Origin of the sequence: Prevotella sp. AGR2160 (genome assembly GCF_000424185.1) — a bacterium.
Lineage (GTDB): Bacteria > Bacteroidota > Bacteroidia > Bacteroidales > Bacteroidaceae > Prevotella.
The window spans coordinates 1-115343 of record NZ_AUJK01000005.1; the positions used below are offsets into that span (position 1 = coordinate 1).

Sequence of the window (115343 nt, forward strand, 5' to 3'; positions counted from 1 at the left end):
CTGATAAACGATCTCCGAGCAATCTTTCGTACGAAGTCTAGCACCAAGGAGACTGCGAAGAAAGCGCTTGAAGGATGGTACAAGAAGGTCACCAAGTCTACCCTTAGAGAGATTAAATCCGTAAAACAGTCTATCCAGCACTACGAGGACGAGATACTCAATTACTTTATCAACAGAGACACTAATGCTTCTGCAGAATCGCTCAACTCCAAGATGAAAGCCTTTAGGTCATGCCTGAAGGGAATAAGGGATATACCCTTCTTTTTCTATAGATGTATTACCGTCTTTGGTTAGGCAGCGGCATCCGCCCGCCACGGACAATCCCCCTTGGGCCCCTTTGTCTTGACAAGCTGACCGTCCGGCAGACGATGACCATCATGGAACTGCTTATAGAGAAAGTGCGCTCTGTGGGCGGAATGATATGCGTGAGCGCTGCCAACGGAAGAATCAAGTCTGTGGAAGATGATGGTGAATACTGGAAAATATCTTTCGAGCAGGACAATGAATTTGAAGTTCATGACTTGATCCGCTGTCAGACCTGGACGGGTAAGAATATCAAGAGCTACTGGGTGGAGGCGGCAGAGAGCGGTGCCGACTATGTGCGTGTCCTTAAAACTGAGTTTGAGGCTTCAGCGCCTGAAAATGGCGATGAATGCGTGCTGATGGGCAATACCCAGAATGCAAAACGGCAGAACCTCATCCTCATCTCTGCTACGGAAGACGGGCAACCCCGTGTGGACGTGATGGACGGCGTGAAAAACAAGAGCTTCGCCAACACGCTCAGGGCAAGACTCGGCAACCTTGACGGTATCAACGATGAAGCCTTCCCCACAGACAAGCAGCCTAAGGGCAACGGTTTATATTCAGACAACGCCTTTCTGAAAGGAACTTTTCTGCTGTCTACAGGAGAGGACGTAAAGACCAAGTTTGAGATAGAGGAGGGCAAGGTCGAGAGCGCGCTGGAAGGCATCAGGGATGACTTCACAACAGAAAAAGGGTTTCTGAGCAATGCAGCCTTTGCCCATGGCATGGATAAATGGGACACGAAGAATGAGGCAGTATTCTTCCTCGTTGGCAACCGTTGGGTGTGGGCCAACGGCAACGTGCTGTCGAAGAAAGGCGACTGCGCGAGTGTGGCCAAGGATGAGGGTCGGACCGTGGTTGTGATACGCAACAAATACATCAGCCAGAAGAAAGAGAACCTGCGCTCCATCCCCACCTTTACGGTGAACACCAACGGAGAGAAGCAGCCTGTGGCCGTTTACCTGAGCTTTTTCTACAAATGCCGCAAGGTCGGGAAACTGAGAGTGGAGTTTGAGAACGTGGACAAAACCGGTTTCGAGGACTTCAACTCCTTCTTGGTCGAAGAGGACCTCAGTACCACAGAGAGCTACAAGCAATACACCTGCAATGGTCTGTGGAACGGCACAGGCGACTTCAAGCTGAGCTTTACGGGCGAGATATGCCTTTATATGCTCGTGCTGAGTACGGACAAAGTGGAGAGCCTTGCGTACAAGTACCGCACGCTGCTGGAGCAGAGCGAGAAACTGGTGAAGATAGCGGCGCAGAACTTTGACAAGGACGGCAGGGTGCTGGAGGAGAGCGAGATTATCACTACGGCAAAATACAACGAGTTGACGAGCGAGCGGTTCAATGATGACGGAAGTCTGAAAAACGTGGCAGGCCTTGTTACTACGACGGACTGGGCTGCATGGCAGTCAACCTACACTACAGACATCAGTGGCCTGAAGACGCTGCTCGACCAGAAAATGGATGTTACAGCCTTTGCGGGAATGTTTGCCTCCGCGGTAGATAATGACGGCAATATCGTTAAGCAGTCCGATATAGCCGCATTCGTGACCAAGGACAAATACGGCAAGCTGGAGAGCGGTGTGCATGTTGGTGCCGACCAGATAAACTTGGAAGGCCTTGTCACGGCGAACAAGGGATTCAAGATATTAGAAGACGGCAGCATGGAGGCCGTTGGCGGAAAGTTCAGTGGCGAGATCAATGCCGTTAGCGGCAGATTCTCCGGGGCCATTGGTGCGCCTTACAAGACATTAAGTACAGGATCGACGGCATTTCCAAGTGTGAACACCGGCATGAATATCATGATAGCCGCTGCAGACAGAGCCACCGCAGGTATCATGCTCCCCATTTATGTGGAAATAGACGGTGTGGAGTGTGACCTGCTGAATGTAAGCAGTTCATATACCGACATTGTCATTCCCATAGACGTGTCATACGAAGATGACACCCAACCCCATATATTCTACAGAAACAAGAAAGTGACTCACGTTCAACTTGAGGGCAACTGCTGCCGATTGAGAATGAAGGCATTTAAAAAGCCCGGAACAGAATTTTGCTCCTGGACAATACTCAATACATCTGATTTCCAATTAGTACAGTCGGGATCAGGCAAAACATATTTCGCAAAATCAATAACAGAATAGACATGGCACTTACAAACGAAGAGAAACAGGAACTGCTGAACGCCATGAAGGCGGAGTCGCAGAGTGTTGACAACCTTGAGGTGGTGACAAGCCTCGACGGAGTGAAGAGCCTTCCCGCCGTGCGTGGCGAGGATCTGGTGGCGGCCCCCCTGAGCCTTTTAGGCAAGCCCGCACAAGATGCAGCGGCCATAGCCAACAGCGCAGCAGCCACGGCGTACGAGGCTGCGGGCAAGGCCAATGATGCTGCCGAAAAAGCCGAGACCTTTGGCGAACAGGCAGAGAAAGCCGCCGCCACTGCCACGGAAGCCGTCGGCAAGGCCAATGGGGCCGTAAGCGCTGCCAATACTGTGGCAGCCAATTATGAGCATTCTGCGAAGCTGGGCCTTGACGGTGCTACGGCACGGTTTGCAGCTGTTGACGAGACAACGGGCATCACCACGGAGCAGACGAGCCTGATAGCCTCTGCCATGGACCTGGTGGTATGGTCGGTGGAGAAGAAGACCTTCCTGCTGCGGTCGAAAGACAGGAAATACTACATCTCCTGGTCTGCCGACGGAAGCCGCTCGATGGACCTTTTCCTTGACGGTCAGACCGTGAAGCAGGACAAAGTGTATGCCTGCGGGGAGTCGCTCTACGTATATAGTGGCGGCGACTTGGTGGAGATCAGCGGTTCGGGTGGCGGCAACACCTACAACGTGACCACCGAGGCACCGCTTGCCACGGGCTACTATACACTGCAGACGGCCATAGCCTCCGTGGAGGCGAAACAACGTCGGAAAGGCCTGTGCGTGACCTACGAGACGGCCCAGGGCAAATGGGAGACCAAGCAGTTTGTGGGGACGAGCCTGGAGACCTGGGAGCAGCCCACTGCCTGGACGGACTTCGGCGGCGACAGCACGGTGAAGAGCGTAACGGTGAACGGCCAGCGTCAGACCCCTGACGCAGACGGCAACGTGAGCGTGAGCTTTGACAAAGTGGAGGTGGACGAGAGCCTTGATGCCAGCAGCACGAACCCTGTACAGAACAAGGCCGTGGCAGCAAAGCTCAATGAAGTGGAAGCATCGACGGTTTTTGGCATGACGGCGGAACTGAGCGACGATCAAAGCAGCGTACGGCTTACGCTTAACAACAAAAGCGGGGCGGAGATAGCCAACGTCGACATTCCCGCAGGCAGCGGAGGCGGGAGCGGGGAAAGCAGCGCGACAAAGATTGTGCTGGGCGCTGCCGTCGACCATACGACCCTGAAAGAAGGAGGTTCGGCCACCCTGAGCTATACTTACGACCATCAGAACGCGAGTGGAGACAGCACCGGCCAGAAAGCCAAAATAGAAATACTCATCAAGCGCGGCGCTACCACGACTTACGATGAGAGTACAGAGGACGTTTCCAAGGGAACCTATACTCTCGACTTGACAAAATATCTTCTGGTTGGAACGAGCGATATATACGTGATAGCCTCAACGGTCGACCCCACAACGGGCAAAAGCCAGCGCAAGCAGGCTTATGTGAGCGTGAAGGTGGTCACACTGTCATTGACGAGCTCGTATAATCCGGCAAGCGGTCTGCAGAAAGGCGGCTGGGAAGCAGGTGATACAGTGAGCATTCCCTATGCCGTAAGTGGCAGTGGCACAAAGACCGTGTTCCTGTATGTGGACGGGAACCAGCGTACTTCTGTGAGCGTGACGAGAAGCGGCACCACGAATGGAAGCTTTGATATTGCCATGAGCGGTCTTTCGTCCGGAAGGCACAATATCCAGATGGTGGCCGAAATGGATGCCGGTGACGGCGTTACGCTACGAAGTGAGAGCATCTATATCGACATACTCAAGTCAGGGGAAGAGAAACCTTTCATCGGCCTGATGCTTGTGAACGCGGACGGTCATATTCATACGGCAAGGGAATATGAGCAACCGGTGGCCAGTGTGGGACAATACGAGAACTGTTCACTGATCTTTGTCGCCTATGATCCGACAGTAACACCGGCGAGCATGACCATCAGTCAGAACGGCAAAACCGTGCAGACGATCAGTGTGCCAAGAACTGCTCAAAACTACGTGAACCGCTTTGTGTCCAAGGGTCGGCAAACTATGCTGTTTACTCTGGGTAGCGTGGAATATACGTTCTACGTAGATGTCGCAGGGAGCAGTATCGATATCAGCGAGGCTTCTTACGGGCTGTCGCTGAAATTGTCTCCATCGGGTAGAAGCAACGGTGAGAGTAATCCGGCCGTATGGGAATCGAATGGCGTTAAAACATCGTTTGAAGGCTTTGACTGGTCGAGTAACGGATGGACGGGAGAATCCCTGAAACTGACAAACGGAGCGAAGGCTGTCATTGGCTACGAGCTGTTCAAGGAGGATGCCGGAACGACGGGAAAGACCATTGAGATAGAGTTCATGGTCAGTAATATCGGTGACAGGAGCGCAGAGGTGATCAGCTGTATGAGTGATGGAAAAGGCCTCAGCGTGACCTCCATGGAAGCCAGCATCAAGACGGGCACCATCCTTCACTATATCAATGAGGATGGTGCCGACGCGAGCCGTGAGATCAAGATCGGAACAAAGTTCGCGCCCGGAGAGTGGCTGAAGGTGGCATTTGTCATAGGCAAGCGTACAGATGGAAGACTAATGGAACTGTACGTGAACGGGAACCGGGCAGGAGCTGACATCTATGACAGCGGGTATTATTTCCGCCAGGATAAGCCCGTGGGTATTACTATTGACAGTGCCGCGGCTGACCTGGAGGTGAAGAATATCCGTATCTATGACCGTGCACTCTCGGATGACGAGGAGCTGGACAACAGTATCGTTGACGCGACCAGTACCGAGGAGATGATGGCTGAGTATACGGATAATGACATCGTGGGTGATACCGGAAATGTGGATATTGACAAACTTCGCGCCAAAGGGAAAGGCGTGATGCGAATAGTGCGTGCAGGCGGTCTGGATGAGGTGAACGAGACCAACAATAAGAAGACCGACTTCCTTGCAGACATCTATTTCTACAGCCCATTCGGTAAGCAGTATGATTTTGTGCTGAAATCATGCTATATCCGTATTCAGGGAACCTCATCAACGAAATACCCCAGCAAGAATATCCGCATCTATCTGTCAAAGGGCGGACCAGAGCTCAGTCTGGAAGTGAATGGGCAGCCGGTGGAGTCGAAAAGTTATTCTATCCGCCCGGGAGGAATAGCCATGAATCTTCTGTGCTGCAAGAGTGACTATAGCGACTCTTCCATGAGTCTTAATACCGGAGGAGCCAAACTGTTCAATGATGTGATGAAGGAACTCGGTCTGTTGACACCACCTCAGAAGTATCAGTATGAAAAGGCTGGCAAGAATCTGAGCGGCGTGACGATCCGTACTGCCATAGACGGTTATCCAATAGATATATTCAGTTCGGAAACTGTAGACGGAGAGAGTGTGTATTATGGCCAGTACAACTTGAACAATGAGAAGTCGAAAAGTGGTAAGCTGTTTGGAATGGAAGGACTGGACGGTTTTACTCCATCCTGTCCGCTTACATTGGAAACTCTGAATAATGGTGAGAAAGTATGCTTGTTCCAAAGCAGCAGCGATGATGATCTTGTCGCCAATTTCGATGCTGGTCTGGAAACGAATGTTCCCGACGACGTGAAATGGGTAGGTCTTAACGAGGCGCAACAGACGGCTCTGAAACGACTGTTCTCCTGGATCCGGTCCTGCGTGCCTGAAGGAGCCACAGCGGATAATTTGTCATCTTTCGTAAGCCAAAAGTTCAAGGACGAAGTCGATCAGTACTTCGACCGGGATTTCTTGTGCACTTACTATATTGACACCGACTATGGCGCCAATGTTGACCAGCGTGCCAAAAATATGCTCCTGAGAACATGGGACGGCCTAAAGTGGTATATCACCTATTATGATGGTGATACGCGGCTGGGTAAGAGAAATGACTGTTTCCTGGCCTACGACTATACCATCGACCGGAATACTTATGACGCGGAGGCTTCGAAGTATGCATTTGAGGGAAGGGAAAGCTGGCTGTGGAACCTCGTCCTCGCCAACTTACAGACAGACCTCATACGCTGTGCTGCCAACTACAGAAACAAGATGACTCCTGAGCGGGTACTAAACATGCTTACGAAGGAGCAAATGGGCAACTGGAGTAACCGTGCCTATAATAAGAGCGGCTATCTGAAGTATATCCGTCCGGCTATGGTGGAAACGTACGGGAAGAAATGGCCGTTTATCTACGCCTTGCAGGGGAACAATAAGGCTTTCCTTACGTATTTCGTAAAGAACCGTTTCGCCCTTCTGGATGCCAAATATGGTACAAGCAGCTTCACTTCAGACAATATTGATCTGTATATGTCAAGAACGGCCGCTGACGCTGCGGACATCGTGAAGCTTAAAGCAGGAGAGGTCTACGCTTTCGGATATGGAACCAACAACAGCCCGAATATCGCGAATACGGGTATCGTAGAGGCCGGCAAGGAGGCTGAGCTTGACATAACTGGTGCGTACACGGTGAACGATCCCCTGCGAATCTACGGTGCCAGCCGTATACAGGTCCTTGATATGTCTGGTGCTGCAGACCACCTGAAGAATGGCTTCGATCTTGGTAAATGCGCATCTCTCCGGGAACTTAACATGCAGTCGTCTACGGGTGGAAGCACTGGCTGGTGGCTGAATATAGGAACCTGTCTGCAATTGAGAAAAGTCAATCTTCATGGCCAGCAGCAGGCTAAAACCGGTGGAAGCACTTCAACAGAGTTGGACTTCTCGGCACACACCAAACTCCAGAGTCTTGACGCGAGAGGCACTGAGATAAAGAGTGTTAGTTTTGCCAAGGGCGCCCCTTTGACGGAGGTGCTGTTGCCAGGAACGATAACAATGTTGAGACTGGAGTATCTTAGTCTGTTGACTATGGACGGTCTGAGCCTCGAAAGTTATGATAACGTTTCGACCCTAATTGTGGATGGATGCCCGAACATCAACTGGGAGACTTTGTTGGCTAAATGCTCAAACGTGAGTCGTCTGCGGGTGACGGGTATAGACATGGAGGATGACGGAACGTGGCTCTCCCGCTTCATGAAGATGGGCGGTATTGACGCTGAGGGTAACGCGACAGACACCTGTGCGCTTGTAGGTACTGTGCGCCTGACGAAATATATGGATGAGGATAAGTATGCGACTTTCGCTGCGCATTATCCAGAACTGAATATCCGACAGCCGGAATATACAATGATAGAGTTTGATGACTCTGTGGCCGATGATGCCAATATCACAAACCTTGATAACGGCACAGGATACAGTACGGGCACTACCTATCAGCCTAATGGACATATTCTGAAAATCCTTGGCAAACGACACAGAGTGCTCGCAAAGGTTACAAAAAAACCGACAACGACAAAAGTCAACATGGCTGGCCAGGACATCACGGTGAACAATCTGGATGGGGAAATGACCTATTGCCCTCTTGATGACGCCAACAGCTACCTCTATGCTGATGGAGGAGAGGCAAAACTCGATGGTTCTGAGGGAGACTGGATGATGTATGAGCCTTTCTTCTGGAGTAAGGGCATCAATGATTATCTCAACCAAAAGCATTATAGTTGCTACAGTAGTAATGACGAGAACCATAAGCCTGAATGTCCATCGGCCACTATACTGACACTGGACGATATTAAGGGGACAGATGGCGGATACACTCGTGGCTCAAAAATAATGAGCGGAAAAGAGACCATTGCCGATTCATTCACAACTGATAGCAATTATAGTGTTTGTCGGGTTAAGGTGAGTGGGTACAAGAGAGTTCGTTTTCCATCTGTACCTGGAACGAATTTTGTCGGCTCAATATTTGTAGATACAGACGGCAAAGTGGTTAGCTCTGTTGTTGTGCCTACCTTCAATAACAAATTTGAGGCAGGCATGTATGTGATCAGTGATATACCAACGGGAGCGGAAACACTGTATTTCTCTATTCTGAATACGGCAGAGTTCGATGAAGTAGTATTGAGCAATAGCAGCCGTATAGAGGATATGGAACCTGACTGGGTGCCGAATGATGAGCATCTATGTGCTGTGGTAGGATCTACAGCCGTGGGCAGCAGCTTGAAGGCTGTTATAAGCGGTGGCAGTACAGTTGCAAGTATGACTTGGACAGACTTTCACTATTACAGTGTCCAAAGAGGCATGCAACAGATTGACTTCCTGATGCATTCAAGAATAGCCAATCTCTTCTATGCCAAGTATGGCCGCAGAAATGCCCAGGAACAATGCGGTGCCGGTTCACATACCAACAACCGTACAACCGGAGGAACGGCAAGCCATGGCATGACTGACACTATAGGCTATGAGGAGGCTAAGAGCGTTAACGCGAATGTCACAAACAGTCTCATAGATAATCTCGTCCATCAATTTGCTTGGTATAGAAGCAAAGATGACTATGGTGGCATCTCTGTCACCCAGGTGAACAACATCTGTTGCATGGGCTACGAGGATATCTATGGTCATAAGTTTGACATGATGGATAATGTCGACATACCCAATACAAGCGGAAAGGGCGGCCGATGGCGTATCAGAATGCCGGACGGATCATTCCGCTGGGTTCAAGGACGACAAGCAGAAACGTGGATAACGGCTGTCGCTCATGGCAAATATATGGATATGGTGCCAATAGGCAGTGTAGTAGGTTCCTCCTCGACCTATTATTGTGATTATTTCTGGTATAACGGATCACAATCCCGTGTGGTTTATCGCGGCAACTACGTCGCGAATGCGCATGGCGGTGTGTCGGATGCGAATGCGAATAACGATGCTTCGTACTCGCACCCGTTTGTCGGGTCGCGGCTGGCCTTCCGCGGAAAAGTCGTCAAAGCGCAAAGCGTCGCGGCGTATAAAGCGATAGCCGCAGTAGCGTAAGCGAAAAAGCGTAAAGCGAGAATAGAAAAACGGCGTTGGAACAATAATCCAACGCCGTTCGCATATTACAGGAAACCGGCGAAGCCGGTCGATTTTTTTTTTGATTTTTTGAGAGGTATGACCAGAAGCAAAACAACATCAAAAAAAGAACATTTCGTTTTGTGGAAATATACGTTTCGTTTTGTTCCCCGATAACATTTCGTTTTGCGGATTATAACGGTACGGTTGGTATAGAACTCCTGTGCGGTGTTGCCGGCATCATCGGCAAACTTACCAATGAGATATTCGTAAGCCTGCCCCATCTCATCAGCAGGACAATGACGAAGGGAAAGATTGTATTTTGAGAAGTCCTCAATGAGCGAAGTGATGACATGGTCCGGCATCTTGTTTTTGTTTGTCCATCCGTCTTTCGGGCCGAAGATCCCCTCCAGGCCACCAACCATGCGATTGCTGACCTTTTGCGCAGGGTTAGCCTGTTCTATGTCTATGAAAGCCTGTACGAGAGCCTGACCAACATTCTCCGTCACCTTGCGAACGTCATTCCAATGAGCTCCATCAGGGATGATGATGGCAAGTTCTTTAGCTTGCTCTTTGGCATAATCCAAACCACCATCATGAACATAATCTTCAAATTGTTCATCATAGACGTCGCTAATGCGCTTGAAGAATAATAATGGGAAGATGTACTCCTTGTATCCGGCAGCATCGATCTGACCACGCAGATGGGTTGCTGCCTTCCACAGGAAGTTCTTCAGTTCTTCGATGCCGATGATCTCATCTGAACCTTGATATTTAGTAATATTCTTTTTGTCGTTCATTTGCTTCTTTGCTAAGTTGTGATAAGCTGACGGAATTCAGCCTCGCGTTGTTTCATCTCATTGTATGCATTCATAAATCGTGCCTTCACAACCTCATAAGGTTCCACTTCCTCTTCATGATACTTTACATATGCACTCGGAGAGAGATTGTAATCTTTGGCTCTGACATCGTCCAAAGTCACTACGGCACTGTAATCATCTTCACTCTTATAGTCCTTATAGAGTTGGAAGAGTCGGCTGACATCCTTAGGCTCCAAGACATTTTGAGCCCGTTTAGGTGTGAAGATGGTAGTGCCATCGACCATTAGAATTTTACAAGAATGGTCCTGAGGCATCACCCTACGGAGGATGAGGAAACATGGCGACAGACCTGTACCATAGAAGAGCTTCTCACCCAGAGTGACAACAGCCTCTACAAGTCCTGACTCTACCATATTCTTACGAATCTCTGCTTCCTTACCTTGACTACGGAAAAGAACACCTTGTGGCATGACAACAGCCAGTCGACCACTACCAGGCTTCATTGAGCGTACCATATGCTCGATCCAGGCATAGTCGGCGATTTCTCCAGGATTACCCCACATGTTTCTGCCATACTTATCGCTATCCCAAGCAGTGGATCCCCAATCTTTAAGTGAGAATGGAGGATTGGCAATCACGCAATCGAAGGTAGCGAGTTGTCCGCCCTGCAAAATTTTAGGGTCACGGAGGGTATCTCCTTGCATGATGTTGAAGTCGGCTGCACCATGGAGGAAAAGGTTCATCTTGGCAATGGCGGCATTCGTCACGTTCTTCTCCTGACCGAAGATGCTGCCACAACAGAGATCATCGTTATGCATATGATGAACGGCTTCGATAAGCATACCACCACTACCGCAAGCGGGATCGTAAACCGTCTCTCCGGGTTGAGGGTCGAGGATATTGACGAGCAGCTTTACCACTGAGCGTGGAGTATAGAACTCCCCCGCTTTCGCCTTACTGTCGTCGGCAAACTTTTTCAATAGGATCTCGTAGGCATCGCCCATGAGATCGGCAGGATAATCCTTGTTACCAAGTCGGCGCTTACTCATGTGCTCGATGAGGTCACGTATTTTACCATCGCTGAGAACGGACTTATCCGTCCACTTTTGTGCCGAGAAGATACTCAGCACACCATAGAGCGTGTCAGGATTGGCAAGTTCGATCTTTCGCATGGCACCAACGAGAGCAGCACCGAGATTTTCACTGCGCTTACGTATATCATCCCAATGACAGCCCTCGGGGATAACGAAGCGGTGCATCTCCGGCAGAGAGGCATAGTCTTCATCGCCGCCACTGTAGTCGAACGCAGCCTGAGTCTCCTCATCATAGACATCACTGATGCGCTTGTAGTACAGCAGTGGCGTGATGTAATCCTTGAAGTTGTCCTGTGAGACGGGTCCCCGGATGATATTGCATGCCTCAAAGATGAAGTTGTACAGCTCATGGGCATCGTGTGGCGTCGTCTGCTGCAGCTCCGTATCCGAGAAGAGGCCTGGTTCAGTATCTTGAGTCTTTCTTCTTGACATATTCTATTGTCTTTGTTTCAAAAAACTTTTTCATAATTCGAATTAGCTCAGAGAATCTTCATATCTACATATTTATCTCTGATTTTTTCCAGAACTTCAGCTTGTTCTACCATTTGATGTCGAAGATTTTCTATCTTCTCGACATTATTATCAAGAATGGAGATAATTTTGTTCTGGTTCTCAATAGAAGGAAGATCATATTCTATCCCTCCGAAACTTTTGATGTTTATCCTATTGATAACATCTCCTATCGTCAACCTCCTAACCTTGTCTTGAAACTTTTTGGAAGCGATCAACCGAAAGAGATATTTAGGATTACATTTGTCTCTGAGGACTTTTATCTTAATAAGATTCGATGACAAAATAAAAGGCTTGTCGGAATCCGGTACAATGGCACATTTGCCAATTGTGCCAACATTGCTGAATATAATATCTCCAGGCTCTATAAGACAATAATGACCCTCATTGAGACCTTCCTCAGTAACCTGTTTCAAATCCCTAACATTAATATTTGAATCGGAGATATTACTTACAGTTAGAATGTAAGCAACTCCATCCGAGGTAATGTGATCGGGCTTAACAGATTTTCCACTATTAAGTTCTGCTATGTCTTTTATCCTTGTTTTCTGAAAATTATATTTTCCTTCCTTATTAGTTGTCTGGTTATTAGCCAGTTCTCCCAAGATTCGGGGCATGACTTCATTGGTCAGATTACAAATAGTATCCTGACGCTCATCAAATTCATCCTTTAAGTCTGAGAACTTTTCCTCTTTTTCCGGCCGTAGGAAAAAGCTCTTAAAGTTGATAACATATTCCTTTCTCGTGTTAGCGAGATTTACATGTTCTCCTTTTGGAAGGTTCGGAATAATGTTGTGCTCGAGATATTTCTGAGAGTCGATATTTAGAGGAATTTGTTCTGTGTCTACAGTTTTCCCATCTTTCTCAATCTCTATCTCGTAATAGCCAAACTCATCATTACTGATAATTTTAGATATATTATTATCAGAAAATGACTTATAAGTCTTTAAGATAGAATCAATATTCTTATTACTTAGGATACGCCGATATCCTCCGATGGTCGTAAACAGAGTACTGCCATCAATCAATTGTATTTTACCTTTACGTTCAGCTGATTTGTTAAGATTAAATAGGCAAAGATAAAATGGTATAGACGTCCCCATCTGAATTCCAGCCGGTAATGATATGATTGTATCCACTATATCACTTTCTACGACATATCTGCGGAAATCTTTTATGCCAGCTGACATGTTGAAAAACAAGCCGCCAGTAGTCAGGGCTACCATTCTTCCTTTTTCTGGAACTAATTTGCTTAAGCCATTTTGTAAAAAGAAAATTGAGCCATCTACATTAGGTGCAATAAACTTAAAGCGAGAATCATCATAAAGACGTTCACCATAGTTTACACGGATTCCATAGGGAGAATTGCAAACAACAAAATCAAATGTTTCATTGGGAAAAGCATCTTGTAGAAGAGTATTTCCATTTACAATCTGAAAATTATCAGATGCTGACAGGAGATTTATAGCTTGAGCAATACTCCACGTTTGAGTGTTTATTTCTTGACCACAACAATAAGCATTAGCATGATAACCTTTTATCATACTATTCATTCTGTAGAGTAAACCACCATTGCCACAAGTTCCATCGTATATACTATAGTTCGAATTCGACTTAACAATACCATCGAGACATAATCTGCCCATTAGCAGACGTATAGAGTCAGTGAGTGAAAATTCCCCTGCCTTTCTACCCATTCCTGAGTAAAAGAGTTCCATAACATTGAACATCATATTTTCCATTTCCTCATCAGAAACGACTAATGGAGAAAGATCAACCTCACAAATCATCTCCATCATTTCATCAAGCGTATGTGCTGAGACAAGATAAGTGATTGCAGCCTCAAGGTCGAGGTTGGCTAGGACTCGCTTCACGTTTTCACTACAAGACATTACGTATGCTCTGAGCTCATTGCCATTACCCATTGCATATTTCGACAAGTCAGTCAGCGATTTCTCCGACACATTATAAACCTTGTAGGGCGCAACAACAGCCATCAGCTCATTCTCCAATCTTTCTGAAGAATAGACATTACGTACTTGCTGATATAACTTAACTATATTGCCACGCTTATTGCCTACTATACAGTCAACACGACGTAAAAGCATCATCGCTACGACAAAGTTCATTGTCATAGAAAGATCCATTGCACTTCTTGACGCGTTAGCGATGTCCCAGATCTTCTTTATGATAGGATTCAATTCTTTCATTTTTCTTTCAGTTTCTGATGTAAAAGTACAATAATAGAGTTCAGTCGTCCTTACCACTAACTATCTCTTCTATCAAACATAGCTAAAAGCCTATTCTTTTCTGGTTTTCCATCATTATATCGGAAGACTTTGACATCAGAATTCGCTATTCTTTCATTTTGTATGCAAGCTTCTTCATAGCTTTTGTTGAGCTGCATAAGCCTACGATCAGATAGTTGCATATTGCTGTCGCCACGGAATCGTAGATCATTGAAGATTGATTCTACAGAAATATCATTATCGTCATAACTTTCTGCAGTCATAGGCCAGAATAGCTTGAAACCTTTATCACATACTATGATGAAGTAATTGCTATAGACACCTCGCTTATGAGTAGACTCCGAATATATTATCTCCAGATTAAATTTATATGACCTGATTTGATGAACAAACTGCCATAATTCATCTGCCATCTTCTTTGCCTTAGAAACAGACTTACCTGTTAGAACAGCTATGTCAAAGACCTTATTGTAATCTGTTGGTAAAATGGCAGACAACATACTTTTGATGTTAGCATGTCCTATATTTCCATCTCTTTTTGTAGAATTGTCCATTAGATGCTCATCTGCAACCACAATGGCATTCATCGGAGGAAATACAAAGTCTTTAAACAGAGCATCCCATCCATCATTATTGTTTTTATCAATTATATCGTTTTTATCAAAAGCCTTCATGTACTGTATATCAAACATATTGTCATCTATTGAGTCTTCACTCTCAATAATTAAACCATACATTTTCTGAAGCTTAAGTGCATCTTCCTTCTTCCTGCTAATTATAAAGATAGACCGTGGATTGGTCCTGTCCAAATCAGCAAGTCCATATTTCTCAAGATCGTCAAAAGCCTCTGGACATGATTTTGGAATCGGCAGATCATTACTTTTTAAGAAAGCATTAAGATCGCCTTCCAAATCCTCAACTTTTTCATATATCTCATCCTGAGATAAATTCACATATAGATTACAGAGTTTACTTCCAAATATCTTATTCAAATTTGGGTACTTATCATCAAAAACAATAATGTAATTGAGAGCCTGCTCCGTAATATAAACATCGAGTTTGATACCATCTGTCATAGACTATTCCTCCTTCTTTCCAGTTTAGACAGCGTCAAAGCTAATCGACCTGCTTCATCATAGAAACCTTGACCGAACTTTCTGCCTTCAAAACGCCCAGTCAGAGAATATTGCATCTCATAGACAGGTTCTTCATCGTCGTCCTGAAAAAAAAATACCATAAACGGACAATTCGTATCAAGTATCTCCTCACTGGCATATTGACTCTCAGCAACCAAGACTTCACTTCTTCTGACAAGGTACTCAGAATGCGTCTCTATAAACATCTGAGGAGGGAAATCAGGATCAGCTAGTGATGCATCAAAAGATTTATTAAAATCTAAGAAGACATCCAGTAGCTTGCTCTGCCAATTTGGATGTAAATTCTGTTCTGGCTCCTCAAGGAATATCAGAGGTCCATAAGCATCCTTCAACCTCGATCTTCTCCAGATCGTAGCAAGCTTGAGCAGCAGAATAACAACCTGCACACTGCCCATACCCATAGAGGCTAATGGGTAAGTCTCGCCGTCTTTGTAAACATTGAATGTGTAAGCTTCTTCCTCAATATTATTTATCTTGAAAGAATCGGCAATATCAAACCCGGTTGTTTCACCGACTCCTTCTTTGCCCAGCCAACGCATGATGAAACTATACTCTGCATCTCCTTCGACAATACGCTCTTTATAGAATTCATGGATCGTCTGAGAAAGATAGTCAGAAGTATCTTTTGCAGAAAATACCATTTTCTGGCTAGCTGCATGAGCCGGCACATAGGCAATGTCGAAACCACGTATATCTTCATCAAGCCCATCAAGGAAAGTTTCGGAATAATCATCGAACCATTTCTTCAACAAGTCCTTATTGGCCTTTTGCTCAGAGTAAGCCTTAGAGCTCTTCTTTACGCCTGTTACTGGAGAGTCGGCATACTTTCTTAAGCTCTCCAGTAGATTTGCCACTAATGGTTGGTTAGCTCTGCTGATATGGAGAGTGAGAGGTACTCTGATCGAAAAATGATCAGCTGACCTATTCTTCTCTAACTTACTTAATTCCGACTGAAGAACAACGATCTCTTCCTGTCTCTTTGCCGCATTCTCAAGATTAGTCTCCAGTGTCTGCGCTGCCTTCGTTGCGGCGATTCTCATTTCCAAAGATTTTTTCTGCTCCGCTAATGACTTGGACGTACTGTCCTCTTCACTATCTGCATTAATAGTGATCTCACCTTTCTCAAAATTAAAGGTAATCTCTGTATTACAAACTTCTCCGCGTAATATCAGTTCGGAGATAAAAGAGCGATCGCCAATCTGGTTAACATGGATCTCATAAGATGTTCCATTTGATAAGAACTTAAAGACGATGCCTTCTTCTTTCTTCCCATACTTGCAGAAAGCTTTATCGAAACTGCCGATGTGAAGATCATGGAGATCAGAAGAGAAGTCGAAAGAAGGATGCATACCAGCAAAAATATTAGTCGGTGTGGTACTCTTCATATTCATCAGATTATCCAGCACCAGAATAATAGCCTTGGCAAGTGTTGACTTTCCAGCATTGTTTCCACCTACAAAGAGATTGATATCACTGAAGTTTAGCTCTGGGAGGTGCTTAAACTTTCTGAAGTTCTTAAGTTCTATATTGTCTATCATAATTTTCTGTTTAACGACTGCAAAATTACTATTAATCTGTGCAGAGGACGTTCACAGACAAATATTTCTGCAAATTTTCTTTGATTTTGTTCTCAATCTCCTGTCTATACCACTTTGGTGAGAGAACTTCCACGTCAGGGATGAAGGAGAAAATGACTTGATCCAACTCTTTGGTTGGTCGGACCCTTATGCTTATTGTGTATGAAGAGGCATCTACAACTTGTTGAGACTGGTGTATTGGTTTTGACAGCACATAGGGAAAACGGTGTTCTGTAAATCTCAACACAATCGTCTCCACCTTTACTTCATCGTTAGGGATGGTGACTCCGATCACATCATTGAAATAGGTATTGAAGTCGATGGACTCATTTTTATGAAAGGGCTTATCCGTGACAGAATAGTTCTGAATACGATCAAGCGCCAGTGTCACAACTGTCCCTGTTTCCTCACAATAGCCAAAGAGGAACCAACGGTTATGGTATTCCTTCGCATAGTAAGGGGATATCGTGTCATTGTATTCATTCCCAGAGTACGGGCGATAGGTGATAGAGAGAGTTGTATGATTAATTGTTGCATCAATGAGTGGCGAAAGATATTCCAATCCCTTCAACTGGCTGTTCTGCTCAAAAGAAACCAAGTTCTCGGAGTTAGGCTTGATGCCAAAACGATATTCCAGATTAGAGATTACTTCCTCCAACCAAGAGTTTGCTGGTAAACCACGATACCGACTGAGCATATCAATGGTTGAACGCAACTTATTGACGTCCTCAACAGACAATTCATTCTTAAAGATAGAAAAGTCTGGGTCAGTGTATCGATAGTAACATTTCTTTCCTTCGAGAGGATAGGCCTTGATTGGAGCATTATAAGATATGCGATCACGCATGTACTTAATGTCTTCACGAATCTGTCGCACACCTACTTCAAGACCGTACATATCCTCGAGCCTATCATTCACCTTGTCGATAAGCTCGTCGATCGTGTACTTATGATGGAAATCGCTGAAGCAGCGGTCAAGTACTTGATATCGTAGTTGTGCATTCTTATTCGTTGCCATTTTTTCAATGTCTTTGCTCTACAATGCTCAAAGGTAGAAACTTTTTTTGATATCAGCAAGCTAATTGCCAAAAATCATGACTTTTCTGTGCAGATTTTATTCACAGGAAAAATATACTTTGTATAGGTAATATTTTTGAAAGGCAAATTTCATACAGAAATATACATTGACTGTTTGAGGATTCTCTAAGTCCAACTAATAACTTCTTATACTTGATTGAATTCTATCTCTTATCTTGTCTCTTAATTCTTGAGGACCTATCACCTCGACATAGTCTCCCCAGGAGAGAATCTTCTGTTCAAGCTCAAAGTTAAGGACGACATCTAGTTCAACGGTAATGCTCTGTCCGTCCTCCGCTACCTTATGCTGACTGCTATGCCAGGGTCTGGTAGCGACATAAGGGTATTCATCCTTAGGGAACTTAAGCAGTACTTTTTCTGCTTGCTGTCCTTCCCGCTTTGTCACTCCCAGAACATCCTTAAAGTAATCGTCAAAGTTGATATCGGTGTCACGGAATGGCAAATGTGCAGGCTTGATCACGAGAATACGGTCAAGGGGATAGTTGCTCAGATTGGTGTAGTCACCCGTGCAACAGAAGAGGAACCAACGGTTGTTATACACCTTCACATAATATGGATGGACGATGAGTATCTGTGGCTCCTTCATCTTGAAACTCTGATAGCGTGGCTCCACAGTATACTTTTTGCGGATGGCATCAAAGAGCGGTGTGAAGTACTCCATACCTTTATTATATAGGGTACTCTCAAAGCCTACAGCAGCACGTGACTGCTTGGCATTGTTCATACAGAGGTTGAGACGGGCGCCGAGTTCTTCCATCCATTCGAACTGCTGCATGCCTTCAAAGCGGCGAAGGATACCGAGAGCATGACTGAGATGCTAGAAGTCATCCTCGGATAGATCCTGAGAGAAGACAGAGAAGTCAGGATCCTCATAATAATAGGTCATCTGCCGGCCACGCTTCTTACGAATGATGGTCGTGTGATACTCGTTCTCAATATTCAGCAGATCGTCCATAAGCGTCGTGCGAGACGTGATCTTTGGTTCACCACGAAGATCAAGCGCCTCATTGATGAATGCCGTAAGCTCATTTCCTGTATAGGCATGTCCGCTGCGCAGACACCGGTCGAGGACGCGCAGCCGTGTGGAATAGTTCTTTGTATTTGGCATAGTTCTTAATTTTTCTGCAAAGATAAGGCATTCACGTTCACCCTATACGGACGTGTCCAACTTTTTTTCATTTTCTCGAAAAATAATTGCATCTGTCCGTATAGGGCGAACACATGGGTTGTATCTTTGCGGCAGAAAACGATAAAGTAAAATTTAAAACTGTATCACAATGAAGAGATTTGTAATTTTCCTGGCAATGATTGCCACAGTATTCGTCTTCGCAGGCTGTAGCAGCAGTGATGGCGACGACAACAGTGGATTTTCCGACAGGTTCATGTTTGTCGGAGACTCTGTAAAGGTCGGAACACAAGTAAGTGTCGACAATAAGTTTGTCGGCTATGTCTCCAAGAATGGTTACCTCCATGCCTTCCATGTTGGTGAAACCACATATGGCACGAATGGCAATAAAGCCACATTGAAGGTCGAGGGTCATTATAATGCCTTCAATAACATCGTAACGGACTGGGGCATAAGTCCATCTACGCTGAAATCAAAGATTTCGACTACGCCTACAATAGACGAGGCTGCCAATGACGGGACTTATATGGTTGCCTATAAGAACCAAGGTTGTGCCAACATTATAAGCTATGGGTTTAAAAACAATAAACTCTATATAGTAATGGCCCTATCTAATCCAAGTGATGAAGACGAAATCCTCAACTATCTCAAGGAACGTTACGTTTTCCTTCCTGAAGAGGTCCAGTCTTATACATGGGGAGGTGCTGATGCACTGGATGAAGATAAAATAAAGACGTTGGTTTTACTAAAGTTAGATTCCAGTTTCAAATTAGACTATATGCTACAGACATACTTCGAATCCAAGGAGCTGTCATCAAAGAGTTCAAGCGCTAAGAGTATGAAGAATACTATGAGAAGGAGTGTCAGTGCAGTTCTCATGAAATAGCTATAGGGCCTATCAGTTATTATACTTATAGGAGCTGCCCCTCACGGGGCAGCTCTTTTTATATCTACTATCATATCAACTTCTTTATCTCCTTGATGAATTTTGGTGCGACGTCTTCTGACTCTACACAGAAAACAACATCACCGTCAAATTTTCCAGTAGTCATGTATTCCAATGTAGTTTGGACCGCTATGTTGACGGCCACTTCTGTCGGATAACCTTTATCAAGTCCCAAGCAAGTGAAACCAATGGAATCGAACTTGTTTTCCTGGGCAATCTTGAAAGCGGAACGATAACATGATTGAAGAAGCCTCTTTTCATTAGCCTTTCCTTCCTGCCACTCGGGATAAGAAGCTAACAACTGATAGTCATAAGGCTCACCGATTTCTTCGACAAGCCTCCAGGTTCCAGGTTTAATTGGGACTTCTGAATCAGCATCACCATTGATTACTATAGCGTCGGTCTTCAGATATCTGACATGACCGATGACTATCTGTATCTTGCCCTGATTATCCTTCAGAAACTCTTCTCTTTCAGGGAAGCCATCGTAGTTGATGAAGAAATTGACATATTCTTCATTCCGTACCTTCGCTACGATGTACTCCGGTCGGAGTGTTACCTTTCGTGCGTTTGAGTCGAAGCCAATAGGTTGATGCATCTTGGCTGTCCATACGGCGGAAAGGGAATGACCATGTACTGGCTCTGTCATCTTGGTCTGCAGGTCAGTGCGTGCAGTCTTGATGATGTCCTCATAATCAAAGCATTCTTTTTTCAGTGTGGTCGGTGACAACCTTATCTTAAAGTCCTTAGCAATCTGTAAGGCGGTATACGGCAACTGTAACAACAATATCTGTGTCGTTGCACCATAACGATAGTTGTCCAACACCATGAAATAAGTGTTCTGCCCGGCGATAGATTCCTCGAAAGGAACAACGGCTTCTCCTGCATCATCGTGCTCTTTCAAGTCTTCCGCACTGGCGATATGATGGGATGCGATGATGAAGCGGATCTTGTGGACCGGGCGCAGCAACTTATGTGTCAGTTCCATATCGGAGCCACACCGAACAATCTTCCCTACGCGATACATCTTTTCTACATCCACGGGTGCATCGGTATCACGATAGTAGAAGTCGAAGTCGTGCCAGGCATCAATCCAGTCCTTCAGTTTGTAGAAGAAGAGAAATCTGTCAAACTGCTTGACAGCGTGGGTAAAAGCAACTTTCGGCGTATTTTTGATTGCCTCGAATTGTTCCTGAGTAATATGGTGGTTGAACAGTTCCTTGGGGATATAGGGCTGATATTTATGGCTGGGACACTTATAGAAGATGAGCTTCTCTCCATTTGGGAAAAGGATATAACTCGCATAGTCATCTTCCGCATACCAACAATCCTTTGTCTTGGGATTATTCCAGTCGAGGAAATGATACTCCATCGGGAAGAGATATTCACCATTATCCTTGATGATGCCATAGTCATACATCGGCTGTCCGCCCTCTATGGTTACCTCTTTTCCCTCACTATCAAGGTGCTTTTTGCAGCATCGGGAAAGGCCATACTCGAAATGGAGCGGATAGTCAAAGGTATCTGTTGTGATGGGTGTACCATCAAACTTTGCAGCGGAATATTGATTAGGCGCATAGGCAACGGTATAGATGCCGTTTCTGAGGACCGAATCCATGCTCCAATACTCGTAGTCGTTGACACGTTTATAGTCTTTGTCGATGAATATCCACTTCATCTGATAGGTATAAGCCGGCGCAACACCATCGTGAAAGACTCTTATACTTTGAAATGGTGAGTGCTTCGTACCTACTGACTTCTTGAAATTTCCTTTCTCATCGATGATGCCATAGTCATTGTCTTTGGTGATCACACGATAGCCAAAGGAACGATGGGCTCCCATATCCTTATAGACATAACCGGTCAGGCAGTTGCCGTGTACATCGACGAGCCCCCAAAGTCCATCCTTGCGAGCTCTGGCCGTTCCCTTGTGGAATACGCCGAGATGGGTGATGCCAAGGGAATGAGGAATAACAGGTTTTCCCTTTAGGTCGACGGTGCCATAGACCTCTCCTTTCAAGACACGAATATACCCATCATCATCGTAGTCGAGGATCTTGTCATAGATGCGCGGGACGACAAGATTTCCATTGTCGTCCAGCAATCCATACTTCCCGTCTTGACAGACGATCTCGAAACCGGACCTGTTCATCAGTCGCCTCCTTTAATGAACGTCATTGGATAGATACCACACAACCGTCACCTCATCGGATGCGGAGAGATCTTCCGGAGTGATGTCTAAAGATTCCGGCGTGCTACATACAGCCTCGTCGGGTTCATGGAGTGTACGAGCCTGAGAATAGATATGCAGTTCTTGGTCGGAACTGTCAATGCTCTTGACGAGTCCGAGCTTACAGCCGCAAGCCTTAGCCATGATTTCTGCCTTCTCCTTGGCATCCTTCACGGCACGTTCCAGCATCTTGAGTTGAATGGGGCGTGGGTCCTTGACGGTATAGCCTAACTCGATCTCAGCCTGTTTGAGATGTTTGCCAATCAGTTTGATGATCGAGTTAAGCAGCACATTATCCATTCCCAGATCCATCTTCACGCGATGATCCAACTCATAGCCGATGAACTTCTCACCGATGAAGTTATGATACTTGTCATACTTCGATTCCGTCTTCTTGTTAATATCCAGTCGAACCGTCTTCGGCAGTTTGGTATCTAGCTTCACCTCATTCATAATCTTGCTCAGAGCCTCGGTATTCGCCTTCGCCTGGGCATAAGCCTCCTCGTAGTTGTCATGGACACTTACAAGTGACAGATAGACTCTCGTCACATCCGGCAGCACATGCACGCTTCCCTTACCGGTGACCGTAATCAGTTTTTCCTTTTCTTCCATAGCTTCTTCATTTTGACTTCTATCCTTTAAAAGAATGAAGTGGCTGAAAAATTAAGTTGGCCTTTTATGAATAGTGAGATTTACTCTGAATCACTACCATCACTTGTCCCTTCCACATGGAAAACGATGCTGTCAGAATCTAATCCTAAGTACTCCAGCAAATCATTCAGTAAATCCATCTTCGTAGATGTGGAGGTACTCAGATAGGCATATACGCCATCAAGCACGTTTGTACTACCAGAGAACTTCGTGTTCTCATTCTGCAAGGAAGTCTGAGAGTCATCATTGGCCATACGGATCAGCTCAAAATGATAGTCTTTGTCTAACATCTTGATGATATCCACAATGACAGACTTCCAACTGCTATGTGGACTGGCTTGGATACTGTTTCCGGTTACAGTGCCGTCAATAAAATCCTTTCCCGTGAATTCATTCTTGTCATCAGCTACAGTTAATTCTTCCAATGGTTTAACCTTGGGAGTATACGGGAGAGCAGGGCGCTTCCAGATGATATCGATAGCCTCGTCTTGAATGAGCTGTAGACGTTCCTGGAGTTGTTGCTCACCCCATTGTGTCTGTTTCTTGACAAACTCATTAATATGTAATGGTGAGTACAGGAAACCGATTCCTACACCATTTTGATCTTTCAGCTCTAACTTCTCTTGAAAGCTGTTGTTACTGTATGAACTGTTATAGCCCGTAAGTGTTAGATTAGCTATTGTATGTTCCCACTTCTCTTGAACTTGTGTAGCTTTATCCTTACCGCCAAGATCTGCGATCCATTTTGGATTCAGCTTTTGTGGCATGATATGCTCTATAGAGAGCGTTACTTTGCCTTCTCTGTCCGGCTGCATCTTTTCTATAACGGAAGTGTCACCCTCAGCGTTGGTACCAGCGTTGAGACGATAGAAGATGTATATCTTATTCTTTGCACGCATCTTATATATATTCTTGAATGAAAGGGCTTTCTTGAACTCTTCGTCATCAGGGAATTTACCTGAATCGTCAACACCTTTGCTGACAAGAATATATACTACGGCTTGATAAAAAGACACACCATCCTGTTGTGCTCTCTTCTTGGCAGAGCCGTATAGTGTGGCAAAGATCTTGTTAAGTGCATTGGTCGGTACCTCACAGATCAGACGTCTGAACAGGTAGGTCTCGATAAGACTGAGAACTTCCGCAACTTCAGTCTCAGATAGTTTTCCATTCTCATAGTCATCAAGAAGATTGAACTCAAATGGATGGATGACCGTCATCTCCAAAAGGGCTATGCGTTTAAGAATGCTGTTGAGCTTTTCACTCTTCGTTTTACCATTCTCCAATTCCCATAAATAAAGAGAATACTTCTTCATCTCTGCCAAGAGATCTTCAGTTGTTAATGAAGAGTTATGCCGATAGTCCTTAAACTTGAAATAGACATCACGCAAGGCGGGGATTCTTGCCGTCTTGGCGGTCATGTAGTCCCTTACAAAGAAGGTGACAGCATTGACAGAGTCCTTCTGATCGCCTGTGAAATTTGAATTTTTCTCTATGTCTATCCAATAGTTCTTATAGTATTCCTTCTGTTGGTTGACATTGAGATTCATCAACATGTAGTTTCGGATCTTGTCACCATCAGAGAGAGCCATACCTGTTGAGTTGAGTGATTCAAAGACCTGCTGAGGATTATCCTTAGATTCAAGTTCAATTCTGGCTACCATCAGTCGTCCGAGCGCGTCGTAAAAGTCTTTTGCCGTATAATCTGATGCCTTGAGCCAATCATAGAAGAGGTGGAAATTACAGGTAATATTCGAATCCTTTACGTAATTTTCTTCCTTCCCATCAATCAGCTTGGCATAAGCGACTCTATCTTTCTCAACATGCTCGATTCTTGGCAGCAATGATCCATCAGAAAGAGAGTGATAGCAATACTCATCTTGGATAGCCTTAGCAAGATAAGGGTTAGCCTCCTTCACATGATCCTCTATTAATTTATACAGAGCAATCCAAATGAGACTCACGGTCGTCAAACGCTGCTGACCGTCAATAACAAGGAAAGAGTTATTCTTGTCATACGAGATAACGACACTACCAAAGAAATGCTCGTTCTCGTTCTTGATGACACTACAGATATCATCAAATAATTGGCGGCATTGTTTGTTGCTCCAATTATAGTTCCTCTGGTAGACAGGAATGATGTATTTTGTCTCAGCCCCAGAGAACAAACTCGTCAGGTTCGATTTCTTAGCATCCATATTTTTGATTCGTGTTATAGTTAGTGAGCCTTTGTTTTCATAGGTTCAGCGCAAATTTAATAAAATATTTTTAATGAGCAAAATCTAAAGCAATAAAACTCCACTTTAGCGCCAATAATTGGAACCTCATCCCATGTGATTCCGACAAGATTCGAACTTGCAACCGTCCGCTCCGGAGGCGGATGCTCTATCCAATTGAGCTACGGAACCGTTGGTCAATGCAGAAAGTCAAACTTCTCAAGTTTCTTGATCGCTAAGGCATGGCGCTCTTTATAGGCGAGACGGTAGTATCGCTTAGCCTCGTCAATATTCTGCTCCACGCCCCAGCCTTGCTCATAGAACTCACCGACACGATAGTGAGCGTATGGCAGGCCACAGCTCTTATACAGTTCAAAGGCGCGCTTCAAGTCTTTCGGATAACCTTGACTTCCTTTGCGGAGAATGTCGGCAAGGTTACTCTTCGCCAGGTCATCGCCTTGGTCTACTGCACGCTCATACCAGTAGACTGCTTTGTTGATGTCTTTCTTGACTATGATGCCATTCTCGAAAATGGTACCGATGTTATTCTGTACATCCGGTTCCTGCAAGTCTGGGTCATAGGGATGATTCTTCAACAGGTTTAGCAGATATTCTACATACTCCTTGTCAAAGCCGGAATCCTCGTAGTTGTCGGTATACGAGAGATAGAAGGATCGGTAATCCTTAGGGATGCCTTTGAACTCATCTTTCTTTTCCGTAGGGCTATTGATCTATATTGTACATATTCAATCCTCTCTCCATTCTCTCACGAAGCTGATCGATGACGGACTGTGGGGAGAGAACCTGCAGACAGTCACACTTCGATATGAGGAAGTTGATGAAGTCGTGAGTGGGCTTCAATCGTACTTCCAGGTCGGCAAAGTCCTCGTCGTTATTCCATTGCATGAAGTGCTGACTGTGATGGAGCGGGACATCACGCAGTTCAAAGCGCTCATCACGGTAAGCTCTGAGCACGATGCGTTCTGTCGGCAACTCCTCATCGATGACAACACCATAGTAGTCGTCGAAGAAGGACTTGGGATCAAAATCCTTCATGATCTTGAAGGTATGCTGCTGCATCTCTATATCCTCAATGTTGTTCAGGCAATACAGCTCATACTTGTTGTCGTAGAGTCTACCGAGCACATACCATTTCTGATGGAAGAGTTTCAGACAGTATGGATCCATACCCGTCTTATAGCGTTGAGGAGAGCCGGAATTGCGGTAAGTGATCGTGATTCGATGACCAGACTTCATGGCTTTCGTCAGCTGTTCAAGAATATCCTCATCGACAGAGATCCGCTCTGCAATGATTCGATCTTGCAGTGCCAAGCTCTCACTGATGATGTTGCTCAGTGAGATTGTGGAGAGCATCCAGTTCTGCACTGTATCATCCTCCAACACCTCAGGGTTACCGATATAGTATCGGTAGCCATCTTTGCGGTCACACTCGATGTAGATGCCGAAGATCTCTTCAATGGCATCCTTGTGCCGATTGAAGGTCGTGCGTACAATATCGACACCACCACTCATTTCCGTATCCAACCAGCGCTCATTCAACTCTGCGAGTGAGATCTTCCTGGCGCGATAGATGGTGTTGACGAGCCATATATATTCTTTGAACAGTTCGGGTATTTTCATCTTCTTTTCCTTTTATGTTTGCAAAGATACGAACATCTTGTTCCATATCGTGGTACAAGTGAAAATTTTATTAGCCCTTCACCTCGTAAAAGTTGTCCTTTTAATACGTACCGATATTAAAAGGACAAATTCATTCTTTCTTAATGCTTAGATTTCTTCCGTCTCTCTATCGTTGGTGTATTCAACAGGGCCTTACGATCATCATAGATGGAACGATAATAATCTATGAGGGTCTGGAGAGAGTTGGCACGGTCAGATGTTTGACGATATTCGACAGAACCCTTCTTCTCGGCTTTCTCCAAGGCATCAAGTTTGGAACGAAAGAGTCTCAAAGTGTTTTCGGCAATTGTGATCTGTCCTTGCAAAGCTTTGAGTGCTGTCTGTAATGCTTCATTAACCATACAACTTAGATGATTACCGCCGTACCGCTTACCGCAACCATGAGCATAGAACTGTTTTGACCGACGGTCTCATAGTCGATGTCAATTCCAACAATGGCGTTGGCGCCCAATTGACTGGCGCGGTCCTGCATCTCACTGAGGGCTGTGTCTTTTGCCTCACGCAATACTTTTTCGTAGCTGCCTGAACGGCCTCCAAAGAAATCCCGCAACCCTGCCGCGAAATCCCGCAGGGCGTTGGCGCCGATGATCGTTTCACCTGTGACGATGCCTTTATATTCAAGAATTGGATGACCTTCAATGGTCGGTGTTGTGGATAGTATCATAACTTTTCCGTTTTATGTGTTGGTTTGATGCCCACAAATTTAATTATTTCTTTTGACAATTCCGTATCTTCCGATAGATTTTTGTATCGTTGTCGAAAAATAAAGTGATTGAGAGTTTCTCCTCACTCACGTATCTTCCTATAACCTTCCATCGCTTGATGCGTCAGCTGATGGAGTTCTGAGAGTATAGGATACTTGTGGTAAGGAACTATCTTCACCGATACCGATGCATGCCTTGGGATAAGTTCACGACAACGGCTGATTAAGTCTGAGTTGGCAGTCTCAGATGTTGGCTCCCTGTTGTAGTTCTGAAGATAGGCTACGTTGGTCATGAAGACGATATCAGACGATTCTGGTAAAGTCTCCATGGCATGGATCATGGCAGTAAGCAGCATGCGGAACTCGGTGGTATGGTCGTCTGTACAGATGAAACTGTCGATAACCTTACCGCCAAGTTCAGCGTGATAGGCACCGCTACTTACCCGCTCTTTATGGGCATAGTCGCAGCTGGCACCTAACCAAACGTAATATGTATCAAGCTTGAAGTTCATCGTTGGTAATTTCTCACTTGTTGTAGTTGACCCAGTTGACGTCGTCTTCATTCCATTTGTCTTTCGGATGGCCTTCCGTCTTGGGGTAACCAATGACGATTGTGCAGAACGGAATGAGATGCCGGGGAATGTCGAACAGGCGGGTGATGGCAAGTGGTGCCTTGGCGGCCATGGCAGCATTGGGTGTGACTGTCTTGATAGCTTCGAGTTTCTGGCGGTTAGTGACGACGTAGAAGTACCACGGACGACGGTCTACGGCCGAGGGTGCTGCCATGCCTGCCTTGAGCAGGGTCATGATCTTCTCCTTCTCCACGGGTCTGTCCTCGTAGGTTCTCACGCTGGTGCGTGTTATGATGTTTTCTATTACTTCGTTTGTATTCATAATCTTACTTTTATTTTATTAACCAACTTTCTCCATCAAGTGAGAAGGCGGGATGCCATACTCTTTCTTGAAAGCGGTGGAGAAATGGCTCAGGTTCTTGAATCCTGTCTTGAGATAGACCTCACTGGCACTCTCGCCCGTCTCTTCCATAAACTCCCCGATATCCACCTTCCACTGGTCCACGAAATCGAAGAGCACGGGCGTAAGTTCGGGCTTGAGCTGCAAGAGAACGTAGACTGCCTCACGGAGCTTGCTCTCCATGAGTTCCTTGGACGGATACGTGTCTGCCTGGAAATAGTCTGCCAGACTGAGGAAGAGGCCCTTCAGAAACGGGTGGCCGTTCAGTCGGAACACATTCTGACGTGTGATCCGCTTGCCTCCCGAGGCCGGTACAGCGATGTGATTCTCTTTTCTGAACCGTTTCAGGAAGTCGGTATTGAGGTGCAGGAAGAGTGCTTCGAAGGGCTCTCCGTTGGCACTGGGATGCTTCTCCTTGCTCACTTTGTGGTTACGGCGTAGAAAGGCGGCGTCGCCACGGCGGAAATGGACCTTGCGCCCCTCGGGAAGCAACACGTCCATCTCTCCGCTGAGCACATACACGAGTGTGTGCTCGGCAACCATCTTCTCGCAGATCTTGTCCCTGCCGACGTGACACAGATAAAAGGTGTTCATGTAGCTGTGCTCACAGATGTCCTGATTCAGTTCCATCATATCATTTATCTTTTTCGCTTGCAAAGTTAAGAAAAAATCTGAGTTGGGCGTTTCTCTCAGACGTCTTTTTATGTTTTGTTGAAAAGTCATATCCCATTTTTGCCAAGAAGACTTTTGAGCAAAGTCCGTTTAGCCGTTTGACATAACCATGGAGATGCGTATTCTCCGTAACTTTGCACCCGGAAATCAGATTAAACGTTACAACAAATATTCATTTAAAGAAAGGAAAATAATTATGCTGAATGAAATCAACTGGCCGGAGAAATATCTTCCCGGCACAACGGACAACTTCGCAAGCAATGAGGTCATCGTAAAGGGCCTTCGTGCCGCCGACGTCTGGCCCTATCTCACTCACGCCACCGTATGGGAGAAGTATTATTCCAACTCTTCCGATGCCCGCTACAAAGAGGATGGCAAGCACATCAACAGTTTCACCAATAAGGAGGAGAATATCATCGGTGATACCGATATCCTTCCGTTCATGTTGGAGACAGAATTGCGCAGTCATGGTGCTATCTATGAGCAGTCTAATCCCTGGCAGGTATATCCTTGTACTGTGGATGCCTCTGGTACCAAACATAGGCGTATGAGCATATCGGTAGAACCTTCAACTTGTGGTTAATGGCATACTCGTTAGCTGCTTCGACAAGCAACGTACCGATGCCCATGCCTTTCTTGAAAGCATGGGTGTGGTCAATGGCCATTACCTGTCCCTTGAAGGTGAAGTTCAATTGGCCGACTTGTTCCTCACCGTCATAGGCAAGGACTTGGCCATTCGTGTTGTCTGCTACGATCTTCGTTTCCATAAGCATCATATTTTTGGCCAAATTTACGAAAAGATTTTCGGACAAGAAAGTTCTAGCAAAGTTTATTGATCTTGATTCTCTTCTAATTTTACGTCATACAGAACGTCCTGCGTCTTGAAGATCGGAATAGTTTCATCTACTTCCGTATTCTCCGGCTTATATTTTGAGGTAGCAGAGGTATAACTTCCAGATCATCCGGCACATAGGCCTTTATGTCCGGATACAGTGAAGCAATGGTTTCTGTACTGACCGGAATGTTTCCGAATTGCTCTATCTTTGTGATCACGTTGCAAAGATAGTAAAATTTTGAACAGCAAACTAATATTATTATGTTTTTCTGTTCAAAAAATTGCGTCTTCCCTTGAAAATGCGGCATTAATTTTGTAAATTTGCCGCAGATTATGCGGCATTTCAAGAACACTTATGTCGCAATACTTAATGGGATATAGTATGTATATACACGAAAGAAAGGACTGGACGGATTTCAGATGGGATGCTAACAAAGTATCCTTGCCCTTGGAGCATGTCTCCCGGAGGCTCGGTATACTGTACGGCAGACTGGCGAACCTTGGGTTAGACAGTAAACTTAAGACAATGGCGGAGAGCTTGACATATGAGGTCGTTTATTCATCGGAAATAGAAGGTGTCCGCCTGAATGCCGACCAGGTCCGTTCTTCCATCGCCAGGAAACTGGGCATAGAAAATGTCAGATATACCGCTCCATCCCATTATGTGGACGGGGTAGTAAATGTTATGCTCGATGCTGTTGAGCACTATGACCGGCCGATTACAAAGGAGCTGATCTGCGGTTGGCAGAGCGCATTCTTTCCTGCAGGTTTCAGTGAGGGTACATCCATTGAGACGGGGAAATACCGCACCCATGAGGAGAATATTGTATCCGGCATGTTCGGCAGGGAGAAAGTTCACTATGTTGCACCTTCACCCGACCGTGTGGAAGGTGAAATGGAAAAATTCATCACATGGTTTAATTCCGAGCAACCTGTATCATGCCTGATCCGTTCGGCTATTGCCCATTTCTGGTTCGTTTCCATTCATCCCTTTGAGGACGGCAACGGCCGTATGGCGCGAATCCTGTCAGACATGATGTTGGCCCGTGGTGATCAGAACAGGTTCCGTTATTACAGTGTTTCTATGGCCATCAATAAGGACAAGAACCATTACTATGACATACTCGAGAAAACGCAGCATGGCGACGGAGACCTTACGGAATGGATTCTTTGGTACCTGAAGACCATCGATGCAGCACTGGACTTTTCGGAGAACAATGTCAATATGGTACTGAACAAGAGCATCTTTTGGCAACGGAACTCAAAGAAGGCATTGAATCAACGTCAATCACAAACCCTGAATATGTTCCTTGACGGCTATGAGTCGAAGATAACTACGAAGACGTGGGCAGCATTAAACAAATGCTCAAAGGATACAGCCCTTCGAGACCTACAGGACTTGCTTGACAAAGATGTTGTCCGGGAAGACTTTCCCGGTGCCAAGCGCCCAAGTTATTCTTTGGTTTACACCGACGCTCCTATCATATCTATGTTCAAGGATGTTTCCGTCAGTAATGAAGAGGGAAAATATGATCTGAAGGCCCTATTTCGAAATACCTCGGTTGTTCATCTCCGAATTCAGTCATTGGATGCGGACAGGTACCAGCGAGGCGATCTGCCTTTGGAGAATCTGTTGGAGAAATATTGTTCCTATTTAGCTGTGGAGACGCTGTAGTAACTTACCGAATTCCACAGATTGTCAAACTCTTGTTCGGTAATCATCTGGATGTTAAGCCATGACACACCGAGGCAACAGTTCCAAATCCAGGGCTCTCTCGATTTTAGACAGTATTTTGAAAGTCAAGTTCTCCTGTCCCTTCAGAATGTTGCCATCATATCCGAATGGCAGGTATCTGGTAACGAAGTCACTGCCGACAAGTGCCGTGAGCATCTTTGAGAAATGCCGTTGCCGCCACCGCCGTCAACGAGCAGGGTCGTGTCCTGAGTGTGGAGTGTAAAACAAGTGTTATAGCAGTGAGTCGTCACTGCTTCCCCTGTTCCAAGCATGGTGATTCTTTCACGATTCATCTCAGTCTATTTGTATTTGGTGAAGTTTCTCCATCACCATCCGAGTCACCTCTTGTGGCTTCACGCCCCACCTTGGAGCGATGAGCAACCGGGAGGGGCTCTCGCTGACGAAACGTTCGAGGGCTATGTCAGGACGAAGGCGAGGGAGATAGTCTACAAGAAGGTCGACATATTCTTCTAATGTGAATGTGTGGAAGGGCTGCTGCTCATACTCACGAGCCATTGCCGTCCCCTGGATGATCTGTAGCTGATGGAGCTTCAGCACGTCGATAGGAAGGGATGAAACGAGTTCTGCCTGACGCAGCATCTCCCCGCGACTCTCACCGGGCAGTCCAAGGATGATATGGGCACAGGTATAAATGCCTCTTCGATGGGTTCCCTCAATGGCTTTTCGGCTGCACGCAAAATCATGACCACGGTTGATACGACGTAAGGTTTCGTCATTACAACTCTCTACACCGTATTCCACCAGAACGAAAGTACGATGGGATAGTTCTTCCAGATAGTTCAGGATCTCATCATTGACACAGTCGGGACGGGTGCCGATGACGATACCGACGACATTATCCACGCTCAGCGCCTCCTCATAGAGCGCCTTCAGTCTGGGCAGTGGCGCGTAAGTATTGGAATAAGCCTGGAAGTAAGCAAGGTATTTCATGCCGGGCTTCTTCCTGTTGAAAAAGTGCTTGCCGTCTTCAAGCTGCTCAGTGATGCTTTTTCTCCGGTCACAATAGGATGTGTTGAACGCCTCATTGTTGCAGAAGGTGCAGCCACCCGCTGACAGTCTCCCGTCCCGGTTAGGGCAAGAGAAGCCCGCGTCGAGGGCAAGTTTCTGCACCCGGCATCCCGTCTTTTGTCTTATCCATATTCCGAAATCAAGCATAGAAGTCGCTTTCAAGTTAGAAAGTAAGCATCTCTCTTCTAATCTTTAAGTTTTACGTCGATCTGCAACCCGAGTGTATCGAGTACAGAAAGGAGCTTATCCAATGTAGGGTTTCCGGTCCCACGCTCGATAGCAACCAGTGTGTTTGTCCCAATACCGGCAAGCTCCGAGAGGGTAAGCTGGTTGACCTTCAACTCCTGTCTCCGCTTCTTGATAATTTCACCTATTTCCTTCGAATTCACTCTCCATCATCATCTCATGAAACAGCCTTGCCACATGCTGGGGCGGACAGTGGAAAGCGCCACACCCCCAGGCCCCGAGAACCACCCATCGACATCTCTACCAATGCGGGATTCTGCGGATTGCCTATCATGGGCTGGCTCTATATAACCAGTCTTTCTTCTCTGTCCTTTGCTACTTACATTCAAACATGCTCAGGACTTTTCCACCTTTGTTTTTTTCTATCTTGTCGTAGAGTGGGTTTATCACACTAAAGTACAAGCTGCGTGCTGATTCGTGATTGTCCTCCAAAGATTCACTGGAACCTTCATGGTTACCAGGCATGTCTTTACAGATAATGCTATTATCTACTGAATGCAATTCCAGCCATGCATGGTCTCTTCCTTCTGTCGACATATGATATTCAAGAACGAAATGCGCCATAGAACGTAATGGCACTACTTTCCAGAAACCATCAATGGTAATTTGCTTTACCAATTCCTGGACTCCGGCTTGCTCATATGGCTCCAGTCCTTCATCATTGACATATACACAATTGCCTTTGGCAAGCAGATTGCCATGATAGTTGGAAAGGTCAAGTGCTTTTGGCTTTTTCAGGTCCATATCTTCAGTTGAATCCGCATTCTGCTCGAAGTCACCATTAGCATCGAAAATCTTGACTTTCTTCAATCCGTTGATAAAGTCCATTATGGAGGCATATTCGCATGCATATTGATTCTTTTCGAAATCTATCGCGGCCTGATAATCGTATAACTTCTCTTTTACTGACCGCTTCTCTGCGTTATGACTACTTGCATAATCGTCGTAGACTTTCTGCAAGCTATTGAGGCGTTGCTGATGGATAACATTGGTTGGTCCATTATCTTTAGCCTCTCCGGAAATGCGTTGATTGTCAGTCCAGAAGTCAGAGAACGTATAGCGGAACTTGTTGTTCAAAAATTCTACTGTACACTTAAATGTAATACGACTTGCATCCCGTAAGCCGGAAACAACAGGACTGCCCCAAATTTCAACTGCCCAATATGTCTTGTTTATTGGGTAAACGATCTTCGCTACCAACTTCTGACTATTGTCAACCTCATAGGTCACATCAAGATTGTGTTGGCCTTTCTGGTCATTGATATAGTCCTTTACACTTTGGCGGATTTGAGCCGCATCTGCATTCAGATTAATGATTTCTGAATACACGATTTCTCCTTTGGCGTTCTCTTTAAAGAGCAACGGCCGTTTCTCACCATTGATATTGAAAGCAGTGGCGTTATAATTCTGGGCAATTCCTGAGATGCTAGCCAGACCAATGATTAGTACGAATAGTAGTCTTTTCACCATATCTTTGTCGTTTTATGGCAAAGTTAAGAAATATATACGATTTTTGCAAGGAAAATCAGAAAAAAGGCTAATTATTTTTCAGTATATAATGCTACAACTATAGCCAATGAAAATGGACAGATTTTAGAAAAGAATAAATATTTATGAGGAATTCGTAAAGTTTACATATTTAACCTAAAAAAATTCTATACAATCTGCCACTCACTAAATCCATTTCAGCTACTTGAGTGGCAACAGTTCCAAATCCAAGGCTTTCTGAATCTTGAAAAGGATGTCGATTGTCAGATTCTCATGTCCTTTAAAGATTTTTGAAACATGTTGCTGCTAATATCATGGTCCGTTCGGAAGTAATAACGATCATCCTGTCTCCATATAGAATAAGGAGACAGGCTATTGATAGTATTCAGATTGAGAATTTTCATCCGAATACTTTTTTATTTTCAACTTTGGCTTTTGCAATCCGATCAGACATTTCATTTAGTTCTTTCTCAGCCTGCTTTTGCCATTCTGCCTTACGAGCCTTCGCCTTCCTGAAAATTTCAAGGAATTCATCTCGTGTATAATTCGTTAGTGTTACCATAATCCATTATTTTTCCGCAAATATACAACATTATTTTTATACCTACAAGTTTTACATGAAAAAAATAATAAGGTGAAGCAAGGTGCAATTAAGTCCAATAAAGTTTGGGAGTTTGAACCTGATTTCGTATCTTTGCAAACGGATGATGAGGGTCATTTAACAGATCTTCGGAAATTCAAAGAGATCTTTCTTTTATAATTTCGTACATCTTCAGAACACGAATTTGACCCTGTTTGGGCCATTGGCAATCCTATTCAAAAGCGTGGGATTGCCGACGAAGAATTTAGGGGCTTCTGATATTTTTGTGGGTTGGCTCCATCAATATTCATCAATAATAACATCAATTCATTGGCGCTACGAGTGGCGATGATAATCATCTATGGATGGCTCTGCCATCGCGTTAATTTTCATCAATATTCGCCACACGGGAATGCCGTACCGGCATCGGGCCGCCATAAAGAATGGCTGTGTGCTGCACATAAGGCGCATAGATAGCTAACAGTTCGGATGCATCATCTACGGAAGCATCTGTAATGATTATCTTTGACATTTGCTTCATGACGTTTTACCACCTATAGTTTCAACTCTCCCTGTCCACCTGCTATTTTCCACAGATAAAGGCTTGCCACAGACCCGTAAGGGGAATAGCGCTTGCGGTAGCGCTCGAAACGTTCTTTTGTCATCTCTTTGTGATGATACAGGCGCTTCATCCCACGGATAATGGCGAGATCCTTATAACTAACGATATTGGGCCGCTGCATGGAGAAGATCATCAGCATCTCAGCAGTCCACGTTCCTATACCATCCAACTTGGACAGTTCCGTGCAAACCTCCTCGTCAGTCATCTCGCTCAGCTTCTCAATATTGAATTCGCCTGTCAAGATCTTATGCGCTGTCGATTTGATATATCCGGCTTTCTTGAATGTCATGCCATATTTTTGCAAGTCCTCTAAAGCCATGGCGTCTATAGTTTGTGGCGTGATGGCACCGATACCTTCATTCATCCTTTTCCATATCGTCTCATGCGCTTTCGTAGAGATTTGCTGGCCGATAATGGAATGAACTAAGGCTGCGAAGAGGTTGGGGATAACTCTGCGATAGATGTGGCCTGTCTGGTCAATGACAGCCCCCAGTCGCTTGTCACGCGACTTGAGGTAGTCTATTTCTTTTTGTCCGTATTCGAAGAAACTATCCATTCTGAATCAATGAATATTTGCGATATGTTATTCTGAACCGTTTGCTTCTCTTGCCGCCTCCCATCCGAGGATAGCCGTTTTGCGAACGATGCCCCAATGATAATTGCCAAAGTCGCCCGTTGACCGGATGACACGATGGCAGGGGATAAGCAGTGCCACGGGATTGTCGGCCACAGCACTCCCCACAGCCCGACATGCCTTCGGATTGTTGATGTGCGTAGCTATATCTCCATAGGTAGTCATTCCACCCGCAGGTATTTTCAATAAGGTCTCCCACACCTTCAATTGAAACTCTGTGCCTTTCAGATGCAGCTTGATCTCACCGATACGGCTCCAGTCTTGCGTGAAGACAGACAGGGCTTTCTGCTGGATGCGGTCTACGGTCTGCCGGAATCGGGCATTCGGGAACTTCCGCTGCAGCGCGCTGAAGGCCTCCATGCGGTCATCGGCGAACTCCATGCTGCAGATACCTTTGGCAGTCGTGGCAATGAGGATATCACCGAACGGCGTGGAGGCGAAACTGTAGTTGAAGAACAGGTTCTCGCCGCCATTCTTGTATTCTCCCGGTGTCATACCTTCAATGGAGATAAAGAGATCATGGAGGCGACCCGTTCCGGAAATCCCTACTTCCATGGCCGTGTCGAAGAGCGAGGCATGCGTCTCACGCAGAATACGCTTAGCATACTCGACATTGAGAAACTGCAGGAAATGCTTCGGGGTGATGCCTGCCCATTCCTTGAATATGCGCTGGAAATGATACGGGCTCATGTTCACCGCCGCAGCCACATCACCCAAGCTAGGCTGCTCCTTGCGGTTGTCGCGCAGGAAGCGGATAGCTTTGGCGATCCGTTCATAATTCAGTTCACTTTGTGACCCCTTCATCTGCATTTTATTTTTTGATGTTGCAAAGTTACGGTTTTCTATGGATACGGACAACCCGAAAATTGCTTTTTTTGTACTAAATAAAACAGATATCTTGATACCTAAGGAGCAAATTTATAAGGGCCACTGGATAAAACAAGTGGGCGTGATACCTCCATGTTTTATCCGGTGCCCCGACTTGTTGTGGCCACACACCCACAATAGATACTTATCCTACCAAGGCTTGGTATCATTGATACCAAACGTTGGTACGGACCGTACCAAGGCTTGGTACGATCATTTAAATATTGCTATTCCAGATCATAAACATCTTTGTAGTGGTCAAACTGCAGGTTCTCCGTGTAACCATAGCGGCGGAAGAGGTTGATGATCCATTGCTGCTGCTCGGGCGTGAGGAGCTTTTCGCCATTACGGTAACGGTAGTAGGTGCCGTGACCGCCGAGATAATCCTTGATGCTGTCGCGGAGGTATTTCTCGTCTTTGCTCTTGACATTTTCAAAAAGGGTATCGAAGCCATAGGCGGCATGGATCTTTCCTGCAGCCTTGAAATAAGGACATTTGGGATTCTTCAGTACAGTGGGATATACGGCAGAACCGAAAGTCTTGTCATTGGGGATAAGTCGGGTGGTAATATGCCGTAGACACTGCTCGGCATGAGGACATTCCGGCAAGAAGCAGAAAGTCCACGAGGGCGGGAGCATGTCGAAGGTTAGGTCGTTATCGTTTTCCATCATGCGACGTTATAAAATTTATTCATCAAGCTGTTCGTTGGTTGCAAAAGTACTAAAAATATTTGAAATATAAGAAATATACGATTAAAAGGTGAATACGTCCTTTCTTTATTAATAATTCTTAATTAACTTGTGCCTCTGCTGGGAAGTGCTTATATTTGTATCGTCAAGAACGTTTTTTATCAATGATATGATCAGAAATATATGGTTTGATATGGGCGGTGTCATTTTCGACCAGAATACGGAAGAGGCTTTCCGCCGCTTCCGTGAGGCGGGTATAGACACCGACTATTATATGGGTGCTTACGGGCAGCGCGATTTCTTCATGGATCTTGAATCGGGAAAGATCAGCGCTGAGGAGTTCTGTTCAAGGATGTCGGAGGCCGTTGGCAGGAAGGTTTCTTATGAAGAGGCGGCACATTGCTGGCTCGGCTTCTTCGATGGCGTCAGTGAGCGAAAGCTGACGGCGCTCGACGCACTGAGGAAGCACTACCATCTCGGTCTTCTGAGCAATACCAACCCGTTCATGATGGCGTTCACGCGCAGTGATCATTTTTCCGGGAGCGGCAGGCCGATCACCGACTTCTTCGACTCCTTCTTCTGCAGCTATGAGATGAAGTGCTGCAAACCCGACGCGGAGATCTATCAGCGGGCGCTGGCTGCCGACCACATCAGTCCCGGGGAGACGCTTTTTGTGGATGACAGCAAGAAGAACACGGATGCGGCCGCCAAGCTCGGTATCAACGTGTTACAGGTGTCTACGAACGAGGACTGGACCGTCCGTTTGCCGAAACTATTGGCCGCTTCAAAATAAGTCACGCTGCCCCCCATTGTCCATTCTCCATTGTCCATTCTCCGTTCTCCATTATGCGCCGCATCACCAGTTGTCCGTGCGGAAGGGGAAGAGGGGCAGCCCACTGTTGCCTCCGAGGTTTCCGATTTGGAAGTTGCGGAAGCAATAGCGTACGGCAACGGGCTTCGGGACCTCGGGACTGACGACATAGATGGTCTCATTGCGCGGATCATGACCCGGCACCCAAAAATGTCCCGCCGTGGCCCGATGGAACACCTTGTCGGCTCCGGCGACCTCAAAACCTTCGATATCCTGATAGCGGGAGATGCCGCCGTAAGTATCCTTCAGTCGGATAAAACAGGTATCGCCCTGAATGAACATCGTGTCGAAGCGCGGACTCTCCGCCTGAAGACCTTCCTGGTGGTAGGTCTTCTCCAGCGCGAGCCATCCGAGGCGGTCACCGACAGGCTTCTTGTTACAGGGATGGATCTGCCCCTGTTCCCAGGGATAGACGCAGTCGTTGGTACAGACGAGGCCACTGTTGGGGATGATATCGGCCGCCCGCATCTGCTGTTCCTCGAGAAGGGCCCGTTGGGTGCCCCGGGGGTCGCCGTTATCGGCATAGGGGGCGAGCTGTACGAAATAGAACGGGATATTGCCTTCCCCGAAGTCCCGCCGCCACTGACTGACGAGCAGGGCGAGCCGGTCGGAATATTCGTTGCCGGGAGCGCCGACATTGGAACAGCCCTGGTAGAAGAGGATGCCCTTGACGGTATAGTTGAGGATGGGATGGAACGTGCCATTGCCCCAGAGCAAAGGGTAATCGTAATCGTATGGGAACTTCCGCGTCATCACCATGGAGTCGAGCGGCTCTCGGGTCGCTCTCTCCAGATTAGCCTGGTCGAGCCAGCTCTCCACCCTCGTGCCGCCTTTGTTGGCGAGGATGAGTCCCACGGGGATATTCAGGACCGACCGCAGCTGACGGGCGAAGAAATAGCCTACGGCGGAACAGTCGCCGACATGGGCCACATCGGCGCTACGCCACCGGCACGGCGCGTCATCGAGGGGCTTGCTGCTCATCACCGACGGGATCTTCAGGAAGCGGATGCCGTCATAGCGTGAGGCTTCGGACACTACCTCGTTATAGTCTTTCAGCGGACAGTTGCCGAAACCTTTCACGGGAAACTCCATATTGCTCTGTCCGGCACATACCCATACTTCTCCGATGAGGACATCACGGAGCGTCACCTCCGGGCCCTTGCCTTCCGTGACCGTGATGGTCCGGGGCGTAAAGGAGGCGGCAGGGGTAACGAGGCGGACCTCCCACCGTCCGTCGCCCGACACTTTTGCCCTGACCGGCTTACCGCCGTCCCATGAGGCGGTGACGGTCACCGTAGCACCGGGGGTAGCCTGGCCCCACAGACGGGCGGAAGACTGTTGCTGCAACACCATACCATCGCTGAGCACATGGGGCAGGCGTACGGCAGCACGTGCGGCGCCCATCAGAATCAGGGCGAATAACAATAAGGATAGTTTCTTCATGATCATATCGTTTTTGGGGGGTATACGGCTCAAAGCCTATTTACGGAGAGTTTCTGCAGGCGATTTCTTGTAGCCATACTCGATCAGCAATTCGTCAGTGAGATAGATATCGCTCATGGTCTGCATATCAGCTATACCTTCATCCATGAGCATAAAGGTCTTTGAATCATACGCCTTATCAAGAGCCTCTTCCAACGTGATATGAGCCTCCTTGGCAAAAGCCTTTACGATCCGGCCAAATTTCATCTGAAGTAAAGTGCGGTTTGTTTCCATAAGTCAACTGAGCCTAACAGAGTTTATAAAGTGGAGATGAGCATCTAATAACTGCTGGTTAGTTATACAAATCTGATTATTTGGCTTCTTATATATCATCCGGTTTGTCGACAATAACTTTCGAAGCGTGATAGAGTGTGATCATGAGATAAGCCCTTTCTTCTTCATTAAGAGCACAAGATCATCTGTAATGTATTGCTTAGAGAAAGTATGCAACACATCATAACAAGGAACTATATAATCGTTGATGATTCCCGACTGCCGCAATTTATGATAGACATCTCTTGCGTTCATCTTTAGCCGGTCGGCAACATTTGCAACACAGAATATTGTGAAATCTAAAGTGTTCGAGTCCATAACTATCGTTTTTTTGTTGCAAATATAATGAAAGTTTTTCAATATCAATAATAGAATCCCATTTTTTGTTGGATTGACATTGTTTTGTCGGCGCATCGGATATTCAATGTGGGAATGGCTCCATCAATGTTCATCAATTTTAGTAAATGACTAAGCCGAGGAGGCCACAGACGAGCATGACGAGGATCGGGTTGGCCTTCTTGTAACGGGTGGCGAGGAAAGCGGCGACAAAGATGAGGATGCTGATAATGAACTTCGGAAGATCGGTGGCCGGGGATCCGAAGTTGTCCTTGTTCATCAACAACAGGGCGGCAGCGGCGATGAGTCCGATGATGGCGGGGCGCAGGGGCGTGAAGATATCCTGCACGAACGGCGCGTCCTTATGCCGGATGAGATAGCGGCTGATGGCGATCATCAGGATAAACGGCAGCCACATGATCGACAGCGAGGCCATCACCGATGCCAGGCAGGCGGCCCACACCGGATAACCGGCATTGATGACGGCGGTATAGCCGCAATAGGTGGCGGCATTGATGCCGATAGGGCCCGGCGTCGACTGGCTGATGGCCACGATATCCGTAAACTCGGCATTGCTGAGCCAGTGATAATGGGTGACGACCTCACCATAGATCAACGACAACATGGCATAGCCTCCTCCGAAGTTGAAGATGCCGATCTTGCTGAATACATAAAATAACTGGAGAAATATCATCGCTTTACTTTTTTACTTCTTTACTTTTTTACTTCTCATGATTTTCCCGTAGAAGAATCCCGCCGTACCGGCGATGATGATGACCCATACGGGGTTGACCTTCAACAGCCATATCAGGAGGCAGCTCACCACGACGATCCAGGCATTCTTCCAACTGATATTGGCCGTCTTCGCCATTTTGAAACAAGGAGAGGCGATGAGGGCCACGACGGCGGGACGCACACCCTCGAAGAACTTCTCCACCCAGGGATTGTCCTTGTAATTGCGGAAGAACATCGCGATGATGAGGATGGCGATGATGGAGGGGACGGCGATGCCCAGGGCTCCGACGATACCGCCCCACACGCCCTTCATCTTATATCCGATATGACTCGCCATGTCGATGGAGAATATGCCCGGTGTCGTCTGCGCTACGACCATGATATCCATGAACTCCTGTTTGCCCAACCAATGGTTCTTGTTGACAAACTCCTCTTCCATGATCGGGATCATCGCGTAGCCTCCGCCCAGGGTGAAGGCTCCGATCTTATTGCAGGTAAGGAAAAATTTTAATAACATATCCTTTTCTTTTTTATCGGATGCAAAGGTCGGAAGAATATCCCACGTAAAAGAAAATATCGGATTAAAAATCTTTAATCCCTGCGGATTGAGCGATCATATTCCGGACACCGGATCATTTATGTGGGCAAAATGTTTTATCCGGTGGTCCAAGGCATGGCAAGAATAAATTTTGTGATCTTGTAATTTCAGGAGAATTATCGGTATATATCGGAAGGACTCTTGGCTGTTTCAAAATAAGTTCCTAATTTCACCGCCGGAAACGAAAGTGATACCTGTGGTGCCATGGTGCGCTTCATCCAGGAGCATGGCGCCACAGAGGTGCTGTGCGGCGGACTCGGCGCCGGCGCTGTCAACATGCTCAAGACGGTAGGCATTGAGCTTCATGCCGGTGCTCCCGCCATCGCCGTCGATGATGTTGTCAAGCATGTTGCTCCCGGTCTGAGCCCGCTGTTCCAGGCAGACCCCGAGATCCGAATCTTCGAAGTAGCCGACAAGTAAGGTTATTGAACGCCCTAATGAAAAGAGGACAGCGCCCGTAGGAGCTGTCCTCTTCTAGATTATTTACTGTAAATTTTTCTGTTCTGTCCGTCAGAATAGTTGATGATATTGATCCCTCGCTTCTGTAAATCATTGAAGCGTTTGCCATCAACACCATATACAGCCTTTACGCGATGTTTACCCTCTCCGGTGTCAACAGATGAGATGCCATCCGTCAATGAAGCCGCAGCAGCCTTGCTCAGTCCGCCAAACTCGTTGACAGATTGTACCTTGTAGTTTCCACTGCCAGGAATTTGACAGGAAGTAGATGTCGTGATATCAACCACCTTACCATCCTTGGAGACCACATAACAGATGGCGAAGTCAACAGGCTGCCATGAAAGCGTACCCTTACTGATGGTTACCACGGGGGCCGCGCATGGCTCACAGGTCAGTTCCGGATTCCAGGCATCATCCTGGCCGCACACATTCTTCACCGTGTACTGCGCTGCCTGTCCGGCAGTAAGGACGGCGGTCTCACTGTGACCATAGACCTTGTTTCCGTCAGCATCGGTATAGTAATACTCCGTGCGCCGCTGTGAGAGATCGACGGGATTGCCGTCTTTGTCCATCGTGTTATATTCAGCCCAAAGAGCAGGCAGGCCACCCATTGTCTCATACCAGCCGGTTGCCGGAATCGTGACCAATGCCTTGGTGTTGATAAAGAGAGTCTTCGGATACTCATGCCACGGACGTCCGAGCCACACACTGGTCTGCGAGGGTTCACCAGGCGCCGTAATGACATTGTTGAGGAACACATAGCCCCACTTGGCATTCTTCCCATGATTCGGCGCGACGATATAACCGCCGGTCTTACGGACGATATTGACCGTATCGTTAGTGATCATCACGTCACCCTTGCCGTAGAAGAAGTCAACGGCACCTTCTATCCAACTGTTCGTGATGAAAGCTCTGTGACTGTCGCTGCCACCTGTATACCATGTGTCCTGATAGGACCGGAGTTTCATATTGTTCATGATGAGCTTGTCACCATTGGAGCAGAGGGCGAGCGCCTGTGGACCGTCGTTCTGCTCAACGCCGTAGCTGTTCTGCAGGTCAACCCCCTCTATATAAACATGATCAGCCTCAATATCCATTGTCGCGCCGTCATTGATACCATAGGGATCACCGCTTCCTGACTTGCGGTTGTCACTGATCGTCACGAGATCCTTGTCCTGTCCGATGATATGAAGATAAGGCTTGTTGGCGGGAATCATGACATGACCGGTATAATCACCTCTCTTGACAAAGATCAGCCAAGGGGTCGTGCGGCCCTCGGGAGCGGCGGCGATGGCCTCCTGGAGTGTCAGATAGTCGCCCGTTCCGTCCTGTGCCACAACAGCGTCATAGAGACGGGACTCTGGCTGCGTGCGCTGCATCGTGGTAAAGGTGATCTGCGTGCCGTCGAACGGGTTTCCGTTACGGTCGGTGATTGCGCCCTGAGGAAGAGAGAACGTGTAGTTCGTATCATATTTCAGCGGACCATACTTATAGATAGCGGTCTTACCACTGATGATCGGTTGCAGCGTCTCTCCACCGAGGGTGGCATCACCTGCGCCAGCCTTGATCTTCTCGTCGAAATTCAGGATGATAGATCCTGTAGCGCTGACGTCAGTGGCGTTGTTCTCCGGGTTGGAGCTGACCAAGACCGGAGCGGAAGCATCAGCAGAAGCATTATTCTCGCCAAGCACGTAGACCTCTCCGAGCGTCAAGCCGTCATTGGCGTATGCCACACCGACCTTCCCGCTCTCTGTATCGGGATACCACCGCACATAGACGCGGTCCTGATGACTGAACGCATCGGGCAGCGTGATATCCTGAACGTCTGTCCAGTTACGCTCCGGCATATCGAACGTCCCCACGGTGGTATAGTTCTCCCCATCGGTAGAAGCCTGTTCGTAGTAGCGGGCATAAGAATTATAGTTGTTGCCCAGCAGACTGCTTACCGTCACATGCTGATAATTCTTCGTAGAGAAACTGATCTCAAAGAAATATTTGTCATCGATATTCCGCCAACAGGACGCGCCGTATCTGCCTTTCTCCTGTCCGTTCTCATGGCCACGCGGGAGCCAGCTTGAGGTCGTACCGGCATCGTTATGGAGGGAGAGGAGACCGGCATTCTCCGTGTCGGACTTGAAGTCGGCGGCACGCTCCGATTTCGGCGTATCCTCGTAGAAATCCCAACCCACGATATAATCGGCAGCACTGTAGTTGGCCGTGACCTGCTTGTCACCATCCATCTTGATGGTTCGCTCGGGATTGGTGGTGTTGTCGTCCCAGGAGATGAACGTCAGGATTTTATTGTTGGTAGCCGTAAGCTTCACCTCTGTTCCATTCTCATACTGATGGACGCCATCCACCACATGTCCTTCAGGTTCCACCGTCACCATATGGACAAGGGCACCGTCGGTCGTATGGAGGTTGAGAGCGTATACGGTGGCCTTCTGATAAACGGCCTTCAGATCCATACTATGGTCTATCGTGAACGTATACGGATTTCGCTCCGAGACATAATTACCGTCGGCATCCTCCCATCCGAGGAAATGGTAGCCGAAATTCTCGGTCGTCGACAACGTCACCTCCGTACCTTCATCAAAGACGGAGCCATTGGGACTGACCGTCACGGTGCCGGCTTCCGGCGTGGGATTACTGACATGGAGCGTATATGACTTTACCTCGACGGCCTCACCGGAGAAATTACCCGTGAGCACGACATCACGGATACCATGCTGCTTGCTGTTGGCCAGTTTCTTCACGTAGATCTTCACCGTCACAGGCTCACCGACCGACACAAGGTCGGAGATATCGAAAGAATAGTCGCTGAAATGTGCCGTTGTCTTGTCGTTGCTGCGGTTCGGCGTGATATTCGTGGCCAACGTCACCTGCTTGTCTCCTACGGCTGCGACGACATCATACTGTCCACCACTGGTGCCGAACTTCGAAGCTTTGAAAGCGAACTTCGTAGGTACGAAGGTGAAGCCTTTTTTCGGTGTCAGCGTGAAGGTGATGGCATCAGCCTCCTGGTCGTCAGCCACGGAATTGGTCTTAGGCTGGAAAGCATAATAGGGAGTACCATCCACACTCTTGTCCATCGGCGTGAGATCACTGCCTACTGTCATGGAAGCTACCGATACCAGTCCCTGAGCCGACATCGTGGCATTCATATCACTCTCGCCAATGGTGCCTAACGGCCATGTCGCCGTAACATTATCCTGGGCCTTCGCCGCATCGATCTTGATAATAGAGCCACTGACAGGAACGGTCACGGTCTGTGAGCCTTGTGTAGCCGTAATGGTCCCGCTGATAGCCGTCTGGCTGTCATCGGTGATGTCATACTTTACATAGAAGGTATTGACGACCATAGCGGCATCATAATGGAGCTTGACCGATGAGGCCCATGTCGTGTTGTCCGTACTCAGCAGCATACCACCGGTAGCCGTGAGCGTGATGTCGCCGTTCTCAGGACTGAGTTCGAAACCCTTGATGGTAGCCTGTTTGGAGAGCGTCTGTCCCTTGAAGCCACTGCCAAGGGAGAGCTCTGTAGGCGTGACGGCGAGTTCACTGCGGAGGTTGACATGGTCGGCCAGGATGCCCTGGGCTTTCATCTGCCGGGCACAGAGGCGGGCAACGAGCATAGCGCCGGTCTCGTTGAGATGGGTGCTGCCCTGACCGTCGAAGAACAGGGTGTTACATTTGGCATCGCCGTATTTCTCATACAACTCCTTCGTGAGGGTCGTGAGGTCGATAAACTGTACGCCCATGGAGTCGGCAATCAGCTTCATCTGATAAGGATAATCCATGGAGTGATCATCGGCAGCCACACGCTGACCGGTCACCGGCCCGTTGGCCGTAAGTTTGGAGAAGCTGTCGCCAAGATCGTGCTGTCCCGCACGCCGGATGACATTGCCGTCGAAATATTTCCGGCAGATCGGACTGACGAGGACTGGCGTGCAACCGGCGGCGCGTGTCTCATTGATAAACTTAATGAGATACTGCTTGTAGGCCCCGGTAGGCACGGTGCCCGTAGTCGGTGTCGCGTCAGCATTGGCCTGATCACCGATCCTGGTGTAGTAAGCCTTCAGCTCCACACCATCCATGCCCTGGCTCTTCTCATCGTTGTGGGCAAACTGGATGAGGACATAATCGCCGGCAGACAGTTGCTTTTTCACACTGGGCCATAGGTTCTCCCCCTCATAGAAACTGCGGGTGGAAGCTCCTCCCTTGCCGCGGTTATTGACCGTTACACCATCGAGAAACTGCTGCAGATACTGTCCCCAGCCCCGCGTGACGGTGGAGTTGGGGTCGTACTGCGCCATGGTAGAGTCACCGATGGTGTGTACTTTAATGGCTTGGACAGCGATGACTCCGATCATGAGCATCGCTGCCAAGGTAGATAAGAATTTGTGTTTCATTTGTTTTGGTTTAATAGCGTTTCATGCCGCAAAAGTAGTCAAAAGCCACTAAACCTAAGGGGTAAAAAACACTCATATCATGGGTAAGAAAATATCAATCGGATATTTCTACCCCTTTTTCGCCCTGATTTTGCACCTTATTTCTATACTGACTGGGAGAAACGCCCACAGACTGCCGGAAGACGCGTGAGAAATATTTCGGATCGGAGAAGCCACAGGCGAAAGAGATCGCTGACACCGTCTCCGCCGTGTTGCCCAACATCGCACAGGCATGCTTGAGACGTGCCTCCTTGAGAAACTCTCCGGGAGTAAGTCCCACGAGCAATTTCATCTTACGGTTTAAGCCGGACACCGACACGGCGGCCTCAGCAGCCATGTCGGCGAGGTCAGCATCAGAGTCGGCGATATGTCGTTCCACATAGTTCATCACTCTGTCCATAAAGGCCTTATCAGCAGAAGACAACGCAGGAACGGAGACAACAGCTTCTGCCGGCTGTTCCTTCTCAGCAGTCACAGCCCCACTGGTTTTCTCTACCAGCGTGAGGTAAGCCGTCAGCGTCTCCTGCTGACTCTTCTTGATCTGCCGGATATAGTTTCTTACCCAGAGAATGGAAGCGACCAGTCCCAGAAGCAGCACTAATAATAATAGGTGGAACCACACCGTCTCCGTAAATACGGGTACGACCTCCACCGATAATGTTCTGATACGCGGGCTCCAGGTCCCCTCAGCATTCGTACAGCGCAGTTGTAACACGAACTTTCCCGGGGAGAGACGGGGAAGGGCCACCTGATTACTCGTCCCGAGGTAATGCCACGCCGAATCTCCCTCCATGCGATAAGCATACTGGATATCTTCCGGGCCACGATAGTCCAGGGCCGCAAAAGTGAGGACCAGGCTCCGCTCATCGCTCTGCAAACGGAGGTGCCGGATTGTATTGACGGCATAGCGAACGGGCTTATCGCCTACCGTCAGGGAAGTCAGCACAAGATCGGGCACATAGGTATCAGGCGCCAACACCTTTTCCGGCATGAAGACAGCGCCGTCGAGAAGTCCGATCATCCAGTCGCCATTGGCCTTTCGGAGTGGCGTCGCCTCGGAGAAATGCAGTTTCTCATGGAAGAACTGCGAGCCGAAGTTCCGACACTCCCCTGTCTTGGGGTTGAGCAGCATCAGACGGCTGCCGCTCACGGCAAGGATCTGCCGGCCCATCACCGCCAAAGCCTGGATGGCATCACTGCCCAGTCCACAGGTGGTATTGAAATGCCGGAAAGCAAGATGGCTGTTCAGTAAGTCAGTGGAGAGGATCTCATCGATGCCTCCGCTCTCCGTAGCGATAAAGTAATGGCCGTCCAAACGCACCATACTCATACAGGCACTCGCCGCAAGACTCGCTGCACGCCCCGGCTCGCGCTTGTTGACATATACTTTTCCGGGATTCTTCGTGCTCATGGTCACAAGGCCTTCCGTTGATGTTGCCATCAGCAGGTCATGGGGCAAGAGATAGATGCGGCGCACCCTGTTCTCTACACCAACCCGGAAGAAACGCAGACGGCCGTGGCTCAGACAGACGATGCCATGGCCCATAGTGGCCAGCCACAGCCGGCCATAACGGTCTTCCTTGATATCATAGACACGGAGGTCCGCCGTTCCTTTCACCCGTTCCACCAGAAACCGGTCCTTGTGCCACCGTAGTCTGTAGAGTCCGCCGGGCTTACACCCTAAGAACATATCGCCATGCGACGACTGACAGATGGAATAAACCGGTGCGGCAAAAGGAACTGCCGACCTGCTCAGCGTGCCGGCAGCGGAGAGGAAGAGCGGCGATGCCGGGTCCTTCGTATACAGGCGCACGCCCCGATCCTCTTTTGACGTCATCCAGTAACGACCGTCATGATCACGGAAGAAGCACTTCCCTTCTGCCGGCTGAGCGAAAGCACATCGGTCGACACGCTGGGCTACCGACCTGTCCAGAAGGAGCCGTCCTTGGTCAATGGTCCATACCAATCCCTGCCGGTCACGCAGTACAAACGTCAGTATTCCCTGCTGATGCCTACTGACGCCATTGCCATGTCCGTGTCTTCGCTGAAGTCGTCCGGCCTCTGCCCTGCTGACGTTCATGAAAGTTCCCGTCTTCAAAGAGAAATGATACCAATCATGGTCGGTCTTACAATTCAGGATGTCGGGATGATCATCATTGATGGCAATATTACGGATCCGGTCGGTGCTCATGCCGCTCTTGTCGCCCGGCCTCGTCTTGAAGGTCACGAACTCCCGGCCATCAAAACGGTTGAGCCCATTCCATGTCGAGAGCCAGATAAAACCATACTGATCCTGTAATATCTGCGTGATATGATCGCTGGATATCCCTTCGTCTTCCCCGTAAACGACCCGCTCCATACCGGGAGCGGCGGAAAGGGGCTGAAGACTAAACACGGTCAGCAGAGCAAGTAGCCAACACTTCATAACTGATTGCTTTTAGATAAAAATGATTGAAGCTCCAATACTTCACCAGCCTTCGTCGGAATGTCATAAAGATAGGAAGGAGGCAACACTGTGGCCGGAATCTTATGCGGATCCTTGACAATAGGATCCGGCATGTCGTAGGGTTGCATCAGAGGATTGGTATTCCGACCAACAGCCTCTTTCGGTAACGAGCCATCAGCGAATATCAACGGAGAAGCCGTGCGCAGACGGAGATTGCCACCTAGGGTCGATCTTATTCGCAGACTCGTCACCTTCCCCTCTTTCCAAGACAGTAGCTCTACGACGAAGCCACCCCGAGAGCGCAGGCCCTTCACGCAGCCCCCGGCCCTCCATGCTGACGGCAGAGCCGGCAGGAGATGCAAAAAACCGGCATGCGACTGCACCAGCATCTCAGCAATGGCTGCCGTGGCACCAAAGTTGCCATCGATCTGAAAAGGCGGGTGGGCGTCAAACATATTGGCATAGGAGCCACCATCGGAGGAACGGATGGTTACGTTTGGATTGAGGAGTACCAGTTGGTTCTTCAAGATCTTCAGCGCATGATCACCATCCAACATCCGCGCCCACAGGGCTTCTTTCCATCCCATGGACCATCCACGGGCTCCATCGCCACGCCCGACGAGACTCTTGTGTACGGCTTGAAAGATGGTAGCATTCGTATACGGCGACACCTGACTTCCCGGGAAAGCGCCCCACAGATGGGAGAGATGCCTATGCGGCGTGGTCTCATAATCCCAGTCTTCTTGCCATTCCTGCACCTGTCCGTATCGCCCTATCCTATAGGGGGTCAGCCTTCCTTTCAGAAGGGCCAACGAGTCGGCAAAGGGATCATCGCCAAGGATGCGGGCTGCTGTCGCGGTGTTCTTGAGCAGATCGTAGACCATCTCGTTATCCATGGCGACACCTCCGAAGACAGCGACATTCTTCGCCTTGCCGGAAGCTGTCATATACTTGAGATTCCCCGGATGATTCTCAGGAGAAGTGCTGGGACAGACCACCAGATAGTGGGTATGGGGATCTTCGACGAGGAAATCCTGATAGAACTGCGACGCCTTCTTCATCACAGGATAGACATCTGACAGATATTTCTTGTCTCCGGAGAAGAGATAGCGTTCCCACAGATGGGAACAGAGCCATGCGTTGCTAGTAGGCCATACGCCGCAGGTGTTATTATCCACGGCTCCTGTCGTACGCCAGATGTCGGTATTGTGATGCACCGTCCATCCCCGTGCGCCATACATTCTTCTGGCGGTCTCGGCACCGGTCATACTGACGTCCTTTATCATATGGATGAATGGCTCATGACACTCCGCGAGATTGGTAACCTCGGCAGGCCAGTAGTTCATCTCGACATTGATATTCGTCGTGTATTTGGAGTCCCATGCTGGATATTGACGGGCATCAGGATTCCACAGTCCCTGCAGATTCGCCGGCTGCGTGCCCGGCTGTGAGGAGGAGATGAGCAGATAACGGCCAAACTGGAAATAGGTGGCCGCTAGCTGCGGATCACTGACCGTATGAAACTCCCGGATACGTGTCTCCGTGTCCTTACACTCCTGCAGGGCATTGTCGCCGAGAGAGAGGTCTACCCGGTTAAACTGTTGACGGTAGATCTTCTCATGGTCAGCAAGCGCAGAGGCATAATCCTTCCTACGGGACTCATAGTCATGCAGGAAAGCCAGGGCTGTGGCACAAGCATCACCACTGACGTCGTCATAGTGTTTGAAGTTGGTAGCTTGTGAGATGATGATCGTAGCATAGCTGGCCCCTTTCACCGTCAATGTCGGTGCGTTATCCGCTTCACATGTGAGGCCTCTGTCCTCTACATGGGTCGTTGTATGGGCTATCACGCCATCACAGTCAACGATACGGATATATGTACACAGATTCAACAGATTATCAACATGTTCGCTTTGTACCGTGGCAGGGCCAAGAGTTGCCTTGATGGTACGGTCGTCATAGAACATGTTCGACTTGAGCTGATTGACTTTCGTCTTGTTACACCCCGAATAGCAAAGGCTGAATTGCAACTTCCCTCTCTTACTGGCTTCGAGACGGACTATGGTTACATCATCGGCAAACGAGGTGAAGACAGTTCGGCTGTAACTGGTCTTACCGACATTATAGTTGACATGACTCGTTGCGGTATTCATGTCAAGCAGATGAAGATACTTGTTGTATTTCCGATGGGGGAAACTGATGAGCAACACACCGGCGCCACGATAGGTAGCACCATTACTCGCCGGTGAGGTCCAATTGCGGACAATCAGGTCCTGTACGGACGCGTACCTGCCCGCAAAGATACTGTCACGCACCTGTCCCAACACCTTCAGGGCATTACCGTTATAGTTCTGGTTGGGTCCCTGGTTCCAGTAAGTATCCTCGTTCAACTGCAGCGTGTCACATTCGACACCGCCGGAGTGCATCACGCCGAGTCGCCCGTTGCCCAACGGAAGGGCTTCCTCCCAATAAGCTGCGGGGCGGCTATACCAGAGCACGTTTTTGTTTCCTTTGAGACGATAAGGATTTTCGTCCGCTGATAACCGATCAAGAGGCAAGGCAGAGAGCAAGAGCGTAAAGGCAAAGGTAAGAATGATGGTTGTCTTTTTGTTCATTGAGTCAGTTTGTTTAGATACCCCACCGTCTGTTTCGTGGGGCTATAGTTTGTTTCGATGACAAAAGTACAAAAACTTTTCCATTTTCTTCCAGGATTCACGATATTTTTTGCCTATTCCATACACATGGAATGGCATCGGAACCTCCATACGCATCGTTTCCGAGCCCTATAGCCGCGACTTCCGCCCCCTTCGTAGAGACATGATTCATCATGTTCCGCAAAACGGGTATTTTTTTCTCCTTTCTTGATAGTTTCCATCTCAGCGAAAATGCGTAACTTTGCCCTCGGAAACGCAAAACAGAGAAAACTAAGATGAAAAAGATCGACGTAACACAGACGGCGGGACGGACAGCCCTTGGCAACTTCGCTCCCGCCTTCGCACACCTCAATGATGACGTGCTCTTCGGAGAAGTATGGAATCGTAATGACCTGCTCAGTCTCCATGACCGCAGCATGCTCACGGTGACGGCCCTCGTGAGCATGGGCATCACCGACAGTTCCCTGAAATACCACCTCGCTACGGCCAAGCAGAACGGGGTGACGAAGACGGAGATTGCCGAACTGCTCACGCATATCGCCTTCTATGTAGGCTGGCCGAAAGCCTGGGGCGCCTTCAACCTCGCCAAAGAGGTATGGAACGGCGATACGGAGGCTACGCCGATGAGCCGGGAAGCCTACCAGCAGACGCTGATGTTCCCCATTGGGGAGCCGAATGTCGCCTATGCGAAATATTTCAAGGGACAGAGTTACCTCGCTGCGGTCTCCGACCGGCAGGTCGTGATCCACAACGTCACGTTTGAACCCGGCTGTCGTAACAACTGGCATATCCATCACGCCACGAAGGGCGGTGGTCAGCTGCTCCTCTGTGTCGGCGGCGAGGGCTGGTATCAGGAATGGGGCAAGCCGGCGCGCAGACTCCTGCCCGGCGATGTGGTCAACATCCCCGCAGAGGTGAAGCACTGGCATGGTGCCGCCGCCGACAGTTGGTTCTCCCATCTCGCCATCGGCGTCGCCGGTGAAAATACGAGCAACGAATGGCTCGAGCCCGTAAGTGAGGAGGATTACAAACGCCTCGATGCTCCGAATGAGTCAGGGAAATAATCATCGTCCCTACTAGCGGGACATGATCAATCATGTCCCTACATTATTTCACGGCGGGAACGACACAGAGGAAAGTGGCATCCTCGTCCGACTTGTTGGCGAAGGCATGGGAATGGCCTTCGGGACAATAATGAACCTGTCCGGCATGGCAGACTTCCTCCTGACCGTCATAGGTGAACGTGAGCGTACCACTGACGACATAGATCACCTCACACGTTCCCTCGTGCTTGTGGTATCCGGCATAGTCACCGGGCTTCAGCGTGGCCATGTTGATACGCACGTGTCCGTCATAATAGTTACGGGATTCCATCGGGCCCTTGCCGCCCTTGAAGCCATCAGCGATGATGGGCTCAATCTTCTTGTGATCAATAATCATAATGTTTTACTATTTAATTTACAGGAGCGGAACATGATGAATCATGTCCCTACTTTTACTTTTTTACTTCTTTACTTTTTTACCTCTCAATGGGCGGAACATGATCAATCATGTCCCTACCTCCGTTCTTTGAAAAAGCGCTGCATGAGATTCCGGCACTCCGCTTCAAGAACACCTTTCGTAACGGTGGCTTTCGGATGGAGGGCATGGGGCGCGAAACGACTGAAACCGCGCTTCTCATCACTCGCGCCATAGACGATACGGGAGAGCTGCGCCCACCCGATGGCACCGGCACACATCACACAGGGCTCAACGGTGACATAGAGCGTGCAGCCCTGGAGGTATTTCCCGCCAAGGGCATTCTCAGCGGCCGTGATGACCTGCATCTCGGCATGGGCCGTGACATCATGGAGCGTCTCCGTGAGGTTATGGGCCCGGGCAATGATCCGGTCCTGACAGACAATGACGGCACCGACGGGAATCTCCCCGTCGTCATAAGCGGCCACAGCCTCCTTCAAGGCCATACGCATATAATGCTCGTCCTTCTGTTGTTGCGTCTCTTTTTCTTCCATACTGCAAATTTACGGGTTTTCTTTTGATTTTTCAACCGATTTTTCTTATTTTTGCAAAAATAATAGACTAAGAAAATGGCAGAACACAATGAAGAAGGTATCTGGGGCGAGGAAGTCGCACAGGGAGAACTGGAGCGGCAGGGCTATCTCATCCTTGAGAGGGACTGGCGCAACAAACACCGAGACATCGATATCATCGCCTTGGAGAACGAGACGATGACGCTATGTTTCGTGGAGGTGAAGACCCGGTCTGACGATACCATCCAGAGTCCCGAGGAGGCTGTGGACTGCAAGAAGATCCGTAATCTCGCCTATGCCGCCAATGCCTATCTGCGTTACTGTTCCATCCGATATAAGGCCATCCGTTTCGACATCATCGCCGTCGTCGGCAAGCGACCGCAGGTGAAGCGCATCGACCTTATCAAGAATGCCTTCAACCCCATGCTCGTGCTGTAGGGACATGATTTATCATGTTCCGCGATGTTGGGACATGATTTATCATGTTCCGCGATGTTGGGACATGATTTATCATGCTCCGCCCATATAATGAAACTATAACGATATCATCAATGAGAAAATATACGATCAAACGGAAACGACTCAACGAGACCGATTCCACAAACAACTACCTCAACGCCCACCTCGCCGACTTCGAAGGAACGGACATCGCCGTCGTGGAGACAGAATTTCAGAGTGCCGGCCGCGGACAGGGCACGAATACCTGGGAGAGTGAGAAAGGGGAGAACCTCCTCTTCTCCATCCTCTGCCATCCCGTCGGCGTCCCTGTACGTGAGCAGTTCATCGTCAGTATGGCAACGGCGCTCACCCTCCGTGACGTCCTCACCCAATACACGGACGGTATTTCCATCAAATGGCCGAATGATATCTATTACCACGACCAGAAGATCAGCGGTACACTCATCGAGACCCACATCCGCAAAGGACAGATCAGCGACTGCATCCTCGGCATCGGCATTGATGTCAACCAGAAAGCCTTCCATAGTGACGCCCCCAATCCCGTCTCCCTCTATCAGATCCTCGGAAGGGAGGTGAACCGTGAGGAAATTCTCCTGCAGATCATCGATAAGCTGCAGCATTACCTCACGATGATCGAAGAAAACCGTTACCAGGAGATCATCGATCTCTATATGTCCTATCTCTACCGCGGTACGGGCTTCTGGCCCTTCCGCGACAGCAACGGCGACTTTGAGGCCGCTATCGTGGAGGTGGAAGACGACGGGCATCTCGTCCTCCGCGACCGCAGCGACCGCTTCCGCTCCTACCTGTTCAAAGAGGTGCAGTTCATGCTGTAGGGACATGATTCATCATGTTCCGCCGTCTAACTGAAAAATTATTCTCAAAAAAATAACAACAACAATGGCAAGATTTAAGCGTATTCTGCTCAAGCTCTCCGGCGAGAGCCTCATGGGCAAACAAGGATTCGGCATTGACCCGGAACGTCTCTCCGACTATGCCAAACAGATTAAAGAGGTACACGACATGGGCGTCCAGATCGGTATCGTCATCGGTGGCGGCAACATCTTCCGCGGACTCAGTGGTTCCCAGAAAGGCTTCGACCGCGTTAAGGGTGACCAGATGGGCATGTGCGCCACCGTCATCAACTCCCTCGCCCTGAGCAGTGCCCTCGGCGCTATCGGCGTAAAGACGAAGGTGATGACCGCCATCCGCATGGAACCGATCGGCGAGTTCTATAATAAATGGAAAGCCATTGAGGCCCTCGAAGCCGGATATATCTGCATCTTCTCCGCCGGTACGGGTAATCCTTACTTCACTACGGACACGGGCTCTTCCCTCCGCGGCATCGAGATCGAGGCCGACGTCATGCTGAAAGGCACGCGCGTAGATGGTGTCTACACGGCCGACCCCGAGAAAGATCCTACGGCTACGAAGTTCTCCGAGATCACCTACGACGAGATCTACAACAAGGGGCTGAAAGTGATGGATCTCACGGCCACGACGATGTGCAAGGAGAATGGTCTGCCCATCTATGTCTTCAATATGGATCAATACGGCAACCTCAAGAAGGTCATGGACGGCGAGAACATCGGCACGCTTGTAAAGGCATAAAATGAAAAACGAGGACGGCAGCGTCTCATGACCTGCCGTCCTCGAAAAGACATAAAAAAAAGACTCACAAATCAATGTAAGTCTCTTCGCTTGGTTGGGATACCCGGATTCGAACCAGGAATGACAGGACCAGAATCTGTAGTGTTACCATTACACCATATCCCAATGTTTCTTGCAACCCCTATTGCTTGATTGCGAGTGCAAAGGTACGACTTTTTTTGAAACCTCCAAAACTTTTTCCTACTTTTTTTCATAAAAACTCAAAAAAAATTCCTCAACCCTTTGTCAGTACCAATAAAAAGGGGTAAATTTGCAGTCGCAATATAAAAGACTAAATGGAAGAAACAAAACAACTGGTGGAGACCATCACCGATGGAATCCAGGATAAGAAAGGGCAGGACATCGTCATCGCTGACCTGCAGAAGATCGACGGCGCCATCGCCAAATATTTCGTGATCTGTCAGGGACAGTCACCGACACAGGTAGAAGCCATCGCTGAGTCTATCGGCGACAAGGTACGGGAGCATCTCCACGAGAAACCCGTCAATGTCGCAGGCCTCGGCACGGATCAATGGATCGCCATTGATTTCGTTGACGTCATGGTACATGTCTTCCTCCCGGAAGTACGCAAGTTCTATGACCTGGAGAATCTGTGGGAGGATGCCCAACTGACGAAGATCCCGAACATCGCCTAACCAACCAAGCAAGTATGAACAATCTCAATACAGAAAATTCTGAAAAGCCGCAGGGTCCGAAGCGGCCCCGCTTCAACTTCACCTGGCTTTACATCACTGTCCTGGTGGTGGCCATCTGGCTCTTCCTCTCCGGTAATGCCAACAGCATGGCCGGATCGGCAGCGCAGGATGCCACTTATACCAAGTTCAAGGAATATGTAGAAAAGGGTTATGCCGACCGTGTCGTTGTCAACAAGGACAAGGGCTCGCTGCAGATGTATGTCAAGCCGGAATGTATCCGCCTCGTCTTCTTCAAGTCCGCCAAGGAGGTGGGCCCGAACCCGTATGTCGATGTCGACTACGGTTCTCTGGACGAACTAGACAAGTATCTCACCGCAGAACAGCAGAAAGGCAAGATCAAAGACTTCAGTTATGAGAACGGGAAATCGAGTGATATCCTCTATTGGATTGGCAACCTCGCTCCTCTCGCCTTCTTCATCCTGATGTTCTGGTGGCTCGGCCGCGGTTTCAAAGGCGGCTCGGGCGGCGTCGGCGGTGTCTTCAATGTCGGCAAGTCGAAGGCAAAGATGTATGAGAAAGGAAACGACCTCGGCATCACCTTCAAGGATGTCGCCGGACAGGAAGGCGCCAAGCAGGAGGTGCAGGAGATCGTCGACTTCCTGAAGAACCCGAAGAAATATACGGACCTCGGTGGTAAGATTCCCAAGGGCGCCCTGCTCATCGGTCCCCCGGGAACGGGAAAGACGCTGCTGGCGAAGGCTGTCGCCGGAGAGGCCGGCGTGCCCTTCTTCTCCATGAGTGGTTCCGACTTCGTCGAGATGTTCGTCGGTGTCGGTGCCTCCCGTGTCCGTGACCTCTTCCGCCAGGCCAAGGCGAAAGCGCCGTGTATCATCTTCATCGATGAGATCGATGCCGTCGGACGTGCCCGTTCGAAGAACCCCGCCATGGGCGGTAATGACGAGCGGGAGAACACTCTCAACGCCCTGTTGACGGAGATGGACGGCTTCGGCACGAACTCCGGCGTCATCATCCTCGCCGCTACCAACCGCGTGGATATGCTCGACTCTGCACTGCTCCGTGCCGGACGATTCGACCGACAGATTCATGTCGATCTCCCCGACCTCACCGAGCGCAAGCAGATCTTCCAGGTACATCTCAAGCCCGTGAAGACGAATGATACTGTCGATGTCGACCTGCTGGCCCGTCAGACGCCGGGCTTCTCGGGTGCCGATATCGCCAATGTATGTAATGAGGCCGCGTTGATCGCTGCCCGTCATAACGAGGAGTCGGTAGGCCGTCAGGACTTCCTTGATGCCGTCGACCGTATCGTTGGTGGTCTGGAGAAGAAGACGAAGGTGATGACGGCCGACGAGAAGCGGACCATCGCCCTTCATGAGGCCGGTCACGCCACCATCAGCTGGTTCTGCCGTTATGCCAACCCGCTCGTGAAAGTCAGTATCGTGCCGCGTGGACAGGCCCTCGGCGCTGCCTGGTATCTCCCTGAGGAGCGTCAGATCACGACAAAGGAACAGATGCTCGACGAGATGTGCTCTCTCCTTGGCGGACGTGCCGCTGAGGAACTGTTCACGGGACATATCTCCACGGGTGCCATCAACGACCTTGAGCGTGCCACGAAGAGTGCCTATGGCATGATCGCCTATGCCGGTATGAGTGATAAGCTGCCGAATATCTGCTACTATAATAATAATGAGTATCAGTTCCAGCGTCCCTACTCTGAGACTACCGCCAAGGTGATGGATGACGAGGTGCTGAAAATGATCAACGAACAGTATGTCCGTGCCAAGAATATCCTCACGCAGCACAAGGAGGGCCACAACCAGCTAGCCCAACTGTTGCTGGAGAAAGAGGTGATCATGGCCGAGGATGTTGAGAAGATCTTCGGCAAACGGCCGTGGGTCAGTCGCACCCAGGAGATCATCAACGATGAGGAGCGCGAGCAGGAGGCTAAGGTCAAGGCTATGCCCGAGGTCCAGAAGGCTATCCAGGACCATGAGGACAGCAAGAAAGAAGAAGATAAAAGTAAAGAATAAAGATCCACTTGCAGGGGCCGTCCCTTGTGGCGGCCCGCCGTTTTTCGAAGGATAAATAGAAAAATAAAACAAAAGAATATGAGTGATAAGATGAAGAATCTCGTCGTCAGGGCCATCACCGGTGCCCTGTTCGTCATTGTCATGGTCGGTGGCTTTCTGTGGAGCCCCCTGTCTATGATCGTCCTCTTCGCCATCATCACGGGAATGACGATCTGGGAATATACCGGTCTCGTCAACGCGAAAGAAGGTGTGGCCATCAACCGTTTCATCACCACACTGGCTGGTGTCTATTTATTCCTCGCCACGGCCGGATGGCGCATGGGACTGACGAGTGACTTCATCGTCTTCATCCCTTATATCCTCACTATCGTCTATCTCTTCATCAGTGAGCTCTATCTGAAACAGCAGGACCCAGTCAATGACTGGGCATACACGATGCTCTCGCAGATGTACATCGCCCTGCCCTTCTCACTGATCAACATCCTCGCCTTCCACGTAGGAAGCACGGACGCGATGGGATATCCCGGTGGGATGATGGTGGATTATGACAGTCTGCTGCCGCTGAGCATCTTCATCTTCCTTTGGACGAACGACACGGGAGCTTACTGCAGTGGCTCCCTCTTCGGAAAGCATAAACTCTTCCCGCGCATCAGTCCGGGAAAGAGTTGGGAAGGAAGCATCGGCGGCGGCATCCTCGTTCTCCTCGTGGCAGCTCTCATCGGCTATCTCGCCAACAACGGTGACAACCAACATCTGCTGAACATGCCACAATGGATCGGCCTCGGACTCGTCGTCGTGTTCTTCGGTACTTGGGGCGACCTCGTGGAGAGTCTCTTCAAGCGCACCCTAGGTATCAAGGACAGCGGAAAGATCCTGCCGGGACACGGCGGCATGCTCGACCGTTTCGACTCAAGCCTCCTCGCCATCCCTGCTGCCGTCATCTATCTCTACACGCTAACGATATAAAAGTAAAAAAGTAAAAAGGTAAACTTAGGATAAGGTAAGGTCCCTTGCGGAGCTTTACTTCTTTACTTTTTTACTTCTTTACTTCTTTACTTTTTTACTTCTTTTACTTCTTCAGCAGGGTTACGACCCACTGTGCCGTCAGATCGGGCGCGACATTCGTGCCCAATTTGGCGTTCACTTCCTGGTAACCTTTCAGCATCTCTTCCCGTCCGGGAGCACCGGGAAGAATTTTCTGCAACTCCTCTGTCAGCTGGTCTACAGAGAAACGATCAGCCAGCATCTCCGGCACGACCTCCCGGTCAGCGATAAGATTGACGAGACTGATATATTTCACCTTGATGATATGGTTGAAGGCGAAACGGATCAATTTCGGCACCGGCGTCTCATAACATACCACCTCGGGCACACCGAAGAGGGCCGTCTCCAATGTTGCCGTGCCACTCGTGACGAGAGCCGCCGTCGTATGCATCAACAACGGATAAGTAGCATCGTAGACTATCGGATAAGGCATGTCCGGCACCACCTTTTTATAATAACTGTCAGGAATAGCGGGGGCCCCGGCCACGACAATCTGATAATCTTCAAAACGACTCGCCGCCTCCAGCATCGCGGGCAAATTATCCTTAATCTCTTGCTTTCTGCTGCCTGGTAACAAGGCGATGATCTCCTGCTGACCATTCAAGCCATGAGCAGCACAGAAATCAGTACGACTCTCCCGATAGCCATTCTTAAACTCATGGACTTCCTGCGCCGTCGGGTTACCGACATAATGGATGGGATAATGATGTTTATCCTCATAGAACGGCACCTCGAAAGGCAGAATAGAGAAAAGTTCCCGCACATCACGCTTGATGCTCTTGATGCGCCACTCCTTCCATGCCCATATTTTCGGCGAGATATAATAGTACACAGGTATGGCGGTATGCTTATGGACATACTTGGCAATATTGAGATTGAAACCGGGATAGTCAACCAGAATGACACAGTCGGGCTTCCACCGCAGGATATCCTCCTTACAGTGTTTCATATTCCGAAGGATCGTACCGGCATGCAGCAGGACAGGAACGAAACCCATATAGGCCAGTTCCTGATAATGCTTCACACGCTCACCACCGACCGCCGACATCTCATCACCACCATAGAAGCGGAACTCTGCAGCAGCATCATACTGCTTCAAGAAACGCATCAGGCGACTCGCATGGAGATCGCCCGATGCCTCTCCAACAATCAGATAGTATTTCATCAGTCATTGCCCTCCTCGTTACTGGATTCCTCACCACGCATCTTCTCCAAGAAGCGATAGTCGGTCACATCCATCGTCGTCGGTGTGATAGCGACATAGCCGTGCGTCAAGGCCCACTGGTCCGTATCCGTCGACTCCGGCTCGTCATTACGGTAGTGACCCACCATCCAATAATAAGGATAACCGCGGGGATGGCGTTCCTCTACGACTTCATTAACCCAGCTGCCCATCGTCATACGACAGAATTTCACGCCCTTGAAAGGCGGCTCCTTCGGGAAGTTGACATTCAGGCACGTACCCTTCGGCAGCCCTTCCTTCAAAACCTTCTCCACAATCGGACGGACATAGGCACTGAGATAGCTCAGATCGGCCTCCGTGTCATAGTTACAACTGGAGAAAGCCACCGACGGCAGATATTTCATGCAACCTTCCATGGCAGCACCCATCGTACCCGAATAATGCTCGTTGACCGTGGAGTTGTCACCATGATTGATACCGGAAAGGATAAGATCGGGCAGACGATGGAAACCGAGATCGATCGTCGGCACCTCATCAGGATGACAGAGACCGGCCAACGCCAGTTTGATACAGTCCACGGGCGTACCGTTGCACGACCACAGGGAGACACCCTCGATGGTATGACGGCGTTTCAGTCGCAACGGAGTAGTGGCCGAGAAGGCCCCGGAGAAACCGGAACGGGCACTCTCGGGAGCTACGACGAGGACATCATAATCGTCACGCAGCATCTCACAGAGATAACGGATACCACCGGCATGATAGCCGTCATCATTGGAAATCAATATCAATGGTTTTTGCTCTTTCTTCATATCAAATCTATATGTTTCACGCGTTTCACAATTTTTCAGTGCAAAATTACTAAAAAAAGGAGAATTAGGCGCATATCTCATTTAAAATGTGTATCTTTGCAATCAAAAGGTATTAGAACACGAAGAAAAATGGGCAAAATCATTGCTTTAGCAAATCAGAAGGGAGGCGTCGGCAAGACAACGACGACCATCAATCTGGCAGCCTCGCTGGCCACGCTGGAGAAGACCGTGCTCGTCGTCGATGCTGACCCTCAGGCCAATGCCTCCAGCGGTCTTGGCGTGGATATCAAAGACGTAGACTGTTCACTCTATGAGTGTATCATCGACCATGCCGATGTCCGCGACGCCATCTATACCACCGATATCGACGGCCTCGACATCATCCCGAGCCATATCGACCTGGTAGGCGCGGAGATAGAGATGCTCAACCTCGAGAACCGGGAAAAGGTGATCAAGAACCTCCTTGAGCCGATACGCGACGACTATGACTTCATCCTCATCGACTGTTCGCCATCCCTGGGCCTCATCACCGTCAACGCCCTCACGGCCGCCGACTCCGTCATCATCCCCGTGCAGTGTGAGTATTTCGCCCTCGAAGGTATCAGCAAGCTGCTGAACACCATCAAGATTATCAAGAGCAAACTCAACCCGAAACTGGAGATAGAAGGCTTCCTGCTGACGATGTACGACAGTCGTCTGCGCCTGGCCAACCAAATCTACGATGAGGTGAAGCGCCATTTCCAGGAACTCGTCTTCAAGACCGTCATCCAGCGTAATGTTAAGCTCTCCGAGAGTCCGTCTCACGGTCTGCCCGTCATTCTCTACGATGCCGAAAGTACGGGAGCCCGCAACCACCTGGCACTAGCAAAAGAAATTATAGAAAAGAACTCATAATGGCAGTACATAAGAAATATAATCTCAACACAAAGACCAACGCCCTGGGACGTGGTCTGGATGCCCTCATCTCTACGGAAGCTGTAAGCACATCAGGCAGCAGCACCATCAATGAGATTCCCATCGACGAGATAGAGCCGAATCCCAACCAGCCCCGCCGCGACTTCGATCCCGAGGGTCTGCAGGAGTTGGCCAACAGTATCTCACAGATCGGCATCATCCAGCCCATCACCCTCCGTCAGGTCAGCGAGAACCGTTTCCAGATCATCGCCGGTGAGCGCCGTTGGCGGGCTTCCCAACAGGCTGGTCTGAAGGCTATCCCCGCTTATATCCGTACCATCAAGGACGAGAATGTCATGGAGATGGCCCTCGTGGAGAATATCCAACGTGAGGACCTCAACGCCATTGAGATCGCTCTGGCCTACGAGCATCTGCTGGAGAATACGAGAATGACACAGGAGAAAGTGGCCGAGCGTGTCGGCAAGAGCCGTGCCGCCATCACCAACTACCTCCGGCTCCTCAAACTCCCGGCACAGGTACAGATGGCCTTGCAGAAGAAAGAGATCGACATGGGACATGCCCGTGCCCTGCTGGCCCTGGACTCTCCGAGTCTGCAGATCAAGCTCTTCAAGGAGATCCAGAAGAATGGTTATTCCGTCCGTAAGGTCGAGGAACTCGTCAAGCGCCTCAACAGTGGTGAAGATATCGAGACGAGCAAGAAGAAGATCCAGTCGCAGACGAAACTCCCCGAGGAGTTCAATATCCTCAAGGACCGGCTGTCCTCCTTCCTGAATACGAAGGTACAGATGACCTGCTCCGCTAAAGGCAAAGGCCGTATCTCCATTCCCTTCAACAACGAGAAGGAGCTGGAGCATATCATGAATGTCTTTGACAAACTCAACCAGCAAGGATGAAAGGATTATTGATATTTCTGATGTCCCTCTGCTCTTTTTCCGTGATGGCAGAAGAGACGGGACCGGCCTTTCTGGCTGACAAGCCGTCACAAGAGCAGCTCATGACGACAGAAATGTCAGCATCACACGACAGCGTCATGACGGCTGACACCGTCAAGGCCGTGACGATGGCCAAGGATAAGACAGCACATCAAGTACACCAGAGACGTGACTGGACGACATGGCGCCCCGACGTGAAGAAAGCCATGTGGTATGCTATCGTCCTCCCCGGTGCCGGACAGATCTACAACCGGAAATACTGGAAGCTGCCGATCATCTACGGAGGTATCGTCGGTTGTATCTATGCTATGAGCTGGAACGGCCAACAGTATAAGGACTATTCTCAGGCCTATATCGACCTCATGGATAACGACCCCAACACGAAGAGCTACGAGGAGTTCCTGCATCTGGGCAACAAGATTGACGCTTCCAACCTGAGTTATTATCAGCAGGTGTTCAAGAACAGAAAGGACAAGTTCCGCCGATGGCGTGACCTCAGTGCCTTCGTCCTCATCGGAGTCTATGCCATCAGCGTCATCGATGCCTATGTAGACGCCTCGCTCTCCGACTTCGACATCTCCAGAGACCTGTCCTTACATCTCGAGCCGGCGGTCATCCATGGTGGTGGAACCTACAGCTCACCCCTTCAAAACAACGCACTGGGAATTAATTGTTGTATCACCTTTTAAAAATGAAGAAACTTTATCTACTTTTGGTCACGGCGCTCTTCGCCGCCCCGCTGACGATGGCAGGACAGGAAGACAACGACGATCATGACGAGGATGTCATCACCGTGACTGATGAGCATGGAAAGAAAGAGGAGCTGGATGTACCGGAGGGTATGACTTACAGCCTCGACTCCCTGCTCTCCCAATATAACGCCAAGATGTATCTCCAACCCGATACCACCTGTCATTTCAAGGATGAGAATCCTTCCTTTGACCAAGAGGTGTATATCGACCGCCTGCGCCGTATGCCGACAATCATGGAGATGCCCTATAATGATATTGTACAGAAATTCATCGACCGCTATAGCGGAGAGCTGCGCCACAGCGTGAGCTATATGCTCGGTGCCAGCAATTTCTATATGCCGATTTTCGAACAGGCGCTGGAGACCTACAACCTCCCGCTCGAACTGAAATATCTCCCGGTCATCGAGTCGGCACTGAACCCGAGAGCCGTCAGTCGTGTCGGCGCCACAGGTCTCTGGCAGTTCATGCTCTCCACGGGCAAACGATACGGTCTCGAGGTCAACTCGCTCGTCGACGAGCGCCGTGATCCGTTGAAAGCTTCCTATGCCGCCGCCCATTATCTCTCCGATCTGTATAAGATCTACGGCGACTGGAACCTCGTCATCGCCGCCTATAACTGCGGCCCGCAGAAACTCAACAAGGCGATTCACCGTGCCAAGGGGAAAACGGACTACTGGCATATCTATCCTTATCTGCCACGGGAGACACGAGGCTATGTACCGGCATTCATTGCCGCCAACTATATCATGACCTACTACTGCGATCATAACATCTGCCCGATGATCACAGAGCTGCCGGCAAAATCCGACACCGTCGTCGTCAACCAAGACGTCCACTTCGAACAGATCTCCGCCATCCTCGGCATCAGTACCGACGAACTGGAAGCGCTGAACCCGCAGTACCGCCACGACATCGTCAACGGCCTCACAGAGCCGCGCGCCCTGCGTCTCCCGGCCTCTCTCATCGGTCCGTTCATCGATCATGAGGACTCGATCTACAACTATAAGGCTGATGAGTACTTACAGAAACGCACCATCGTAGATGTCAACGATGAGACGGTCGGCCGCTCCCACCGTAGCTCTTCCCGCAGTAAGGCCCGTCGCACACGGAGAAACCGCAATACGAATGAAGACAGTCAGGACAGGACGACGGACAAACCGAACGACGGATCTTCAGACGTCAACGACAACGACGATGCCGAGGACGCCTCCAACGCCTCCGAGCAAGGAGCTGCTTCGGAGGATACAGAGACCGAATCTTCTGAAGATGTCACCACGTCCCTGTCAACGACCAGCGCACACCGCTACCGTTCCACACGCCGTTCAGCGAGTCGTTCAAAGTCAAGCAACAGGAACTCTCACTCCTCCGGTCGTTCTCAGAAGAGCAAAAAGCAGAAAAAGGATAAACAGGCAGACCGTACCCAGCATGTGAAGATCCGCAAGGGGGATACCCTCAGTGAGATCGCTGAGCGCAACCACACCACGGTCAAGAAGCTCAAGCGGCTCAATGGAATCAAAGGTACCACCATTCAGCCAGGCAAGAAGCTGAAAATTAATTAGTATTTACGCCTATGGACAACCAGAACATCAAAGACTTGGAAAGAGAGCAAGCCGACAACAAGATGATCAATGATGCTTTCCAGCATCTCTTGGATACCTATCTCGCGTCACGCCATCGGAAGAAAGTGGATATTGTCACCAAAGCTTTCCACTTTGCCAATCAGGCCCATAAAGGTGTGCGCCGTCTCTCTGGTGAGCCCTATATCATGCACCCCATCGCCGTGGCCCAGATTGCCTGTGAGGAGATGGGCCTCGGCAGCACGTCCATCTGTGCTGCCCTCCTCCATGATGTCGTGGAAGATACCGACTATACGGTGGAGGATATCGAGAATATCTTCGGTCCGAAGATCGCGCAGATCGTCGACGGCCTGACGAAGATCAGTGGCGGCATCTTCGGAGACAAGGCCTCAGCACAGGCAGAGAACTTCAAGAAACTCCTGTTGACGATGAGTGATGACATCCGTGTCATCCTGATCAAGATCTGCGACCGTCTGCATAACATGCGCACCCTCGCCTCCCAGCCGGCCAACAAACAGTATAAGATTGCCGGGGAGACACTTTATATCTATGCGCCACTGGCCAACCGTCTCGGTCTGAACAAGATCAAGACGGAACTCGAAGATCTCAGTTTCCGTTATGACCATCCCCAGGAATATGCCAATATAGAAGCCAAGCTCGCTTCCACACAGGCGCAGCGTGACACCCTCTTTAAGGCTTTTACCGACCCAATCCGTAAATCCCTTGATGCCATGGGCGTAAAATATATCATCAAAGCCCGTGTGAAGAGTCCCTACTCCATCTGGATGAAGATGCAGAACAAGCATGTCACCTTCGAAGAAATCTATGACATCCTTGCCGTTCGTATCATCTATACTCCTGATAAACGGGAGAATGAGATCAACGAATGTTTCCAGATTTATGTGGCCCTGAACAAACTCTACAAGAGTCATCCCGACCGTATCCGCGACTGGGTAAACCATCCGAAAGCCAACGGTTACCAGGCGCTCCATGTCACCTTGATGAGTAAACAAGGCCGTTGGATCGAAGTACAGATCCGTAGTGACCGAATGGATGAGATCGCCGAGCAGGGCTTCGCCGCCCATTGGAAATATAAAGAAGGTGGCGGAGAGTATACGGAGGACGAGAATGAACTCAACGACTGGCTTGGCACCATCAAGGAGATCCTCGACGACCCACAGCCCGACGCGATGGACTTCCTCGACTCCATCAAACTGAACCTCTTCGCTTCCGAGATCTTCGTCTTCACGCCGAAAGGAGAGATCAAGACGATGCCCGCCGGCTGTACGGCCCTCGACTTCGCCTTCCAGATCCATACCTTCCTCGGCAGTCATTGTATAGGTGCGAAAGTAAACCATAAACTCGTGCCGCTGAGCCATCAGCTGCAGAGTGGTGACCAGGTAGAGATCCTCACGTCAAAGAGCCAGCATGTACAGGCCAACTGGCTGAACTTCGCCACCACGGCAAAAGCAAAATCAAAGATCCAGGCCATTCTCCGTCGTGACAACCGAGAGATTCAGAAGAAAGGCGAGGAGATCTTCAAAGACTGGTTGAAAAAGAACAATCTGGAACTCTCCAACTCTATCGTTGACAAGCTCTGTGACTTCCATGACCTACAGAAACATGAATCGTTCTTCCAGGCCATCGGTGACCGCAGCCTGCTCCTCGGAGAGAAGGATCTCGACGAGCTTCAAGGCAGAAACAAGAAGCCCAACGGTGGTGGCTGGCGTCGTTATGTGCCATTCTTGAAATCGAAAGAAGCAGAAGAGAACAAGCCTAAGACGGCGAAACTCATCGTCAACAAGGACTTCAATAAGAAACAGCCGATTATCATCACCGAAGAGAATATCGATACGTTCATCTTCCCCGACTGTTGTCATCCGATTCCCGGTGATGACATCATGGGATATATCGACAACAAGAATCATATCGAGATCCATAAACGAGCCTGTCCTGTCGCCGCCAAGCTCAAGAGCAGCTTTGGTAACCGTATCGTTGACGCCAAATGGGATATGCACCGCCGCCTCTATTTCGACGCTACGATACAGATTCAGGGCATCGACCGCAAAGGCATGCTCCTCGATGTCGCCAAAGTGATCTCCGGTGAACTGAACGTCAATATTAAGAAGGTGACGATCAGCACCAATCAGGGCATCTTCGACGGCAGCCTCGAGCTCCGTGTCCATGAGCGCGCCGATATGAAAGTCATCATCGATAACCTCAAGGGTATCGACGGTCTTCAGGAAGTACAGCAGATCCTTTAAAGGATCTGCCTTTCCGCTTCCGTTCTATGAAAACTAAATCAACAAGATATGCACAAACTACTTACTCTACTCTTCTTTTTTGCACCCCTCATGGCCTCCGCTGCCAACCCGTATGACAACCCCGATACCCTGTTTGTCGCACAAGACGGCAGTGCCCCGTTCCATACCATCGCCGATGCCGTGGAAGTCTGTCGCGCTTTCATGGACTATCACAAGGTGATCTTTATCAAGAAAGGAACCTATCACGAGAAACTCATCATCCCCTCTTGGCTGACGAACATCGAGCTCTGCGGTGAAGACCGTGATGCCACCATCATCACGTGGAGCGATCACGCGAACATGCCCATCCCCGGTACGAACCAGAAGATGGGAACCTTCCGTACCTTCACCGTGCGTGTCGACGGCAACGCCATCACACTGAAGAACCTCACCATTGAGAACAACGCCCCTCGTCTCGGTCAGGCTGTCGCCCTCCATACGCAAGGCAGCCATCTCGTCTTCCGCAACTGCCGTTTCCTCGGCAATCAGGATACCGTCTATACCGGCGGCATCGGCACCTCTCTTCTCTTCGACCATTGCTATATCGAGGGAACGACGGACTTTATCTTCGGTCCTAGTGAGGCATGGTTTCAGAACTGTATCCTTTACAGTAAGATCAACAGTTATATCACCGCTGCCAGTACACCGAAAGGCCAGGCCCGCGGCTATGTCTTCGACCACTGTACATTGACGGCTGCTCCCGGCGTCACACAGTGTTATCTCGGTCGTCCGTGGCGCCCGTATGCGAAGACGGTCTTCCAATATTGCGACATGGGCGTGCATATCCGTCCCGAAGGTTGGTACAACTGGAATGATCCCCGCAATGAAAAGACGGCTTTCTATGCCGAATACAAAAACACGGGAAAGGGTTACCAGCCACAATCCCGTGTTTCGTGGAGCCATCAATTGACCGGGCCGGTCAATTGAAATGGAGAATGGAGAATGGAGAATGGCGGCAGATCTGCCATCATTTTCCATTATCCATTTTCCGTTCTCCATTTATTATCTATTCTCCATTTTCCGTTCTCCATTATTCTTTAGAATTCAGGGCTCGTGCCGCGTTGAGGACGCAGAGGACCATCACACCAACATCACCAAAGACAGCGAGGGGCATGGCGAAACGTCCGAGAACGCCGAGGGCGACGAGGACAAGGATAAGGATCTTCACGGCAATGGCGAACGTGACATTCTCCCGTGCGATGGCCAGCGTATGACGGGCGATACGGATGGCCGTAGCAATCTTGCTCGGCTTGTCATCCATCAGCACGACATCAGCGGCCTCAATGGCAGCATCACTGCCCATGGCTCCCATGGCGATGCCAACATCAGCACGGGCGAGGACCGGCGCGTCGTTGATACCGTCGCCGACAAAGGCCAGCCGCTCTCCCTCCGGTTTTTCCTTGATATATTTCTCCACGTAAGACACCTTATCAGCCGGCAACAGTTCCGCATGCCAAGCATCAAGGCCGAGTTCACCGGCGACATGGTCGGCCACCGCTTTCTTATCGCCCGTGAGCATCACCGTCTTCTTCACGCCCAAAGCCTTCAGCCGGCTGATGGCTTCTTTCGAATCTTCCTTGATCTGATCATTGATCACGACATGTCCGGCGTAGACACCGTCGATAGCCACATGGATCGTCGTGCCCTGGAGATGACAGGGATGCCACTGTGCACCAATACTGTCCATGAGTTTCTCGTTTCCGACATAAACTTTCTTGCCGTTGACCTCTGCGACGATACCCTTTCCGGCAATCTCTTCCGTATGTTCCACCTGACATTTCGTACACGGCTTCCCGTAAGCCTGACGAAGTGCCATGGCGATGGGATGGGTAGAGAACTGTTCCACATGGGCAGCCAGATGAAGAAGTTCATGTTGGTCGAGCTGCTCAGGATGCACGGCCTCAACGGCAAAGACGCCCTTCGTCAACGTACCGGTCTTATCGAAGACAACGATTCCCGTCTTATCGAGCACATCCATATAGTTTCCACCCTTGATCAGGATACCCTTGCGCGAGGCGCCGCCGATACCACCGAAGAAAGCCAGCGGAACGGAGATGACAAGGGCACAGGGACAGCTGACGACGAGGAAGCTCAACGCCCTGTAGAGCCAAATGCTGAAACCATCCACGTAGGAAGAATAGAAAAATGGCGGGATGAAAGCCAGCGCCACCGCCAAGAAAACGACAATGGGCGTATACACTTTCGCGAAACGATGGATGAAGGTCTCACTCTTACTCTTGTTCTGTGATGACGACTCCACGAGTTGGATAATCTTGGACGCCGTCGACTCCCCGAAAGATTTCGTCACACGGATACGCAATACACCACTGAGATTCACGCAGCCACTATAGACATTGTCACCTACCGTACACTGCCGCGGCATGCTCTCTCCCGTCAGCGCCACGGTGTTCAGGCTCGACTCACCCTCGACGATCTCACCATCCATCGGAATCTTTCCGCCGGGCTTGACGACAACGATATCGCCAATCTTCACCGTCTCCGGACTGACCTCTGTGACTTTTCCTTTTTTCTCCAGGAACGCCGTGTCGGGGCGCAGATCCATCATCGCCGAGATAGACTTCCGGCTCTTGTCCTCGGCATAGTCCTCAAAGAGTTCACCAACCTGAAAGAAGAGCATGACGAAGACGGCTTCCAGCATCTGGTTCTCCGCTCCCGGAAGGAAGCCGATGAGCAAGGCGCCGATGGTAGCGATGGCCATCAGAAAGTCCTCATCGAAAGGATCACCCTCCTTGATGCCCTCCCACGCCTCGCCGAGGACATCATAGCTTATATATATATAAGGTATAAGATATACCAATAACAACTGCCATGTCGGCAGACCGGCAAAGTGCTCTTCGAGCCAGGCGATGAGAAGAAGCACCGCCGTCAGGAGAATTCTAAGAAGTTTCTTATTCATATGTGTTATATTTACTTTTCCGAGTGCAAAATTATGATTTTCTGGTTGCAACCTGGTTGCAATGTTACGTTTTATTCATTTTATCCACCTCTCCCGGAAGAAGACGAATCATGTCCCAACAAATGAAAAAAAAGACTGCACAAAAGAAAAAGATTGTGCAAACATCTGCACAAAAGAAAGAGATATGTGCATTTATATGCTTTTTTATTTGTTCAAGACGCAAAAAGTTAGTAATTTTGCAGCCGGTTTAAGTTGTCATGAAGATGGCCGAGCCAATCAATTTGCAAATTAATTATCATTTTTATATTATATGAAATTGAAAATCGTTGTACTTGCCAAGCAGGTACCAGACACAAGAAATGTGGGAAAGGACGCCATGACCGCCGAAGGAACGGTCAACCGCGCCGCCCTTCCCGCTATTTTCAATCCTGAAGACTTGAATGCCCTGGAGCAGGCGCTCCGTATCAAGGAGCAGAACCCCGGCACGACAGTGACGATGCTCACCATGGGTCCTCCCCGTGCCGGTGAGATCATTCGCCAGGGCCTCTACCGTGGTGCCGACGACGGTATCCTTCTCACCGACCGCAAGAGTGCCGGTGCCGATACCCTCGCCACCTCTTATTTCCTGGCCAAAGCTATTGAGAAGATCGACAAGGAGATCGGTCATGTCGACATCGTCCTCGGCGGCCGTCAGGCCATCGATGGTGATACGGCACAGGTCGGTCCGCAGGTAGCACAGAAACTGGGTTTGAACCAGGTGACCTACGCTGAGGAAGTGCTGAAGATCGAGGATGGCAAGGCCACGATCCGCCGTCATATCGATGGTGGCGTAGAGACCGTCGTCGCTCCCCTGCCCGTTGTCATCACCGTCAACGGCAGTGCTGCTCCCGCCCGTCCCTGCAATGCCCGCCTCGTGATGAAGTATAAGTATGCCACCTGTCCGATGGAGCGCAAGGGTGATGAGCCGTGGGCTGCCCTCTATGAGAGCCGTCCCTACCTCACGCTGGGCCAGTGGAGCATCGCCGACTGTGGTGCCGACTACAACCAGTGTGGTCTCGCCGGCAGTCCTACGAAGGTGAGTGCCGTGAAGAGCATTGTCTTCCAGGCCAAGGAGAGTGTCAGCCTGACGAGTGCTGATGCCGACATCGAAGGTTTGGTGAAAGAATTGTTGGACAAAAATATTATTGGCTAATCAAAAGATATGAACAACGTTTTTGTATATTGTGAAGTAGAAGGAACCACCGTTCAGGAGGTCTCCCAGGAACTTCTTACCAAAGGTCGCAAATTGGCCAATAAGTTAGGCGTAGACCTCGAGGCTGTTGTCGCCGGTACCGGTATCAAAGGCAAGGTAGAGGATCAGATCCTTCCTTACGGTGTCGACACGCTGTATGTCTTCGATGGTGAGGGTCTCTTCCCTTACACCTCTGCGCCGCATACGGATATCGTCGTGAAACTCTTCCAGGAGGAACAGCCGCAGATCGCCCTCATGGGTGCCACGGTCATCGGCCGTGATCTCGGTCCGCGTGTCTCTGCCGCCCTCACCTCCGGTCTTACCGCCGACTGTACGCAGTTGGAGATCGGCAGCTATGACGACAAGAAGAGTGGCAAGCACTACGAGAACATGCTCCACGCCATCCGTCCCGCCTTCGGTGGTAACATCGTCGCTACCATCGTCAACCCCGAGCACCGTCCGCAGATGGCTACCGTCCGTAGCGGTGTCATGCAGAAAGCCGTTTACGACGGCAAGGCCAAGGGCCAGGTCGTCTACAAGGATCCGAAGGACTATGTTGCTGCTACCTCTTATGCCGTTCAGGTCATCGACCGTCATGTCGAGGCAGCGAAGAACAACCTCAAGGGCGCTCCCATCGTTGTCGCCGGAGGTTACGGCATGGGCTCCAAGGAAGGCTTCGATATGCTCTTCGAGCTCGCTAAGGAACTTCACGGTGAGGTCGGCGCCAGCCGTGCCGCCGTCGATGCCGGTTGGGTAGACCACGACCGTCAGATCGGCCAGACGGGTGTCACCGTCCATCCGAAGGTTTATATCGCCTGCGGTATCAGCGGTCAGATCCAGCACATCGCCGGTATGCAGGACGCCGGTATTATCATTTCCATCAATACCGATCCTGACGCGCCGATCAACAAGATCGCCGACTATGTCATCACGGGTTCCGTAGAGGACGTGGTGCCGAAGCTCATCAAATATTACAAACAGAATACGAAGTAAATAAATATGGCTAATTATTATAGCGATCATCCGGAGATAGCGTTCCACCTGAACCATCCGTTGATGAAGCGTATCGTAGAACTGAAAGAAAGAAACTACGCTGACGCAGCAACTTATCCTGATGCACCGGTCAACTACGACGATGCCATCGAGAACTACAAGCGCATCCTCGACATCACGGGCGATGTGGCTGCCAACATCATCGAGCCGAACAGTGAGGCTGTAGACCTTGAAGGTCCGCATCTCGTCGACGGCCGTATGCATTACGCCAGCAAGACTTACGAGAACCTCGACGCTACGCGCAAGGCCGGTCTGTGGGGTGTCTCCATGCCGCGCCGTTACAAAGGTCTGAACCTCCCGAACACGGTCTTCTCCATGCTCTCCGAGGTCATCTCCGCTGCTGACGCAGGCTTCCAGAACATCTGGTCGCTGCAGAGCTGTATCGACACCCTCTATGAGTTCGGCAGCGAGGAGCAGCGCCAGAAGTATATTCCGCGCGTCGCTGAGGGCGCTTCCATGTCCATGGACCTCACGGAGCCTGATGCCGGTAGTGACCTGCAGCGTGTCATGCTGAAAGCCACGCAGGATGAAGATGGCACATGGCGTCTGAATGGCGTAAAGCGTTTCATCACCAATGGTGACAGCGATATCCACCTCGTCCTCGCCCGCAGCGAGGCCGGCACGCACGATGGCCGTGGCCTCTCCATGTTCATCTACGACAAGCAGAACGGTGGCGTCACCGTCCGTCATATCGAGAACAAGCTCGGTATCCACGGCTCTCCTACCTGTGAGCTCGTCTTCAAAAATGCCAAGGCAGAGCTCTGCGGCAGCACACGTCTCGGCCTCATCAAGTATGTCATGGCCCTGATGAACGGTGCCCGCCTCGGTATCGCCGCACAGAGTGTCGGTGTGGAGCAGGAAGCCTACAATGAAGGCCTCGCCTATGCCCGTGAGCGCCAGCAGTTTGGTGAGAAGATCATCAACTTCCCCGCTGTCTACGACATGCTGAGCCGTATGAAGGCTAAGCTCGACGCCGGTCGCAGCCTCCTCTATCAGACGGCCCGCTACGTCGATATCTACAAGGCTCTGGAGGATATCAGCCGTGACCGCAAGCTCACTCCGGAGGAACGTCAGGAGATGAAGAAATACTCCCGCCTCGCTGATGCCTTCACGCCGATCGCCAAGGGTATGAACTCCGAGTATGCCAACCAGAACGCCTACGACGCTATCAGCATCCACGGTGGTAGTGGTTTCATCATGGAGTACAAGAGTCAGCGTCTCTACCGTGATGCTCGTATCTTCTCCATCTATGAGGGTACGACACAGCTGCAGGTCGTCGCTGCCGTACGTTACATCACCAACGGCACCTACCTGAACATCATCAAGGAGATGCTCGAGCAGCCTGTCGCCGACGAGCTGAAGCCGCTGCAGGACCGCGTCCGCAAGATGGTAGAGCTGTATGAGGCTTCCATCGAGTATGTCAAGGCTGCCGGCAACCAGGATCTCCATGACTTCCTCGCCCGTCGTCTCTACGACATGACGGCAGAGATCATCATGAGTCTCCTCATCCTCGACGATGCCACACGTGCCCCCGAGCTCTTCAAGAAGAGTGCCGAGGTCTATGTCCGTGCTGCCGAAGAGGCTGTCATCGGCAAGGCTGCCTATGTTCAGAACTTCAAGGTTGAGGATCTGGACAGCTTCAAGGCTGAATAATATTTTCTCACCGGCCCAATGGACAACCGCCCATTGGGCCGGTGCTAAGATAGCTCACTATAGACCTTATAGCTCCCTATAGAAAACTATAGCTTCCTATAGATCTATCGCGAGCTATTATTTTCTATCGCGAGCTATAGAAATCTATTGCGAGCTATAAAATCCCCCCCTAACTATGATAACCATTTCCCACGTCTCCAAACACTACGATGGCCACACGGCCCTCGATGATGTCTCCCTGGAAATTCCCAAGGGACAGATCTTCGGTCTTCTCGGACCCAACGGTGCCGGCAAGACCACCCTCATCCGCATTCTCAACCGCATCACGATGCCCGACGAAGGCACGATCACGTTCAACGGTCACGCCATCACCGATGCTGACGTCTTGAATATCGGCTACCTCCCCGAGGAGCGCGGCCTCTATCCGAAGATGAAGGTCGGCGAACAAGCCGTCTATCTTGCCCGTCTGAAAGGCCTCTCCCGTAAGGAAGCCGTCAAGCGTCTGAGAGCATGGTTTGAGAAATTCGGTATCTCCTCCTGGTGGGACAAGAAAGTAGAGGAACTGTCGAAGGGTATGGCCCAGAAAGTACAGTTCATCACCACCGTCCTCCACAACCCCGACCTGCTGATTTTCGACGAGCCGTTCTCGGGCTTCGATCCCGTCAACGCGAACCTGTTGAAGAAAGAAATCCTTGAACTGAAAGAGCAGGGCCATACGATTATCTTCTCCACCCATAACATGGAGAGTGTGGAGGAAATCTGTGACCATATCGCCCTCATCAACCACAGTAAGGTCGTCTTGCGGGGAAAGGTCAGTGAGGTGAAACAGCAGTTCGCCACCGAACATTACGAGCTGACGACACGTGAGCCGTTGCCGAAAGATTTCTCCACCTATCAGATCATGAAGGATACGGAAGAGAACGGCATGCATCATTACGACTTGATGAAACTGCCGTCGATGAACGATGTATTTCTGAAAGTTGTCAACCCTCAATAAATACTCCCCATGAACAAGATTCCTATTATCATCGAGACCGAATATCTGCAGCGTGCGCGTAAGAAGAGTTTCATCATTCTCACGCTCCTCATGCCGTTTATCATCGCCGCCCTGATCTTCGTTCCGATCTGGCTCGGCACCATCAACAGTAATGATCAGAAAGACATTGCCGTCATCGACAGTACCTATCAGTATGCCCAGGCACTGAAGGATAACGAACAGTATCATTTCATCACCGTCCCGGCGATCCTGCCCGAGATGAAGACGGACTCTTCCAACTTCGAGGCCGTCGTCCAGATCCGTGGCGACCTCGTCAAAGGCACGGGTAATGTCGCGATCTACAGTCGCAAAGAGGTACCGCAGGACCTCAGCAACTATGTCGACGATAAGATCAATGAGAAAGTCTATCATGCGCGCCTCGCCGCCACGGGTATCCCACAGATTGCCGAGGTGGTGAAGAATGCGGAGAAAGAGGTTACGCTGAAGACCTACAAATGGGCCGAAGACGGCAAGGAGGGCAGTTCCGACTCCGTGGCGGCAATGGTCATCGGCGGCGTGACGATGATGCTTATCTATATGTTTGTCATGATGTATGGCGCCATGGTCATGAATAGTGTCACACAGGAGAAGACGAACCGCATCGTGGAAGTGATGGTGAGCAGCGTGAAACCCTTCCAGCTGATGATGGGCAAGATCATTGCCATCTTCCTCGTGGGACTGACGCAGATGGTCATCTGGGGCGTGCTGCTGACGGTGATCCTCGGCATTGCCGGAGCGGTATTCGGCATCACCTCCAATCCGGACATGCTCGCGCAACAGAGTGCGATGGCCCAACAAGGCATGACGGCCGCCGGCGGTATCGATCCCGACACGCTGTCGACGATCCACTCGTTCATGAACCTGCCATATACGGAGATCATCATCTGTTTCATCCTCTTTTTCTTGGGTGGTTATCTCCTCTTTGCCAGTTTCTTCGCTGCCGCAGGAGCCAGCGTGAACAACGCCGATGACGCCGGACAGTTCGTCATGCCCGTCACCATGATCATGGTCTTCGGCATCTACGCCGCCTCGGCAAGTATCAACAATCCCGACGGCCCGTTGGCATTCTGGACAAGCCTCATCCCGCTGACCTCACCTATCGTGATGATGGTCCGCCTGCCGTTCGGTGTCCCGTTGTGGCAAATTGCTCTTTCTATTGCCCTGCTCTTTGCCTCTGCCATTGGCATGGTGTGGATCAGCGGAAAGATCTACCGCACGGGAATCCTTATGTATGGCAAAAAACCGAGCCTGAAGGAGATGATCCGCTGGGCAAGGAAATAATCTACTCATCAGGGCGGCCTATATGGCCGCCTTGATTGTATAAACATTTTATTAGGCAGTATAAATATTTATTTTTAACATGAGATACAGGTTCATTTTCGCGATGAAATTCACGGAGTCGAACTTTCGCCCGAAATTCGCGAATTTTGGCCGTATTTCACAAATTTCTATAAATCAACAAGATACAAAATTACATTCAAAACAGGCTGTATGATTATGCAGCAAAAGCTGTATAAAGCGCTAATATCCGCCCTCAAAATCACAAGAATATACCATTTTCTCCGTTATTTCCGACGGCTATCTACGAAAGATAGAAAATTTTCCTTCGTGCAGAATTTTTTATCTATCGTATTTACGATCGAAAAACACCATCCCCACTCCATTTTCCTCGAAATTTCACTCTTTTCCGCTCTAGAATAAAAGTGCCGTGGGGCAATTTTTCAGAAAGAAACATTGCATAAATATGTAGGGACATGATTCATCATGTTCCGTCACAAACGGGAAAACGTAGGGACATGATTTACCATGTTCCGATTTAGGACGGCCACAAGGGCCGCCCACTACGGAGGCAGATCTGCCCTGCTTATTGTTCGGGATATTGCTGGTAGATCTTCAGGCCGAAGGAAGGGATGACGGCATAGAGGTATTCGAAGATTGCGGCCTGCGTATGCTCGTAACGAACCCAGACTTTCTCTTTCAGAAAGAAATAGAACTCAATGGGGAGACCGCACTGCGTCGGCTCCATCTGCCGCACCATCAGCGTCATTTTCGCGTTGACATCCTCACGGTGGCGCAACCAGTGCTCCACGAAGGCACGGAAGACGGTGAGGTTCACTTCGCCCTCCTTCGCCAACGGCTGCGCCTCTTTCGGCAACCGGTTGATATCGTCAGCAGAGAGAGGCTTGATACTACGGAAATCCAAATAAAGGATACGCTTCACGCGTCGTCCGCCACCCTCCTGCATGTTCCGCCAGTTCTGAAAAGAGCCATTGATCAGGCTCAGCGGTGAGACCGTAGTGATGGTATTGTCGAAGTTGCGGATCTTCACCGTGGAGAGCGTCATCTCCTGTACGATACCATTGGCATTCGCCGACGGTACGGTGATCCAGTCGCCGGCATGCAACATGTCATTGCTCGTCAATCGGATACCGGCGACCAAGCCTTCTATCGTGTCCTTGAAGACCAACATCAGGATGGCGGAGGTAGCGCCCAAACCGGCGAAGAGATGCAGCGGACTCTTGTCGAGGGCGATGGCGACGACAATGATCACGGAGACGAAGATCGCGACAATCTTTAGTACGCCACAGAACGACTTCAGATACTGCCGTGCCGCCGAACGGCCCTCCGACATGCCCATCTCCGGCCCTTCGAGATCGTCGAAGGAGCCGATGAAGATCGTGACGGCACGTGTCGCCATAATCGTGATATAGATGGCTGTAGCACGGGCGAGCAGTTCCCGGACAAGAGGGAACTGGTAGAACACCATCGGCAGGAATTTCCAGATGACGATGGCCGGCACGATGGCGCAGAGGGCCCGCAGCACACGCTCGTTAAAGAGGATCTCATCCCATGTCGCTTCTGTCTTCGCCGTGATCTTCTGTGCCAACGGCATCAGTACCTTCCGGCAGAACCAACCGGCGAGGGCCGCGAGGAGTACAGCGACGACGATCAGCAGCACATGTCTGAGGATATGCACCGCCGGTCCGTGGACACCCGCAAGCATGATCGCCTGCTCTATCAATATTCGAATCTTCTCCATAATTATTGTGGCATACACATCGCCTCGCAGACGCGGTCGGCAAATGTGCGGGCATTATTGCCGTGCATGATACCGTTGTTGATAATGGCGAAACAGAGGTCATCCCCATTCGACGCCTTACAATAGCCTGCCAAAGAAATAATTCCTGCGAGTGTGCCTGTCTTCGCATGGACATTCCCACAGGTGAACGAGCCCTTCATGCGCTTCTTCAGTGTGCCGTCGACACCGGCAATGGGCAGCGCCTGATAGAGATGATAATAGATATTTCCCTGACCATAGGCATAACGGAGCAGGCGCACGAGGAGTTCGGCACTGACATAATTATATAAGGAGAGCCCACTGCCATCGGCGAGGCGATAGCGCGAGGCGTCAAGACCGATACGCTGGATGAGCTGCCGCTCTACCAGACGGGCACTGCGTGCTGACGCCGGACGGTTGCCCGTGGCAGCGGCAATCTGATAATACATCGATTCGGCATAGAGGTTGTCACTCTCCTTGAGCATTTTCACGAGAACCTGATCGATGGAGTGCGTACGCGTGGAGATCGTGAAGGCATCAGCGGGACAACGGCCTTCTTTCGTACTGTAATAAGAATAATAGATCCCCGCCTCTCCGAGTTTTTTGAGGAACCGATTCATGAAATCATCTTTCCGGGAAAGGAGGAGCGGCGTGAGCGTGGGATTCTTGTCATCCCAACACCATCCTTCACCGTATGGGTCACTGTCTTTCATCGTCTTGTCGGCATAGAGGTACCCCCGGATGGTATCGATACCCATCTCTTTGATACTGTTGACGAAAGAGGTAAGGTCATCACTGTTGAAGCGCGGGTCCATGCCACCGACAACATAGAGATCTCCATTGAGGACATGATTCTCCACCCGACCGGTATACTTCAGCGTTGTCTTAAACTGATAAGAGCCGCCGAGCTTATCGAGGGCCGTGATCGCCGTGACGAGTTTCATGCAGGAGGCCGGGCGCATGAGCTGGTGCTGCCGATAGGCAAAGATGCACGAGTCCGCCTTCAGATCCCATACCATCATGCCGACCTGTGAGGTCTCAAACATCTTTGACTCCAAGAGTTTACTAATTTTTTTCTGTACCGATACAGGCCAAGGGAGGCTCTTCAGCGTATCCTCCCCAAGGGAGACGATGTCCGCTGAGTCGACCTTCTCATCATCATCCTGTTGTACCTCAACCTCTTCTTGATTGACCTGTGCCATCAACGGCAGTGTCAACAGCCATACGAGGCATACGGCTATACATCTCATTGTTTTCATCTTCTTTCGTTATTTCCCCTGCTCAGGGCGGACGGACGTCTCTTCTGTATTGCCAGTGTTATTCGCTTGTTGCTCAGACTTCTTGTTGTTGACAGACGGATCAGCGGCGGTCTTGCGCCACGTGGCGAGGAAAGCGTCCTCGTCGACGGGCTGCACGCCGAAGACATTGCCGGGACCATAGGTGATGAGCAGGAAATGGCTCATCTTCATCGGCGTGGGCATCACACGGATACTCTTGATCTCCTCCACGGGGATCGTCACACGACGGGCGAACCGGCCGCGGTTGATGATCAGGAACCAGTGTTCCTCCTCCCGGTCTATAGGCTTGACCTTCTTAAAGGTATACTCCGTATGGAGCACACGCTCGATCATACCGACGACGATGATCATCACCAGTAGGCCCACGAAGGCCTGTCGCTCCCAGAAAAACCAGAAAGCGAGGCCGGAGAACACCATGATTCCACATTTTGATGCCAGCGTAAAACGCTGATGAAAAGTCCGTTCTGTCATAACGTCTGCAAAATTACAAAAAAAATGACGAACATGACGGATGTTTCACAGAATTTGATTAATTTTGCACTTAAATTAGAATAAGACCATCAACTTTATGGTATACAAGTATGATTTCCTGATTATCGGCTCTGGTATTGCCGGTATGAGCTACGCGTTGAAGGTAGCCCGGGCACACAAAGGAAAGGTGTGCATGATCTGTAAGACTTCTCTGGAAGAAGCCAATACCTCTTTTGCCCAAGGCGGTGTGGCCAGTGTCACCAACCTTGAAGTAGACAACTTCGAGAAACATATCCAGGACACGATGATTGCCGGCGATTACATCAGTGATCCCGCCGCCGTCCGTCAGGTTGTCACCCATGCTCCCGAACAGATTAAGGAACTCGTCGGCTGGGGCACCCATTTCGACAAGATGCAGGACGGCCGTTATGACCTCCACCGCGAGGGCGGTCATTCGGAGTTCCGTATCCTTCATCATGCCGACGACACCGGCGCGGAGATTCAGCGCGCCCTCATGGCTGCCGTCCGTGCCAACCCCGACATCGAAATCAAGGAAAATCATTTCGCCGTGGAGATCATCACGCAGCATCATCTCGGTGCCCGTGTGACGCGCCGCTCACCATATATCTACTGCTACGGTGCTTATATCCTCAACCCTGAGGGTAAGGTCGACACCTATCTCAGTAAGGTAACGGTGATGTGTACCGGCGGTTGCGGCGCCGTCTATCAGACGACGACGAACCCGATCATCGCTACCGGTGACGGTGAGGCTATGGTCTATCGTGCCAAAGGAGAAATCAAGGACATGGAGTTTGTACAGTTCCATCCTACGAGTCTCTACCATCCCGGTGAGACACATCCCGCCTTCCTCATCACGGAGGCTATGCGTGGCTACGGCGGCATTCTGAAACTGCCCAACGGTGAGACGTTCATGGAGAAATATGACAAGCGGCTGAGCCTCGCTCCGCGTGACATCGTCGCCCGTGCCATCGATAAGGAGATGAAGATCCATGGTCTTGATCATGTATACCTCGACGTGACGCATAAGAATCCCGAGGAGACGAAGCATCACTTCCCGAATATCTATGAGAAATGCAAGTCTATCGGCATCGATATCACAAAGGATATGATCCCCGTACGCCCCGCTGCCCATTATATGTGTGGCGGTATTAAGGTTGACCTCAACGGCTGTTCCAGCATCGAGCGCCTCTATGCCCTCGGCGAGTGCAGTTGCACGGGACTTCATGGCGGCAACCGTCTGGCCAGCAACTCCCTCATCGAGGCCGTCGTCTATGCTGACGCTGCCGCCAAGCACAGTGTGCAGCATGTCGACGACTACGACTTCAACGAGAAAGTCCCCGAATGGAACGATGAGGGTACGATGACGAACGAGGAGAAGGTCCTCATCACGCAGAGCGTGAAGGAGGTGGGCGAGATCATGTCCAACTACGTTGGCATCGTCCGTTCCGATCTCCGTCTGAAACGTGCCTGGGACCGCCTCGACTTGCTCTATGAAGAGACGGAGCGCCTCTTCAAGCGTGTGAAGATCAGCCGTGATCTCTGTGAGCTCCGTAATATGATCAATGTCGGTTACCTCATCACGCGTATGGCGATCGAGCGCAAGGAGAGCCGCGGTCTCCACTACACCGTCGACTATCCCGTACATGCCTACGACAAAAAGTAAAAGTAAAAAAGTAAAGAAGTAATTCTTTACTTTTTTACTTTTTTACTTTTACCTCGTGAGGCTGAACTTTACGCTCAGGCCGAAGTCGTGCGTCGTCGTCGGATAGCTGCTGCTGGAGAGCAACGGCTTATTCATCTGCATGTCATAATAGAAGCTCATGGTGAGCATACGACTCAATGTATAGTCGGCCATGAAACTAATCTTGAACGCGCTGTTGCCGCTGCTGGCCTGGCTGACCATGGTCGCGATGTCACGCGTGATAGCACTCTGGCTGCGGTAGCTGGCATCAAGGCGCAGGTTCAGCGAGTGGTTGTAACCATTGTTACGACTGTTATTGTTGTTTTTGTTCTGACCGTTCTTCTGATTGCTACGGCTCTTCTGCTTACTCTTATGAGCCCGCGGACCCGTGAAGAAGTCGAAGAGGTTGAAGTTGTTCAACTTATATCCCATACCAATCACGAGGTCGTTACTGCGTGCCTCATTGATCTGAATACTCGTCATGCTCAGTGTGACGACACGCGTCTTGCGATACTCGAGTTTCGCCGTGAGGTTGTTGTTGAATGTCATGTCGACACCGAGCAACGGAGAGAAACTCTCGCTGATGCTCACGGACGACACGTCGAACATTGAGCTCGGAATCGGATAGTCCGACGACGTCTTCGTAATAAAGCCCAAGTCGTTCATATACTCCTGATAGGTGGAGTAACTGCTGTAGGAGCCGATGGAGAAGATGCTCTTGTAGGCATGGTTGATATTGAAACTCTTGAAGACATCGCGGAACCACGGCAACTTGCTCAGTCCACTGTAGCGCAGCGTCCAGTTCGGCAGCATCTTCGTCAGTGCCGGGAAAATCTCCAGGCCATGGCCGCCGATAGACGTATAGCTGTGGAGGAAAGCCGGGATCATCACGTCTGCACTATACTTATCCACTGTGCTCTGATCGGCCGACCACAGTTCACCTCCATGATTCATACCCGACGGATAACGGCTGCCGGCATAACGGGCCTGCACACGCTGCTGATATTCATCGAGGGAGTTGACAAACTTATCAAACGTCTTACTGTGATAGCCGCTCGTGGCATTACCCGTTGACTCGAAGGCAGAGCCGAGGGAGATCGTCGTCATCGTCAGACTACCGCTCTGCGTCGTCGTGAAGGCATCGTCGAGGAGGATGCTGCGGTTACGCGTCATCTGCCGTGAGGCCGTGAGGTCAATCTTCAGGTTCTTCACGGGCTCGAGGGTGGCGCGGATCTGCACGTTCTCCGTCTTGCTTGTTGTCGCCGGCGTGGAGATGGAGTCATTGTTCAACAGCCAGCCGTTGTCATAGGCTCTGCGGATATAGCTGTCACCCGTGAGGCCGAAAGCGAAGTCGAGACCCGGCGCCAGCGTGTTCATGCCTTTCTGTCCGAAGGCATTGCCGACGGAAGGCAGATAGCCCGGCAGCACCATCTGATACTGGTTGGTATAAGAGATATTGATATTACGGACCATCATCGCCAGACGGGCGACAGCCTGCGCCACCTTATACCAGCCCTTATCCTCCAACGGCGACTTCGCCAGGACGCTGATCTTTACACGCATGGCACTGTCCACCTTATTTTTAATGATGATCTTGTTCTGATCCACCTTTTTATATTTCACCTTCAGCGCTTTGCCGTCCATCGTCTTGGCAGAGACAATGAGGCGCTTCGTCTTCTTGCCGTGATTGACGGTGACCGTCGTATCGGGACGGAGGACGATCTCACGCTCATAGGCACGCTTGTTCTTCGGCAAGGCAGCCTTCTGCTTCTTCGCCTGCTGTTCGGCACGCCATTTCTTCTCGGCCGCATCAGGATCCTTGCCGGCCTTCTCGGCATCATCGCGCACCTTCTTCAACTCCTGTTGCTCACGCTCCTTCTGTTGCTGCTGACGGGCCTTTGCCTTTTTCTTCTGCTGATACTGGTAGTTGCTCGTCTCCTTGTTAAATTTCTCGTTGGCCTTCTTCAGGAACGGGACATGGTTGTAGAGGCGCTCGAGGTTGAACGTTCCCGTGAGGGCGAGGTTTCGGTTGTTGTTGATCGTATTGCCGAGGGTCGTACCGTCTTCCAGCTCCGTACCACGCTGCCAGCCGTAGTTGGCGGAATAGGTGGCGTTGGCATTCATCCAGTCGAAGACGGGGATAAGGTTCAACGGCAACTGGTAAGAGGCGGTAAACTGCTGGTTATAAGTCAGCGGCGTTCCCATGCGCTTGATACTCGTCCACACGGAGTCCTTCCAGGCCTGGTAGCGGTCGGGATAGAGATCCTTGTTCACAGGCGTGTAAGGCTCTTCGATCTCTGCGTCGGTGGCACTCTGGAAACTCATGTGGAGGTTTCGCGTGAGATCCCAGCGCATGCTGAAGTCACGGTTCCACAGGAACTGCTCATTGAAGGTCAGCGGCAGTTTCTCACCGTTGAGATCCTCAAGGTCACGCTCCTGAAGCTCATAGTAGCTGCGCGTCATCTCAGTGTTGAACGAGATATTCTGCGGCAGATAGTTGAATCCGAAGCGCTTGAAGATATCGAGCCATTTCGACTTCGACTTCAGTTTACGGAACGGCTCCCACGTCTTGTAGACCGGTGTCCAGCTATAGCTCATGGCACCGCGCCAGTTGTCCTGCCGCTCGTAGACCGTCGTTTCTCCGGCCGCATAGTCATGGGAATGGCTGTAGGAGAAGGAGAAGTTGGCGGGATCATACGGCATCGGATGGCCTTTCGTGGCGATACCGATACGGGCGTTGGAGACGGAGAAGTTCGTCTGTGTCGTCCGTGTCACGGCGATATCCTCGATAGAGTCACGCTCCTGCTTCGACGCGGTGGCATCAATGGCTTCCTTGAGTTCCATATCCGTATCCAACGGATTATAGCGCGGCGTATGGCGCTCCTTCGACACACTGTAATAGACCGGGATGGAGACCTTTGCCTTGTCGGGGAAGAACTTTCCGAGCTCTACGCTCGTCGTCACGCTGTAGCTCGACGCTGTCTCCGTAGAACGTGTGGAGGCACCATCTTCCAAGCCACCGAAGCCGTCGGTGACATACTTGCCCTGCACGTTGACACTACCGAGGTCGGAAAGCTGCATGTTGAGCGTTCCCTGGGCGGCCCAGCCACCTTTATTATTATAGTCGAAGAGACGGAGCTCGTTGACCCATACCTCACCGCTGCGTATCTCACTGCTCTTGTTGCGCACACCGATCATCATCGTCGTGACCTCACCGAGCGACGGGTTACCCATAATCGTCACCTTATCATTCGGGTGATCGGCATCATAGACGGAGAACGGCGTCGTGAACGATGCAGTGCCGAGGGCCTTGGCCTTGTTGCGCGCCTTCTTCAGCGACGTGAACACGCTGAGGGGGATATCGAGCATGTTGGCCGTGGGCCATACCTGAGAGGCACTGGCAGCCGTATATTTTCCGGCGGGCGTAACGGTCAACGGAATCTCATACTCATAATAGTTATTCTTATAATCACTACCGAAACGGATGAAGACTGCGAGCTGGTTATCTTTCAGCAGGCCCGTCTGGTCAATATCATCGGCATGGACGAACATCTGTATGCGCTTATACGGTGTCAAGTCTACTGTCTGGTTCTTATACACGGCCTTCGACTCGCCGGGAGAGAGGTTGGAGACGGTGAGGTTCAACGCCTGCTCATCACTCTCCACGATCTGCGACTGCGTAGGATCGGTCTCACGTTGGATACCTGGCGGCAGGACATAGTTGACCGGCGTCTTGTCACTGTTCTCCTCCAAACCGACGGAGCTGGCGGTCAGCGAGCCCGTGCCCGAAGCGTTGTCGAGGTCCTGCTCGTAGACACGCCACGTGCCACTGACAAGATCGAGGTCAGCAAAGCGGAGGACGATGGGCTTCTTGAAGTTCGTCAGGAACATACGCATGAAACGGATGGACGTGAAGTCACTGATTCCGCCGACACGGGAGTCGAAATCCTTCAACGGGATACGGAACTGATACCACGTGACATCGCCATGCTGGCCGTTGCGCAGCACAGGGCGCGTCTCACGGCTGTCGACGATATAGCCCTTGCCGACCTGCATGTCCTCGGGACGAAGACTGATATGATACTGATAGTATTTCTCGTATTCGTTAAGGGTATAATCCTGGTTGATATCCTCCACGTCGGGCGTCGTCTTATAAGAGGTATCCATACCGCCACTGTTGTCGGGCGAGTTGCCCTGCGGGTTGTTGATATACTTATATCGGTCGAGGATCGACGTTTTGTTGGCATCCCAGTCAGCGCCACGGAAATAATGATAGTCATCACCGGCGGGATCGGCAAAGATACTGTCGAAGACGGCCTGCGTCACCTTACCCTGGATCTGGTCGAGATAGACACTCTTGTAAAACTCCTGCTCCTGCTCATCGGTGAGGCCGTTGAAACCCACATCCTGGAGGGCACGGGCACCGGAAGTCGTGGCGAAGGCATAGGTGACGACGGAGGTTGTCGGCACGCGGCCCCACTGCGTCGTCGTCCACGCGTTACTGCCGTCGACGGGCATACCGCTCTCGAAGAACTTCTTGCCGTCCTTCAGGACATCCTCACTGATATCACCGAGGTTGATATAGAAATCGCCGCCATAGTCGTTCTTATCACTCTGCTGATTCGTATAGACAAAGGGATCCATGAGCCAGAACTCGATATAGGCGATATTCGACGCCTCGAAGTCATTCGTGTCGAGCTTACGCATCATACCGCCCCAGTGTTTCGTGGGGTTGGCGAGATGACCGTTCTGCTGCAGGTCCGTGACGTTGAAGTTGTACGGGCCGCGCTCATCAGGATAATAAGCGAGGTTGAGAACGGGGAGCGTACTCGTCGTTCCACTGTACGTGCTTTGGTCGCGATAAGGGAAGAGTTCCTGCGTATAGACCTCACGGACGAAATAATTGGAAAGCTGGTCGAGGTCACTCTTGATATGGGACGGCGTCAATGAGGAGGTGCGGCGCGTGAAGAGCGGGTCAATATTATACCAGGCGAGACGGCTGCGGTTGAAACCACTCGTCAGACCCGTCTTGTCCTTCGACTCGGCAAACATCGACGGCACACTGGAGATGATCCACGACTGCGGCGTGGAGACATCGATCGTCGTCTTCGTACTCTCGAAGTCATCGAGATAAGACGCGTTATCCTGGATGCCACTGGCCTTCCCGGCGATGAGCTGGGCAAACTCTCCCGTGAACGACAGCAGTGAGGGCTGCGTGAGATGGAGGCCGGGGAGCTTGTCGAGCATATTCGTCAGCCACTGGCTTTCCTTCTTCCAGTTCAGGTTGACGCCCCAAAGGGTATTGTTCAACGGCTCGGCACCCATGGCGACCTTATTCGTCAGCGCCTGCTCGGAGAGATGCTGAATGGTACCGCTGAGCTGGAAGTTCTTCGAGAAATCGTATTCCCAGTTTGCCCCAAACATCGTCTTGCGCGTCTGGCCATAGTCGGTATTACTCTCCAAGGAGACATTGACGGACGTACCGGCGTCAATAATACTCTGGTTGAGGATCGTCACCTCACCGGCACTGTAATCGACACTATAGTCGACCCCCTCCGTCAGCGTGACACCTCCGGCGGTGACGACGACGGAGCCCTGCGGCACATTGTACGCGCCGAGGGAAATGACATTGGCCGACGTACCTCGGAACTGTCCCGAAAGGATATACTTATCCTTCTCCGCAATCTGTTTGGCGACGGTCTTCGTAGAGTCATAGAGTTCGGTGAAAGCATACTGGCGGGCTCGGTCGGCAGCGACGCCCTTGCCGACGAGGTAGTTGTACATATAACTACCGAACGGCTCGGCCTTCGGCAAAAAGACACGACCGTCACTGACGGTATAGCCGTCGACATAGTCGAAATAGCCATTCGCATGGGCCTTGTTGTTATTATCCAGACGGTCGGCATCGAGGACCTTCAGCAAGGTTGTACCCTTCACCTGCTGCTCGGGGATATAAGAGATATAGGTACCGGTGGTGTCACTCTTGTATTTCACGTCAAGGCGGAACTTGTCCTTCTCCACGGAAGAGGCGAGATAATAGACGTTCTTCATCATCAACCGCCAGTTGCCCTGCGCCGGACTGTTGCTCGTATTCTTCAGCGACTTGACATAGAGGGCCTGGGTGGCATCGGTATTATCGGTAGAGAACTCACCAACCTGGTAAGTCGTGCCATGATAAGTATACTCGAAAGCAACAGCGAGAACCTGGTCGGTCTGCAGCGTCGTCTTCAAGGACACATAACCAAGGGCATTGTTGACGGTATATTCCGAGGAACTCAACAAACGGGCATTCTGTACCTTCTCAAAGTCAGAGCCACCGACAAGGCCGGCCCCCTCGAGCGTGGAGGCCGTTTGGTCGATATTCCGGGCTGCAGCATAGGTGGTGTTCATCATGCTGTACTCGCTGTTCGCCTGGTTGGAGGGAGCCGTCCCCGCCGTGCCGCCCCACATCTTATTACTCGGTGACGGCTCACCGAGATCAGTAAGGGCAATGATGTTTCGGGTATTTGCCGTCGTTCCCGTCTTGTTCGTCACCCAGATCTCCACACGGTTGATCTTCACGCCCGACGAGATATTCGGCAGCGTCTTCATGGCGGCATCATAATGGGTACGGAAATAATCGGCGAGGAAGAAGTGACGGTTCTCCTCGTAGTTGGCGACATTGATCTCGAAAGGTGTCAATTGCACGCCACCCTTGGCACTGACGCTCTTCGAGTTACTCTTCTTTTGGGAGGCGACGAGCTGCAGCTTGAGCTTACCAAACTGCAGATCCGTACGGAGACCGAAGAGACTGCTGGAACCGGGAATCAGCGACGAGTTGGAGGGGAACGAGATATTGCCGGCCTCCACGAGCTTCACGATCTCATCTTCCTTGCCGTCATACTTCAACTTCATGTTCTGCGTGTCGAAGTCGAAGGTGGCATCGGTGTTGTAGTTCAGGTTCATATTCACCTTGTCACCGACCTTACCATTGACATTGAGGTTGATTTTCTCATCGAAATCCATCGACGTCGTCTTACGGTTGCTGATGGGCAGGGCGGGGTTGTCGACATTCTTAATCGTTCCACCGAACTTCAGCTCTGCCGTTCCCTGTGTCTTCACGCGTACGCCACCGGGACCGAAGATCTTCTCTGCCGGTCCGAGATCGAAATGCATATCGGTGAAGTCGAACTTCTCTTTGCCCTTCTTCTGGAAGATCTCGTCGTTCTGCTTCCGGAAATAGTCGGCCCAATTACGGCCGTTCTGCCAGTTCCAGTATTCCTCCGACGTCATCATGATCGGCGCGGAGATCCACGTGCCGCCGATTTTGTTACCGATGATATAACGGTCCAACGAGTCGTTATACTCCACCGTCTGCTTAAGGTTATCGGGGCGCTGAAGATCGAGCGGACTCTGATCAAGGTCCTCTTCGGAGATCGGTACCGTACGCTGGATCTTCCACCGCGGATGGAGGAGCGAGTCGGGGATAGAATCCTCATCAACGAAGATCGGCTGGGAAGAGATTCCATTCCCCGTCGTTTTCCCGTTTCCGTTCGCCGTTCCCCTCGTGACAGAAGACTGTTGGACCGTCGTTCCGTTTCTCCGCTGCCGGTTGTCCTGCAGAGAAGGCATGGCAAGAGCATAGCTGACAGCCATGACCATCAGTATAACAAGTACGGAGGAAAAGGGAATCTTGATTTTCAAAATTCTACTTTTATCATTTTTCTACCTTGCATGGCCGCAACATGGCGGCTACCAATAAGGGAGAATATAGGATCATTTAATTTTCTTCAATGCCAATTTCACCACCTGTTCCACGGGAATCGTAGGCTGTTCGGTAAGGATCTCCACAACAACCTTTGCAGACGGAGCGGGAGAGAAGCCAAGCATCGTCAACGCAGCAACGGCCTCATCCTTCACGCCATTATTCACGGCGGCCTGGGTGCCGGTGGTAGCATGGAGTTCATCGGCAATGCCGAGACTGACAATCTTATCCTTCAGATCAAGGATGATACGCTGGGCCGTCTTCAAGCCAATACCCTTCACGCTCTTCAGCAATTTTTCATCACCGGACGTAATGACATTACAAAGTTCCGACGGCGACATCGAACTAAGGATCATCCGTGCCGTATTCGAGCCCACGCCACTGACGGTGATGAGCTGCCGGTAAAGGGCACGCTCCTGCTTGGAGGCAAAGCCGTAGAGGGTGAAGCCGTCATCACGGCCTCCCGTCAGCAATACCTCATGGACAAAGAGTTTCACATCTTTCTTTCCTTGAATGGCCGTATAGGTGTTAAGGGATATGTTCAACAGATAACCGATGCCGGCAGCCTCCACGACAGCGGCGGCAGGTGTCAACTCTGCCAATTCTCCCTTGATATAATCTAACATCATAGTTTTCTAAATTCAATCGTATACCTCTTTTATAAACGCATTTGTTTTTATAATATTGTATTTTCCCTTTTGCGGAGCATGATTAATCATACCCTCCCGTTTACTTTTTTAATTTTTTACTTCTTTACTTTTCCATGTTCCTACTAACAGATTATTATTTTTTATGGAAAATAAGATAAAAAATCGGGCACAGATGACGAAATGTCAGCGATAAATTGTATTTTTGCAGCAGAATAAGCATTTAAACCAATAAAAGAAAGAAGAAATGAAGAAAATCAGAGCCGCCGTCGTTGGTTACGGCAACATCGGGCACTATAGTGTCCAGGCACTTGAGGCTGCCCCCGATTTTGAGATTGCAGGTATCGTCCGTCGTCAGGGTGACAAGGACAAGCCGGCAGAACTGGCACCGTATGATGTCGTCGATGACATTGCCAAACTGAAGGATGTCGATGTCGCTATCCTCGCCACACCGACGCGCAGCTGCCCCGAATATGCTGAGAAGATCACGAAACTCGGCATCAACACCGTTGACAGCTTCGATATCCACACCTCTATCCTCGACTACCGCACGAAGCAGATGGAGAACAACAAGAAGACGAATACCGTCTCCGTCATCTCCGCCGGCTGGGATCCGGGCTCGGACTCCGTCGTCCGTGTCATGCTCCAGGCTCTCGCTCCGAAAGGCTTGAGTTATACGAACTTCGGTCCGGGTATGTCCATGGGGCACAGTGTCGTCGCCCGTTCGAAGAAAGGCGTGAAGAACGCCCTGTCCATGACCATTCCCTTGGGTGAGGGTATCCACCGCCGTATGGTCTATGTGGAACTTGAGGACGGTTATACCGTTGAGCAGGTCTACGACGAGCTGAAGGCTGATGACTACTTCGCTCACGATGAGCTCCATGTCTTCGCCGTGAAGAGTGTCGACGAGGTCCGTGATATGGGCCACGGCGTCCACATGACGCGTAAGGGTGTCAGCGGCAAGACACAGAACCAGCGCTTCTCCTTCGACATGAGCATCAACAACCCCGCTCTCACCGGTCAGGTTCTCGTCGATGTTGCTCGTGCCACGATGCGTCTGCAGCCCGGCTGTTACACGATGCCTGAGATCCCCGTCATCGATCTGCTCCCCGAGAGCCGCGAAGAGATCATCGGGACGTTGGTATAAAGCCTCACCCCGTAGGAACATGATTGATCATGTTCCGTTCCTGTATGACTTGCCGTCTCGTGCTTGCGCTTTGCAAGCGCAAGGCGGCACGTTTCGTTTCCAGGCTCCGCGCCTTTATTTCTCCAGCGTGATCACGTTGATCTCCGGCCAGGCACCGATACGGAAGGGCACCGTCCCGCCTACACCTGTGCTGACATAGAGCATGCTGCCATTCTCCACATATTTTCCGCCCCACTCATTATACGCCCATCTCGCCGGTGAGAACCGGCCGATCTTGATCTGTCCCGCATGGGTATGTCCGCTGAGTGTCAGCGCGATATCCGTCTGATGAAGAACACCACGGCGCCAATGACTCGGGTCATGGCTCAACAAAATCTTAAACATTCCTTTCGGCAGATCACCGAGGGCTTTCTTCAGATCACCATAGTCGGGAAATGGCGGCCGACTGATATTCTCCACGCCCACCACGGCAATGGCGGCATCACCACGATGAATCAACGTATGATCATTCAAGAGCAGATGCCAGCCCATCCGTTCCTCCATATACTGCAGCACATTCTGATTGCGGCGCACATTGCCCTCACTCTTATCGGTTAGATATTCACAATAGTCATGATTACCCATGACGGAATAGATACCGTCATGCGCTTGGAGTTGATGGAGGACGGGAAGGAAAGGGATAACCTCCTCGGCGCCCACATTGACGAGATCACCGGTGAAGACGATGAGGTCGGGATGCTGCTCGTTGCAGACTTCCACAAGATGCTGGATAAAACGGCGGTTACGCAAAAAAGTGCCGATATGGATGTCGGAGAGCTGAAGGATGCGGTAGCCACGGAACGCCTCCGGGAGAAGCGGCGAGGAGCAGACTGCCGTACGCACCTTGATACGGCGCCAGCCAAAGACAAAGCCATAGACATCGGCCAACAGCAACAGGCCGACACCCACCAGCCCTACCCGCCAGCCGAAACAGAGCGTGAGAACGGCGAAGAGAAGTGCCGGAAGTGCCAGCACGAGCATAGCCCCGAAGAGGAGCCGCATCCGTGTATTATGTTTGATTCCCATAGCGAAAACATAAAAGACACTGCAAAAATAGTAAAACAATCTGATACCCGTTCGTTTTCTAAAAAATATTTGTATCTTTGCAACGTTATTTACCAATTGGGTTTCATGGATCAAAAGAAATACGGACTTCTCAGTCATATTCAATATCCTAAGGACCTCCGGCAACTGTCTGTCGATCAACTGCCGGAAGTCTGTAAGGAACTACGACAGGATATCATCGACGAGGTGTCGGTGAATCCCGGACATTTCGCGTCCTCGCTCGGGGTCGTGGAGATCACCGTGGCCTTACACTATGTCTTCAACACGCCGCAAGACCGCATCGTATGGGATGTAGGCCACCAGGCTTACGGCCATAAGATTCTTACAGGACGAAGGGAGAAATTCTGCACAAACCGGCAGCTCCATGGCATCCGTCCCTTCCCCACCCCTCTGGAGAGCGAATACGACACGTTCACCTGCGGACATGCCTCCAACTCCATCTCCGCCGCCCTCGGCATGGCCGTGGCAGCGCGGAAGACAGGCCACGAGGACCGGCATATCGTTGCCGTCATCGGTGATGGTGCCATGAGTGGCGGACTGGCCTTCGAGGGACTGAACAATGTCAGTTCCACGCCCAACGACCTGCTCATCATCCTCAACGACAATGATATGTCTATCGACCGCGCCGTCGGTGGCATGGAGAAATACCTGCTGAACCTCGACACCAACGAGACCTATAACCGTCTGCGTTTCAAGGCCTCCCAGTGGCTCTTCTCCAAAGGCTATCTCAATGATGAGCGGAAGAAAGGCATCCTCAGGCTGAACAACGCACTGAAGTCGGCCATCAGCCATCAGCAGAATATCTTCGAGGGCATGAATATCCGCTATTTCGGACCTTTCGATGGTCATGACGTGAAGAATATCGTCAGGATCCTCCGTCAGCTGAAGGATATGAAAGGGCCGAAACTCCTGCATCTCCACACGAAGAAAGGCAAGGGCTACAAGCCGGCAGAGGAACATGCCACGGTATGGCACGCACCCGGGAAATTCAACCCCGTCACGGGTGCCCGCATCGTCGACGACACGACGAACCAGCCGCCGAAATACCAGGACGTCTTCGGCGAGACACTCCTCGAGCTCGCCAAAGAGAACCCGAAGATCGTTGGTGTCACACCGGCCATGCCTACGGGCTGTTCGATGAACATTATGATGAAAGCCATGCCCGACCGCTGCTTCGATGTCGGCATTGCCGAAGGACATGCCGTCACCTTCTCCGGTGGCATGGCGAAAGACGGGCTACAGCCATTCTGTAATATCTACAGCTCTTTCGCCCAGCGCGCCTACGATAATATCATCCACGACCTCGCCATCCTCAACCTCCCCGTTGTCCTCTGCCTCGACAGGGCCGGGCTCGTCGGTCCCGATGGTCCGACACACCACGGCGTCTTTGATCTCGCGGCGCTGCGGCCGATCCCGAACCTGACAATCGCCTCACCGATGGATGAGCACCAGCTCAGACGGTTGATGTATACGGCTCAGCTGCCGGGGAAAGGCACCTTCGTCATCCGTTATCCCCGTGGCCGTGGCGTTCTCACCGACTGGCGCTGTCCGCTGACGGAGATTCCCGTAGGAACGGGGCGCCGTCTCCATGACGGACGGAAAGTAGCCGTCATCACTCTCGGGCCCCTCGGCAATAACGTCGAGACGATTATCAAGGACCTCGAAAAGTCGGGGACATGCAAGGAAAATACCATCGCCCATTACGACCTGCGCTTTCTCAAGCCCCTCGACGACCAACTGCTGGCAGAGATCGGCGAACGTTTCAAAACCATCATCACCGTGGAGGACGGCATCCGCACGGGAGGCATGGGCACGGCTGTCCTCGAATGGATGTCGGATCATGGCTACAGCCCACGCGTCATCCGTATGGGTATTCCCGACCATTTCGTGGAACACGGCACGATTCTGCAACTACGGGAGATCTGTGGCTATAGTGATGAACAGATCCGCCAACAGATATTGAATGTTTTATAAACTGGGTTATTATCACCCTAGAAGCAAATGAAGATCATTATTTCCGGCGCTTTTGCCATCGGTAAACATCTCGCCCGCCTGCTGTCGAGAAATCATGAGGACATCACCCTCATCGACAGTGATTCCGATCGCCTCTCCAAGGTCGGCATGGACTACGATCTGCTGACTCTCGAAGGACACCCGGGAAGCATTGCGACGTTGAGAGAAGCCGGTGCTGAAGAGGCCGACCTGTATATTTCCGTCACTCCCGACGAGGCACTGAACCTCAACTCCTGCATCCTCGCCCATGCCTTGGGAACGACGAAGACGGTGGCCAAGATTGACAATCCCGAGTATGTTAAGCCCGAGAACCAGGAGTTCTTCGAGCAGCTTGGTGTCAACAGCCTCATCTATCCGGAGATGCTCGCCGCCGTAGATATCAACAACGGTCTGAAGATGAGCTGGGTACGTCAGCGCTGGGATGTCCACAACGGCGCCCTCGTGATGCTCGGTATCAAGCTCCGTGAGACCTGCACGATCCTCGACAAGCCCCTGAAAGAAATCTCCGGCCCCGACGATCCCTATCATATCGTGGCCATCAAGCGACATGACGAGACGATTATACCAGGAGGTAATGACGCTCTGAAACTCTACGACCTCGCCTATTTCATGACGACCAAGGAATATATCCCCTATATCCGCAAAATCGTAGGAAAGGAACATTACGTCGACGTGAAGAACGTGATGGTTATGGGCGGAGGGCGTACAGCCGTACGGGCCATCAACACCATGCCGGAATATCTCAACGTGAAAGTTATTGAGATCGATAATGACCGTTGTGAGAAGCTCAATGACCTCATCAACGGCGACAAGGCGTTGGTGATCAATGGTGACGGCCGGGATATCCAACTGCTCATTGACGAGGGTATCCGCAACACACAGGCCTTCGTGGCTCTCACGGCGAGTGCGGAGACAAATATCCTCGCCTGTCTGACCGCCAAGCGCCTCGGCGTCCGCAAGACGGTCGCCATGGTGGAGAATATCGACTATGCCACGATGGCCGAGAGTCTGGATATCGGTACCGTCATTAACAAGAAGGTCATTGCCGCCAGCCATATCTATCAGATGATGCTTGACGCGGACGTCTTCAATGTCCGGTTTCTTACTTCTGCCAATGCTGATGTCGCCGAATTCGTCGCTAAGGCCGGAAGTAAAGTCACCCAGCATCTCGTGAAAGACCTCGGGCTGCCCGCCGGTGTCACCATCGGTGGTCTCGTCCGTGAGGAGAAAGGAATGCTTGTATCCGGTAACACACAGATCCTTCCCGGTGATACCGTCGTCATCTTCTGTCATAATATCAACATGAAGAAGATAGAGAAATTCTTCAATTAAAATGATCAATTGGAAAATCATATTTAAGGTCATCGGACAGCTCCTCTTCATCGAGGCTTTCATGATGCTCATCTGCTGCTGCGTAGCCTCTTACTGCCACGCCGATGACATGGCAGCCTTTCTGGTCTCTGCCGTCCTGACGATCATGTGCGGCTCCGTACTCCAGGTCTTTGGACGCAATGCCACGAATATGCTGTCACGCCGAGACGCCTACCTCGTCGTCACCCTCACCTGGCTCATCTTCAGCCTCTTCGGCTCCCTGCCCTTCATCATCAGCGGTTATCTGCCCAACTTCACAGACGCCTATTTTGAGACGATGTCTGGCTTCACGACAACGGGAGCAACGGTCATCGATAATGTGGAAGCCCTGCCCCACGGCCTCCTCTTCTGGCGTTCCTTCACGCATTTCATCGGTGGCTTGGGCATCGTGTTCTTCACCATTGCCATCCTTCCGAATACCGATCGTGGTGGCCTCCGTCTCTATTCCGCGGAAGCGACAGGTCCTTTGAACTCAAAACTACAGCCACGCCTGACGACGAGTGCCAAATGGATATGGATGATCTATGGGATCCTCACGGCAAGTTGCATCATCGCTTATTATCTTCAGGGTATGAATCTCTTCGATGCCATCAACTACGGCTTGTCAACGACGGCAACGGGAGGCTTCTCCACGCATAACTCCAGCACCGTAGGCTTTCACTCTCCGTCATTGGAGTATACCTGTACGATTTTCATGTTCCTCAGCAGCATCAACTTTCCCCTCCTCTATATGGGCGTATGTAAGGGAAAAATCCGTGACCTGCTGCATAATGCGGAGTTCCGCTTCTTCATCTCCCTCGCCGCCCTCTTCACGCTGATCATCATGATCGAACTGATCATCCACAACGGATACAGTGTGGAACACGCCTTCCGCAGCGGTATCTTCCAGGTCATGTCCTTCATGTCGACGACGGGCCTGTTTAATGATGATGCCGCCAAATGGCCCCATGTCACGTGGGTCATCCTCGCCATGTGCATGTTCTTCGGGGCTTGCTCGGGAAGTACCTGCGGTGGATTCAAATGTATCCGTGGTGTGATGGTACTGAAGATCATCAAGAATCAGTTCCGGCAGATGCTGCATCCCAATGCTGTCCTGCCGCTGAAGATCAATGGGGTCAACGTGTCGTTACAGAAACGTGTGACGCTCCTGGCTTTCCTCGCCACCTATCTGATCCTCTGCCTCGTCATCTCCTTCACAATGATCGCCATGGGCATCGACAACACCAATGCCATCACGATCACGCTGAGTGCGTTGGGAAATGTCGGCCCGTCACTCGGTCTGGAGATCGGACCTACGATGTCGTGGAGCATGCTCCCCGCTGCCGCCAAATGGATGTGCTCGATCATGATGCTCCTCGGCCGTCTGGAGATCTTCTCCGTACTGATCCTCTTCACTCCGCAGTTCTGGAAAGGAAATTAATTCATTACATCAACAAATACTTTATTTATGAAACCATTCACATTCAAACCTTTACTGAAGTCTACCCTTTGGGGAGGTGACAAGATCATTCCATTCAAACACCTTGATGTCAAGCAGGACAATGTCGGCGAGAGTTGGGAGATCTCCGGTGTGCCCGGCAACGAGACGGTCGTTGCCGATGGTCCTTATGCCGGCTATTGGCTCAACGAACTCGTGAAAGAGCTCAAAGGAAGCCTTGTCGGTCTGGAGAACTACAAGCGCTTCGGTGATGAGTTTCCCTTGCTCATCAAGTTCATTGATGCCCGGCAGCAGCTCTCCATCCAGGTGCATCCCAACGACGAGATTGCCCACAAGCAGGGCAAGGAGCGTGGCAAGACGGAGATGTGGTATGCTCTCGACTCCGATCCTGATGCCCATCTGATGTGTGGCCTGAAAAAGAAAATCACGCCGGAAGAGTATAAGGAGATGGTCGCCAACGACACCATCGTCGACGCACTTGCCAACTACAGCGTGAAAGAGGGAGATTGCTTCTTCATCCCCGCCGGTCGTATCCATGCTATCGGTGCCGGCTGCTTCGTCACGGAGATCCAGCAGACGAGTGACGTCACCTACCGCATCTATGACTTCAAGCGAAAGGACAAGAACGGCAACTACCGCGAGTTGCACACGGAGCAGGCCGCCGAGTGCATCGACTACCATGTGCAGGACAACTACCGTCAGCAGTATGTCCCGGCAAAGGACAAGGGCGTGAAGCTCGTCAACTGCCCGTATTTCACCACCTCTGTTTACGATCTCACGGAGCCGCATACCATCGACTACAGTGAGCTCGACAGCTTCGTGATCCTCATCTGCACGAAGGGAAAGGCCGAGATGTCGGACAACGAGGGGAATACCTGGACCCTCTCTGCCGGTCAGACGATCCTCATCCCCGCCACGACGAAGACGATCCACTGCGAAGGGGTCGTGAAGTTTGTGGAGACGTATATATAAAGCCTCACCCCAACCTCTCCCCGAAAGGGAGGGAAGTAAATACAGAGACACGCCCTGCCTTCCCTCACTGAGGAAAAGCAGGGCGTGTCCGTTGTGTGCTTGCGCTTTGCAAGCGCAAGGAAGCTCTTCTACAGCAGCGTCTTGATGCACCAATAGCAGATGATACCAAGGAGATAGCCGACGAAGGCGATCCAGCTGACATGCTTCATATACCAGCCGAAGGTGATCTTCTCCAGGCCCATGACGACGACACCGGCGGCTGAGCCAATGATCAACATACTGCCACCGACACCGGCGCAATAGGCCAGCAACTGCCAGAAGATACCATCGGTAGCAAAGTCACCGACGGCCTGGACCGGATACATGCCCATACAACCGGCCACAAGAGGCACATTATCAACGATACTCGAGAGGACACCGATGATACCCGTCACCATATAGTGGTTACCATTGAAGGCGACATTCAAGCCCTTTCCGAGAGAGGTCAGTACACCAACTTCCTCGAGACAGGCCACAGCCATCAGAATACCAAGAAAGAAGAGGATCGTACTCATATCGACACGACGCAACAGACTCGTGACACGCTTCTGGAACGTCAAACCATGATGACCATGCTCCAAACTGCGATAGAACACCTCTGTAGTAATCCACAGCACACTCAACACGAGGAGAACACCGACGAACGGCGGCAGATGGGTGAGGGTCTTAAAGATCGGGACAAACATCAGACCACCGACACCGATGAAGAACACGGCCTTGCGCTGGGCACTGTTGAACTCCATGACCTCTTTCTCTGCGGCACCGTCGAGGAGAATGGTCTCGTTGGACCCAGCGAGTTCACCCTTGAGCTGGGTCTGCAGAATCAAGGCCGGCACGACGAGAGAGACGACAGAGGGGATGAAGATCTCGGAGAGGACGCCAGCGGCGGTGATGAGGTTTTTGTTCCACAACATGATTGTCGTCACGTCACCGATCGGTGAGAAGGCACCACCACTGTTGGCAGCGATGATGACGAGGGAGGCATAGATGATGCGGTCCTTATGATCGGGCACAAGCTTACGGAGAATCATAATCATCACGATCGCCGTCGTCAGGTTGTCTAGGATGGCCGAGAGGAAGAAGGTCATAAAGGCAATCTTCCACAGCAGGCCACGCTTGCTCTTCGTGTGCATAACGCGGCGTACCCAGTCGAAGCCACCATTCTGGTCGACGATCTCCACAATCGTCATGGCTCCCATGAGGAAGAAGAGAGTGGTAGAGGTACTACCGAGATGCTTCTCGATGATATCACTCACGGCCTGTGGGATGGCACTGGCATCCACACCACTGATATAGCTGCCGGGATTAACCATGTAAAGGGTCCAGCAGACCACGAACATCAGCAACGCCACGGCTGCCTTATTCACTTTCGTCACGCTCTCCAGGGCTATGAAGAGATAGCCGATGATGAAGACCGCAACAATTACTGTTGTTAAAGTTGTCATATATAATTTGTTTAATAGTTTTTCTGCAATACGATCTTTTTACTATTATGGTATGAGACATCAGCAATCATGTCCCTGCGTTTGCGTCTTTTTAGGCGGGATCTATACAATCATGTCCCTACGGTAATTGTTAATCTTTTGCAAAGGTACAAAAAAAGGTCCGTAAAAGAAACAATGTATGATTTTTTTTTGTATTTTTGTCTTGTAATTGTAACAATCTATCACAATGATGCAGAAATACGCTGATTATATCGAACAAATAGAAATAGAATCCCTTTGGAGCGGCCGCAAGCATATCCTTTGGAACCTCGACCGGAAAGTGAATATCCTCAGTGGAATCAACGGCGTGGGCAAGAGTACCATATTAAATAAGGTGGTGAAAGGCCTCGCCCAGGGCGGAGAGTTCCCGAGTCATCTTATCAAAGGCGTCCATCTGAAGGTGTCGCCCGAGGATGCCAAATGGATCCGCTTCGACGTCATCCGCTCTTTCGACCGCCCTCTTGTCAATTCTGAGGTGCTGTCGAAGGTGGATAACGCCCTCGTCACGGAACTCGACTGGCAACTCTTCCAACTTCAACGCAAGTATCTCGACTACCAGGTGAATATCGGCAACCGGATCATCGCTACGCTGCAGAGCGGCGAACCCGACGCTGCCCAAAAAGCCCAGGAGATCAGCGCGCCGAAGAAACTCTTCCAGGACATGATCGACGACCTCTTCAAGGAGACGGGGAAGAAGATGATCCGTTCGGAGAACGAGATCTATTTCACGCAGATCGGTGAGAAACTCGCGCCCTATCAGCTCTCCAGCGGTGAGAAGCAGATGCTCTGTATCCTCCTCACCGTCCTCGTGGAGGATCAGAAGCCGTATGTCCTCTTCATGGACGAGCCGGAAGTGAGCCTGCATTTCGAATGGCAGAAACGCCTCATCAACCTCATTCTCCAGTTGAACCCGCAGGTTCAGCTGATCATGACCACCCACAGTCCTGCCGTCGTCATGGATGGTTGGATGGACCATGTCACGGAAGTCACAGACATTACGGTGTAATGGAGAACGGAGAATAGATAATGGATAATGGAGGATTGAACTTATGTCACATCGACTGAGAGACCATATCAATTCAAAATACTTCGAGGCGGCGAATGCGCTGACCTCAAAGAAGGCACGGCGGAAGATCGTGGTGTATGTGGAGAGCTATGATGATATTCTCTTCTGGCGTCAGGTACTCGGACGTTTCGAGAACAGTCACCGCTATTTCGAGATCATGCTCCCTTCCCGTGACCGTTTTCTGCAGCGCGGCAAGAAGGCTGCCATCGCACAGTTGCTGGATTCCGTAGGATCGGACATGCTGGCCTGTGTTGATGCTGACTACGACTATCTCATCCAAGGGGCCACGGAGACTTCGAAGGTCATCAACTCCAATCCGTATATCTTCCATACTTATGTCTATGCCATTGAGAACTATCAGTGTTACGCCCCCTCACTCCATGAGGTCTGTGTGATGATCACCCTCAACGACCATCAGATCTTCGACTTCGAAGCCTTTCTGACGCGCTACTCACAGATCATCTATCCCCTCTTCGTATGGAACATCTGGTTCTACCGCAGTCCGAACTATAACCGTTTTACCATCTCTGAATTCAACCAGACAATAGAACTCGGTACACAGAAGATCGGTCATCCCGACCAGGCATTGGTATTGATGCAAGAGAAGGTACGGCGGAAGATCGCATGGCTAAGGAAACATTTCCCGGAGTTCATGGATCAGCGCGGCGCTTTGGAGGCAGATCTCCGGCGGCTCGGCGTAACGCCCGACACCACCTATTTATATATACAGGGGCATCATCTCTTTGATAATGTTGTAGCACCCATCGTCACGAAGATCTGTGAGCGGCTCGTCGCCGAGCGGCAGAGTGAGATCCGCCGCATGTCCCAGCATAACGCGCAGCGGCAGACGGAGCTGAGCTGTTACAACCACAGCATCCAGGATGTCACGACGATGTTGAAGAAAAACAACGGCTACCAGGACAGCCAGCCCTATCAAAAACTGCTGGAAGCGATCGAGAAAGCGCTCAACGCGTAGGGGCAAGAGCGCTGCCTTGCGCTTGCAAAGCGCAAGCACCGGACGGCAGGCCACTCAACCTAACAGCAGGCACGCCATGCCACCCTTACACAAAAAACACGCCCTCCTTTCCCGCAATAACGGGAAGGAAGGGCGTGTCTTTTACTTTTTTAATTTTTTACTTTTTTAATTTTTAGAGAGGATACTCCTCAAAGGCATAGAGTACGGTGGAGAGATAGCGCTCACCCGTATCAGGAAGGAGAGCAATGATGTTCTTGTTCTCATTGCCCGGGCGCTTAGCGATCTCCGTGGCGGCGAAGGCGGCAGCACCACTGCTGATACCTACCAACACACCATCCTGCTGCGCAATCTCACGGCCACTGCGGATGGCATCGTCATTCTCTACCGCAAAGACCTCATCGATATATTCTGAATTGTAAGTCTTGGGAATGAAACCAGCACCGATACCCTGGATTTTATGGGGGCCACTCTTACCACCCTCAAGGACGGGAGAGGAAGCCGGCTCAACGGCGATGATCTGTACATTCGGGTTCTGCTCCTTCAGATACTTACCGATACCCGTGATGGTACCTCCTGTACCAACACCGGCGACAACGATGTCAACCTTACCGTCGGTATCTTTCCAGATCTCCGGACCGGTGGTCTCATAATGCTTCTGCGGGTTGGCGGGGTTCTCAAACTGCTCCAGGATGACGCTTCCGGGGATAGAGTCGCGGAGGGCTTCAGCAGCCTTGATAGCGCCCGGCATACCATCCTTACCCGGCGTGAGTTTCACCTGTGCGCCATAAGCCTTCACGAGGTTACGACGCTCGATACTCATCGTCTCCGGCATCGTCAGGATGAGCTTGTAGCCTTTCACGGCGGAGACAAGGGCCAGTCCGACACCTGTGTTACCACTCGTCGGCTCGATGATCGTTGCGCCGGGCTTCAGTGTTCCGGCCTTTTCAGCGGCCTCAATCATACCGAAGGCGATACGGTCTTTGACGCTGCCGCCGGGATTAAAGTATTCAACTTTCGCAATGACGGGTTTCTTCACGCCGTGCAGTGCGGAGAACTTCGGGAGTTCTACCAGAGGAGTATTTCCAATCAGATCAGTGATCTGCTTATAAATCTTAGTCATAATATTTTTCGTTTTATTTATTTGGAGATTGCTTTGAAAGCCTGATCGAGGTCGTCGATAAGGTCCTGATAATGCTCAGTACCGATGCTCAGACGAATTGTTCCGTCGAAGATGCCCTGCTCGTTGGCCTCCTCATCACTCAGCTCGGAGTGAGTCGTACTCTTCGGATGAACCACGAGACTCTTCACGTCAGCGACATTGGCCAAAAGCGAGAAGATCTTCAGATGATCAATGAACTTGAAGGCCTCTTCCTGACCGCCCTTGATCTCGAAGGTGAAGATAGAGCCGGCACCATTGGGGAAGTAACGCTCGTAGAGGTCGTGATTCGGATGATCGGGCAGTGACGGGTGATTGATCTTCTTCACCAGCGGCTGTGTCTTCAGATAGTCGATGACCTTCAGCGTGTTGAAGACATGACGCTCTACGCGCAGACTCAGCGTCTCCAGGCCTTGAAGGAGAATCCAGGCATTGAACGGAGAGATCGTAGCACCCTCATCACGAAGGATCAGCGCACGGACACGTGTCACGAACGGTGCGGGGAGCTTGCCGAAGACAAGGCCGTGGTAGGAAGCGTCGGGCTCCGTGAAACCGGGGAACTTATCGTTCTGGAACCAGTCGAAAGTACCACCGTCAACGATGACACCACCGAGACTGCTGCCGTGGCCACCGATGAACTTCGTAGCGGAGTGGACGACGACGTCAGCACCGTGCTCGATAGGACGGATGAGGTACGGCGTTCCGAAAGTATTGTCGACGACCAATGGAATGCCATGACGGTGTGCGATCTCTGCACTGCGGTCGATATCGGAGATATTGGAGTTCGGGTTACCGAGGGTCTCAATATACAGCAGTTTCGTGTTCGGCTTGATGGCGGCCTCAATCTCATCATAGTTGTCGGGATCAACGAAGGTCGACTCGATACCATAACGGCTCAGCGTATGCTTCAGCAGGTTGTAAGTGCCACCGTAGATCGTCTTCGTGGCAACGACATGGTCACCGGCGAAAGCGAGGTTCGTGATGGCGTAGGTGACAGCGGCAGCACCGGAAGCGACGGCGAGGCCACCGACACCTCCCTCAAGGGCAGCGACACGGTCCTCGAAGACACCCTGCGTGGAGTTGGTCAGACGACCATAGATATTTCCGGCATCCTTCAGATGGAAACGGTCGGAGGCATGCTGGGCATTATGGAATACGTAAGATGTGGTCTGATAGATAGGCACGGCACGGGAGTCGGTTGCGGGGTCTGCCTGTTCCTGTCCAACATGAAGCTGGAGCGTCTCGAAATGATACTTGTTCTTACTCATACGTCAATCCTTTCTTTTATATGTTTTACTTTTTGTTTCTTGATTACGATTGCAAAGGTACGGCACTTTTTCCAATTACGAAATCGCACAAATGGGGCATTCTGACTACCATACTTATGGTATTTCGCTAAATAACATAGAAAAAAATCTATCTCCGAGAGATATTTTCACAGAAAAGCTATTTAAAAGGGCTAAATAACGCAGATATTTTACGGATTTACGGGAAAAGAAACAGCGAGGTTAGGACGGCCCCAAACCCTACCTAGACGCACGCTACCTGATCCGGTATCTGATGCCGAGGTCGAGTTGGAACTGGGTAGGCTGGTCCTTATAGATGTTGTCGACGCTGCTGCCGTTATGGATGTAATAGCTGACACCGGGCTCCACATAGAAGGAGAGATTCTTCAGGAAAGAGAAGGACAGACCGGCAGCGGCACCGACGGAGAACTGCGGCCGATGCTCATGGACACGCTCGTCACCCGATGAGGTCTGCTGGCCCTTACTGTCCGTGAGGGTCGTCGTCACCGTTCCCTTGACGAGCTGCTCCACGGCGCCGCCGGCAGAGAGATAGGCCCGCCACGACCGGTTCTGCCAAAGGACATAGTTCATCCGCACGGGCAGACCGAGGTAATACAACCGCTGATGGTCGTCCTGCTGCCAGTTGACGCCCGTGGCCGTGAAGTCTGAGGTCAGCCGTGTCCCCGTCAGGCCTGTTGTCAGCGACCAATGGTTTGTAAGTGGAATAGAAAGGCTCAGCCCCACACGGAGTGGCTGATGGTGGTGGGCCTCTTTCTCTGCCATTCCGTTGGCCATCAGAGCATCCTGGAGCTTATCCGTAGCGGTCCCCTCACGGTTCTCAGCGTCATAATATACTCCGTCTGTAGGTGAGGCCGAGGCGAAAACGGGTGAAGACGAGGTGGAGAGGGACGACAGGGCAGCCCCGCCGACACGGGCTTCCACGAGCAGCGGTGCCTCCTCTGCCTCACGGGCGGCGGCAGACATACGGGCATAGAAAGGATCGTTGTCCTCCATATAGCTATCCTTATGCACAGACGTCTGCGGGTGCTCTGCTGCCAACAGATTGTCCGTTGGCAGACTCTTCTCCTGCACGGAATCCGTCAAAGCCTTCATTGTCCTAAGCATAGGGGCCGAAGACGCATCCACTGCGGATACATTCTCCATAGGAGCATTTGCTGCAAGAGCATTCACTGCAGGAGTATTTGCTGCAAAGGCATTCACTGCAGGAGCCTTCGCTGCAGGCTTCTTCTCAGTTGAAGCTTCCATTGCAGAAAAAACTGCAGAGGAACCATATTGCCCGGCATTATTCGACGGACAATTTCCCGTTTGATGATTACCCCGTTGAGAATTAGCCTTTGGAGAGGGGGAAGAAACCGTACGGTCGGACAACGGCTGCGACGGGGACGACGGGAATTCACGCCAAATGGCAATGCCACAGACGGCGACCACGGCGGCAGCGACAGCGAGACGGCGCGTCCAGAGCCACACAACCGGACGACGAGAGACCTTTTCCCGCCGTTCCATTTCTTCCTTCACGTCCGACAACAACCCCTCGGGGGCAGGGCACTCGGCCTTGTCCATCCGTTCCTTCAAAAGTTGTTTCCAATCTTCCTGCATGACATTATTGGTTTTGTTGTCGTTTTACTTCCCGCAACATACGGGCCAGCATATTCTTCGCTTTATAATATTGTGAGGCCGACGTGTCAGCCTTGATACCGAGCATCTGCGCAATCTCCTGATGACTGTGTCCCTCAATGGCGTAGAGGTTGAATACGGTACGGTAGCCGGGCGGCAGCTGTTGGATGCAGTTGATGATCGTTTCCGTCGTGATTCCCTCGAGTTGCGGTTCCTCATCGGGGAGGTCAGGGAGATCCGTATCCGGTCGTACTTTCTGGGCTGCAGACTGACGGCGCAGCAGTGACAGCGCCTCGTTGACGACGATACGGCTCATCCAGCCCTTCAGCGTCCCCCGTCCCCGGTATTCGAAGTTGCCGATATTCGTAAAGATTTTGATCAGCGCTTCCTGCAACACATCCTTCAGATCGTCATCATCCGTGATATAACGGGCACAGACCGCCGTCAGATAACCCGAATACTGGCTATACAGCACATCCATCGCAGAGGAATCTCCCCTACGGAAACGGTCGATGATGCTCTGCTCAATGTCCTGTGCCATATCTGATGTTCATATATATAATAAGGTGAAGGATGAATCCTTGCCCAATAAGAGAAAATATTTTTGCAAAAATAGCAAAAAAAATCATCCCTCGGGCAAGGAACAGCCATTCTTTGCATTAGAGGGACAAAAATAAAAGACAAAAAGACAATGAAAACGAAAATGATTCTCGGTGCCCTCTGCATGGGAGTTCTTCTGTTCTCTTCCTGTTCCACCACAAACGGACTCGTCAAGAGCACGGAAGCACAACATTATTATTACAGTAACGAGGCTCCCGATGAGGATGCCGTGCTGAAGATCACGAATCAGACTGATTTCGACCGCTATTTCGGTGAGGCCGCCGTCATGGGTAAGAACGGACAGCCTACGAAGATTGACTGGTCAAAGCAGATGGTCATCGCCAAGGTGCTGAAGACGACAAACCGCTGTACGGAGATCAGTAACATGCAGCTCCGCGAGACGGACAGCCATGAGCTCACCCTCTCCTACTGCCTCCACAGTAAGGCCCCACAGAGCTATTCCATCAAACCCATGGCCATGCTCATTGTCGACAAGAAATACGCCGACTATACCGTCAAGGAAAAAGCGATGGAGAACTGCTGCGTAAAAAAAAAGTAAAGTTTCCTGATCATAAAACGACTTTCACAAAAGACGCTCCCTCCCGTGTCCTCATTATCTTTTATGATGCCACGGTGGGCAAGCAACCGCTCTTGAAGGCTGTCAAGGCCTTCAAGGGCGATCTTGTCTATGACTATCAGAACTTCAATGGCATCGCCGTCACTATGCCTGAAGGGACGGATATGGACAAAGCCATCGACAAATTCAAGAAAGTCAAAGGGGTACTAACCGTTGAACGCGACCGGGTGATGCAATTACAATGAATGCTCTTCCAACGCCTTCTCCACCGACCCATGGAGGAGAAGGAGACGGCGGGCCTTACTATAGTCGATATGCAAGGCTTCAACGAGCATGCGCGTGCCACGGTCGATGAGTTTCTGATTCGTCAGTTGCATGTTCACCATCCGGTTGCCTTTCACGCGACCCAAACGAATCATCACGGCCGTGGAAATCATGTTCAAGATCATTTTCTGTCCCGTGCCCGACTTCATCCGAGAACTCCCCGTGATAAATTCCGGACCGACGATCATCTCTATCGCCACATCGGCGGCAGCGGCAAGAGGCGTATGCGGATTACTCGTGATACATCCCGTTAGGATCCCATGGTCGTGGGCTTTCTCTACGGCGCCGACGACATAGGGTGTTGTCCCCGAGGCAGCGATACCGATGACCGTATCCTCTTGGTTTACGCCATGCGCCAGCAGTTCCTGCCATCCGGCATCGGAATCATCCTCCGCCTTCTCCACGGCATTGCGCAAAGCTGTGTCTCCCCCGGCGATGAGACCGATGACAAAGGTCGGCGGGACACCGAAGGTCGGCGGCAGTTCGGAGGCGTCGAGAACACCGAGGCGTCCGCTCGTCCCCGCTCCAAGATAGAATATTCTGCCGCCTTTCCGCATGCGCGGCACGATCTGCTCGACGAGTTGCGCCACCGTGGGCAGCACTTTCTCTATCGTGGGGGCTACTTTCTGATCCTCGATATTCATATCACGCAACAGATCGATGACGGACCGTGTCTCCAGATGGTCATAATGTGAAGGCTGTTCAGTAATCGGGAGAGAAGATTCCTTATCGGTCAGTGATGCATCCTTATCGGTCAGTGATGCATCCATGTCGGTCAGTGTTGTTTCCTTATCCTGCTGAGGGAGCACAGCGGAAGACCGATCACCCGGGCGGTCGGCCACCACTTGTTTCTGAGCATGAAGATGATAGTCCACGAGGCCGTCCATCGGTGCCTGGATGATGCGTCCGAGATGCATGCCCTCCGCCTCTATTGCCGTCTGCAAAGGCTCCCGGAAATGCCAGGCGATAGAGCCCACAAAACCGACGGGAAGCCAGTCACTGCCGTCATAAAGCCGCACATTCCGACGAAGAAAGGCACGGAAGCTACGGACGACAAGGACATAGATACTCTCCTCATCGAGATGACGGGAGAGGAACGGCGTGAAGGAAGCCAGGAAGCGGTTCGGCATCGGTTGGTGGTATACCTTATCAATAATCTCTGAAAGGGAAATGGGATATTCCCCATGAAACTTCTCGATGACCGATGAAGGCAACTGTCGCTTGAAGATATCGCCGATGAGCGTACGGCCGAGGACGGCACCACTGCCCTCATCGCCAAGGATCATGCCAAGCGGAGAGACATTCTCGAGCATCTTTGTGCCGTCATAACTGCAAGAGTTGCTCCCCGTACCGAGGATACAGGCGATGCCGGGCGCATGACCGAGGACGCCACGGGCGGCTCCGAGCATGTCGGAGGCAACCTCACAATTATCCTTCACGTGAAGAACAGCCCGCAGGGCCTTGGCGACGACGGGACTTTTCTCCTTCGTACATCCGGCGCCATAGAAATACACGTCCTCAATGGAGATTGCCGAGGAAGCGCCCTGTCGGTCAGCCGTTCCTTGCAACTGCGGCACAAGTTCCCGTTGCAAAAGGTCAACAATCTCCTGCTCCGAAAGATAAACGGGGTTGAAACCAGTTGTCTTCAACCGCATCGTCTTTCCATCCTCAGACAACAAGCACCAGTCGGTCTTCGTAGAGCCACAGTCGGCAATGAGTATTTTCTTCATTTTCACCTTTTCAAAAGAATTCTTTTGCAAAGGTCTTAAGAATTCTTCAATTATGCAAGTTTTTCATGGCAAAAACAAAAACATTACGGGTACGACAGGCCGTTTGATTGAACGAAAACCTTAAAAACAAAATAAAAACCACGGAATGAACGGAGGAACTGACTCATTAAACCTCCCCTCCCTTTCGGGGAGGGGTCGGGGGAGAGGCTTTGTTAGTCTATTTCTTCATCTGCCTCATAGCCACCCATCTCACGGATGGCATTCTTCAGCATGACATACTGGTCGAAGAGGTTATTGACAGCCTCCTCACCCTTCGTATAGTCGTGCATCGGACTCTTGAGGAAGAAACTCAGGAAGCGCTGGATGCCATAACGGCCGGCACGGGCAGCGAGATCACTGAGCAGCGTGAGGTCGAGGAGCAGCGGCGCAGCGAGGATGGAGTCACGGCAGAGGAAGTTGATCTTGATCTGCATGGGATAGCCCATCCAACCAAAGATATCGATGTTGTCCCAGCCCTCCTTGTTGTCGTTACGGGGCGGATAATAGTTGATACGTACCTTATGGTAGATATTTCCGTAGAGGTCGGGCTGGTCCTCCTTACGCAAGATCGTCTCCAACGTAGAGAGCTTCGACACCTCTTTTGTATGGAAGTTGGCCGGCTCATCGAGGACGAGGCCGTCACGGTTGCCGAGGATATTCGTGGAGAACCAACCGGCGAGGCCGAGGTTACGGACCTTGAGGATCGGAGCGAAACCGGACTTCACGAGGGTCTGACCGGTCTTGAAATCCTTACCGGCGATAGGCATCTTCGTCTTCTCAGCGAGCTCCCACATAGCCGGGATATCGACGGTGGTGTTCGGCGCGCCCATGATGAACGGACAACCTTCCGTCAGGGCGGCATAGGCATAGCACATCGACGGTGCGACATGGTCGCGGTCGTCAGCCTTCATGGCTGCCTCCAGACAGGCGAGGGTGCCATGAACCTGTTCGTTATAAGGAACATAAATCTCCGTGGATGCTGCCCAAATGACAACGATACGATTTACGCCCGTGCGGGCCTTGAAATCCTCAATATCTTTCTTGATGGCCAGGACCATATCCCAACGTGTCTTGCAGTCCTTCACGTTGTCGCCCGTGAGGCGCTTGGCATAGTTATGGTCGAAGGCGGCCTTCATCGGCACGATCTGCTCGAGCTCATCACGCACCGGCTCGATGTCCTTGGCCTTCAGCACCTCGGCGTAGACGGCAGCCTGATAGGCATTCTGCGGATACACATCCCAGCAGCCGAAGACGATATCATCGAGCTTGGCCAACGGGACAATGTCTTTATAATGGAGATATTTCTTCTCCGCACCTTTTCCGACACGAATCTTGTCATACTGTGTCATCGAACCGATCGGCTTGGCCATTCCCTTGCGGGTCATGAGTACACCGGTCATGAAGGTCGTAGCCACGGCACCGCAGCCGACGACGAGAATTCCTAATTTTCCCTCAGCGGGTTTCACGTTTGATTGTTTCATTTTCTAGTTACTAAAATTAAATAGACTGTCGGCAAAAATAGCAAATAATATCGAAAAGAGCAACCTTTGTTCCGTTTTTTAATATGAAAAAGGAAGAAATAAACATTCAATACTTATCATTTTACAACATTATACCCAAAATCATCATAAATAGTGATTGCGGGTAACGTAAAAAAATCGTAACTTTGCAAACGATTACAAAAAGGATAAACCACAATTTAATTTTTAGATGAATTCGAAACTGTTTGCCCCTCTCCTCGCAGGATACTGTCTCCTTCTGTTGACCGTGTCCTGCGAGGGAGTGATGGGGGGATTGTATGATGATGCCGATAATAACGACAACAATACGGCCGCAACGGCCGGCACGCTCTATATGAACGCTACCGACTGGACAACCTGGTATTATGTCGACTTCGACTCCCTGGCTATGATTGCCGAGAGTGGCGATGACGCAGCTCTGCAGAAAGCCCAGACGACCTTCACGGGTTATACCATCCCTGACTCCACGGCAACGGAGCGTACAGCCCCCGACAGTCTCCATCAGCCCGGCATCTATACCTATTGGTTTGATGTCTTCGACAAAGGTATCAGCAACAACAAGTTTTCTTCTTTCCGTCCCACAGCCCAACAGCCGGAGCCGGCTCATTGGACCATTGCCATCCATCGGGACAATGTCAGGACCAACGGCGGTGCGGCCTACAAGACGAATCTCACGGATTTCGACCATCTGCCATCAACGGCCACGGCTCTCCTCGACTCCCTCGCCCAGGCCGGCAACAGCATAACATGGACAGCCGACGAATGGTCGGAGCATGACGTATGGTACGACCGCAGCCGTATGCTCTCGGAATATATCGGTTCTCAAGGTATAGCGATTAATCAAGTCCTCTCCAGCTGGATGTCTTTCCATATTCCTCCCATTCCCCCCTCCGCAACTTCCGACAACCACATCTTCCTGCTCCGCACGAAGGACGGGAAATATATTGCTCTTCAACTCGTCAACTACATGAACAGTCAGGGCACAAAATGCTGGATGACTATCAGATATAAGACTTATGAGAAATAAACTCGTTATATTCATTGGCGGTGTCTGCCTTTCCCTGCCTATGAAAGCAGAGATCAACCCCGACTCCCTCTTCGCCGAGAAAGAGTTGCAACAGGTGGTAGTGACCGGCACGAGGACACCGAAGACGCTCCTCTCCACGCCCGTGCTCACGCAGCTCATCTCCTCCGCGGACATCAAAAAAGCCGATGCCACGAATATCAAGGACTTGTTGCAGACCGTCCTCCCCGGTGTGGAGTTTTCCTATGCCCAGAATCAGATGGTCCATCTCAACTTCAGTGGCTTCGGCGGACAGAGCATCCTTATCCTCGTCGACGGCGAGCGGCTGGCCGGTGAGACGATGGATGATGTTGATTTTTCCCGGCTGACGATGGATAATGTCGACCATATCGAGATCGTCAAGGGTGCCGCCTCTGCCCTCTACGGCAGCAATGCCAACGGTGGCGTGATCAATATCATCACGAAGGACCATATGAAAAAGTTCGGCACACAAGTCGATGCCCGCCTCGGCAGTAAACATAACGACCAGCGTTACGGTCTCTCCCTGGAAAACAGTGGAAAGAAGATCGGCAACCGCCTCTCCGTGAGCCGCAACGTGATGGATAACTATGACGTGACGAACGGCCCCGATCCCATTGCCCGCGTCGTCGCGACCATCTATGGCGAGAAGACCTGGAATGTGAATGACGAATTGCAATACCAGCCGTTGTCAAACCTGAAGCTGACAGCCCATGGCGGCTATTTCTTCCGTCAGGTGAACCGTGACTATGCCACGCCGGAACGCTACCGTGATCTCAACGGCGGTCTCCGCGGCCGTTGGTCCATCACCGACAATGATGTTCTCGATGCTTCGTATAACTTCGATGAATACGATAAGAGTTCCTTCCTCCGTCAGCAGAATAAGGACATCCGGGGCTATTCCGACGTCCAAAACAGTCTCCGGCTGCTCTATACCCATTCCTTCGGGATGAGCGACCTCACTTTCGGTGCCGACTATCTCCATGACTATCTGATGAACAACAAGCTCCGTGGAACCTACCGGCAGAACTGCGTCGATGTCTTCGGACAGTACGACTGGAATATCAGCAAGCGATGGGAAGTCGTCTCGGCCCTGCGCTATGATTATTTCTCCGACCATCACCAGCAGCGGCTCACGCCGAAGATCAGCGTCCGCCATACACCTATAGAAAACGTCAATGTCCGTTTCGGCTATGGCATGGGCTTCCGGGCGCCGACGCTGAAAGAGAAATATTATGATTTCGACATGGTGGGAATATGGATCATCAAAGGTAATCCCGACCTCGTGCCCGAAACAAGTCATAACTTCAACTTCAGCATGGAGTATACGCCTGGTCATTACGACTTCGTCATCAACGGCTATTGTAATCTCGTGCGTGACAAGATTACGTCGGGAAATCCGTATTATACCGCGGATAATCAGAAAATGCCTTATCTGCCGTATGTCAACCTGAAGAAGTTCAACGTCACCGGCTTCGAGGCCTCCGCCCGCAGCCACTGGGACTGCGGTGTCTCTGCCCGCCTGAGCTATGCCTTTGTCCACGAGGATGTCATGAAGGATAAGAACGATGATGATCTGGCCTCTCCCTATCTCCCCTCACGCAAGCACAGTATCACGGGACATATCGACTGGGACCACACCTTCTCGAAACACTATGGTTTGAATATCTCCCTTGACGGCCGGTGGCTGTCAGGGATCGACAATAATGAGTTCATAGATTATTATGATGTCACGAAAGGCGTGACACGCGTCCATTATCCGGCTTACAGCATCTTCAAGATCATGATGCAGAACCGTATCGGCGAGCATGTGAAAGTCCAGCTCAGTGTCGACAATCTCTTCAACTACAAGCCCGACTATCATTATCTCAACGCCCCGATGACCGATGGCGCCATCGCCTACGCGGGAGTAACAATCAACTTTTAAAAGTAAAAAAGTAAAGAAGTAAAAAGGTAAAAAAACAAAGGCAGAGAGCCAAAGTACCACTGCGGTAGCTTTAATTTTTTACTTCTTTACTTTTACACCAGTCCATCGAGCCCTTTCTTCAGCACCTTGAGCTCCTCGCGCACACGGATGAGCCGCTCCAGGATCTCGGCACTGCGGTCAACGCCCTCACGGTTGGTAGAGAGATATTTTCGTGCTGCTGCCAACTTGAAGCCGCGGACCTTCACGAGGTTGTAGATCTGCCGCAGCAGGTCCACATCAGCCTGGCTATACTGCCGCACCTTGTTGCCGAGAACTTTCGGACGCAACAACGGAAACTCCTTCTCCCAGTAGCGCAGCGTACTCTCATTGACGCCTATCTCCTGAGCCACCTCCTTGATGGTATAATAGAGTTTGACCTTCTTATCTGGATTCAATGCCATCGTTTTTTCTACGTTTATATTGATTTATGTGCAAAGATACAAAAAAATTCGACATCCGACATCAGTGATTGCATATATTTTTGTAACTTTGCACGTGATTTGGATTGAACAAGAAAATTTAAAAAACAATACAAAATGATGACAGCAAATGAAA

The 115343-nt window shown here is 50.5% G+C and carries 91 protein-coding genes, 2 tRNA genes and 3 pseudogenes (1 of these 96 running past the window's edge); 39 read left to right on the forward strand and 57 right to left on the reverse strand.

Features of this window, described 5'->3' with window-relative positions:
- From G604_RS13565 to G604_RS0104815, 3 genes are all read left to right on the forward strand, one after another.
- Window positions 1-294: transposase (locus G604_RS13565; protein WP_028910468.1), on the forward strand; the 294-nt coding region annotated here is incomplete at its 5' end.
- 122 nt (window positions 295-416) lie between these two features.
- Entirely contained in the window at window positions 417-2453 is a 2037-nt protein-coding gene (locus tag G604_RS13570) for a hypothetical protein (RefSeq protein WP_410524366.1), read from the forward strand.
- Window positions 2454-2455: 2 nt separating this feature from the next.
- The gene (locus G604_RS0104815; protein WP_028909566.1) at window positions 2456-9361 is read left to right on the forward strand and encodes a hypothetical protein; all 6906 of its coding nucleotides are present in this window, start codon (window positions 2456-2458) and stop codon (window positions 9359-9361) included.
- Window positions 9362-9573: 212 nt separating this feature from the next.
- Here the strand turns inward: G604_RS0104815 and G604_RS13575 are convergent.
- The 8 genes and pseudogenes from G604_RS13575 to G604_RS0104855 all read right to left on the reverse strand — a co-directional run.
- A pseudogene (locus tag G604_RS13575) lies at window positions 9574-10179 on the reverse strand (type I restriction-modification system subunit M N-terminal domain-containing protein); the annotation flags it as partial.
- An 11-nt stretch (window positions 10180-10190) separates the two neighbouring features.
- Window positions 10191-11726, reverse strand: coding sequence for a class I SAM-dependent DNA methyltransferase (locus G604_RS0104825; protein WP_051220231.1), 1536 nt, complete (start codon window positions 11724-11726; stop codon window positions 10191-10193).
- 47 nt (window positions 11727-11773) lie between these two features.
- Complete coding sequence (locus G604_RS0104830; RefSeq protein ID WP_028909568.1) at window positions 11774-14014, reverse strand: N-6 DNA methylase; 2241 nt, start codon at window positions 14012-14014, stop codon at window positions 11774-11776.
- A gap of 56 nt (window positions 14015-14070) precedes the next feature.
- Window positions 14071-15129: a hypothetical protein gene (locus G604_RS0104835; protein WP_028909569.1), complete on the reverse strand. Its 1059-nt coding sequence runs from the start codon at window positions 15127-15129 to the stop codon at window positions 14071-14073.
- On the reverse strand, window positions 15126-16748 hold the full coding sequence (locus tag G604_RS0104840; protein WP_028909570.1) for an AAA family ATPase: 1623 nt from the start codon (window positions 16746-16748) through the stop codon (window positions 15126-15128). Before G604_RS0104840 ends, G604_RS0104835 begins: the two co-directional genes overlap by 4 nt.
- Before the next feature lie 31 nt (window positions 16749-16779).
- Window positions 16780-17805, reverse strand: a complete 1026-nt coding sequence (locus tag G604_RS0104845) for a helix-turn-helix transcriptional regulator (protein WP_028909571.1) — start codon at window positions 17803-17805, stop codon at window positions 16780-16782.
- 195 nt (window positions 17806-18000) lie between these two features.
- Window positions 18001-18660, reverse strand: coding sequence for a WYL domain-containing protein (locus G604_RS0104850; protein WP_028909572.1), 660 nt, complete (start codon window positions 18658-18660; stop codon window positions 18001-18003).
- A 42-nt stretch (window positions 18661-18702) separates the two neighbouring features.
- Window positions 18703-18993: a hypothetical protein gene (locus G604_RS0104855; protein ID WP_028909573.1), complete on the reverse strand. Its 291-nt coding sequence runs from the start codon at window positions 18991-18993 to the stop codon at window positions 18703-18705.
- A 169-nt stretch (window positions 18994-19162) separates the two neighbouring features.
- Here G604_RS0104855 and G604_RS0104860 point away from each other — a divergent pair, with 169 nt between their 5' ends.
- Window positions 19163-19897: a hypothetical protein gene (locus G604_RS0104860; RefSeq protein WP_036904650.1), complete on the forward strand. Its 735-nt coding sequence runs from the start codon at window positions 19163-19165 to the stop codon at window positions 19895-19897.
- 70 nt (window positions 19898-19967) lie between these two features.
- On the opposite strand, the gene G604_RS0104865 is transcribed toward G604_RS0104860, so the two are convergent.
- The 11 genes from G604_RS0104865 to G604_RS0104915 all read right to left on the reverse strand — a co-directional run bounded on the left by G604_RS0104865 (window position 19968) and on the right by G604_RS0104915 (window position 29063).
- On the reverse strand, window positions 19968-22109 hold the full coding sequence (locus tag G604_RS0104865) for a WG repeat-containing protein (protein ID WP_028909575.1): 2142 nt from the start codon (window positions 22107-22109) through the stop codon (window positions 19968-19970).
- A 12-nt stretch (window positions 22110-22121) separates the two neighbouring features.
- Window positions 22122-22799: an SIMPL domain-containing protein gene (locus G604_RS0104870; RefSeq protein ID WP_028909576.1), complete on the reverse strand. Its 678-nt coding sequence runs from the start codon at window positions 22797-22799 to the stop codon at window positions 22122-22124.
- Between the two features lie 80 nt (window positions 22800-22879).
- A complete protein-coding gene (locus G604_RS0104875; RefSeq protein WP_028909577.1) occupies window positions 22880-25036 on the reverse strand; it encodes a DUF262 domain-containing protein in 2157 nt (718 codons plus the stop codon).
- Window positions 25037-25172: 136 nt separating this feature from the next.
- A tRNA-Arg gene (locus G604_RS0104880) sits at window positions 25173-25246 on the reverse strand.
- A 5-nt stretch (window positions 25247-25251) separates the two neighbouring features.
- On the reverse strand, window positions 25252-25650 hold the full coding sequence (locus G604_RS0104885; RefSeq protein ID WP_231376047.1) for a tetratricopeptide repeat protein: 399 nt from the start codon (window positions 25648-25650) through the stop codon (window positions 25252-25254).
- Window positions 25651-25777: 127 nt separating this feature from the next.
- Window positions 25778-26695, reverse strand: coding sequence for a helix-turn-helix transcriptional regulator (locus G604_RS0104890; RefSeq protein WP_028909579.1), 918 nt, complete (start codon window positions 26693-26695; stop codon window positions 25778-25780).
- Between the two features lie 140 nt (window positions 26696-26835).
- Entirely contained in the window at window positions 26836-27027 is a 192-nt protein-coding gene (locus tag G604_RS0104895; RefSeq protein ID WP_028909580.1) for a hypothetical protein, read from the reverse strand.
- Between the two features lie 74 nt (window positions 27028-27101).
- Window positions 27102-27419, reverse strand: coding sequence for a heavy metal-binding domain-containing protein (locus tag G604_RS0104900; protein ID WP_028909581.1), 318 nt, complete (start codon window positions 27417-27419; stop codon window positions 27102-27104).
- Between the two features lie 122 nt (window positions 27420-27541).
- Window positions 27542-28063 (reverse strand): ribonuclease H, encoded by a 522-nt coding sequence (locus G604_RS0104905; protein WP_231376048.1) that lies wholly within the window; start codon window positions 28061-28063, stop codon window positions 27542-27544.
- Window positions 27984-28352, reverse strand: coding sequence for a nitroreductase family protein (locus tag G604_RS14705; RefSeq protein WP_081657659.1), 369 nt, complete (start codon window positions 28350-28352; stop codon window positions 27984-27986). Before G604_RS14705 ends, G604_RS0104905 begins: the two co-directional genes overlap by 80 nt.
- Before the next feature lie 18 nt (window positions 28353-28370).
- A complete protein-coding gene (locus G604_RS0104915; RefSeq protein ID WP_051220233.1) occupies window positions 28371-29063 on the reverse strand; it encodes an AraC family transcriptional regulator in 693 nt (230 codons plus the stop codon).
- A 235-nt stretch (window positions 29064-29298) separates the two neighbouring features.
- Between G604_RS0104915 and G604_RS15655 the strand changes: the two genes are divergently transcribed.
- Entirely contained in the window at window positions 29299-29685 is a 387-nt protein-coding gene (locus G604_RS15655) for a hypothetical protein (RefSeq protein WP_028909584.1), read from the forward strand.
- Here G604_RS15655 and G604_RS15660 read toward each other — a convergent pair.
- Entirely contained in the window at window positions 29591-29878 is a 288-nt protein-coding gene (locus G604_RS15660) for a GNAT family N-acetyltransferase (protein ID WP_316928664.1), read from the reverse strand. The two genes, G604_RS15655 and G604_RS15660, sit on opposite strands and share 95 nt — an antisense overlap.
- Window positions 29879-30319: 441 nt before the next feature.
- Here G604_RS15660 and G604_RS0104935 point away from each other — a divergent pair, with 441 nt between their 5' ends.
- On the forward strand, window positions 30320-31612 hold the full coding sequence (locus tag G604_RS0104935; RefSeq protein WP_028909587.1) for a Fic family protein: 1293 nt from the start codon (window positions 30320-30322) through the stop codon (window positions 31610-31612).
- Between the two features lie 354 nt (window positions 31613-31966).
- On the opposite strand, the gene G604_RS0104945 is transcribed toward G604_RS0104935, so the two are convergent.
- The 9 genes and pseudogenes from G604_RS0104945 to G604_RS0104975 all read right to left on the reverse strand — a co-directional run bounded on the left by G604_RS0104945 (window position 31967) and on the right by G604_RS0104975 (window position 37809).
- The gene (locus G604_RS0104945) at window positions 31967-32848 is read right to left on the reverse strand and encodes a TIGR01212 family radical SAM protein (protein WP_036904654.1); all 882 of its coding nucleotides are present in this window, start codon (window positions 32846-32848) and stop codon (window positions 31967-31969) included.
- A 38-nt stretch (window positions 32849-32886) separates the two neighbouring features.
- Window positions 32887-33090 (reverse strand): helix-turn-helix domain-containing protein, encoded by a 204-nt coding sequence (locus G604_RS0104950; protein WP_028909589.1) that lies wholly within the window; start codon window positions 33088-33090, stop codon window positions 32887-32889.
- A gap of 172 nt (window positions 33091-33262) precedes the next feature.
- On the reverse strand, window positions 33263-34417 hold the full coding sequence (locus G604_RS0104955; RefSeq protein ID WP_028909590.1) for a hypothetical protein: 1155 nt from the start codon (window positions 34415-34417) through the stop codon (window positions 33263-33265).
- A gap of 219 nt (window positions 34418-34636) precedes the next feature.
- Window positions 34637-34729, reverse strand: a pseudogene (locus tag G604_RS15665) (transcriptional regulator); the annotation flags it as partial.
- A 106-nt stretch (window positions 34730-34835) separates the two neighbouring features.
- The gene (locus G604_RS15175; protein WP_155941859.1) at window positions 34836-34997 is read right to left on the reverse strand and encodes a hypothetical protein; all 162 of its coding nucleotides are present in this window, start codon (window positions 34995-34997) and stop codon (window positions 34836-34838) included.
- 400 nt (window positions 34998-35397) lie between these two features.
- Window positions 35398-35547 carry a hypothetical protein gene (locus G604_RS15180; RefSeq protein ID WP_196801089.1) on the reverse strand — a complete coding sequence of 50 codons (150 nt, stop codon included), beginning with the start codon at window positions 35545-35547 and terminating at the stop codon, window positions 35398-35400.
- 22 nt (window positions 35548-35569) lie between these two features.
- Complete coding sequence (locus G604_RS0104965; RefSeq protein ID WP_028909591.1) at window positions 35570-36193, reverse strand: DNA-3-methyladenine glycosylase family protein; 624 nt, start codon at window positions 36191-36193, stop codon at window positions 35570-35572.
- Window positions 36194-36220: 27 nt separating this feature from the next.
- Window positions 36221-37075: a methylated-DNA--[protein]-cysteine S-methyltransferase gene (locus tag G604_RS0104970; RefSeq protein ID WP_028909592.1), complete on the reverse strand. Its 855-nt coding sequence runs from the start codon at window positions 37073-37075 to the stop codon at window positions 36221-36223.
- A 290-nt stretch (window positions 37076-37365) separates the two neighbouring features.
- On the reverse strand, window positions 37366-37809 hold the full coding sequence (locus G604_RS0104975) for a DUF6078 family protein (protein ID WP_231376049.1): 444 nt from the start codon (window positions 37807-37809) through the stop codon (window positions 37366-37368).
- Window positions 37810-37996: 187 nt separating this feature from the next.
- On the opposite strand from G604_RS0104975, the gene G604_RS0104980 reads away from it, so the two are divergent.
- Window positions 37997-38620 (forward strand): HAD family hydrolase, encoded by a 624-nt coding sequence (locus G604_RS0104980; RefSeq protein ID WP_028909594.1) that lies wholly within the window; start codon window positions 37997-37999, stop codon window positions 38618-38620.
- 63 nt (window positions 38621-38683) lie between these two features.
- Here the strand turns inward: G604_RS0104980 and G604_RS0104985 are convergent, their stop codons facing one another.
- The 5 genes from G604_RS0104985 to G604_RS0105005 form a co-directional block, all read right to left on the reverse strand.
- Window positions 38684-40141 carry a sialate O-acetylesterase gene (locus G604_RS0104985; RefSeq protein ID WP_028909595.1) on the reverse strand — a complete coding sequence of 486 codons (1458 nt, stop codon included), beginning with the start codon at window positions 40139-40141 and terminating at the stop codon, window positions 38684-38686.
- A gap of 36 nt (window positions 40142-40177) precedes the next feature.
- On the reverse strand, window positions 40178-40387 hold the full coding sequence (locus tag G604_RS0104990) for a DUF3791 domain-containing protein (protein WP_231376051.1): 210 nt from the start codon (window positions 40385-40387) through the stop codon (window positions 40178-40180).
- A 168-nt stretch (window positions 40388-40555) separates the two neighbouring features.
- Window positions 40556-40867: a DUF3791 domain-containing protein gene (locus tag G604_RS0104995; RefSeq protein WP_316928665.1), complete on the reverse strand. Its 312-nt coding sequence runs from the start codon at window positions 40865-40867 to the stop codon at window positions 40556-40558.
- Between the two features lie 43 nt (window positions 40868-40910).
- Window positions 40911-41483 carry a chromate transporter gene (locus G604_RS0105000; protein ID WP_028909598.1) on the reverse strand — a complete coding sequence of 191 codons (573 nt, stop codon included), beginning with the start codon at window positions 41481-41483 and terminating at the stop codon, window positions 40911-40913.
- 12 nt (window positions 41484-41495) lie between these two features.
- Window positions 41496-42041 carry a chromate transporter gene (locus tag G604_RS0105005; RefSeq protein ID WP_028909599.1) on the reverse strand — a complete coding sequence of 182 codons (546 nt, stop codon included), beginning with the start codon at window positions 42039-42041 and terminating at the stop codon, window positions 41496-41498.
- Between the two features lie 270 nt (window positions 42042-42311).
- On the opposite strand from G604_RS0105005, the pseudogene G604_RS14715 reads away from it, so the two are divergent.
- Window positions 42312-42542 (forward strand): annotated as a pseudogene (locus G604_RS14715) (NifB/NifX family molybdenum-iron cluster-binding protein); the annotation flags it as partial.
- Between the two features lie 59 nt (window positions 42543-42601).
- Here the strand turns inward: G604_RS14715 and G604_RS13595 are convergent.
- The 3 genes from G604_RS13595 to G604_RS13600 all read right to left on the reverse strand — a co-directional run bounded on the left by G604_RS13595 (window position 42602) and on the right by G604_RS13600 (window position 52093).
- On the reverse strand, window positions 42602-46993 hold the full coding sequence (locus tag G604_RS13595) for a pectinesterase family protein (RefSeq protein WP_051220234.1): 4392 nt from the start codon (window positions 46991-46993) through the stop codon (window positions 42602-42604).
- 94 nt (window positions 46994-47087) lie between these two features.
- The gene (locus G604_RS0105020) at window positions 47088-49457 is read right to left on the reverse strand and encodes a helix-turn-helix domain-containing protein (protein ID WP_036904657.1); all 2370 of its coding nucleotides are present in this window, start codon (window positions 49455-49457) and stop codon (window positions 47088-47090) included.
- The gene (locus tag G604_RS13600; RefSeq protein ID WP_051220235.1) at window positions 49454-52093 is read right to left on the reverse strand and encodes a glycosyl hydrolase family 95 catalytic domain-containing protein; all 2640 of its coding nucleotides are present in this window, start codon (window positions 52091-52093) and stop codon (window positions 49454-49456) included. Before G604_RS13600 ends, G604_RS0105020 begins: the two co-directional genes overlap by 4 nt.
- 314 nt (window positions 52094-52407) lie before the next feature.
- Here G604_RS13600 and G604_RS0105030 point away from each other — a divergent pair, with 314 nt between their 5' ends.
- Window positions 52408-53196 (forward strand): carboxymuconolactone decarboxylase family protein, encoded by a 789-nt coding sequence (locus G604_RS0105030; protein WP_081657662.1) that lies wholly within the window; start codon window positions 52408-52410, stop codon window positions 53194-53196.
- Between the two features lie 43 nt (window positions 53197-53239).
- On the opposite strand, the gene G604_RS0105035 is transcribed toward G604_RS0105030, so the two are convergent.
- On the reverse strand, window positions 53240-53572 hold the full coding sequence (locus G604_RS0105035) for a cupin domain-containing protein (protein WP_028909603.1): 333 nt from the start codon (window positions 53570-53572) through the stop codon (window positions 53240-53242).
- Between the two features lie 116 nt (window positions 53573-53688).
- Window positions 53689-54144, reverse strand: a complete 456-nt coding sequence (locus tag G604_RS0105040) for a nucleoside deaminase (RefSeq protein ID WP_028909604.1) — start codon at window positions 54142-54144, stop codon at window positions 53689-53691.
- Window positions 54145-54219: 75 nt separating this feature from the next.
- Between G604_RS0105040 and G604_RS0105045 the strand changes: the two genes are divergently transcribed.
- From G604_RS0105045 to pyrH, 3 genes are all read left to right on the forward strand, one after another.
- Window positions 54220-54600 (forward strand): YraN family protein, encoded by a 381-nt coding sequence (locus tag G604_RS0105045; protein ID WP_028909605.1) that lies wholly within the window; start codon window positions 54220-54222, stop codon window positions 54598-54600.
- 113 nt (window positions 54601-54713) lie between these two features.
- A complete protein-coding gene (locus G604_RS0105050; RefSeq protein ID WP_231376052.1) occupies window positions 54714-55457 on the forward strand; it encodes a biotin--[acetyl-CoA-carboxylase] ligase in 744 nt (247 codons plus the stop codon).
- A 64-nt stretch (window positions 55458-55521) separates the two neighbouring features.
- Window positions 55522-56232, forward strand: a complete 711-nt coding sequence (gene pyrH, locus G604_RS0105055) for a UMP kinase (RefSeq protein ID WP_028909607.1) — start codon at window positions 55522-55524, stop codon at window positions 56230-56232.
- 91 nt (window positions 56233-56323) lie between these two features.
- Here pyrH and G604_RS0105060 read toward each other — a convergent pair.
- Window positions 56324-56397, reverse strand: a tRNA-Gln gene (locus G604_RS0105060).
- Between the two features lie 170 nt (window positions 56398-56567).
- On the opposite strand from G604_RS0105060, the gene rsfS reads away from it, so the two are divergent.
- The 3 genes from rsfS to G604_RS0105075 all read left to right on the forward strand — a co-directional run bounded on the left by rsfS (window position 56568) and on the right by G604_RS0105075 (window position 59944).
- Window positions 56568-56927, forward strand: coding sequence for a ribosome silencing factor (rsfS, locus tag G604_RS0105065; protein ID WP_028909608.1), 360 nt, complete (start codon window positions 56568-56570; stop codon window positions 56925-56927).
- A 14-nt stretch (window positions 56928-56941) separates the two neighbouring features.
- On the forward strand, window positions 56942-58978 hold the full coding sequence (ftsH, locus tag G604_RS0105070) for an ATP-dependent zinc metalloprotease FtsH (protein WP_028909609.1): 2037 nt from the start codon (window positions 56942-56944) through the stop codon (window positions 58976-58978).
- 78 nt (window positions 58979-59056) lie between these two features.
- Complete coding sequence (locus tag G604_RS0105075) at window positions 59057-59944, forward strand: phosphatidate cytidylyltransferase (RefSeq protein ID WP_028909610.1); 888 nt, start codon at window positions 59057-59059, stop codon at window positions 59942-59944.
- 103 nt (window positions 59945-60047) lie between these two features.
- On the opposite strand, the gene lpxB is transcribed toward G604_RS0105075, so the two are convergent.
- Window positions 60048-61187 carry a lipid-A-disaccharide synthase gene (gene lpxB, locus G604_RS0105080; RefSeq protein ID WP_028909611.1) on the reverse strand — a complete coding sequence of 380 codons (1140 nt, stop codon included), beginning with the start codon at window positions 61185-61187 and terminating at the stop codon, window positions 60048-60050.
- Window positions 61187-62014, reverse strand: coding sequence for a 5'/3'-nucleotidase SurE (gene surE / locus G604_RS0105085; RefSeq protein ID WP_028909612.1), 828 nt, complete (start codon window positions 62012-62014; stop codon window positions 61187-61189). Before surE ends, lpxB begins: the two co-directional genes overlap by 1 nt.
- Before the next feature lie 129 nt (window positions 62015-62143).
- Here surE and G604_RS0105090 point away from each other — a divergent pair, with 129 nt between their 5' ends.
- From G604_RS0105090 to G604_RS13610, 6 genes are read left to right on the forward strand one after another with little or no spacing between them, the layout of a single operon-like run.
- A complete protein-coding gene (locus G604_RS0105090) occupies window positions 62144-62908 on the forward strand; it encodes a ParA family protein (protein ID WP_028909613.1) in 765 nt (254 codons plus the stop codon).
- The gene (locus tag G604_RS0105095; RefSeq protein WP_028909614.1) at window positions 62908-63822 is read left to right on the forward strand and encodes a ParB/RepB/Spo0J family partition protein; all 915 of its coding nucleotides are present in this window, start codon (window positions 62908-62910) and stop codon (window positions 63820-63822) included. Before G604_RS0105090 ends, G604_RS0105095 begins: the two co-directional genes overlap by 1 nt.
- On the forward strand, window positions 63819-64550 hold the full coding sequence (locus tag G604_RS0105100) for a DUF5683 domain-containing protein (protein ID WP_028909615.1): 732 nt from the start codon (window positions 63819-63821) through the stop codon (window positions 64548-64550). The genes G604_RS0105095 and G604_RS0105100 overlap by 4 nt, the downstream gene beginning before the upstream one ends.
- Window positions 64551-64552: 2 nt before the next feature.
- Entirely contained in the window at window positions 64553-66172 is a 1620-nt protein-coding gene (locus tag G604_RS13605; RefSeq protein ID WP_028909616.1) for a LysM peptidoglycan-binding domain-containing protein, read from the forward strand.
- Between the two features lie 11 nt (window positions 66173-66183).
- Window positions 66184-68454 carry a RelA/SpoT family protein gene (locus tag G604_RS0105110; protein WP_028909617.1) on the forward strand — a complete coding sequence of 757 codons (2271 nt, stop codon included), beginning with the start codon at window positions 66184-66186 and terminating at the stop codon, window positions 68452-68454.
- A 48-nt stretch (window positions 68455-68502) separates the two neighbouring features.
- Window positions 68503-69420: a pectinesterase family protein gene (locus G604_RS13610; protein WP_051220236.1), complete on the forward strand. Its 918-nt coding sequence runs from the start codon at window positions 68503-68505 to the stop codon at window positions 69418-69420.
- A gap of 103 nt (window positions 69421-69523) precedes the next feature.
- Here G604_RS13610 and G604_RS0105120 read toward each other — a convergent pair whose 3' ends face one another.
- The gene (locus G604_RS0105120) at window positions 69524-71410 is read right to left on the reverse strand and encodes a heavy metal translocating P-type ATPase (protein ID WP_028909618.1); all 1887 of its coding nucleotides are present in this window, start codon (window positions 71408-71410) and stop codon (window positions 69524-69526) included.
- A 310-nt stretch (window positions 71411-71720) separates the two neighbouring features.
- Here G604_RS0105120 and G604_RS0105130 point away from each other — a divergent pair, with 310 nt between their 5' ends.
- From G604_RS0105130 to G604_RS0105150, 5 genes are all read left to right on the forward strand, one after another.
- A complete protein-coding gene (locus G604_RS0105130) occupies window positions 71721-72602 on the forward strand; it encodes an electron transfer flavoprotein subunit beta/FixA family protein (protein WP_028909620.1) in 882 nt (293 codons plus the stop codon).
- 9 nt (window positions 72603-72611) lie between these two features.
- Window positions 72612-73634, forward strand: coding sequence for an electron transfer flavoprotein subunit alpha/FixB family protein (locus tag G604_RS0105135; RefSeq protein WP_028909621.1), 1023 nt, complete (start codon window positions 72612-72614; stop codon window positions 73632-73634).
- A 6-nt stretch (window positions 73635-73640) separates the two neighbouring features.
- The gene (locus G604_RS0105140) at window positions 73641-75347 is read left to right on the forward strand and encodes an acyl-CoA dehydrogenase family protein (RefSeq protein WP_028909622.1); all 1707 of its coding nucleotides are present in this window, start codon (window positions 73641-73643) and stop codon (window positions 75345-75347) included.
- A 175-nt stretch (window positions 75348-75522) separates the two neighbouring features.
- Window positions 75523-76344, forward strand: coding sequence for an ABC transporter ATP-binding protein (locus tag G604_RS0105145; protein ID WP_028909623.1), 822 nt, complete (start codon window positions 75523-75525; stop codon window positions 76342-76344).
- A 9-nt stretch (window positions 76345-76353) separates the two neighbouring features.
- A complete protein-coding gene (locus G604_RS0105150) occupies window positions 76354-77664 on the forward strand; it encodes an ABC transporter permease (RefSeq protein ID WP_028909624.1) in 1311 nt (436 codons plus the stop codon).
- A gap of 583 nt (window positions 77665-78247) precedes the next feature.
- Here the strand turns inward: G604_RS0105150 and G604_RS0105155 are convergent.
- The 3 genes from G604_RS0105155 to G604_RS13620 are packed head-to-tail and all read right to left on the reverse strand — an operon-like array spanning window position 78248 to window position 81210.
- On the reverse strand, window positions 78248-79423 hold the full coding sequence (locus tag G604_RS0105155; RefSeq protein WP_028909625.1) for a mechanosensitive ion channel family protein: 1176 nt from the start codon (window positions 79421-79423) through the stop codon (window positions 78248-78250).
- A gap of 2 nt (window positions 79424-79425) precedes the next feature.
- The gene (dacB, locus tag G604_RS0105160) at window positions 79426-80700 is read right to left on the reverse strand and encodes a D-alanyl-D-alanine carboxypeptidase/D-alanyl-D-alanine-endopeptidase (RefSeq protein ID WP_028909626.1); all 1275 of its coding nucleotides are present in this window, start codon (window positions 80698-80700) and stop codon (window positions 79426-79428) included.
- 9 nt (window positions 80701-80709) lie between these two features.
- Window positions 80710-81210 carry a hypothetical protein gene (locus G604_RS13620; protein WP_051220237.1) on the reverse strand — a complete coding sequence of 167 codons (501 nt, stop codon included), beginning with the start codon at window positions 81208-81210 and terminating at the stop codon, window positions 80710-80712.
- A gap of 97 nt (window positions 81211-81307) precedes the next feature.
- Here G604_RS13620 and nadB point away from each other — a divergent pair, with 97 nt between their 5' ends.
- Window positions 81308-82894: an L-aspartate oxidase gene (gene nadB / locus G604_RS0105170; protein WP_028909627.1), complete on the forward strand. Its 1587-nt coding sequence runs from the start codon at window positions 81308-81310 to the stop codon at window positions 82892-82894.
- 48 nt (window positions 82895-82942) lie between these two features.
- On the opposite strand, the gene sprA is transcribed toward nadB, so the two are convergent.
- Together sprA and ruvA are read right to left on the reverse strand one after the other, a co-directional pair.
- Window positions 82943-90553, reverse strand: a complete 7611-nt coding sequence (sprA, locus tag G604_RS0105175; RefSeq protein ID WP_231376059.1) for a cell surface protein SprA — start codon at window positions 90551-90553, stop codon at window positions 82943-82945.
- A 114-nt stretch (window positions 90554-90667) separates the two neighbouring features.
- The gene (gene ruvA / locus G604_RS0105180) at window positions 90668-91282 is read right to left on the reverse strand and encodes a Holliday junction branch migration protein RuvA (protein WP_028909629.1); all 615 of its coding nucleotides are present in this window, start codon (window positions 91280-91282) and stop codon (window positions 90668-90670) included.
- A 268-nt stretch (window positions 91283-91550) separates the two neighbouring features.
- On the opposite strand from ruvA, the gene G604_RS0105185 reads away from it, so the two are divergent.
- Window positions 91551-92450, forward strand: a complete 900-nt coding sequence (locus tag G604_RS0105185; RefSeq protein WP_028909630.1) for a diaminopimelate dehydrogenase — start codon at window positions 91551-91553, stop codon at window positions 92448-92450.
- 114 nt (window positions 92451-92564) lie between these two features.
- On the opposite strand, the gene G604_RS0105190 is transcribed toward G604_RS0105185, so the two are convergent.
- The gene (locus G604_RS0105190) at window positions 92565-93515 is read right to left on the reverse strand and encodes a metallophosphoesterase (protein WP_036904688.1); all 951 of its coding nucleotides are present in this window, start codon (window positions 93513-93515) and stop codon (window positions 92565-92567) included.
- Between the two features lie 105 nt (window positions 93516-93620).
- On the opposite strand from G604_RS0105190, the gene dxs reads away from it, so the two are divergent.
- Genes dxs through G604_RS0105210 form a run of 4 tightly spaced genes read left to right on the forward strand, consistent with a single transcriptional unit; the run spans window position 93621 to window position 99348 of the window.
- A complete protein-coding gene (gene dxs / locus G604_RS0105195; RefSeq protein ID WP_028909632.1) occupies window positions 93621-95528 on the forward strand; it encodes a 1-deoxy-D-xylulose-5-phosphate synthase in 1908 nt (635 codons plus the stop codon).
- Window positions 95529-95555: 27 nt separating this feature from the next.
- On the forward strand, window positions 95556-96899 hold the full coding sequence (gene trkA / locus G604_RS0105200; protein WP_028909633.1) for a Trk system potassium transporter TrkA: 1344 nt from the start codon (window positions 95556-95558) through the stop codon (window positions 96897-96899).
- 1 nt (window position 96900) lies between these two features.
- Window positions 96901-98358 carry a TrkH family potassium uptake protein gene (locus G604_RS0105205; protein ID WP_028909634.1) on the forward strand — a complete coding sequence of 486 codons (1458 nt, stop codon included), beginning with the start codon at window positions 96901-96903 and terminating at the stop codon, window positions 98356-98358.
- Window positions 98359-98385: 27 nt separating this feature from the next.
- Window positions 98386-99348: a type I phosphomannose isomerase catalytic subunit gene (locus G604_RS0105210; protein ID WP_028909635.1), complete on the forward strand. Its 963-nt coding sequence runs from the start codon at window positions 98386-98388 to the stop codon at window positions 99346-99348.
- Window positions 99349-99476: 128 nt separating this feature from the next.
- Here the strand turns inward: G604_RS0105210 and nhaD are convergent, their stop codons facing one another.
- Complete coding sequence (nhaD, locus tag G604_RS0105215; RefSeq protein ID WP_028909636.1) at window positions 99477-100832, reverse strand: sodium:proton antiporter NhaD; 1356 nt, start codon at window positions 100830-100832, stop codon at window positions 99477-99479.
- Window positions 100833-101061: 229 nt separating this feature from the next.
- Between nhaD and G604_RS0105220 the strand changes: the two genes are divergently transcribed.
- Both G604_RS0105220 and G604_RS0105225 read left to right on the forward strand, forming a co-directional pair.
- Window positions 101062-101877, forward strand: coding sequence for an AAA family ATPase (locus tag G604_RS0105220; protein WP_028909637.1), 816 nt, complete (start codon window positions 101062-101064; stop codon window positions 101875-101877).
- 43 nt (window positions 101878-101920) lie between these two features.
- Complete coding sequence (locus G604_RS0105225; protein WP_028909638.1) at window positions 101921-102913, forward strand: DUF4435 domain-containing protein; 993 nt, start codon at window positions 101921-101923, stop codon at window positions 102911-102913.
- A gap of 172 nt (window positions 102914-103085) precedes the next feature.
- On the opposite strand, the gene cysK is transcribed toward G604_RS0105225, so the two are convergent.
- The 4 genes from cysK to G604_RS0105245 all read right to left on the reverse strand — a co-directional run bounded on the left by cysK (window position 103086) and on the right by G604_RS0105245 (window position 107531).
- Window positions 103086-104033 (reverse strand): cysteine synthase A, encoded by a 948-nt coding sequence (gene cysK / locus G604_RS0105230; protein ID WP_028909639.1) that lies wholly within the window; start codon window positions 104031-104033, stop codon window positions 103086-103088.
- 17 nt (window positions 104034-104050) lie between these two features.
- Complete coding sequence (locus G604_RS0105235) at window positions 104051-105337, reverse strand: O-acetylhomoserine aminocarboxypropyltransferase/cysteine synthase family protein (RefSeq protein WP_028909640.1); 1287 nt, start codon at window positions 105335-105337, stop codon at window positions 104051-104053.
- A gap of 273 nt (window positions 105338-105610) precedes the next feature.
- Window positions 105611-106972 (reverse strand): outer membrane beta-barrel protein, encoded by a 1362-nt coding sequence (locus tag G604_RS14995; RefSeq protein ID WP_081657663.1) that lies wholly within the window; start codon window positions 106970-106972, stop codon window positions 105611-105613.
- A 4-nt stretch (window positions 106973-106976) separates the two neighbouring features.
- A complete protein-coding gene (locus tag G604_RS0105245; RefSeq protein WP_036904662.1) occupies window positions 106977-107531 on the reverse strand; it encodes an RNA polymerase sigma factor in 555 nt (184 codons plus the stop codon).
- A 150-nt stretch (window positions 107532-107681) separates the two neighbouring features.
- Between G604_RS0105245 and G604_RS13635 the strand changes: the two genes are divergently transcribed.
- Window positions 107682-108149 (forward strand): hypothetical protein, encoded by a 468-nt coding sequence (locus tag G604_RS13635; protein ID WP_155941861.1) that lies wholly within the window; start codon window positions 107682-107684, stop codon window positions 108147-108149.
- Window positions 108150-108223: 74 nt separating this feature from the next.
- A complete protein-coding gene (locus G604_RS15185) occupies window positions 108224-108412 on the forward strand; it encodes a hypothetical protein (RefSeq protein WP_155941862.1) in 189 nt (62 codons plus the stop codon).
- Here G604_RS15185 and G604_RS0105260 read toward each other — a convergent pair.
- Together G604_RS0105260 and G604_RS0105265 are read right to left on the reverse strand one after the other, a co-directional pair.
- Entirely contained in the window at window positions 108404-109261 is an 858-nt protein-coding gene (locus G604_RS0105260; RefSeq protein ID WP_051220240.1) for an N-acetylmuramic acid 6-phosphate etherase, read from the reverse strand. The genes G604_RS15185 and G604_RS0105260 overlap by 9 nt on opposite strands.
- Window positions 109262-110433: 1172 nt before the next feature.
- Window positions 110434-111741 (reverse strand): inositol-3-phosphate synthase, encoded by a 1308-nt coding sequence (locus G604_RS0105265; RefSeq protein ID WP_028909644.1) that lies wholly within the window; start codon window positions 111739-111741, stop codon window positions 110434-110436.
- Between the two features lie 229 nt (window positions 111742-111970).
- Here G604_RS0105265 and G604_RS0105270 point away from each other — a divergent pair, with 229 nt between their 5' ends.
- A complete protein-coding gene (locus G604_RS0105270; protein ID WP_028909645.1) occupies window positions 111971-112807 on the forward strand; it encodes an HmuY family protein in 837 nt (278 codons plus the stop codon).
- Window positions 112797-114749 carry a TonB-dependent receptor plug domain-containing protein gene (locus G604_RS0105275; protein WP_028909646.1) on the forward strand — a complete coding sequence of 651 codons (1953 nt, stop codon included), beginning with the start codon at window positions 112797-112799 and terminating at the stop codon, window positions 114747-114749. Before G604_RS0105270 ends, G604_RS0105275 begins: the two co-directional genes overlap by 11 nt.
- Window positions 114750-114841: 92 nt before the next feature.
- On the opposite strand, the gene G604_RS0105280 is transcribed toward G604_RS0105275, so the two are convergent.
- Window positions 114842-115189: a MerR family transcriptional regulator gene (locus G604_RS0105280; protein WP_028909647.1), complete on the reverse strand. Its 348-nt coding sequence runs from the start codon at window positions 115187-115189 to the stop codon at window positions 114842-114844.
- A 135-nt stretch (window positions 115190-115324) separates the two neighbouring features.
- On the opposite strand from G604_RS0105280, the gene alaS reads away from it, so the two are divergent.
- Window positions 115325-115343, forward strand: the start of a protein-coding gene (gene alaS, locus G604_RS0105285) for an alanine--tRNA ligase (RefSeq protein ID WP_028909648.1). 2648 nt of this gene lie beyond the right edge of the window; only the first 19 of its 2667 coding nucleotides appear in the window; the start codon lies at window positions 115325-115327; its stop codon lies off the right edge, out of view.

What these genes read in the sequence shown, in the direction of transcription:
- G604_RS0105260 (WP_051220240.1), bottom strand. Translation starts at nt 109,261, where the DNA reads ATGGATGCATCACTGACCGATAAGGATGCATCACTGACCGATAAGGAA.
- G604_RS0105100 (WP_028909615.1), top strand. Translation starts at nt 63,819, where the DNA reads ATGAAAGGATTATTGATATTTCTGATGTCCCTCTGCTCTTTTTCCGTG.
- ftsH (WP_028909609.1), top strand. Translation starts at nt 56,942, where the DNA reads ATGAACAATCTCAATACAGAAAATTCTGAAAAGCCGCAGGGTCCGAAG.
- cysK (WP_028909639.1), bottom strand. Translation starts at nt 104,033, where the DNA reads ATGACTAAGATTTATAAGCAGATCACTGATCTGATTGGAAATACTCCT.
- G604_RS0104815 (WP_028909566.1), top strand. Translation starts at nt 2,456, where the DNA reads ATGGCACTTACAAACGAAGAGAAACAGGAACTGCTGAACGCCATGAAG.
- G604_RS14995 (WP_081657663.1), bottom strand. Translation starts at nt 106,972, where the DNA reads ATGCAGGAAGATTGGAAACAACTTTTGAAGGAACGGATGGACAAGGCC.
- G604_RS0104975 (WP_231376049.1), bottom strand. Translation starts at nt 37,809, where the DNA reads ATGATGGAAAACGATAACGACCTAACCTTCGACATGCTCCCGCCCTCG.
- G604_RS0104850 (WP_028909572.1), bottom strand. Translation starts at nt 18,660, where the DNA reads ATGCAGCAGTTCGAATGGATGGAAGAACTCGGCGCCCGTCTCAACCTC.
- G604_RS0104970 (WP_028909592.1), bottom strand. Translation starts at nt 37,075, where the DNA reads ATGAAGGGGTCACAAAGTGAACTGAATTATGAACGGATCGCCAAAGCT.
- G604_RS0104985 (WP_028909595.1), bottom strand. Translation starts at nt 40,141, where the DNA reads ATGAAGAAACTATCCTTATTGTTATTCGCCCTGATTCTGATGGGCGCC.
- G604_RS13605 (WP_028909616.1), top strand. Translation starts at nt 64,553, where the DNA reads ATGAAGAAACTTTATCTACTTTTGGTCACGGCGCTCTTCGCCGCCCCG.
- G604_RS0105035 (WP_028909603.1), bottom strand. Translation starts at nt 53,572, where the DNA reads ATGATTATTGATCACAAGAAGATTGAGCCCATCATCGCTGATGGCTTC.
- G604_RS13600 (WP_051220235.1), bottom strand. Translation starts at nt 52,093, where the DNA reads ATGAACAAAAAGACAACCATCATTCTTACCTTTGCCTTTACGCTCTTG.
- G604_RS0104935 (WP_028909587.1), top strand. Translation starts at nt 30,320, where the DNA reads ATGTATATACACGAAAGAAAGGACTGGACGGATTTCAGATGGGATGCT.
- G604_RS0104870 (WP_028909576.1), bottom strand. Translation starts at nt 22,799, where the DNA reads ATGGAAGAAAAGGAAAAACTGATTACGGTCACCGGTAAGGGAAGCGTG.
- G604_RS0105045 (WP_028909605.1), top strand. Translation starts at nt 54,220, where the DNA reads ATGGCAGAACACAATGAAGAAGGTATCTGGGGCGAGGAAGTCGCACAG.
- rsfS (WP_028909608.1), top strand. Translation starts at nt 56,568, where the DNA reads ATGGAAGAAACAAAACAACTGGTGGAGACCATCACCGATGGAATCCAG.
- G604_RS0104860 (WP_036904650.1), top strand. Translation starts at nt 19,163, where the DNA reads ATGAAGAGATTTGTAATTTTCCTGGCAATGATTGCCACAGTATTCGTC.
- G604_RS0105090 (WP_028909613.1), top strand. Translation starts at nt 62,144, where the DNA reads ATGGGCAAAATCATTGCTTTAGCAAATCAGAAGGGAGGCGTCGGCAAG.
- sprA (WP_231376059.1), bottom strand. Translation starts at nt 90,553, where the DNA reads ATGGTCATGGCTGTCAGCTATGCTCTTGCCATGCCTTCTCTGCAGGAC.
- G604_RS0105140 (WP_028909622.1), top strand. Translation starts at nt 73,641, where the DNA reads ATGGCTAATTATTATAGCGATCATCCGGAGATAGCGTTCCACCTGAAC.
- G604_RS0105050 (WP_231376052.1), top strand. Translation starts at nt 54,714, where the DNA reads ATGAGAAAATATACGATCAAACGGAAACGACTCAACGAGACCGATTCC.
- G604_RS0105155 (WP_028909625.1), bottom strand. Translation starts at nt 79,423, where the DNA reads ATGGAGAAGATTCGAATATTGATAGAGCAGGCGATCATGCTTGCGGGT.
- G604_RS14705 (WP_081657659.1), bottom strand. Translation starts at nt 28,352, where the DNA reads ATGAATACAAACGAAGTAATAGAAAACATCATAACACGCACCAGCGTG.
- G604_RS13595 (WP_051220234.1), bottom strand. Translation starts at nt 46,993, where the DNA reads ATGAAACACAAATTCTTATCTACCTTGGCAGCGATGCTCATGATCGGA.
- G604_RS0105120 (WP_028909618.1), bottom strand. Translation starts at nt 71,410, where the DNA reads ATGAATAAGAAACTTCTTAGAATTCTCCTGACGGCGGTGCTTCTTCTC.
- nadB (WP_028909627.1), top strand. Translation starts at nt 81,308, where the DNA reads ATGGTATACAAGTATGATTTCCTGATTATCGGCTCTGGTATTGCCGGT.
- G604_RS0104990 (WP_231376051.1), bottom strand. Translation starts at nt 40,387, where the DNA reads ATGAAATTTGGCCGGATCGTAAAGGCTTTTGCCAAGGAGGCTCATATC.
- nhaD (WP_028909636.1), bottom strand. Translation starts at nt 100,832, where the DNA reads ATGACAACTTTAACAACAGTAATTGTTGCGGTCTTCATCATCGGCTAT.
- G604_RS0104845 (WP_028909571.1), bottom strand. Translation starts at nt 17,805, where the DNA reads ATGGCAACGAATAAGAATGCACAACTACGATATCAAGTACTTGACCGC.
- G604_RS0105280 (WP_028909647.1), bottom strand. Translation starts at nt 115,189, where the DNA reads ATGGCATTGAATCCAGATAAGAAGGTCAAACTCTATTATACCATCAAG.
- G604_RS0105265 (WP_028909644.1), bottom strand. Translation starts at nt 111,741, where the DNA reads ATGAAACAATCAAACGTGAAACCCGCTGAGGGAAAATTAGGAATTCTC.
- G604_RS0105110 (WP_028909617.1), top strand. Translation starts at nt 66,184, where the DNA reads ATGGACAACCAGAACATCAAAGACTTGGAAAGAGAGCAAGCCGACAAC.
- G604_RS0105005 (WP_028909599.1), bottom strand. Translation starts at nt 42,041, where the DNA reads ATGTTATTAAAATTTTTCCTTACCTGCAATAAGATCGGAGCCTTCACC.
- G604_RS0105000 (WP_028909598.1), bottom strand. Translation starts at nt 41,483, where the DNA reads ATGATATTTCTCCAGTTATTTTATGTATTCAGCAAGATCGGCATCTTC.
- trkA (WP_028909633.1), top strand. Translation starts at nt 95,556, where the DNA reads ATGAAGATCATTATTTCCGGCGCTTTTGCCATCGGTAAACATCTCGCC.
- G604_RS0105205 (WP_028909634.1), top strand. Translation starts at nt 96,901, where the DNA reads ATGATCAATTGGAAAATCATATTTAAGGTCATCGGACAGCTCCTCTTC.
- surE (WP_028909612.1), bottom strand. Translation starts at nt 62,014, where the DNA reads ATGAAGAAAGAGCAAAAACCATTGATATTGATTTCCAATGATGACGGC.
- G604_RS0104955 (WP_028909590.1), bottom strand. Translation starts at nt 34,417, where the DNA reads ATGGTGAAAAGACTACTATTCGTACTAATCATTGGTCTGGCTAGCATC.
- G604_RS0105245 (WP_036904662.1), bottom strand. Translation starts at nt 107,531, where the DNA reads ATGGCACAGGACATTGAGCAGAGCATCATCGACCGTTTCCGTAGGGGA.
- pyrH (WP_028909607.1), top strand. Translation starts at nt 55,522, where the DNA reads ATGGCAAGATTTAAGCGTATTCTGCTCAAGCTCTCCGGCGAGAGCCTC.
- G604_RS0104890 (WP_028909579.1), bottom strand. Translation starts at nt 26,695, where the DNA reads ATGAAAATACCCGAACTGTTCAAAGAATATATATGGCTCGTCAACACC.
- G604_RS15175 (WP_155941859.1), bottom strand. Translation starts at nt 34,997, where the DNA reads ATGGTAACACTAACGAATTATACACGAGATGAATTCCTTGAAATTTTC.
- G604_RS0104900 (WP_028909581.1), bottom strand. Translation starts at nt 27,419, where the DNA reads ATGATACTATCCACAACACCGACCATTGAAGGTCATCCAATTCTTGAA.
- G604_RS0105275 (WP_028909646.1), top strand. Translation starts at nt 112,797, where the DNA reads ATGAGAAATAAACTCGTTATATTCATTGGCGGTGTCTGCCTTTCCCTG.
- G604_RS0105095 (WP_028909614.1), top strand. Translation starts at nt 62,908, where the DNA reads ATGGCAGTACATAAGAAATATAATCTCAACACAAAGACCAACGCCCTG.
- G604_RS0104840 (WP_028909570.1), bottom strand. Translation starts at nt 16,748, where the DNA reads ATGATAGACAATATAGAACTTAAGAACTTCAGAAAGTTTAAGCACCTC.
- G604_RS0104995 (WP_316928665.1), bottom strand. Translation starts at nt 40,867, where the DNA reads ATGCGCCGACAAAACAATGTCAATCCAACAAAAAATGGGATTCTATTA.
- G604_RS0105190 (WP_036904688.1), bottom strand. Translation starts at nt 93,515, where the DNA reads ATGGGAATCAAACATAATACACGGATGCGGCTCCTCTTCGGGGCTATG.
- lpxB (WP_028909611.1), bottom strand. Translation starts at nt 61,187, where the DNA reads ATGAAATACTATCTGATTGTTGGAGAGGCATCGGGCGATCTCCATGCG.
- G604_RS0105225 (WP_028909638.1), top strand. Translation starts at nt 101,921, where the DNA reads ATGTCACATCGACTGAGAGACCATATCAATTCAAAATACTTCGAGGCG.
- G604_RS15180 (WP_196801089.1), bottom strand. Translation starts at nt 35,547, where the DNA reads ATGTCAAAGATAATCATTACAGATGCTTCCGTAGATGATGCATCCGAA.
- G604_RS0105040 (WP_028909604.1), bottom strand. Translation starts at nt 54,144, where the DNA reads ATGGAAGAAAAAGAGACGCAACAACAGAAGGACGAGCATTATATGCGT.
- ruvA (WP_028909629.1), bottom strand. Translation starts at nt 91,282, where the DNA reads ATGTTAGATTATATCAAGGGAGAATTGGCAGAGTTGACACCTGCCGCC.
- G604_RS15655 (WP_028909584.1), top strand. Translation starts at nt 29,299, where the DNA reads ATGCTGAATGAAATCAACTGGCCGGAGAAATATCTTCCCGGCACAACG.
- G604_RS0105150 (WP_028909624.1), top strand. Translation starts at nt 76,354, where the DNA reads ATGAACAAGATTCCTATTATCATCGAGACCGAATATCTGCAGCGTGCG.
- G604_RS0104855 (WP_028909573.1), bottom strand. Translation starts at nt 18,993, where the DNA reads ATGCCAAATACAAAGAACTATTCCACACGGCTGCGCGTCCTCGACCGG.
- dxs (WP_028909632.1), top strand. Translation starts at nt 93,621, where the DNA reads ATGGATCAAAAGAAATACGGACTTCTCAGTCATATTCAATATCCTAAG.
- G604_RS0104915 (WP_051220233.1), bottom strand. Translation starts at nt 29,063, where the DNA reads ATGATGGAACTGAATCAGGACATCTGTGAGCACAGCTACATGAACACC.
- G604_RS0105135 (WP_028909621.1), top strand. Translation starts at nt 72,612, where the DNA reads ATGAACAACGTTTTTGTATATTGTGAAGTAGAAGGAACCACCGTTCAG.
- G604_RS0105210 (WP_028909635.1), top strand. Translation starts at nt 98,386, where the DNA reads ATGAAACCATTCACATTCAAACCTTTACTGAAGTCTACCCTTTGGGGA.
- G604_RS13610 (WP_051220236.1), top strand. Translation starts at nt 68,503, where the DNA reads ATGCACAAACTACTTACTCTACTCTTCTTTTTTGCACCCCTCATGGCC.
- G604_RS0105075 (WP_028909610.1), top strand. Translation starts at nt 59,057, where the DNA reads ATGAGTGATAAGATGAAGAATCTCGTCGTCAGGGCCATCACCGGTGCC.
- G604_RS13620 (WP_051220237.1), bottom strand. Translation starts at nt 81,210, where the DNA reads ATGACAGAACGGACTTTTCATCAGCGTTTTACGCTGGCATCAAAATGT.
- G604_RS0104945 (WP_036904654.1), bottom strand. Translation starts at nt 32,848, where the DNA reads ATGCTTGATTTCGGAATATGGATAAGACAAAAGACGGGATGCCGGGTG.
- dacB (WP_028909626.1), bottom strand. Translation starts at nt 80,700, where the DNA reads ATGAAAACAATGAGATGTATAGCCGTATGCCTCGTATGGCTGTTGACA.
- G604_RS0105030 (WP_081657662.1), top strand. Translation starts at nt 52,408, where the DNA reads ATGAAAAAGATCGACGTAACACAGACGGCGGGACGGACAGCCCTTGGC.
- G604_RS0104835 (WP_028909569.1), bottom strand. Translation starts at nt 15,129, where the DNA reads ATGACAGATGGTATCAAACTCGATGTTTATATTACGGAGCAGGCTCTC.
- G604_RS0105270 (WP_028909645.1), top strand. Translation starts at nt 111,971, where the DNA reads ATGAATTCGAAACTGTTTGCCCCTCTCCTCGCAGGATACTGTCTCCTT.
- G604_RS0104825 (WP_051220231.1), bottom strand. Translation starts at nt 11,726, where the DNA reads ATGTCAAGAAGAAAGACTCAAGATACTGAACCAGGCCTCTTCTCGGAT.
- G604_RS0104965 (WP_028909591.1), bottom strand. Translation starts at nt 36,193, where the DNA reads ATGGATAGTTTCTTCGAATACGGACAAAAAGAAATAGACTACCTCAAG.
- G604_RS0104830 (WP_028909568.1), bottom strand. Translation starts at nt 14,014, where the DNA reads ATGAAAGAATTGAATCCTATCATAAAGAAGATCTGGGACATCGCTAAC.
- G604_RS0104875 (WP_028909577.1), bottom strand. Translation starts at nt 25,036, where the DNA reads ATGGATGCTAAGAAATCGAACCTGACGAGTTTGTTCTCTGGGGCTGAG.
- G604_RS13635 (WP_155941861.1), top strand. Translation starts at nt 107,682, where the DNA reads ATGAAAACGAAAATGATTCTCGGTGCCCTCTGCATGGGAGTTCTTCTG.
- G604_RS0105145 (WP_028909623.1), top strand. Translation starts at nt 75,523, where the DNA reads ATGATAACCATTTCCCACGTCTCCAAACACTACGATGGCCACACGGCC.
- G604_RS0105130 (WP_028909620.1), top strand. Translation starts at nt 71,721, where the DNA reads ATGAAATTGAAAATCGTTGTACTTGCCAAGCAGGTACCAGACACAAGA.
- G604_RS0104980 (WP_028909594.1), top strand. Translation starts at nt 37,997, where the DNA reads ATGATCAGAAATATATGGTTTGATATGGGCGGTGTCATTTTCGACCAG.
- G604_RS15660 (WP_316928664.1), bottom strand. Translation starts at nt 29,878, where the DNA reads ATGATGCTTATGGAAACGAAGATCGTAGCAGACAACACGAATGGCCAA.
- G604_RS13570 (WP_410524366.1), top strand. Translation starts at nt 417, where the DNA reads ATGATATGCGTGAGCGCTGCCAACGGAAGAATCAAGTCTGTGGAAGAT.
- G604_RS0105235 (WP_028909640.1), bottom strand. Translation starts at nt 105,337, where the DNA reads ATGAGTAAGAACAAGTATCATTTCGAGACGCTCCAGCTTCATGTTGGA.
- G604_RS0104865 (WP_028909575.1), bottom strand. Translation starts at nt 22,109, where the DNA reads ATGAACAGGTCCGGTTTCGAGATCGTCTGTCAAGACGGGAAGTATGGA.
- G604_RS0105020 (WP_036904657.1), bottom strand. Translation starts at nt 49,457, where the DNA reads ATGAAGTGTTGGCTACTTGCTCTGCTGACCGTGTTTAGTCTTCAGCCC.
- G604_RS0105220 (WP_028909637.1), top strand. Translation starts at nt 101,062, where the DNA reads ATGCAGAAATACGCTGATTATATCGAACAAATAGAAATAGAATCCCTT.
- G604_RS0105185 (WP_028909630.1), top strand. Translation starts at nt 91,551, where the DNA reads ATGAAGAAAATCAGAGCCGCCGTCGTTGGTTACGGCAACATCGGGCAC.